116 protein-coding genes, 1 tRNA gene, 1 pseudogene and 1 riboswitch (1 of these 119 only partly in view) are annotated in these 110,250 nt (G+C 67.8%); of the genes and pseudogenes, 42 read left to right on the top strand and 76 right to left on the bottom strand.

Features of this window, described 5'->3' with window-relative positions; genetic code table 11:
- Positions 1-1,117, top strand: the 3' portion of a protein-coding gene (gene hemW, locus TSH20_RS12000) for a radical SAM family heme chaperone HemW (protein ID WP_109074939.1). 53 nt of this gene lie to the left of the window's left edge; 1,117 of the gene's 1,170 nt are visible here — the last part of the coding sequence; its start codon lies off the left edge, out of view; its stop codon occupies positions 1,115-1,117.
- A gap of 33 nt (positions 1,118-1,150) precedes the next feature.
- Complete coding sequence (locus TSH20_RS11995) at positions 1,151-1,645, top strand: dihydrofolate reductase (protein ID WP_109074938.1); 495 nt, start codon at positions 1,151-1,153, stop codon at positions 1,643-1,645.
- 26 nt (positions 1,646-1,671) lie between these two features.
- Here TSH20_RS11995 and TSH20_RS11990 read toward each other — a convergent pair whose 3' ends face one another.
- From TSH20_RS11990 to TSH20_RS11960, 7 genes are all read right to left on the bottom strand, one after another.
- The gene (locus TSH20_RS11990) at positions 1,672-2,583 is read right to left on the bottom strand and encodes a ParB/RepB/Spo0J family partition protein (RefSeq protein ID WP_109074937.1); all 912 of its coding nucleotides are present in this window, start codon (positions 2,581-2,583) and stop codon (positions 1,672-1,674) included.
- A complete protein-coding gene (locus tag TSH20_RS11985; protein WP_109074936.1) occupies positions 2,580-3,377 on the bottom strand; it encodes an AAA family ATPase in 798 nt (265 codons plus the stop codon). The genes TSH20_RS11990 and TSH20_RS11985 overlap by 4 nt, the downstream gene beginning before the upstream one ends.
- A 62-nt stretch (positions 3,378-3,439) precedes the next feature.
- On the bottom strand, positions 3,440-4,054 hold the full coding sequence (gene rsmG, locus TSH20_RS11980) for a 16S rRNA (guanine(527)-N(7))-methyltransferase RsmG (RefSeq protein ID WP_109074935.1): 615 nt from the start codon (positions 4,052-4,054) through the stop codon (positions 3,440-3,442).
- Entirely contained in the window at positions 4,051-5,931 is a 1,881-nt protein-coding gene (gene mnmG, locus TSH20_RS11975) for a tRNA uridine-5-carboxymethylaminomethyl(34) synthesis enzyme MnmG (RefSeq protein WP_199231963.1), read from the bottom strand. The genes rsmG and mnmG overlap by 4 nt, the downstream gene beginning before the upstream one ends.
- A 105-nt stretch (positions 5,932-6,036) precedes the next feature.
- A complete protein-coding gene (mnmE, locus tag TSH20_RS11970) occupies positions 6,037-7,365 on the bottom strand; it encodes a tRNA uridine-5-carboxymethylaminomethyl(34) synthesis GTPase MnmE (RefSeq protein ID WP_109074933.1) in 1,329 nt (442 codons plus the stop codon).
- Between the two features lie 9 nt (positions 7,366-7,374).
- Complete coding sequence (locus TSH20_RS11965) at positions 7,375-7,749, bottom strand: (2Fe-2S) ferredoxin domain-containing protein (RefSeq protein ID WP_247871313.1); 375 nt, start codon at positions 7,747-7,749, stop codon at positions 7,375-7,377.
- Positions 7,746-7,997, bottom strand: coding sequence for a DUF6489 family protein (locus tag TSH20_RS11960; protein ID WP_063635627.1), 252 nt, complete (start codon positions 7,995-7,997; stop codon positions 7,746-7,748). The genes TSH20_RS11965 and TSH20_RS11960 overlap by 4 nt, the downstream gene beginning before the upstream one ends.
- A gap of 182 nt (positions 7,998-8,179) precedes the next feature.
- Between TSH20_RS11960 and TSH20_RS11955 the strand changes: the two genes are divergently transcribed.
- Genes TSH20_RS11955 through TSH20_RS11945 form a run of 3 tightly spaced genes read left to right on the top strand, consistent with a single transcriptional unit; the run spans position 8,180 to position 11,761 of the window.
- Complete coding sequence (locus TSH20_RS11955; protein WP_109074932.1) at positions 8,180-10,231, top strand: thioredoxin domain-containing protein; 2,052 nt, start codon at positions 8,180-8,182, stop codon at positions 10,229-10,231.
- 17 nt (positions 10,232-10,248) lie between these two features.
- Positions 10,249-10,746, top strand: a complete 498-nt coding sequence (locus TSH20_RS11950) for a methylated-DNA--[protein]-cysteine S-methyltransferase (RefSeq protein ID WP_109074931.1) — start codon at positions 10,249-10,251, stop codon at positions 10,744-10,746.
- Between the two features lie 40 nt (positions 10,747-10,786).
- Positions 10,787-11,761 (top strand): quinone oxidoreductase, encoded by a 975-nt coding sequence (locus tag TSH20_RS11945; RefSeq protein WP_109074930.1) that lies wholly within the window; start codon positions 10,787-10,789, stop codon positions 11,759-11,761.
- Positions 11,762-11,904: 143 nt separating this feature from the next.
- Here the strand turns inward: TSH20_RS11945 and dnaQ are convergent, their stop codons facing one another.
- Genes dnaQ through TSH20_RS11915 form a run of 5 tightly spaced genes read right to left on the bottom strand, consistent with a single transcriptional unit; the run spans position 11,905 to position 15,555 of the window.
- Positions 11,905-12,588, bottom strand: coding sequence for a DNA polymerase III subunit epsilon (gene dnaQ, locus TSH20_RS11935; protein ID WP_109074929.1), 684 nt, complete (start codon positions 12,586-12,588; stop codon positions 11,905-11,907).
- Positions 12,581-13,240, bottom strand: a complete 660-nt coding sequence (gene coaE / locus TSH20_RS11930) for a dephospho-CoA kinase (RefSeq protein ID WP_109074928.1) — start codon at positions 13,238-13,240, stop codon at positions 12,581-12,583. Before coaE ends, dnaQ begins: the two co-directional genes overlap by 8 nt.
- 10 nt (positions 13,241-13,250) lie before the next feature.
- Entirely contained in the window at positions 13,251-14,117 is an 867-nt protein-coding gene (locus TSH20_RS11925) for a shikimate dehydrogenase (RefSeq protein ID WP_109074927.1), read from the bottom strand.
- A complete protein-coding gene (locus TSH20_RS11920; RefSeq protein ID WP_109074926.1) occupies positions 14,114-14,719 on the bottom strand; it encodes a Maf family protein in 606 nt (201 codons plus the stop codon). Before TSH20_RS11920 ends, TSH20_RS11925 begins: the two co-directional genes overlap by 4 nt.
- Entirely contained in the window at positions 14,716-15,555 is an 840-nt protein-coding gene (locus TSH20_RS11915) for a pyruvate, water dikinase regulatory protein (RefSeq protein ID WP_085086922.1), read from the bottom strand. The genes TSH20_RS11920 and TSH20_RS11915 overlap by 4 nt, the downstream gene beginning before the upstream one ends.
- Before the next feature lie 525 nt (positions 15,556-16,080).
- Between TSH20_RS11915 and hemE the strand changes: the two genes are divergently transcribed.
- From hemE to rho, 4 genes are all read left to right on the top strand, one after another.
- Positions 16,081-17,106: a uroporphyrinogen decarboxylase gene (gene hemE / locus TSH20_RS11910; protein ID WP_109075007.1), complete on the top strand. Its 1,026-nt coding sequence runs from the start codon at positions 16,081-16,083 to the stop codon at positions 17,104-17,106.
- Positions 17,107-17,196: 90 nt separating this feature from the next.
- Positions 17,197-18,315 carry a ferrochelatase gene (gene hemH, locus TSH20_RS11905; protein WP_109074925.1) on the top strand — a complete coding sequence of 373 codons (1,119 nt, stop codon included), beginning with the start codon at positions 17,197-17,199 and terminating at the stop codon, positions 18,313-18,315.
- Positions 18,316-18,342: 27 nt separating this feature from the next.
- Entirely contained in the window at positions 18,343-18,771 is a 429-nt protein-coding gene (gene hemJ, locus TSH20_RS11900) for a protoporphyrinogen oxidase HemJ (protein WP_109074924.1), read from the top strand.
- Between the two features lie 379 nt (positions 18,772-19,150).
- A complete protein-coding gene (gene rho / locus TSH20_RS11895) occupies positions 19,151-20,407 on the top strand; it encodes a transcription termination factor Rho (protein ID WP_085086916.1) in 1,257 nt (418 codons plus the stop codon).
- A gap of 239 nt (positions 20,408-20,646) precedes the next feature.
- On the opposite strand, the gene secB is transcribed toward rho, so the two are convergent.
- Together secB and TSH20_RS11885 are read right to left on the bottom strand one after the other, a co-directional pair.
- Positions 20,647-21,135: a protein-export chaperone SecB gene (gene secB / locus TSH20_RS11890; RefSeq protein WP_109074923.1), complete on the bottom strand. Its 489-nt coding sequence runs from the start codon at positions 21,133-21,135 to the stop codon at positions 20,647-20,649.
- A gap of 184 nt (positions 21,136-21,319) precedes the next feature.
- The gene (locus tag TSH20_RS11885; RefSeq protein WP_109074922.1) at positions 21,320-21,958 is read right to left on the bottom strand and encodes an FxsA family protein; all 639 of its coding nucleotides are present in this window, start codon (positions 21,956-21,958) and stop codon (positions 21,320-21,322) included.
- Positions 21,959-22,167: 209 nt separating this feature from the next.
- Between TSH20_RS11885 and TSH20_RS11880 the strand changes: the two genes are divergently transcribed.
- Both TSH20_RS11880 and TSH20_RS11875 read left to right on the top strand, forming a co-directional pair.
- Positions 22,168-22,863 (top strand): Tim44/TimA family putative adaptor protein, encoded by a 696-nt coding sequence (locus TSH20_RS11880; RefSeq protein WP_109075006.1) that lies wholly within the window; start codon positions 22,168-22,170, stop codon positions 22,861-22,863.
- Between the two features lie 16 nt (positions 22,864-22,879).
- Complete coding sequence (locus tag TSH20_RS11875; protein ID WP_109074921.1) at positions 22,880-24,094, top strand: murein transglycosylase A; 1,215 nt, start codon at positions 22,880-22,882, stop codon at positions 24,092-24,094.
- 64 nt (positions 24,095-24,158) lie between these two features.
- Here TSH20_RS11875 and hslU read toward each other — a convergent pair whose 3' ends face one another.
- The 3 genes from hslU to TSH20_RS11860 form a co-directional block, all read right to left on the bottom strand.
- Positions 24,159-25,502, bottom strand: a complete 1,344-nt coding sequence (hslU, locus tag TSH20_RS11870; RefSeq protein WP_109074920.1) for an ATP-dependent protease ATPase subunit HslU — start codon at positions 25,500-25,502, stop codon at positions 24,159-24,161.
- 5 nt (positions 25,503-25,507) lie between these two features.
- Positions 25,508-26,071, bottom strand: a complete 564-nt coding sequence (gene hslV / locus TSH20_RS11865; RefSeq protein WP_085090547.1) for an ATP-dependent protease subunit HslV — start codon at positions 26,069-26,071, stop codon at positions 25,508-25,510.
- Positions 26,072-26,174: 103 nt separating this feature from the next.
- Positions 26,175-27,614, bottom strand: coding sequence for a serine protease (locus TSH20_RS11860; RefSeq protein ID WP_247871312.1), 1,440 nt, complete (start codon positions 27,612-27,614; stop codon positions 26,175-26,177).
- 210 nt (positions 27,615-27,824) lie between these two features.
- Here TSH20_RS11860 and hisB point away from each other — a divergent pair, with 210 nt between their 5' ends.
- Genes hisB through TSH20_RS11825 form a run of 7 tightly spaced genes read left to right on the top strand, consistent with a single transcriptional unit; the run spans position 27,825 to position 32,068 of the window.
- Positions 27,825-28,448 (top strand): imidazoleglycerol-phosphate dehydratase HisB, encoded by a 624-nt coding sequence (hisB, locus tag TSH20_RS11855; protein WP_109075005.1) that lies wholly within the window; start codon positions 27,825-27,827, stop codon positions 28,446-28,448.
- A gap of 54 nt (positions 28,449-28,502) precedes the next feature.
- Positions 28,503-29,147 carry an imidazole glycerol phosphate synthase subunit HisH gene (gene hisH, locus TSH20_RS11850; RefSeq protein WP_109074918.1) on the top strand — a complete coding sequence of 215 codons (645 nt, stop codon included), beginning with the start codon at positions 28,503-28,505 and terminating at the stop codon, positions 29,145-29,147.
- A 4-nt stretch (positions 29,148-29,151) separates the two neighbouring features.
- Positions 29,152-29,694, top strand: a complete 543-nt coding sequence (locus TSH20_RS11845) for a GNAT family N-acetyltransferase (RefSeq protein ID WP_109074917.1) — start codon at positions 29,152-29,154, stop codon at positions 29,692-29,694.
- Between the two features lie 41 nt (positions 29,695-29,735).
- Positions 29,736-30,482, top strand: coding sequence for a 1-(5-phosphoribosyl)-5-[(5-phosphoribosylamino)methylideneamino]imidazole-4-carboxamide isomerase (hisA, locus tag TSH20_RS11840; protein ID WP_109074916.1), 747 nt, complete (start codon positions 29,736-29,738; stop codon positions 30,480-30,482).
- Positions 30,482-31,282 carry an imidazole glycerol phosphate synthase subunit HisF gene (gene hisF, locus TSH20_RS11835; RefSeq protein WP_109074915.1) on the top strand — a complete coding sequence of 267 codons (801 nt, stop codon included), beginning with the start codon at positions 30,482-30,484 and terminating at the stop codon, positions 31,280-31,282. Before hisA ends, hisF begins: the two co-directional genes overlap by 1 nt.
- Positions 31,283-31,304: 22 nt before the next feature.
- Complete coding sequence (locus tag TSH20_RS11830; protein ID WP_109075004.1) at positions 31,305-31,658, top strand: phosphoribosyl-ATP diphosphatase; 354 nt, start codon at positions 31,305-31,307, stop codon at positions 31,656-31,658.
- 41 nt (positions 31,659-31,699) lie between these two features.
- The gene (locus tag TSH20_RS11825; protein ID WP_109074914.1) at positions 31,700-32,068 is read left to right on the top strand and encodes a histidine triad nucleotide-binding protein; all 369 of its coding nucleotides are present in this window, start codon (positions 31,700-31,702) and stop codon (positions 32,066-32,068) included.
- A 226-nt stretch (positions 32,069-32,294) separates the two neighbouring features.
- Here the strand turns inward: TSH20_RS11825 and TSH20_RS11820 are convergent, their stop codons facing one another.
- The 12 genes from TSH20_RS11820 to TSH20_RS11765 all read right to left on the bottom strand — a co-directional run bounded on the left by TSH20_RS11820 (position 32,295) and on the right by TSH20_RS11765 (position 41,309).
- Positions 32,295-32,693, bottom strand: a complete 399-nt coding sequence (locus tag TSH20_RS11820) for a helix-turn-helix transcriptional regulator (RefSeq protein WP_109074913.1) — start codon at positions 32,691-32,693, stop codon at positions 32,295-32,297.
- Positions 32,694-32,717: 24 nt separating this feature from the next.
- Positions 32,718-33,293, bottom strand: coding sequence for a Smr/MutS family protein (locus TSH20_RS11815; RefSeq protein WP_109074912.1), 576 nt, complete (start codon positions 33,291-33,293; stop codon positions 32,718-32,720).
- Positions 33,294-33,427: 134 nt separating this feature from the next.
- Positions 33,428-34,837, bottom strand: a complete 1,410-nt coding sequence (ccmI, locus tag TSH20_RS11810) for a c-type cytochrome biogenesis protein CcmI (protein ID WP_109074911.1) — start codon at positions 34,835-34,837, stop codon at positions 33,428-33,430.
- Positions 34,837-35,319 carry a cytochrome c-type biogenesis protein gene (locus tag TSH20_RS11805; protein WP_109074910.1) on the bottom strand — a complete coding sequence of 161 codons (483 nt, stop codon included), beginning with the start codon at positions 35,317-35,319 and terminating at the stop codon, positions 34,837-34,839. Before TSH20_RS11805 ends, ccmI begins: the two co-directional genes overlap by 1 nt.
- Positions 35,319-35,873, bottom strand: coding sequence for a DsbE family thiol:disulfide interchange protein (locus tag TSH20_RS11800; RefSeq protein WP_109074909.1), 555 nt, complete (start codon positions 35,871-35,873; stop codon positions 35,319-35,321). Before TSH20_RS11800 ends, TSH20_RS11805 begins: the two co-directional genes overlap by 1 nt.
- Before the next feature lie 13 nt (positions 35,874-35,886).
- Positions 35,887-37,881, bottom strand: a complete 1,995-nt coding sequence (locus tag TSH20_RS11795) for a heme lyase CcmF/NrfE family subunit (protein WP_109074908.1) — start codon at positions 37,879-37,881, stop codon at positions 35,887-35,889.
- A gap of 7 nt (positions 37,882-37,888) precedes the next feature.
- Positions 37,889-38,353, bottom strand: a complete 465-nt coding sequence (ccmE, locus tag TSH20_RS11790; protein ID WP_109074907.1) for a cytochrome c maturation protein CcmE — start codon at positions 38,351-38,353, stop codon at positions 37,889-37,891.
- Positions 38,350-38,598, bottom strand: coding sequence for a heme exporter protein CcmD (ccmD, locus tag TSH20_RS11785; RefSeq protein WP_247870510.1), 249 nt, complete (start codon positions 38,596-38,598; stop codon positions 38,350-38,352). Before ccmD ends, ccmE begins: the two co-directional genes overlap by 4 nt.
- A gap of 2 nt (positions 38,599-38,600) precedes the next feature.
- Complete coding sequence (locus TSH20_RS11780) at positions 38,601-39,347, bottom strand: heme ABC transporter permease (protein WP_109074906.1); 747 nt, start codon at positions 39,345-39,347, stop codon at positions 38,601-38,603.
- A 202-nt stretch (positions 39,348-39,549) separates the two neighbouring features.
- A complete protein-coding gene (locus tag TSH20_RS11775) occupies positions 39,550-40,038 on the bottom strand; it encodes an EVE domain-containing protein (RefSeq protein ID WP_109074905.1) in 489 nt (162 codons plus the stop codon).
- Entirely contained in the window at positions 40,035-40,481 is a 447-nt protein-coding gene (locus tag TSH20_RS11770; protein ID WP_109074904.1) for a VOC family protein, read from the bottom strand. The genes TSH20_RS11775 and TSH20_RS11770 overlap by 4 nt, the downstream gene beginning before the upstream one ends.
- 141 nt (positions 40,482-40,622) lie before the next feature.
- Positions 40,623-41,309: a YafY family protein gene (locus tag TSH20_RS11765; RefSeq protein ID WP_109074903.1), complete on the bottom strand. Its 687-nt coding sequence runs from the start codon at positions 41,307-41,309 to the stop codon at positions 40,623-40,625.
- 123 nt (positions 41,310-41,432) lie between these two features.
- Between TSH20_RS11765 and TSH20_RS11760 the strand changes: the two genes are divergently transcribed.
- Entirely contained in the window at positions 41,433-41,783 is a 351-nt protein-coding gene (locus TSH20_RS11760; RefSeq protein ID WP_109074902.1) for a hypothetical protein, read from the top strand.
- 10 nt (positions 41,784-41,793) lie between these two features.
- Positions 41,794-42,330: a PIN domain-containing protein gene (locus tag TSH20_RS11755; RefSeq protein ID WP_109074901.1), complete on the top strand. Its 537-nt coding sequence runs from the start codon at positions 41,794-41,796 to the stop codon at positions 42,328-42,330.
- Between the two features lie 69 nt (positions 42,331-42,399).
- Here the strand turns inward: TSH20_RS11755 and pnp are convergent, their stop codons facing one another.
- From pnp to TSH20_RS11670, 17 genes and pseudogenes are all read right to left on the bottom strand, one after another.
- Positions 42,400-44,511, bottom strand: coding sequence for a polyribonucleotide nucleotidyltransferase (gene pnp / locus TSH20_RS11750; protein WP_109074900.1), 2,112 nt, complete (start codon positions 44,509-44,511; stop codon positions 42,400-42,402).
- 350 nt (positions 44,512-44,861) lie between these two features.
- Complete coding sequence (gene rpsO, locus TSH20_RS11745) at positions 44,862-45,131, bottom strand: 30S ribosomal protein S15 (RefSeq protein ID WP_063635662.1); 270 nt, start codon at positions 45,129-45,131, stop codon at positions 44,862-44,864.
- 14 nt (positions 45,132-45,145) lie between these two features.
- The gene (gene truB / locus TSH20_RS11740) at positions 45,146-46,087 is read right to left on the bottom strand and encodes a tRNA pseudouridine(55) synthase TruB (protein ID WP_109074899.1); all 942 of its coding nucleotides are present in this window, start codon (positions 46,085-46,087) and stop codon (positions 45,146-45,148) included.
- 133 nt (positions 46,088-46,220) lie between these two features.
- Positions 46,221-46,700, bottom strand: a pseudogene (gene rbfA / locus TSH20_RS11735) (30S ribosome-binding factor RbfA); the annotation flags it as partial.
- A 238-nt stretch (positions 46,701-46,938) separates the two neighbouring features.
- The gene (gene infB, locus TSH20_RS11730) at positions 46,939-49,794 is read right to left on the bottom strand and encodes a translation initiation factor IF-2 (RefSeq protein WP_109074897.1); all 2,856 of its coding nucleotides are present in this window, start codon (positions 49,792-49,794) and stop codon (positions 46,939-46,941) included.
- 21 nt (positions 49,795-49,815) lie between these two features.
- Complete coding sequence (locus TSH20_RS11725) at positions 49,816-50,616, bottom strand: RNA-binding protein (protein WP_109074896.1); 801 nt, start codon at positions 50,614-50,616, stop codon at positions 49,816-49,818.
- Positions 50,617-50,690: 74 nt separating this feature from the next.
- Positions 50,691-52,250, bottom strand: coding sequence for a transcription termination factor NusA (nusA, locus tag TSH20_RS11720; RefSeq protein WP_109074895.1), 1,560 nt, complete (start codon positions 52,248-52,250; stop codon positions 50,691-50,693).
- A 125-nt stretch (positions 52,251-52,375) separates the two neighbouring features.
- Positions 52,376-52,876: a ribosome maturation factor RimP gene (rimP, locus tag TSH20_RS11715; protein ID WP_085090529.1), complete on the bottom strand. Its 501-nt coding sequence runs from the start codon at positions 52,874-52,876 to the stop codon at positions 52,376-52,378.
- 263 nt (positions 52,877-53,139) lie between these two features.
- Positions 53,140-53,862: a tRNA (guanine(46)-N(7))-methyltransferase TrmB gene (locus TSH20_RS11710; protein WP_109074894.1), complete on the bottom strand. Its 723-nt coding sequence runs from the start codon at positions 53,860-53,862 to the stop codon at positions 53,140-53,142.
- A 110-nt stretch (positions 53,863-53,972) separates the two neighbouring features.
- The gene (metK, locus tag TSH20_RS11705; protein ID WP_109074893.1) at positions 53,973-55,142 is read right to left on the bottom strand and encodes a methionine adenosyltransferase; all 1,170 of its coding nucleotides are present in this window, start codon (positions 55,140-55,142) and stop codon (positions 53,973-53,975) included.
- A gap of 251 nt (positions 55,143-55,393) precedes the next feature.
- Positions 55,394-55,888: a helix-turn-helix transcriptional regulator gene (locus TSH20_RS11700; RefSeq protein ID WP_109074892.1), complete on the bottom strand. Its 495-nt coding sequence runs from the start codon at positions 55,886-55,888 to the stop codon at positions 55,394-55,396.
- Between the two features lie 130 nt (positions 55,889-56,018).
- The gene (gene lnt / locus TSH20_RS11695; protein WP_109075002.1) at positions 56,019-57,632 is read right to left on the bottom strand and encodes an apolipoprotein N-acyltransferase; all 1,614 of its coding nucleotides are present in this window, start codon (positions 57,630-57,632) and stop codon (positions 56,019-56,021) included.
- 134 nt (positions 57,633-57,766) lie between these two features.
- Positions 57,767-58,723, bottom strand: a complete 957-nt coding sequence (locus TSH20_RS11690) for a hemolysin family protein (protein ID WP_109074891.1) — start codon at positions 58,721-58,723, stop codon at positions 57,767-57,769.
- A complete protein-coding gene (ybeY, locus tag TSH20_RS11685) occupies positions 58,720-59,226 on the bottom strand; it encodes an rRNA maturation RNase YbeY (RefSeq protein ID WP_109074890.1) in 507 nt (168 codons plus the stop codon). The genes TSH20_RS11690 and ybeY overlap by 4 nt, the downstream gene beginning before the upstream one ends.
- A complete protein-coding gene (locus TSH20_RS11680) occupies positions 59,223-60,317 on the bottom strand; it encodes a PhoH family protein (protein WP_109074889.1) in 1,095 nt (364 codons plus the stop codon). The genes ybeY and TSH20_RS11680 overlap by 4 nt, the downstream gene beginning before the upstream one ends.
- Positions 60,314-61,708: a tRNA (N6-isopentenyl adenosine(37)-C2)-methylthiotransferase MiaB gene (miaB, locus tag TSH20_RS11675; protein ID WP_109074888.1), complete on the bottom strand. Its 1,395-nt coding sequence runs from the start codon at positions 61,706-61,708 to the stop codon at positions 60,314-60,316. Before miaB ends, TSH20_RS11680 begins: the two co-directional genes overlap by 4 nt.
- A gap of 192 nt (positions 61,709-61,900) precedes the next feature.
- Positions 61,901-62,614, bottom strand: a complete 714-nt coding sequence (locus TSH20_RS11670; RefSeq protein ID WP_109074887.1) for an N-acetyltransferase — start codon at positions 62,612-62,614, stop codon at positions 61,901-61,903.
- Between the two features lie 459 nt (positions 62,615-63,073).
- Between TSH20_RS11670 and apaG the strand changes: the two genes are divergently transcribed.
- From apaG to ybaK, 3 genes are all read left to right on the top strand, one after another.
- The gene (gene apaG, locus TSH20_RS11665; protein ID WP_109074886.1) at positions 63,074-63,466 is read left to right on the top strand and encodes a Co2+/Mg2+ efflux protein ApaG; all 393 of its coding nucleotides are present in this window, start codon (positions 63,074-63,076) and stop codon (positions 63,464-63,466) included.
- Positions 63,467-63,901: 435 nt separating this feature from the next.
- A complete protein-coding gene (gene folE / locus TSH20_RS11660; RefSeq protein WP_109075001.1) occupies positions 63,902-64,528 on the top strand; it encodes a GTP cyclohydrolase I FolE in 627 nt (208 codons plus the stop codon).
- Between the two features lie 88 nt (positions 64,529-64,616).
- Positions 64,617-65,099 (top strand): Cys-tRNA(Pro) deacylase, encoded by a 483-nt coding sequence (gene ybaK / locus TSH20_RS11655; RefSeq protein ID WP_199230777.1) that lies wholly within the window; start codon positions 64,617-64,619, stop codon positions 65,097-65,099.
- Positions 65,100-65,113: 14 nt separating this feature from the next.
- Here ybaK and TSH20_RS11650 read toward each other — a convergent pair.
- Positions 65,114-65,190: transfer RNA gene (locus TSH20_RS11650), tRNA-Arg, on the bottom strand.
- A gap of 72 nt (positions 65,191-65,262) precedes the next feature.
- Positions 65,263-65,976 (bottom strand): sulfite oxidase-like oxidoreductase, encoded by a 714-nt coding sequence (locus tag TSH20_RS11645; protein WP_247871311.1) that lies wholly within the window; start codon positions 65,974-65,976, stop codon positions 65,263-65,265.
- A gap of 247 nt (positions 65,977-66,223) precedes the next feature.
- Here TSH20_RS11645 and TSH20_RS11640 point away from each other — a divergent pair, with 247 nt between their 5' ends.
- Positions 66,224-68,557 carry a mechanosensitive ion channel domain-containing protein gene (locus TSH20_RS11640; RefSeq protein WP_247871310.1) on the top strand — a complete coding sequence of 778 codons (2,334 nt, stop codon included), beginning with the start codon at positions 66,224-66,226 and terminating at the stop codon, positions 68,555-68,557.
- Between the two features lie 110 nt (positions 68,558-68,667).
- Entirely contained in the window at positions 68,668-69,132 is a 465-nt protein-coding gene (locus TSH20_RS11635; RefSeq protein ID WP_109074884.1) for a low affinity iron permease family protein, read from the top strand.
- A 32-nt stretch (positions 69,133-69,164) separates the two neighbouring features.
- On the opposite strand, the gene TSH20_RS11630 is transcribed toward TSH20_RS11635, so the two are convergent.
- The gene (locus tag TSH20_RS11630; RefSeq protein WP_109074883.1) at positions 69,165-69,752 is read right to left on the bottom strand and encodes a DUF2244 domain-containing protein; all 588 of its coding nucleotides are present in this window, start codon (positions 69,750-69,752) and stop codon (positions 69,165-69,167) included.
- Between the two features lie 53 nt (positions 69,753-69,805).
- Positions 69,806-70,282, bottom strand: coding sequence for a hypothetical protein (locus TSH20_RS11625; protein WP_109074882.1), 477 nt, complete (start codon positions 70,280-70,282; stop codon positions 69,806-69,808).
- A gap of 307 nt (positions 70,283-70,589) precedes the next feature.
- On the opposite strand from TSH20_RS11625, the gene nth reads away from it, so the two are divergent.
- Entirely contained in the window at positions 70,590-71,225 is a 636-nt protein-coding gene (nth, locus tag TSH20_RS11620) for an endonuclease III (RefSeq protein ID WP_109074998.1), read from the top strand.
- Between the two features lie 99 nt (positions 71,226-71,324).
- Here nth and TSH20_RS11615 read toward each other — a convergent pair whose 3' ends face one another.
- The 4 genes from TSH20_RS11615 to TSH20_RS11600 all read right to left on the bottom strand — a co-directional run bounded on the left by TSH20_RS11615 (position 71,325) and on the right by TSH20_RS11600 (position 74,884).
- Complete coding sequence (locus tag TSH20_RS11615) at positions 71,325-72,218, bottom strand: polymer-forming cytoskeletal protein (protein WP_109074881.1); 894 nt, start codon at positions 72,216-72,218, stop codon at positions 71,325-71,327.
- 136 nt (positions 72,219-72,354) lie between these two features.
- A complete protein-coding gene (locus TSH20_RS11610; protein WP_109074880.1) occupies positions 72,355-73,050 on the bottom strand; it encodes an EI24 domain-containing protein in 696 nt (231 codons plus the stop codon).
- Positions 73,051-73,172: 122 nt separating this feature from the next.
- Complete coding sequence (fabF, locus tag TSH20_RS11605; protein WP_109074879.1) at positions 73,173-74,429, bottom strand: beta-ketoacyl-ACP synthase II; 1,257 nt, start codon at positions 74,427-74,429, stop codon at positions 73,173-73,175.
- Positions 74,426-74,884, bottom strand: a complete 459-nt coding sequence (locus TSH20_RS11600; RefSeq protein ID WP_109074997.1) for a helix-turn-helix domain-containing protein — start codon at positions 74,882-74,884, stop codon at positions 74,426-74,428. The genes fabF and TSH20_RS11600 overlap by 4 nt, the downstream gene beginning before the upstream one ends.
- 166 nt (positions 74,885-75,050) lie before the next feature.
- On the opposite strand from TSH20_RS11600, the gene TSH20_RS11595 reads away from it, so the two are divergent.
- Positions 75,051-76,049 carry an adenosine kinase gene (locus tag TSH20_RS11595; protein WP_109074878.1) on the top strand — a complete coding sequence of 333 codons (999 nt, stop codon included), beginning with the start codon at positions 75,051-75,053 and terminating at the stop codon, positions 76,047-76,049.
- Between the two features lie 90 nt (positions 76,050-76,139).
- On the opposite strand, the gene TSH20_RS11590 is transcribed toward TSH20_RS11595, so the two are convergent.
- On the bottom strand, positions 76,140-76,619 hold the full coding sequence (locus TSH20_RS11590; protein ID WP_109074877.1) for a hypothetical protein: 480 nt from the start codon (positions 76,617-76,619) through the stop codon (positions 76,140-76,142).
- Between the two features lie 139 nt (positions 76,620-76,758).
- Between TSH20_RS11590 and TSH20_RS11585 the strand changes: the two genes are divergently transcribed.
- From TSH20_RS11585 to TSH20_RS11560, 6 genes are all read left to right on the top strand, one after another.
- Entirely contained in the window at positions 76,759-77,289 is a 531-nt protein-coding gene (locus tag TSH20_RS11585; protein ID WP_109074876.1) for a hypothetical protein, read from the top strand.
- Positions 77,290-77,414: 125 nt separating this feature from the next.
- Positions 77,415-78,332 (top strand): sulfite exporter TauE/SafE family protein, encoded by a 918-nt coding sequence (locus TSH20_RS11580; RefSeq protein WP_109074875.1) that lies wholly within the window; start codon positions 77,415-77,417, stop codon positions 78,330-78,332.
- Positions 78,329-79,099 carry a TIGR02186 family protein gene (locus TSH20_RS11575; RefSeq protein WP_109074874.1) on the top strand — a complete coding sequence of 257 codons (771 nt, stop codon included), beginning with the start codon at positions 78,329-78,331 and terminating at the stop codon, positions 79,097-79,099. The genes TSH20_RS11580 and TSH20_RS11575 overlap by 4 nt, the downstream gene beginning before the upstream one ends.
- 18 nt (positions 79,100-79,117) lie before the next feature.
- A complete protein-coding gene (locus TSH20_RS11570) occupies positions 79,118-79,639 on the top strand; it encodes a universal stress protein (protein ID WP_109074873.1) in 522 nt (173 codons plus the stop codon).
- 195 nt (positions 79,640-79,834) lie between these two features.
- Positions 79,835-80,392 carry a NifU family protein gene (locus TSH20_RS11565; protein ID WP_109074872.1) on the top strand — a complete coding sequence of 186 codons (558 nt, stop codon included), beginning with the start codon at positions 79,835-79,837 and terminating at the stop codon, positions 80,390-80,392.
- 63 nt (positions 80,393-80,455) lie between these two features.
- The gene (locus TSH20_RS11560) at positions 80,456-81,340 is read left to right on the top strand and encodes a DUF1848 domain-containing protein (RefSeq protein ID WP_109074871.1); all 885 of its coding nucleotides are present in this window, start codon (positions 80,456-80,458) and stop codon (positions 81,338-81,340) included.
- 38 nt (positions 81,341-81,378) lie between these two features.
- Here the strand turns inward: TSH20_RS11560 and ribB are convergent, their stop codons facing one another.
- From ribB to TSH20_RS11535, 5 genes are all read right to left on the bottom strand, one after another.
- On the bottom strand, positions 81,379-82,041 hold the full coding sequence (gene ribB, locus TSH20_RS11555) for a 3,4-dihydroxy-2-butanone-4-phosphate synthase (RefSeq protein ID WP_109074870.1): 663 nt from the start codon (positions 82,039-82,041) through the stop codon (positions 81,379-81,381).
- Between the two features lie 149 nt (positions 82,042-82,190).
- A riboswitch (FMN riboswitch) is annotated at positions 82,191-82,341 on the bottom strand.
- A 90-nt stretch (positions 82,342-82,431) separates the two neighbouring features.
- Positions 82,432-82,797: a response regulator gene (locus tag TSH20_RS11550; RefSeq protein ID WP_109074869.1), complete on the bottom strand. Its 366-nt coding sequence runs from the start codon at positions 82,795-82,797 to the stop codon at positions 82,432-82,434.
- A gap of 157 nt (positions 82,798-82,954) precedes the next feature.
- The gene (gene grpE, locus TSH20_RS11545; RefSeq protein ID WP_109074868.1) at positions 82,955-83,557 is read right to left on the bottom strand and encodes a nucleotide exchange factor GrpE; all 603 of its coding nucleotides are present in this window, start codon (positions 83,555-83,557) and stop codon (positions 82,955-82,957) included.
- 54 nt (positions 83,558-83,611) lie between these two features.
- Positions 83,612-84,652 carry a heat-inducible transcriptional repressor HrcA gene (gene hrcA, locus TSH20_RS11540; RefSeq protein WP_085090505.1) on the bottom strand — a complete coding sequence of 347 codons (1,041 nt, stop codon included), beginning with the start codon at positions 84,650-84,652 and terminating at the stop codon, positions 83,612-83,614.
- Positions 84,653-84,795: 143 nt separating this feature from the next.
- The gene (locus tag TSH20_RS11535; RefSeq protein ID WP_109074867.1) at positions 84,796-85,542 is read right to left on the bottom strand and encodes a creatininase family protein; all 747 of its coding nucleotides are present in this window, start codon (positions 85,540-85,542) and stop codon (positions 84,796-84,798) included.
- A gap of 221 nt (positions 85,543-85,763) precedes the next feature.
- On the opposite strand from TSH20_RS11535, the gene TSH20_RS11530 reads away from it, so the two are divergent.
- Positions 85,764-87,296 carry a YifB family Mg chelatase-like AAA ATPase gene (locus tag TSH20_RS11530; protein ID WP_109074866.1) on the top strand — a complete coding sequence of 511 codons (1,533 nt, stop codon included), beginning with the start codon at positions 85,764-85,766 and terminating at the stop codon, positions 87,294-87,296.
- On the opposite strand, the gene TSH20_RS11525 is transcribed toward TSH20_RS11530, so the two are convergent.
- Both TSH20_RS11525 and TSH20_RS11520 read right to left on the bottom strand, forming a co-directional pair.
- Positions 87,238-87,981 (bottom strand): FkbM family methyltransferase, encoded by a 744-nt coding sequence (locus TSH20_RS11525; RefSeq protein WP_109074865.1) that lies wholly within the window; start codon positions 87,979-87,981, stop codon positions 87,238-87,240. The genes TSH20_RS11530 and TSH20_RS11525 overlap by 59 nt on opposite strands.
- Before the next feature lie 94 nt (positions 87,982-88,075).
- A complete protein-coding gene (locus TSH20_RS11520; protein ID WP_247871309.1) occupies positions 88,076-89,611 on the bottom strand; it encodes an alpha/beta fold hydrolase in 1,536 nt (511 codons plus the stop codon).
- Positions 89,612-90,540: 929 nt separating this feature from the next.
- On the opposite strand from TSH20_RS11520, the gene TSH20_RS11515 reads away from it, so the two are divergent.
- Positions 90,541-90,915 carry a MarR family transcriptional regulator gene (locus TSH20_RS11515; protein ID WP_109074864.1) on the top strand — a complete coding sequence of 125 codons (375 nt, stop codon included), beginning with the start codon at positions 90,541-90,543 and terminating at the stop codon, positions 90,913-90,915.
- Positions 90,916-90,939: 24 nt separating this feature from the next.
- On the opposite strand, the gene TSH20_RS11510 is transcribed toward TSH20_RS11515, so the two are convergent.
- The 6 genes from TSH20_RS11510 to rsmI all read right to left on the bottom strand — a co-directional run bounded on the left by TSH20_RS11510 (position 90,940) and on the right by rsmI (position 96,170).
- Positions 90,940-91,596, bottom strand: a complete 657-nt coding sequence (locus TSH20_RS11510) for a pyrrolidone-carboxylate peptidase (protein WP_109074863.1) — start codon at positions 91,594-91,596, stop codon at positions 90,940-90,942.
- Between the two features lie 27 nt (positions 91,597-91,623).
- Positions 91,624-92,622: a tryptophan--tRNA ligase gene (gene trpS / locus TSH20_RS11505; protein WP_109074862.1), complete on the bottom strand. Its 999-nt coding sequence runs from the start codon at positions 92,620-92,622 to the stop codon at positions 91,624-91,626.
- Positions 92,623-93,048: 426 nt separating this feature from the next.
- Positions 93,049-94,002 carry a glutathione synthase gene (gene gshB / locus TSH20_RS11500; RefSeq protein ID WP_109074861.1) on the bottom strand — a complete coding sequence of 318 codons (954 nt, stop codon included), beginning with the start codon at positions 94,000-94,002 and terminating at the stop codon, positions 93,049-93,051.
- A 29-nt stretch (positions 94,003-94,031) separates the two neighbouring features.
- Positions 94,032-94,874 carry a transglutaminase-like domain-containing protein gene (locus tag TSH20_RS11495; protein ID WP_109074860.1) on the bottom strand — a complete coding sequence of 281 codons (843 nt, stop codon included), beginning with the start codon at positions 94,872-94,874 and terminating at the stop codon, positions 94,032-94,034.
- A gap of 25 nt (positions 94,875-94,899) precedes the next feature.
- Positions 94,900-95,268, bottom strand: a complete 369-nt coding sequence (locus TSH20_RS11490; RefSeq protein ID WP_109074859.1) for a YraN family protein — start codon at positions 95,266-95,268, stop codon at positions 94,900-94,902.
- Positions 95,265-96,170 (bottom strand): 16S rRNA (cytidine(1402)-2'-O)-methyltransferase, encoded by a 906-nt coding sequence (rsmI, locus tag TSH20_RS11485; RefSeq protein WP_247871308.1) that lies wholly within the window; start codon positions 96,168-96,170, stop codon positions 95,265-95,267. The genes TSH20_RS11490 and rsmI overlap by 4 nt, the downstream gene beginning before the upstream one ends.
- Before the next feature lie 104 nt (positions 96,171-96,274).
- On the opposite strand from rsmI, the gene TSH20_RS11480 reads away from it, so the two are divergent.
- Positions 96,275-97,432: a penicillin-binding protein activator gene (locus TSH20_RS11480; protein ID WP_109074858.1), complete on the top strand. Its 1,158-nt coding sequence runs from the start codon at positions 96,275-96,277 to the stop codon at positions 97,430-97,432.
- A 58-nt stretch (positions 97,433-97,490) separates the two neighbouring features.
- Here TSH20_RS11480 and TSH20_RS11475 read toward each other — a convergent pair whose 3' ends face one another.
- The 5 genes from TSH20_RS11475 to TSH20_RS11455 all read right to left on the bottom strand — a co-directional run bounded on the left by TSH20_RS11475 (position 97,491) and on the right by TSH20_RS11455 (position 102,657).
- Positions 97,491-98,180, bottom strand: coding sequence for an ABC transporter permease (locus tag TSH20_RS11475; protein ID WP_109074857.1), 690 nt, complete (start codon positions 98,178-98,180; stop codon positions 97,491-97,493).
- A gap of 4 nt (positions 98,181-98,184) precedes the next feature.
- Positions 98,185-98,889 (bottom strand): ABC transporter permease, encoded by a 705-nt coding sequence (locus TSH20_RS11470; RefSeq protein ID WP_109074856.1) that lies wholly within the window; start codon positions 98,887-98,889, stop codon positions 98,185-98,187.
- Between the two features lie 161 nt (positions 98,890-99,050).
- A complete protein-coding gene (locus TSH20_RS11465) occupies positions 99,051-99,905 on the bottom strand; it encodes a lysine/arginine/ornithine ABC transporter substrate-binding protein (RefSeq protein WP_247871307.1) in 855 nt (284 codons plus the stop codon).
- A gap of 85 nt (positions 99,906-99,990) precedes the next feature.
- Positions 99,991-100,797 carry an ATP-binding cassette domain-containing protein gene (locus TSH20_RS11460; protein ID WP_109074854.1) on the bottom strand — a complete coding sequence of 269 codons (807 nt, stop codon included), beginning with the start codon at positions 100,795-100,797 and terminating at the stop codon, positions 99,991-99,993.
- A gap of 180 nt (positions 100,798-100,977) precedes the next feature.
- Positions 100,978-102,657, bottom strand: coding sequence for a putative transporter (locus tag TSH20_RS11455; RefSeq protein ID WP_247871306.1), 1,680 nt, complete (start codon positions 102,655-102,657; stop codon positions 100,978-100,980).
- Between the two features lie 564 nt (positions 102,658-103,221).
- Here TSH20_RS11455 and ccmA point away from each other — a divergent pair.
- Complete coding sequence (gene ccmA / locus TSH20_RS11450; protein WP_109074853.1) at positions 103,222-103,905, top strand: heme ABC exporter ATP-binding protein CcmA; 684 nt, start codon at positions 103,222-103,224, stop codon at positions 103,903-103,905.
- The gene (gene ccmB / locus TSH20_RS11445; RefSeq protein ID WP_098740972.1) at positions 103,902-104,567 is read left to right on the top strand and encodes a heme exporter protein CcmB; all 666 of its coding nucleotides are present in this window, start codon (positions 103,902-103,904) and stop codon (positions 104,565-104,567) included. Before ccmA ends, ccmB begins: the two co-directional genes overlap by 4 nt.
- Before the next feature lie 15 nt (positions 104,568-104,582).
- Here the strand turns inward: ccmB and TSH20_RS11440 are convergent, their stop codons facing one another.
- Entirely contained in the window at positions 104,583-105,188 is a 606-nt protein-coding gene (locus tag TSH20_RS11440) for a glutathione peroxidase (RefSeq protein ID WP_109074852.1), read from the bottom strand.
- Between the two features lie 360 nt (positions 105,189-105,548).
- Between TSH20_RS11440 and TSH20_RS11435 the strand changes: the two genes are divergently transcribed.
- From TSH20_RS11435 to TSH20_RS34935, 4 genes are all read left to right on the top strand, one after another.
- Positions 105,549-105,926, top strand: coding sequence for a hypothetical protein (locus TSH20_RS11435; protein ID WP_199231962.1), 378 nt, complete (start codon positions 105,549-105,551; stop codon positions 105,924-105,926).
- Between the two features lie 355 nt (positions 105,927-106,281).
- Positions 106,282-107,142, top strand: coding sequence for a flagellar motor stator protein MotA (motA, locus tag TSH20_RS11430; RefSeq protein ID WP_109074851.1), 861 nt, complete (start codon positions 106,282-106,284; stop codon positions 107,140-107,142).
- 29 nt (positions 107,143-107,171) lie between these two features.
- Positions 107,172-108,131 (top strand): GNAT family N-acetyltransferase, encoded by a 960-nt coding sequence (locus TSH20_RS11425; protein WP_109074850.1) that lies wholly within the window; start codon positions 107,172-107,174, stop codon positions 108,129-108,131.
- Between the two features lie 89 nt (positions 108,132-108,220).
- Complete coding sequence (locus TSH20_RS34935; RefSeq protein WP_158281987.1) at positions 108,221-108,394, top strand: hypothetical protein; 174 nt, start codon at positions 108,221-108,223, stop codon at positions 108,392-108,394.
- Between the two features lie 41 nt (positions 108,395-108,435).
- On the opposite strand, the gene TSH20_RS11420 is transcribed toward TSH20_RS34935, so the two are convergent.
- The gene (locus TSH20_RS11420; RefSeq protein ID WP_247871305.1) at positions 108,436-109,668 is read right to left on the bottom strand and encodes a peptidoglycan DD-metalloendopeptidase family protein; all 1,233 of its coding nucleotides are present in this window, start codon (positions 109,666-109,668) and stop codon (positions 108,436-108,438) included.
- A gap of 369 nt (positions 109,669-110,037) precedes the next feature.
- A partial coding sequence (locus tag TSH20_RS35450) for a hypothetical protein (RefSeq protein ID WP_211100357.1) occupies positions 110,038-110,250 on the bottom strand: 213 nt, incomplete at its 5' end.

The following is a 110,250-nucleotide window of genomic DNA, read 5'->3' as shown; positions in this document are numbered from 1 at the left end:
CTTCTGCAAATCGAAGTGCCCCTATTGCGATTTCAACAGCCATGTCCGCGAGCGGGTCGACCATGACCGCTGGCGGGCAGGGCTGCTGCGCGAGCTGGACCATTACGCCGACCTGACCGCCGGCCGCACGGTCACCTCGATCTTCTTCGGCGGCGGCACCCCGTCGCTGATGGAACCCTCGACTGTCGGTGCCGTCATCGACCGTGTCGCCCAACGCTGGCCGGTGGCCGACGGGCTCGAGGTTACGCTGGAGGCCAACCCGACCTCCGTCGAAGCCGACAAGTTCCGCGCCTTCCGCACAGCCGGGATCAACCGCGTTTCGCTGGGCATCCAGGCGCTGGACGACGCCAGCCTGAAGTTCCTCGGCCGCCAACACAATGCGGCGGAGGCGACCGGCGCCATCGAGCTGGCGGCGCGGACCTTCGACCGCTTTTCCTTCGACCTGATCTATGCCCGTCCCGGCCAGACGGTGGCGGCCTGGCAGGCGGAGCTGGCGCGGGCGCTGGATTACGCGGTCGGCCATCTGTCGGTCTATCAGCTGACGATCGAGGAGGGCACCGCCTTCTATCCGCTGCATGCCCGCGGCGATCTGGTGCTGCCTGACGAGGATGTGGCCGGCGATCTCTACGAGGCGACGCAGAGCCAGCTGACGGCGGCCGGGCTGCCGGCCTACGAGATTTCCAACCATGCCCGCCCCGGCGAGGAAAGCCGCCACAACCTGACCTATTGGCGCTATGGCGATTATGTCGGCATCGGTCCCGGCGCCCATGGCCGGCTGACGCTGGATGGCGGGAAGTCCGCCACCCGCGCCCACCGCGCCCCGGAGATCTGGCTGGAACGGGTGGAGCGCGACGGGCATGGTGCCGCCCCCCCCGATCCCATCGACCGTGATGCCCGCGGCACCGAACTGCTGATGATGGGGCTGCGCCTGAGCGAGGGGGTGCGGCTTGCCCGTCTGGTGGAGGAAACCGGCCGGACTCTCGACGATTTCGTCGATCCGTCGGCACTGTCCCGCCTGATCGACGGCGGTTTCCTGACGCGCGATGCCGACCGTCTGGTTGCGACATCGGAGGGGCTACAGCGTCTGAACGCGGTGCTCAGCGCAATTCTGGCGTAAGATCCCGTGTCTTCAATCGGGAAAGGGCAGGGGATGCTCATCAGCCTGATCGTCGCTGCCGCAACGAACGATGTGATCGGCCGGGACGGCCGGCTTCCCTGGCATCTTCCCAGCGACCTGCGCCGGTTCAGGGAATTGACGATGGGAAAACCGATCCTGATGGGTCGGAAAACCTGGGAGTCGCTGCCGCGCCGCCCGCTGCCCGGCCGCGACAATCTGGTGGTGAGCCATCGGGGCCTCGTCGGCGAGCATGACGGCGCCCGCTGGTTCACCGGTCTCGGGGCGGCGGTGTCGTGGGCACAAGGCTCCGGTGCGGCCGAACTGTGCGTCATCGGCGGTGCCGCCCTGTTCCGCGAGACGCTGCCGATCGCCGATCGCCTGCACCTGACCCGCATCGAAAGCACCGTGGACGGCGACACGGTGATGCCGCCCATCGGGGCGGAATGGGCAGAGGTGTGGTCGAGCGCGCCCATGGAAGAGAATGGGCTGTTCTATCGCTACATCGATCTCGAAAAGGTGCGCGGGTAGGGGGCAAGCGCCCCCCTTTAAGCCCCTTACTCTTCGCCACCCAGCCGGTGCAGAACGTCGTCCAGCTGGTCGAGCGTCTGGTAATGGATGGTGATCGTCCCGCGTTGGCCCTGCGGATTGATCGCGACCTTCAGACCGATGCGGGCGGAGATCTCCTCCTCGAGATTGATCAGGTCGACGTCCTTCATCGCCGGAGCGTTGCCGGATCCGCCGTTCGCGGCCTTGCCTTTCTTCGCCTTCGGCTGATCGCCGCGCATCAGGTCTTCGGTCTGGCGGACGTTCAGGCCGCGCGTCACCACCTCGCGGGCTACGGCGGCCGGATCCGGGGCGGTCAGCAGGGCGCGGGCATGGCCGGCGGTCAGCGCGCCGTCCTGAACCATCGACTTGACGGGATCGGGCAGGGCCAGCAGGCGCATCATGTTGGCGACATGGCTGCGGCTCTTGCCGACGGCGCGGGCCAGATCCTCCTGCGTGTGCTCGAACTCCTCCATCAGGCGGCGATAGCCCTCCGCCTCTTCCAGAGGAGTCAGATCCTGGCGCTGGATGTTCTCGATCAGCGCGATTTCCAGCGCCTCGCGGTCGCTGAGATCGCGGATGACGACCGGAACCTCATGCAGGCCGGCGATCTGCGCGGCGCGCCAGCGGCGTTCGCCGGCGATCAGCTCGTAGGAATTGGCATCCTCGCCATCGCGGCGGACGAGAAGGGGCTGCAGGATGCCCTTGTCGCGGATGGAGTCGACGAGGCCCTGGATGGCCTCCTCGTCGAACTTTCGCCGTGGCTGGTACTTGCCGGGGTGCACGAACTCGATCGGCACCTGCTTGGACTGCCGCACCTTGTCGAGTGCCGAGTAATCCTCGGTCGCCTCGCCGAACAGGGCGGAAAGGCCGCGGCCCAGGCTGGCACGGCGGGCGCCCCCTTGCTTGGTGTCGTCGATCATGCGGTCAGTCTCTTCTCACGGCGCAGCACCTCGCCCGCCAGATGGATGTAGGCCTGGGATCCGGGGCAGCGCATGTCGTAGATCAGCACCGGCTTACCGTGCGACGGCGCCTCCGACACCTTGACATTGCGCGGGATGACGGTGTCGTACACCTTCTCCCCGAAGAAGCCGCGGACGTCCGCCGCCACCATGTCCGACAGGTTGTTGCGCTTGTCGAACATGGTCAGCACGACGCCGTGGATGTCCAGGTTCGGGTTGAAGGCGCGCTTCACGCGTTCGATGGTGCGGACCAGATGGCTGAGACCCTCCAGCGCGTAGAACTCGCACTGCAGGGGGACCATCACCGCATGGGACGCGACCAGAGCGTTCAGCGTCAGAAGACCCAGCGCCGGCGGGCAGTCGATCAGGACATAGTCGTATTCGAGCGCGCTGTTGGCGACCGCCTCGCGCAGTCGAAACTCGCGGCGCTCGGCACCGACCAGCTCGATCTCGGCACCCGACAGATCGACCGAGGAGGTGATGATCGACAGGTTCGGCACCGAGGAGGGGGTCGCGGCCTGCTCCAGCGAGACGTCGTCGAACAGCACGTCATAGATGCCGACGCGGCGGTCCGAGCGGGGGATGCCGAGACCGGTGGACGCATTGCCCTGCGGGTCGAGGTCGATCACCAGCACCCGCTTGCCAATGACGGCGAGCGCGGTGGCGAGGTTGATCGTCGTCGTGGTCTTGCCCACGCCGCCCTTCTGGTTGGCAATCGCAACCACGCGGGCAAGGGGACGGGTGACGGCAGACATGGCAGCCTCTCGGGAGTCCGGTTGGCGGGAAGAAGGCGGAGGGAGAGTGTCAGGCACGGTTTTCACGCACGCTCAAGGTCACTCACACGCAGGATGGTTCCGCTCGGATCGGTGCGGCTGTCAAATCGCTCCGTCCGCAGTCTCCAATATCGCGTGGCAGCGGTCAATTCGTCGTCCAGCGCAGCACCCTTCAGGAACAGGCACTTGCCGCGCGATCCGATGAAGGGGTGGGCCCAGCCAAACAGGTCGGTCAGCGGCGCCAAAGCGCGGGCGGTGACGACATCGGCTTCGATGCCGGTGACGGTTTCGATCCGCTTGGTGTGGACGGTGACCGGCGCTTCGCAGACCCGCGCGACCTCGCGCAGGAAGGCGCATTTGCGCACGTCGCTCTCGATCAGATGCACCTGCGGCACACCGAGGACGGCGAGCACCAGACCGGGGAAGCCGGCCCCGCTGCCGAGATCGACCAGCACCCGCGTGCCGTCCGGCAGCAGCGGGTAGAGCTGGGCGGAGTCGAGGAAGTGGCGCTTCCAGGCGTCGGGCAGGGTGGAGGGTCCGACCAGATTGATCTTCGGCTGCCACTTGCGCAGCAGACCTTCATAGGCGATCAGGCGGTCGAGCGTTTCACGTGAAACACCGGTGGCCTCCTGAAATGCAATCGCATCGAACCCGCTCATTCGGCGGCCACCCCGGACGAGACCACGTCGCGGCGCTTCACATGGCGGAGCAGGGCAACCAGCGCGGCCGGGGTCATGCCGGGAATGCGGGCCGCCGCACCCAGCGTCGCCGGACGCGACTGACGCAGCTTCTGCCGTATTTCGGCGGACAGGCTGCCGATGCCATCGACATCCAGATCGTCGGGCAGAGCAAGGGACTCGTCCTTGCGGAAGGCACGGATGTCGGCCTCCTGCCGGCCGAGATAGCCGGCATATTTGCCGTCGATCTCCAACTGCTCGGCAATCTCCGGCGCGATCTCGCCAAGCTCCGGCCATAGGCGGGCGAGGGCGGCGAGGTCGATGTCGGGATAGCGCAGCAGGTCGGCGGCACTGCGGCGCACGCCGTCCTGGTTCACCGCGACACCCTGGCGGGAGAGTTCGGCCGGCGTCGCCTGCAGCGAGGCGACAAGCGCACGACCGGCCGACAGTGCAGCGCTCTTGGCGGCGAAGACATCGCGACGCTCGGAGCCGACGCAGCCTATGGCGATACCCTTGTCGGTCAGCCGCTGGTCGGCGTTGTCGGCGCGCAGCAGCAACCGGTATTCGGCGCGCGAGGTGAACATGCGGTAGGGCTCGTTGGTGCCCCGGCCGATCAGGTCGTCGATCAGCACGCCGATGTAAGCGTCGGCGCGATCGAGGACGAAGCCCTCGCGGTTGCCGCTTGCCGCCAACGCGGCGTTGATGCCGGCCATCAGACCCTGGGCCGCCGCCTCTTCATAGCCGGTGGTGCCGTTGATCTGACCGGCCAGGAACAGGCGCGGCGCCCGGCGGGTCTCCAGCGTCGGCTTCAGTTCACGCGGATCGACATAATCATATTCGATGGCGTAGCCGGGGCGGATCATCACGACCTTCTCCAGCCCCGGCATGCTGGCAAGGATACCGAGCTGCACGTCGCGGGGCAGGGAGGTGGAGATGCCGTTCGGGTAGACGGTGGGATCGTCCAGACCTTCCGGTTCGAGGAAGATCTGGTGCTTCTCCTTCTCGGCGAAGCGGACGACCTTGTCCTCGATGGAGGGACAATAGCGCGGACCGGTGCCGGTGATCTGGCCGGAATACATCGGCGCGCGATGCAGGTTGGCGCGGATCAGGGCATGAGCTTCCGGCGTCGTCCAGGTGATCGCGCAGTCGATCTGCGGCGTGTCGATCCGCTCCGTCATATAAGAGAAGGGCGGGGGCGGCATATCCCCTGGCTGCTTCTCCAGCGCGTCCCAATCGATGGTGCGGCCGTCGAGGCGCGGCGGCGTGCCGGTCTTCAGACGGCCGAGCGGGAAGCCGAGATGAGCCAGCGTGTCGGACAGGCCGATGGATGGCGCCTCGCCAACGCGGCCGGCGGGGGTGCGCTCCTCGCCGATGTGGATCAGGCCGCGCAGGAAGGTGCCGGTGGTCAGCACCACCGCGCCGGCGCGGATGGACTCGCCGGCCCCGGTAACGACACCGGTGATGCGGTGGTCCGCGTCGACGATCAGATCCTCGGCGCCACCGGCTTCGATGAACAGGTTTTCCTGTTCGGCCAGCAGCGACTGCATCGCCTGGCGATAGAGCTTGCGATCGGCCTGAGCGCGCGGACCACGGACGGCGGGACCCTTGCTACGGTTCAGGATGCGGAATTGGATGCCGCCGCGGTCGATGGCCTTCGCCATCACGCCGTCCAGCGCATCGATCTCCCGCACCAGATGGCCCTTGGCCAAACCGCCAATGGCGGGGTTGCAGGACATCTCGCCGATGGTTTCGACCTTGTGGGTCAGCAGGAGCGTACGCGCACCCATGCGCGCTGCCGCCGCAGCCGCCTCACAGCCGGCGTGACCGCCGCCGACAACGATGACATCAAAGTTCCGCATGCGCGGGACCATAACCGAACGACGCCGGGGATCCAAGAGGCGGGGCAGGGACAAGTGGGACACATCAGCGTTGTTTCACGTGAAACATGCCGTCACTTGCCGCTGTCACTTGCCGATGCAGAAGTCGCGGAAGATCACGTCCAGCAGATCCTCCACATCCACCCGCCCGGTGATGCGTCCCAGCGCCCGGCTGGCGAGACGCACATCCTCCGCCGCCAGCTCCGGCAGCGGCGCGTCGAGCGCGCGCAGCAGTGACTCCCGGCATTCCATCAACGCGGCACGATGGCGGGCGCGGGTCAGAGACGGGGCGCTGCCGATGGCGAGCCGATCGGCGCTGAATGCCGTCAGCGTTTCCTCCAACGTCTTCAGACCGGTGCCGGTGTGGGCAGAGACCAGGATCGGGGCCAGATCCGGTCGCAGGTCGGTGGCCGTCGCGAGGTCAGTCTTGTTGAACACCACCACGGTGTCGCGGTCGATCAGGTCCAGCGTCGCCGGGTCGAGATCGGGCAGGGTGGTGGCATCGAACACCGCCACCTTCACATCGGCACGCGCCGCCCGGTCGCGGGCGCGGCGGATGCCTTCCTCTTCGACTTCATCGGCAGCAGCTTCGCGCAAGCCTGCGGTGTCGGCCAGCACGACCGGATAGCCGCCGAGGTCGAGATGCACCTCGATGATGTCGCGGGTGGTGCCGGCGCGGGCGGAGACGATAGCAGCGTCACGTCGGGCGATCGCATTCAGCAGGCTCGACTTGCCGGCGTTCGGCGCGCCGACGATGGCGATGTGCAGCCCTTCGCGCAGACGCTCGCCCCGGCCGCCGTCATCGAGATGCGCTGCGATCTCATCGGCCAGCCCGGCGATCACCGGACGCACGGCATCGGCGACACCGCCGGGCAGATCGTCTTCGGCGAAGTCTATGTCGGCTTCAATATGGGCAAGAGCGCGGGTCAGCCGCTCCCGCCAGCCGTCATAAAGTTTGCCGAGCGCACCCTCCATCTGCCGCAAGGCCTGTCGGCGCTGGGCGGTGGTCTCGGCATCGATCAGGTCGGCGACCGCCTCCGCCTCCGTCAGGTCGAGCTTGCCGTTCTCGAAAGCGCGGCGGGTGAACTCGCCCGGTTCGGCCAGTCGCAGGCCGGGCAGGGTGGCGAGCGCCTCGATCACGCCAGTGACGACGGCGCGTCCGCCATGCAGATGCAACTCCACCACATCCTCGCCGGTGAAGCTGGCGGGGGCGGTGAAGCGCAGGACCAGCGCGTCGTCCAGCGCATCGCCGGTGCGCGGATCGCGCAGCTTGGTCAGCACGGCGCAGCGGGGAGCTGGCAGGGGGCGGCCGGTCAGCGCCGCGAGGGCGGATCCGGCCTCGGGCCCCGAAATGCGAACCACCGCCACACCGGAGCGGCCGGGGGCGGTGGCGAGAGCGTAGATGGTGGTGAACATCGGATAGGATCAGCCGCGCTGCTCGGGCCGCAGCTCCCGCTGCTCCGGCGTCAGCATCAGGCGCTCGACGCGGCGGCCCTCGACCAGGTGGGTCTGCAGGATTTCATCGACATCGCCGGTGCTGTGATAGCTGTACCAGACGCCTTCCGGATAGATCACCATCGTCGGACCGAGTTCACAGCGGTCGAGGCAGCCGGCGGAGTTGATCCGCACCTTGCCGTCGAAGCCGAGTTCACGGGCGCGGGCCTTCATATAGTCGCGCAGCTTCTCCGACCCGTGGGCGGCGCAGGATCCGCGGCGATGCCCATCGGGGCGACGGTTGGTGCAGCAGAAGACATGGGCTTCGAAATAGGGCTTTTGCGATTCAATAGGATGGTCGGTCACTTTCTTCCTTCCTGGCCCAGGGCAGACGCCATCTGGGACCAAAACATCTTCTGCATCTGCTCCATACCCTGGATGCCGGCAGGGAGCCAGGTCTTCAGCATGGTCTCCGGGTCCATGGCCTGGAGGTTCGCACGCATGCGTTCCTGGATCTCCTGCATCATGGCATCCTGCATCGGCTTCACGTCGGGCAGGCCCAGGAAGTGCCGGGCCTCGTCCGGGGTGCAGTCGATGTCGACGGTGATTTTCATGGGAACCCCTCCAGACCCGGATCGGGTGCCGGATCCGGCACCATTGCAGGCATTGGCCGTGTTGATTTTGGGGTTGAGCGCCGCGGCGGCTCATGCCCCACTATACAGATAGGATGCACTGGCGCAACGCCACCCCGGCGCCACCTATTGATTCACGACACACCAACAGATCGGACACCGCCATGCCCGCCACTCCGTTGGGCGCGAACCTGCTAGGCCGGGAGACGAGCCCCTATCTGCTGCAGCACAAGGACAACCCGGTGCACTGGATGCCCTGGGGGCCGGAGGCCTTCGCCCGTGCCAAGGCGGAGAACAAGCCGGTGCTGCTGTCGGTCGGCTATGCCGCCTGCCACTGGTGCCACGTGATGGCGCATGAGAGCTTCGAAAATCCCGAGATCGCCGGGCTGATGAACGAGCTGTTCATCAACATCAAGGTCGACCGGGAGGAACGGCCGGATCTCGACACCATCTACCAGTCGGCACTGGCCCTGCTGGGACAGCAGGGCGGTTGGCCGCTGACCATGTTCCTGACACCGGATGCGGAGCCCTTCTGGGGCGGCACATACTTCCCGCCGGCGCCCCGTTATGGCCGGGCCGGCTTCCCCGACGTGCTGCGCGGCATCGCCGGCACCTATGCCAATGAGCAGGACAAGGTCGGCAAGAATGTCGACGCGCTGAAATCGGCACTCGCTGGGATGGGGGAGAACCGGTCGGCCGGCGCGGTCGATGCCGGGGTGCTGGATCAGGTGGCGCAACGGCTGCTGCGGGAGGTCGATCCGATCCATGGCGGCATCGGCAGCGCGCCGAAATTCCCGCAGGTGCCGCTGTTCGAACTGCTGTGGCGGGCATGGCAGCGCACCGGGCGCGAGCCGTTCCGCGAGGCGGTGACCCACACGCTGGCCAACATGGCGCAGGGCGGCATCTACGATCATCTCGGCGGCGGCTTCGCCCGCTATTCGGTCGATGAACGCTGGCTGGTGCCGCATTTCGAGAAGATGCTCTACGACAATGCGGAGCTGCTCGACCTGATGACGCTGGTCTGGCAGGAGACGCGCGACCCGCTGCTGGAAACCCGCATCCGCGAGACGGTCGGCTGGCTGCTGCGCGAGATGATCGCCGACGGCGGCGGATTCGCCGCGACGCTGGACGCCGACAGCGAGGGCGAGGAGGGACTCTTCTATATATGGCAGGAGCATGAGGTCGACCGGTTGCTCGGTCCCGCCCTCGGCGACAACGGTCTGGCGACGTTTAAGCGCGTTTACGAAGTGCTGCCCCAGGGCAATTGGGAGGGCGTCACCATCCTGAACCGGCTGGGCGGTCTGGCACTGGCCGACGACGCCACCGAGGCGACGCTCGCCAAGGGCCGGGAGATCCTGTTGCGGGCGCGGGCCAAGCGGGTGAGGCCGGGCTGGGACAACAAGGTGCTGGCCGACTGGAACGGCCTGATGATCGCGGCGCTGACCCATGCCGCCCTGGCGCTGGACGAGCCGGAATGGCTGGACGCCGCCGGCCGCTCCTTCACCTTCGTCCGCGACCGGATGGATAGCGCCGGGCGGCTTTGCCACAGCTGGCGGCACGGACAGGGCAAGCATGCGGGGATGCTCGACGATTACGCCCAGATGGCGCGCGCGGCCCTGGCGTTGCACGAGGCGACCGGGGATCCGGCGGCGCTCGATCAGGCGAAGACCTGGGTGGCGACGCTCGACGCCCATTTCTGGGACGGCGCCAACGGCGGCTATTTCTTCACCGCCGACGATGCGGAAGGGCTGATCGTCCGCACCAAGAGCGTCTACGACAACGCCACGCCCAGCGGCAACGGCACCATGCTGGCGGTGCTGACCACGCTGTTCCAGCGCACCGGCGAGGATGCCTATCGCGAGCGGGCAGAGGCGCTCGCCGCCGCCTTCTCGGGGGAGTTGACGCGCAACTTCTTCCCGCTGCCGACCTTCCTGAACGCGGTGGAACTGATGACGGCACCGCTGCAGATCGTCATCGTCGGCCCGCCCAAAGCGGCGGAGACCGAGGCGCTGCGCCGCACCGTGCTGGACCGCTCGCTGCCCAACCGCATCCTGACCGTGCTCCCTCCGAAGGCGGATCTGCCCGCCACTCATCCGGCACAGGGGAAGGGGATGCGCGACGGGACGGCCACCGCCTATGTCTGCCGCGGCATGACCTGCTCGGCACCGGTGACGGCGCCGGCGGATCTGGCTGCCCTTCTGGCAACGAAAAGCTGACTTTCGGGGAGGAAACCATGGCGCGTCTTTCCATCGACAGCCCGCTGGGGCCCCTGATGCTGAGCGGGGACGGATCCGCCCTCACCTCGGTCGGCTGGGGCCGCTTCGACCATGACGAACCCGATGCGGTGCTGGCCGAGACGGCACGCCAGCTGGAGGCCTATTTCGCCGGACGGCTCCAGCGTTTCAACCTGCCACTGAAGCCGGCGGGCACCGCGTTCCGGCGGAGCGTCTGGGACGCGATGCTGGCGATCCCCTATGGCGGCACCGCGACCTATGGCGGGATGGCAAAGATGCTGGGCAGCGCGCCGCGCGCGGTCGGCGGAGCCTGCGGCGCCAACCCGATCCCGATCATCATTCCCTGTCATCGGGTGCTGGCCAGCGGCGGAGCGCCCGGCGGCTATTCCGGCCATGGCGGGCTGGACACCAAGGCGTGGTTGCTGGCGCTGGAACGCCGGCATGCCGGCGTGGGGCAGGGCAACGGTGCGGCGGCGGAGCAGTTCGCGTTGCTTTGAGACGTCTGAGAACTCCAAAAAGAAGGGAAACCAAACCACCATGGTTCATGCAATCCGCATCCACGAGCACGGCGGGCCGGAGGTTTTGCGCTGGGACGAAATCGAGGTGGGAGAGCCCGGTCCCGGTCAGGTGCGCATCCGCCAGACCGCCGTCGGACTGAACTACATCGACACCTATCACCGCTCCGGCGCCTACAAGCTGCCGGATCTGCCGGCGGTGATCGGCATGGCGGGCACCGGCGTGGTTGAAGCGCTGGGGCCGGACGTCACCACGCTGAAGATCGGCGACCGCGTCGGTTACGCCATGTCGATCGGCGCCTATGCCGAGAGCCGCCTGATCGCCGCCGACCGGCTGGTGCCGCTGCCGAGCTGGCTCGACGAACAAGCCACGGCTGCCACCCTGCTGCAGGGATTGACCGCGCAGTATCTGCTGCGCAGCACCTATGTGGTCCAGCCCGGCGATACCATCCTGGTGCAGGCCGCCGCCGGCGGGGTGGGGCTGCTGCTGTGCTCCTGGGCGCGCCATCTCGGCGTCACGGTGATCGGAACCGTCGGGTCGGAGGAGAAGGCAGAACTGGCGAAGGCCCATGGCTGTCACCACACCATCGACTACACCCGCGAGGATTTCGTCCAGCGGGTGAAGGATCTGACGGACGGGCAGGGCGTGCCGGTGGTCTATGACGGCGTCGGCAAGACGACCTTCCTGAAGGGGCTGGACTGCCTGCGGCCGCGCGGGCTGATGGTGCTGTTCGGCGCCGCGTCTGGCGCGCCGGCGCCGCTGGATCTGGGCCTGCTGGCGACGAAGGGGTCGCTCTATGTGACGCGGCCGACGCTGGCGACCTACACCGCCAAGCGGGAGGATTTGATGGCGTCCGCCGCGGATCTGTTCGACGCGGTGAAGAACGGCGGGGTGACCTTCACAGTCAACCAGCGCTTTGCGCTGAAGGACACGGCGGAGGCCCATCGGGCGCTTGAGGCCCGGGCGACGACGGGGTCGACGGTGCTGGTGCCGTAAGGGGGTTAAATAGGTGCGAGGTTAAACCCCCACCTATCCTCCCCAGCTGGGCGGGGGAGGGACTGCCGCCACTCTACCGAACAAGCACTTACTCCCTCTCCCGCCCAGCGGGGGAGGGTCGGGGTGGGGGCAATCGACGCGGACTACTCCACCGCCCAAAGCGGGTTCTTGATCTTCTTCAGCATCTCCGCATGCGCCGCGGCCTCATCGTCGCTGACGGCGAAGGCGCGGGCTTCGCGGAAGGGGCGGTCGATGCGGACCGGGCCGGTGGGACCACTCTTCGATGCGGGACCGCCGGCGAAGGACAGGCCGGTCTGCCGGCCGCCCAGCAGTTCCAGATAAACCTCGGCCAGCAGCTGGGCGTCGAGCAGCGCGCCGTGCAGGGTGCGGTTGGAGTTGTCGACGCCGAAGCGCTTGCACAGCGCGTCCAGGGTGGCGGGCGAGCCGGGGAACTTCTGTCGGGCCATCAGCAGCGTGTCGATGGCGCGGTCCTTCGGCATCACCGGATGGCCGGCGATCTTCAGCTCCCAATTCAGGAAGTGCATATCGAAGGCGGCGTTGTGGATCACCAGCGGGGCGTCGCCGATGAAGGCAACGAAGTCGGCGGCCACATCGTTGAACAGCGGCTTGTCGGCCAGGAACTCAGCGCTCAGCCCGTGAACGGCGAAGGCCTCCGGCGGCATGTCGCGTTCGGGGTTGAGGTAGACGTGAAAGCGTTCGCCGGTGGCGAGATGGTTGACCAGCTCGATGCAGCCGATCTCGACCAGCCGGTGACCCTCCTCCGGCTTGAAGCCCGTGGTTTCGGTGTCGAGAACGATTTCACGCATGATGGATCTGCCCTGGTTGATAGCCGCGCGGCGGCCAGTGCCTGCCCGGCCGCCGTGCCATCCGATGTTGTCTGACTTGCCGCACAATGCCCTGAAGCGCCCGCCGCGTCACCAGCCGACCGGCACCCGTCGGCACGACATAGTCCGCACGCCGCCGTTTCTCCGCATCCGGCATCTGGCGGGCGAGGATACCGGCGAACTTCTCCGCCGTCATGCCCGGCCGGGCCAGCACGCGGGCGCGCTGGACGGCGAAGGGGGCGGAGACGACGATGGTGGCGTCGACCCGCCGCTCGCCATGGGTTTCGAACAGCAAGGGAATATCCAGCACGGCGATCTTCGCGCCACGCCGCGCGGCACGGGCGAGGAAGTGGCGCTGCGCCGCCTGGACCATCGGGTGCAGGATCGCCTCCAGCCTCTTCAGCGCGTCCGGGTCGCGGAACACCGCCGCCCCCAGCGCTGGCCGGCTGACTGCACCGTCGATCACGACGCCGGGGAAGGCGGCGTCGATGGCCGGCACCGCCCGCCCGCCGCGGCCGAGCAGCCCGTGCACCACCGCATCGGAATCGCAGACCGGGGCGCCCATCGCCTGCAGCATCCGCGCGGCGGTGCTCTTGCCCATGCCGATGGAGCCGGTCAGGCCCAGCACGATCATGACCCGATCCTCAGCCTTCCAGGACGTAACGGGTCAGTTCCGGCGTCACCTGCGGCTCGACGCCGAACCAGGCCTTGAACCCGGGACGGGCCTGATGCAGCAGCATGCCGATGCCGCCGGCCACCGGGTTGCCGCGCGCCCTGGCCTCGGCCAGCAGCGGGGTTTCCAGCGGCACATAGACGATGTCGTTGACGACGGCCGAGACGGGCAGGGCGCGCAAAGGCAGGTCAAGCGCCGGCTGCCCCGCCATGCCCTGGGTGGTGGTGTTGACCAGCAGAGCGGCGCCGTCGAGCGCGGTTTCACGTGAAACCCAATCGACCACCGTCACTCCGCCGTTGAGGCCGACCGCGGCCAGATCCGCCGCCAGTTCCTCGGCGCGGGCGCGGGTGCGGTTGACCAGACGGACCTCCGGCGCACCGGCATCGAGCAGGGCGACCACCACGGCGCGGGCGGCGCCGCCGGCACCGATCACCACCGCCGGACCACGCTCCGCCGTCCAGCCCGGCTGTTCGGCGCGCAGGTTCTCGATGAAGCCGAAACCGTCGGTGTTGCCGCCTTCCAGCGCGCCATCCTCCGCCACCACGATGGTGTTGACGGCTCCCATGCGCCGAGCGGTTTCGTCCAGCCGGTCGACGGTGCGGAAGGCGATCTCCTTCAACGGGACGGTGACGTTGCAGCCGCGAAAGCCAAGCGCGGGCAGGGCGCGGATCGCCTGTTCAGCCCGCTCCGGCGCCACCGCCAGCGGCACATAGGCGCCGTCGATCCCATACTGGCGCAGCCAGAACCCATGCAACCGGGGCGACCGCGAATGGCTGATCGGCCAACCCATCACACCGGCGATTTTCGCCTTGCCGCTGATAGCGTGAACCGCCGTCATTCCCTGCCCACTCCATGCACGCGCAGAAAACCGAGCAGCGGCAGAAGCGGCAGCCCGAGGATGGTGAAGAAGTCGCCCTCGACCCGATGGAACAGCTGCGCCCCCAGCCCTTCCAGCTGGTAGGCGCCGACCGAGTGCAGCACGTCGTCGCCGACACGGTCGAGATAGTCGTCGAGAAAGGCTTCGGAGAAATTGCGCATGGTCAACCGGGCACTGTCGATCTGGTGCCACATCCGTTCGCCGTTGCGCACCACCACGGCACAGCTGACCAGCCGGTGGGTCTTGCCGCGCAGGTCGAGAAGCTGGGCGCGGGCCGCGGCGCGATCGGCCGGCTTGTCGAACCAGCGCCCCTCGCATTCCAGCATCTGGTCGGCACCGACCACCAGCGCACCGGGGTGGCGGCGGGTGATGCGCTGGGCCTTCAACTCGGCCAGGGCTTCGGCGACGATGTCGGCGGAGACGCCCTCCGCCCGGCCGGCGGCCTTCACCTCGTCCTCATCGACCAGCGGCTTGTCGAGGATCGCGGTCACGCCGGCCTGCTCCAGCATCGCCGCGCGCGTGCGCGAGCCCGACGCCAGGACGAGCTTGGGAGCCGTGCTCACGTCTTCTTTCCTTCCGGGCTGAAGTTGGCGCTCTGGCGGCGGGCGAGCAGCATCATGATCTCGGCCGCGGTCTCTTCGATGGAGCGGCGGGATACGTCGATCACCGGCCAGCCGCGCCGGCTGAACAGGCGGCGCGCCTCCTGGACCTCGGCGCGGACCAGCTCGGGGTCGGCGTAGCTGGAGCCCTCGCCCTGGTTCAGCAGCTTCAGACGGTTACGGCGAATCTGCACCAGCCGGTCGGGGTCCTTGGTCAGCCCGACGATCAGCGGCCGGGTCAGCAGGTCCAGTTCCGCCGGCAGCGGGCTGCCCGGCACCAGGGGGATGTTGGCCGCCTTGATGCCGCGGTTGGCCAGATAGATGCAGGTCGGCGTCTTGGAACTGCGCGACACGCCGATCAGCACCACGTCGGCCTCGTGCAGGTCCCAGTTCGACTGGCCGTCGTCGTGGGACAGGGCGAAGTCGACGGCGTCGATCCGGCTGAAATACTCGGCGTCCAGCACATGCTGGCGGCCGGGCTGGCGCTGCGATTCCACGCCCAGGAAGGCGGCGAGCGCGTTGATCAGCGGATCGAGCACGGGGATGCAGGGCACCTGCATCTCGCGGCAGAAATCCTGCAGGCGGCGGCGCAGTGTCTCGTCGACCAGCGTGAACATCACCAGCCCGTGATTGTCCCGAATCCCCTCCAGCACGAGGTCGAGCTGGCGGTCGGTCCGCACCAGATTCCAGAAATGCTCGATCGGCCGAACGTCGTCGAACTGGATGACGCAGGCGCGCGCCACGCTGTTGATGGTCTCGCCCGTCGCATCGGACACGAGATGTAGGTGGAACTCTTTCATCCGTCCCCAACATTCTGTGGAGAACCCGGCCCAGATCTGTGGACAACCGGATCCGCCTTCGTTTCGTCCCGACCGGGGGACTTCTCCTCCCCGATACGGCCAAGTGCGGAACAACTCCGCCGACCGCTTCGGAAGCTGGGAAGATCCGGCCCCATCCGCCCTGTTATCCACGGGACTCCCGTTCGTCCAGCTATAGCATTTCCGCCGTTTCCGACGGTAGTGCTCCGAATCGTCCACAGATCCGCACACATGGACGCACAAGCCCCCGGATCTGTGGATAGATTCGCTTGAGTCGGGGATCACCGTTATCCACAGGCATCCACCTCATCCTCTTCCTTTCTCCCTTTAAAAAATATAGTGAAGAAGAGGGGATAAACCCGTCCCGGAATCCGGCGCGGAATCGGCGCTGGAATCGCAGGGGTTCAGATTCGCAAGTCCCAGATTCGCAAAGCCAAGGAACGCACCGTCTTGTCCGCCACCAGCTCCGACGTCCAGAATCAGGCTTCCCAGCCTGCCCTGAAGCCGATGCTCGCCGCCCTGGCGGGAGAGGTGCGGACGCGTCCGCCCTTCTGGCTGATGCGTCAGGCCGGACGCTATCTGCCGGAATATCGCGAGCTGCGGGCGAAGGCCGGCAGCTTTCTCGATCTCTGCTACAACCCCGACTTCGCGGTCGAGGTGACCTTGCAGCCGCTGCACCGTTACGGCATGGACGCGGCGATTCTGTTCTCCGACATCCTGGTGGTGCCGCATGCCCTGGGGCAGCCGCTGGCCTATCTGGAGGGGGAGGGGCCGAAGCTGGATCCGGTCCGCAACGTCGAGGACCTGAAGCGCCTGTCACGCGACCGCTTCCACGAGACGCTGGCGCCGGTCTACGAGACGGTGCGCCGGCTCTCCACCGCGATTCCGGAGGGCACGACGCTGATCGGCTTTGCAGGGGCTCCCTGGACCATCGCCTGCTACATGGTCGAAGGGGCGGGCTCCAAGGAGTATGCGCACGTCAAGCGCTGGGCCTATGGCGACCCGGCGGGATTCGGCCAGCTAATCGACCTGATCGTCGAGGTGACCGCCGACTATCTCTGCCGCCAGATCGAGGCGGGGGCCGAGGTGGTGCAGCTGTTCGACAGCTGGGCCGGCGTGCTGCCGGTGGCGGAGTTCCGCCGCTGGGTGATCGAGCCGACGCGGCGGATCGTCGCACTGGTGAAGGCGAAGCACCCGAACACGCCGGTCATCGGCTTCCCGCGCGGCGCCGGCCATGCCTATGAGGAGTATGTCGCCGGGTCCGGCGTCGATGCTGTGGGGCTCGACACCACCGTCCCGCCGGTGTGGGCGGCGCAGACTCTCCAGACGCGGCTGCCGGTGCAGGGAAACCTCGACCCGATCATGCTGGCGGCGGGCGGCAAGGCGCTGGAGACCGCGACGCGCGACATCCTGGAGGCGTTGGCCGGCGGCCCCTTCGTCTTCAACCTGGGCCATGGCGTCATCCAGTCGACCCCGCCGCAGCATGTCGCCGATCTGACCCGCATCCTGCGGGAATGGCCGGGGCGCGGCTGAGGCTTTCCGGCGGACCGGCGCTAAGGGGCTGAAAAAGCGACGGAGGGGGTCTGGACAGAGCGACGGCGACGCTCCAGTTTAGCGGGCACCATGAGCCAGCAATTCTCCCAGACCTCCGCCTCGACCACTGCAACGCCCGGCGGCCGGCCGCGGCGTGTCGCCGTCGTGCTGTTCAACCTCGGCGGTCCGGACGCGCCGGAGGCGGTGCGGCCCTTCCTGTTCAACCTGTTCGCCGATCCGGCCATCATCCGGCTGCCGAACCCGTTCCGCTTCCTGATCGCCAGCCTGATCAGCGGACGGCGGGCCAAGCCGGCCACCGCGATCTATGCCCAGCTCGGCGGCAAGTCGCCGCTGCTGGAGAACACGGAAGCCCAGACGGCGGCGCTGGAAGCAATGCTGGCGGCAGATCCGGCAGCAGATCCGGCCGGGGAGGGGGCGGAGACCAAGGTCTTCATCGCCATGCGCTACTGGCACCCGATGAGCGCCGAGACGGCCGCCCGGGTGAAGGCGTACGACCCGGATCTGGTCGTGCTGCTGCCGCTCTACCCGCAATTCTCCACCACCACCACGGCGTCGAGCGCCAAGGCGTGGCATGAGGCGGCGAACACCGTCGGACTGACGGCGCCGACGAAGCTGCTGTGCTGCTATCCGACCCAGCCCGGCTTCATCGACGGCACGGCGGATCTGATCCGTCCGCTGTACGAGGCGGCCAAGGCCCATGGCAAGCCGCGCGTCCTGTTCTCCGCCCACGGGCTGCCGAAGAAGGTGGTGGCCTCCGGCGACCCCTATCAGTGGCAGTGCGAGCGGACGGCAGAGTCCATCGCCGCGGCGCTGGGCATCGACGATCTCGACTGGATCAACTGCTACCAGAGCCGCGTCGGCCCGATGGAGTGGATCGGCCCCAGCACCGACGCCGAGATCCGCCGCGCCGGCCAGGACGGCGTGCCGATCCTGGTGGTGCCGATGGCCTTCGTGTCGGAGCATTCCGAGACGCTGGTGGAGATCGAGGTCGAATACCGCCATCTCGCCAAGGAGGCAGGGGTGCCGCACTTCACCCGCGTGCCGACCGTCGGGGTGCATCCCGGCTTCATCGACGGGCTGGCGGCGCTGGTGCGGCAGACGGTCGCGGGCAAGGCGGCGATCTGCTCCCAGAAGGGCGACCGGATCTGCCCGTCCAACTTCTCCGGCTGCCCGCAGGCGCGGCCCTGAACCGCAAAGAAAGAAGGGACACGCCCGGTGCTGTACGATTGGATCAAGGCGCTGCACGTCATCAGCATCATCGCCTGGATGGCGGGGTTGCTCTACCTGCCGCGGCTGTTCGTCTACCACTGCCAAGTGTCGGCCGGATCCGAGGCGTCGGAAACCTTCAAGGTGATGGAGCGCCGCCTGCTGCGCGTCATCATGAACCCGGCGATGATCGCCTCCTACGTGTTCGGCATCACCATGATCGTGCTGACGCCGGAATGGATGAAGCAGGGCTGGCTGCACGCCAAGATCCTGTTCGTGCTGCTGCTGACCGTCAGCCACATGATGATGGCCCGCTGGCGCCGGGACTTCGCCGAGGATCGCAACACCCGGCCGCAGCGCTTCTTCCGCATCGCCAACGAGGTGCCGACGCTGCTGATGATCGGCATCGTCATCTTCGTCATCGTGAAGCCCTTCTGACCGCCGGCAGGTGAACGCGCCGTCTTCCACCTCCCGGAAAAAGCGGAATCCGCGACCTGTGCGGGTTTCGCTTTCGTTTGACTTGCGCCCGCCGATCCGATAACCATGTCAGGACCACGGGGTTTTCGCCCCGCGGCCTCCCACGCCCACATCTGCCGATCCGACGCTCTGACTTTGAGCCGGGCCTGGTGGCTGGCGATCCGCTCCCGTGCGACCATTATCCGGACGCCCTGGCGCGCACCCGCCTATGCGCCACCCGCTGCCCACCCGACGCGACCGCGTTGCAGCGTCCCCCGCTGCCAACCGCCGTCGGCCGGACCTTCTGGCACCTCCCATCCCCAAGGCCACTCCCCCGCATGACGATTTCACAGGCAATCCGATGCATCTCCAAGAGCTGAAGTGCAAAAGCCCCGCTGAACTGCTGGCGTTCGCGGAGGAGCTTCAGATCGAGAACGCGAGCACGCTGCGCAAGCAGGACATGATGTTCGCGATCCTGAAGCAACTGGCCGAAAACGACATTCCGATCTTCGGCGACGGCGTGTTGGAGGTGCTGCAGGACGGGTTCGGCTTCCTGCGCTCGCCGGAAGCCAATTATCTGCCGGGTCCCGACGACATCTATGTCAGTCCCAGCCAGGTGCGCCGCTTCGGCCTGCGCACCGGCGACACGGTGGAAGGGCAGATCCGCTCGCCCAAGGACGGTGAGCGCTATTTCGCCCTGCTGAAGGTCAACACCATCAACTTCGATACGCCGGACAAGGTCCGTCACCGTATCAACTTCGACAACCTGACGCCGCTCTATCCGGAAGAACGCATCCGGATGGAGGTCGAGGACCCGACCAAGAAGAACCTCACCGGCCGCATCGTCGACCTGGTGGCGCCGCTGGGCAAGGGACAGCGCGGGCTGATCGTGGCGCCGCCGCGCACCGGCAAGACGGTGATGCTGCAGAACATCGCCCACTCGGTCGCCACCAACCACCCCGAAGCCTATCTGATCGTCCTCTTGATCGACGAGCGTCCGGAAGAAGTGACGGACATGGCCCGCTCGGTCCGCGGCGAGGTCATCAGCTCCACCTTCGACGAGCCGGCGACCCGCCACGTCCAGGTCGCGGAAATGGTGATCGAGAAGGCCAAGCGGCTGGTCGAGCACAAGCGCGACGTGGTCATCCTGCTGGACTCGATCACCCGTCTGGCCCGCGCCTACAACACCGTCGTGCCGTCGTCGGGCAAGGTGCTGACCGGCGGTGTCGACGCCAACGCCCTGCAGCGTCCCAAGCGCTTCTTCGGTGCCGCCCGCAACGTGGAAGAGGGTGGATCGCTGACCATCATCGCCACCGCGCTGATCGACACCGGCAGCCGCATGGACGAGGTGATCTTCGAAGAGTTCAAGGGCACCGGCAACTCGGAAATCGTGCTGGACCGCAAGCTCTCCGACAAGCGCACCTTCCCGGCCATCGACATCTCCAAGTCGGGCACCCGCAAGGAGGAACTGCTGGTCGACAAGGGCACCATGTCGAAGATGTGGATCCTGCGCCGCATCCTGATGCCGATGGGCGTGACCGACGCGGTCGACTTCCTGGTCGACAAGCTGAAGCACACCAAGTCGAACAACGAGTTCTTCGAGAGCATGAACCAGTAGGGGCCGGAACCGGGCCGGATCTGCCGGCCCCTCGCCTGGACCTTCAGGGAGCGTCATTCCCGCGAAGGCGGGGAACCATGCTTCCCCTGACGGTCGCTTCCAAAGGTTCTGGATTCCCGCATTCGCGGGAATCACGGCCGGATGGGGCGGCAGACGGTTCGGATAGGACAAGAAAAAGGGCGGGGGCCTTTCGGCCACCCGCCCTTTTTCTTTCCGGATCCGCCCGATCCCGCTTGGGATCAGAAGGGCGGCTGCTGCGGCTGTTCGGCCTGCTGGCCCGACTGGCGGTGGTACAGCTCGGCGAAGTCGATCGGGTTGATCATCAGCGGCGGGAAGCCGCCTTCGCGGGTCGCGCTGGAGACGATGGCGCGGGCGAACGGGAAGATCATCCGGGCGCCTTCGATCATCAGGACCGGGCGGTGATGCTCTTCCGGCAGGCCGGGGAACTGGAACAGCGCGCCATAGGCCAGTTCGACCAGGAAGGCCACGGACTCGCCCTGGCGGGCCTCGCAACGCAGGTTCAGCGTCAGCTCATAGATGTCGTCGCCGACCTTCTGGCCCTGTACGTCGACACCGATGTTCACCTGCGGCTGCGGCTGGTTCGGCAGCAGGCTTTGCGGGGCGTTGGGGTTCTCGAACGAGAAGTCCTTCACATACTGCGCGAGGACATGCATCGGCAGCGAAGAGGTCTGCTGCTGCTCGGCGCCGTTGCTCATCTGATCGGACATAACGGACTCCTAATCGCCGGCTGTCGTCCCGGCCATCCTCCCGCATCGGGAAAGGGCGGGGACGGTGGGCCGGCCCGGATGTGAGGTGACAGGGGTTGGTTCGCGACGGTTGTGCCTTCGCCCAAGGGGCTGGCTATCACGGATCGGTCGTCCTGCCAACGGAAACCGCCGGCCCGCCGGCCGGTCAGCGCCGCTCATCCGGGCGGTGCTTCCCCCATTGGGAATCGGTCAGCCGCGGCGCATCGCGGTCGTCAGGTTCCTCGCCCATTTTGCCCTCGCCCATCTTGCGCTCGTTGGGCGTGACGTCGCGGTAGTCGCCGTCGATCACGCCGGGCACGCCGGGGGTGGGGCGGAAAGGATCATCGGTCTGGCGGGGGCCGTCCGCCCCGAAACCGGGGCCGCCAAAACCCCCGGCTCCGAAATTGCCGGCGCCGAAGCCGGGACGGCCGGCGGTGGTGGTGAAGACCGGCATCCCGGCCCCCATGCGGCCGAGCAGCCAACGGCCGATGCCGCGGCGCAGCGGCCCGATCAGCAGGACGATGCCGAGAATGTCGGTCAGGAAGCCGGGGATGATCAGCAGGATGCCGGCCAGCACGGCGCAGAAACCGTCCAGAACGGTGCCGATCGGCGCCTCGCCGCGGGCGGCTGCGGCCTGGGCGCGGGTCAGCGAGGCCAGACCCTGGTGGCGGACCAGCAGCACACCCACCACCGCCGACAGGGCCAGCAGCCCGATGGTCGGCCCGGCGCCGATCCAATCGCCGACCTGGATGAATCCGACGATCTCCAGGATCGGCAGAAGAAGGATCAACAACAGGGGATTCATGGTGTCCTTGCTCTTCGGGCTCGCTGCCCCTATCTAGGTTTGGATAGGTCGTCCGGTCGAAACACCGTCGGCCTCATCCAATTGGCCGTTGCTGGCGGGCAAGCAACACGTAATGCCGACCGGCCGCAAGGTCCAGAGGCGGGCCGGATCCGCCGGCGATTTCGCCGCGGCACAAAGCTCACGACAAGTCGTTTTGGAAGGAACAGATGATGGGAGACGGGTTCGTGTTCATCGAGATCGTGATCTTCGCGATGATCGCGGCCTTCCTCGTTTATCGGCTGCGCAGTGTCCTCGGCCGCCGGACGGGGGAGGAGCGTCAGCGCTCCAACCCCTTCACCGCCGCTCCGAACCCGGCGAAGCCCGACAATGTCGTGCCCCTGCCGGAGCGCAACCGGCCGCGGCCTGATGTCGCACCCGGCGCGGACGTGACCGCCTCGGACGAGCCGTTGTCGCTGGCCGCTTCCATCGACCAGATCCGGGCCGCCGATCCGAATTTCGACGAGAAGCATTTCCTGGAAGGCGCCAAGGCTGCCTTCGCCATGATCGTCGACGCCTTCGCCCGCGGCGACACCGCAACGCTGCGTCCACTGCTGGCGGACGACGTCTATGACAGCTTCGCCCGTGTCATCCGCGACCGTCAGGCCGCCGGCGAGCAGCACGAGGCCCGCATCGAACTGGTGCGCGAGGCCGAGGTGGTGGAAGCGAAGCTGGATGCCGGCCGCACCGCCCGCGTCACCGTGCGTCTGGTCTCCGATCAGGTGAATGTGGTGCGTGACCGCGAGGGCGCCGTGATCGACGGCGATCCCAAGGCGCTGGTGGAGAACACCGACGTCTGGACCTTCGCCCGCAACCTCCGCTCCCGCGACCCCAACTGGGCGCTGGTCGAGGTGCGTCCGGTTCAGTAACGAACGACCAGTGGTAATGACGTTCCACCACCGTCCCGGTTTCAGCGCCATCGCCCTCTTCGGGGCGGTGGCGTTGCTGTTTTCCGCCTGCGCTCCCAAGGAGGAGGCGAAGCCGCCGCCCGATGCCCTGACCCTGGCGCCGCTGTCCTTCGCCGACTTGCCCGGCTGGCGCACTGACCCGGTGGCCCAGGCGGTTCCGGCGCTCGCCCGCTCCTGTGCGCGGTTCAAGACCCTGCCGGCGGACCGGCCGGTCGGGCCAAGCGGTGTGGCGGGGACCATCGGCGACTGGCAGGTCCCTTGCGCGCAACTGGCGGATCTGCCGCCCGGCGACGATGCCGCCGCCCGCGCCTTCTTCGAGGCGAACTTCACCCCCTATGCCGCCGGCAACAACGGCACGCGCGAGGGGCTGTTCACCGGCTATTACGAGGCCGAGCTGGAGGGCAGCCGTCGGCCGGATCCGGCCTATCCGGTGCCGCTCTATCGCCGGCCGGCCGATCTGGTGATGGTCGATCTCGGCGACTTCTCCGACCGCTGGAAGGGGGAGCGCACCGCCGGCCGGGTGGTCGATGGCAAGTTGAAGCCCTACGAGAATCGCGCCGCCATCGTCGCGGGGGCACTCAAGGGCAAGGGTCTGGAACTGGTCTGGGTAAAGGACCCGATCGGCGCCTTCTTCCTGCAAATTCAGGGATCGGGGCGGATCCGGCTCGCCAATGAAGGCAATGGCGGCGGCGAGTTGCGCGTCGGTTACGCCGGCCAGAACGGCCACAAATACGTGGCCATCGGCAAGGAACTGATCGAGCGCGGCGCGCTGAAGCGGGAGGAGGTCTCGCTGCAGACCATCCGCGCTTGGCTGCTCGCCCATCCCGATCAGGCACCGGCGGTGATGAACGTCAACCCGTCCTACGTCTTCTTCCAGCCGCTGTCCGGCGACGGTCCTAACGGTGCCCAGGGCGTGGCGCTGACCCCCGGCCGCAGTCTGGCGGTGGATTCCAAATTCATGCCCTATGGCGTGCCGGTGTGGCTGGATGCGGAGGACCCGCTGGATGCCGGGCAGCGGCTGCAGCGGCTGCTGGTCGCCCAAGACACGGGCGGAGCGATCCGGGGGCCGGTGCGTGGCGACGTCTTCTGGGGCCATGGCCCGGAGGCGGAGCAGCGGGCGGGAGTGATGAAAAGCCGTGGGAGCTATACGCTGCTGCTGCCCAAGAGCGTGAAGGTGGCGGCAGGCGGGTAGGGGCCCGGCAGAGGAATGTTTCACGTGAAGCAGGGGGCACCCGATGCGAGTGCCCCCTGCCTTCTCACAGAATGAACTTCGACAGATCGGCGTTCTTCGCCAGACCACCGACCCGCTCGCGAACCAGGGCGGCGTCGATGGTGATCGTCTCGCCGGCGCGGTCGCTGGCGGCGAAGCTGATCTCCTCCAGCAGCCGCTCCAGCACTGTGTGCAGGCGGCGGGCGCCGATGTTCTCGACCGAGCTGTTGATCTCCGCCGCCAGACGGGCCAGCTCGTCGATGCTGTCGTCGGTGAAGACCAGATCGACCTCCTCCGTCTTCATCAGCGCCTTGTACTGACGGATCAGGCTGGCTTCCGGTTCGGTGAGGATGCGCTTGAAGTCGTCCTGGCTCAGCGCCTTCAACTCGACCCGGATCGGCAGGCGGCCCTGAAGTTCGGGCAGCAGGTCGGACGGCTTGGCGATGTGGAAAGCGCCCGACGCGATGAACAGGATGTGGTCGGTCTTCACCGGGCCGTGCTTGGTCGACACCGTCGTGCCTTCGATCAGCGGCAGCAGGTCGCGCTGAACGCCCTCGCGGCTGACATCGGCGCCGCGGGCGTCGGAGCGGGCGGAGATCTTGTCGATCTCGTCCAGGAAGACGATGCCGTTCTGCTCGACCGCGCGGATCGCCTCCGCCACCACCTTTTCCTGGTCCAGCAGCTTGTCGGACTCCTCGGCCATCAGCACGCCGTGGCTTTCGGCCACCGACATGCGGCGGGTCTTGGTGCGGCCGCCCATCATCTTGCCGAACATGTCGTTCAGGTTCAGCATCCCCATCTGGGCGCCCGGCATGCCGGGGATGTCGAAGGTCGGCATGTTGCCGGCCCCGGTGTCAGCGACCTGGACCTCGATCTCCTTGTCGTTCAGCGTGCCTTCGCGCAGCATCTTGCGGAACTTGGCACGCGTCTCCGCACTGGCGCTGTCGCCGCACAGCGCGTCGAGCACGCGCTCCTCGGCGCGCAGTTCGGCCTTGGCGGCAACCTCCTTGCGCAGGCGCTCGCGGGTCAGGCCGATGGCGGCCTCCACCAGATCGCGGACGATCTGCTCGACGTCGCGGCCGACATAGCCGACCTCGGTGAACTTGGTGGCCTCCACCTTCAGGAAGGGGGCCTGGGCCAGCCGGGCAAGGCGGCGGGCGATCTCGGTCTTGCCGACACCGGTCGGGCCGATCATCAGGATGTTCTTCGGCAACACCTCTTCCCGCAAGCCCTCGGGCAGCTGCTGCCGGCGCCAGCGGTTGCGCAGCGCGATGGCGACCGCGCGCTTGGCGTCGTTCTGGCCGACGATATAGCGGTCGAGTTCGGAGACGATCTCGCGCGGGCTGAAGGCGGCGCTGTCGGCGGACACGGAAGCGGTCTGAATCGTCATGGCGCTCACAGCTTTTCCAGGGTGACGTTTTCGTTGGTGTAGACGCAGATGCCGGCGGCGATCCTCATCGCCTTGCGCGCCACGGCTTCCGCATCCATCCCGTCGATGTCGATCAGCGCACGCGCCGCCGACAGGGCGTAGGACCCGCCGGAGCCGATGCCGATCAGCCCGTCCTCCGGCTCCAGGACGTCGCCGTTGCCGGTCAGCACCAAGCTGACGGACTTGTCGGCGACGGCCATCATCGCTTCCAGCCGGCGCAGGTAGCGGTCGGTGCGCCAATCCTTGGCCATTTCGACGCAGGCGCGGGTCAGCTGTCCGGGATACTGCTCCAGCTTGCCCTCCAGCCGCTCGAACAGGGTCAGCGCGTCGGCGGTGGCGCCGGCGAAGCCCGCCATCACCGTGCCGCCGGCCAGCCAGCGGACCTTGCGCGCGTTGGCCTTCATCACCGTCTGGCCGACCGAGACCTGCCCATCGCCGGCGATCACCACCTGACCGTTCTTGCGCACCGACAGGATGGTGGTGCCGTGCCATTGGATGGGATCATGTGGATTGGACGCTGGATAGGTCATGCGGAAACCACGCTGGAAAATGGGGAACGGCCTGCCACCCCCGGGAGTGCTGCGCCGATGCGGCGCGCGGACCCCTTTGAATCGTGGAGGCAGGACATCCGGTCTATGTGGGAGGGGCGATGTCGCCGTCAAGCAGTTCGCCGTCTGGCGCCTCATCCTCCCACAGCGGATCGGGCGGGCTGTTGCGGCGTGGTTTGCCCGGCTTGGATGGAGCCGGAGGCTGAACGGCGGCGACCGCATCCACCCCCAGCCGGTCGAGCAGCGGGCCGAGCGCCAGGAACTCCACAAGCCCCGCCGGCGTGACGGAGGAGCGGCCGGCGGCCGGTGCCACGCCGGCCAGTGCGCCGCTTCCGTCGAGCAGCGGGTCGCCGGCTTCCGTCACCGCGGTGAACAGGTCGGCCGAGCCCACATCCGCCTGGATCAGTGTGCCGCCACGAGCCTCGTCGGCCGGCAGGCCCCCGACGATCCCGGCTATTTCCTTGCTGCGTCCGCCGATGACCGCCCGCACCGGGTCGCTGACGCGCAGGGCCGCGGTACGTAGGGACAGGGCGGGCAGCCGCGCCGGCACCCGGACCAGGGCAAAGCCGCTGGCCGCGTCGCGCCCGATCACCCAGCCGGTCAGCTCCACGCCACGGGCCGGCCGCACCGTGACGGTGAGGTCGGTTCCGGGGAGGGGAGCCAGCAGCACAGCCTGCACCTCGTCGGCGACATCGGTTTCTCCGATCACCAGCCCGTGCGACCGGCCGACTGGTATCCTCGCCGACGCGATCCGGCCGGATCCGGCCCCGCCGCGCAGAAGCAGGCGGCTGGGGGCAGCCTGTGCAGGGGTTGCGACCGGAGCGGAGGGTGCCGCGGCTGGCGAGGCATTTGGTGTCAGCGGAATGGGGCCGGATCCGGGCGGTGCCGCCACGGGAAACGCCGTCGACGGCCGTCCGGCCGGGGAGGGCAGGGCGCCGCCGGACAGCAGGGCGCGGAAACCGGCGTCGGCGGCGAGCGCCTCCACTGCCGCGGCGAAGGCCTCCTCGACCAGCAGGGTCTCGCCCTGGGGCACCCCGCGTTCCTGTGCCGTGGCTCCGGTGGTGACGAGGCGATGGACCAGCCCGTCGCCGCGCGCGTCGTAGACCGTCCATTCCACCTTGACGCTGCCGGTGCCGGAACTGCCCTTGCTGCTGCCGGTCAGCCAGTTGGTGCGGTGGCACAGCTCCAGCTGCACGTCGCGCAGGTCGCCCTGCACGGTGAAGCGGGCGCGGCTGCGGTTGCCGTCGGGGTTGTCGGGACCGCCGGGCCGGCCGACCACGTCGAAGCCGGCGGCGGTCATCACCTCGGCAAACCGCTCGTCGAAGGTGGAGCCGCGCCGCATGTTGACGCCGCTGGTCCAATAGACGTCGTCATAGGGCGGGGCGCAGTCGATGCCCCAGACATAGCGGCCGATCTGCATCCCGCGCCGCATCGAGCCGATGGTCAGCTCGCCGAAGCGGAAGGGCGCGGTGGTGCCGGCAGCGACCGGCGCCGCCGCCTTTCCGACCGGCGGAGGCGGGGACATGCCGCCGCAGCCGGCCGGCAAAAGGCCGAGAAGGAGAATCAAAACTGCGGCGAATGGGCGCGGGTGGGTCGTCATAAGCGGATATGCACGCATGAGGTGTGAAAGACTGTACCCCGCACACCCATGTAGGACAATCGTCGGAATGGACAGAGCGCGCATCATTCGTGCCGGATGCTGGCGCGTGCGGATGCTTCCTGCTACAAAACCGCCATGGACCAGACCCCCACGAATGGCGGCCGCCGCGCCTCGATCGAGCGGAACACCACGGAGACCCGGATCCGGGTCGCGCTGAACCTTGACGGCACCGGCGTCTACGACGTCAAGACGGGGGTCGGCTTCCTCGACCATATGCTGGAGCAGCTGTCGCGCCACAGCCTGATGGACCTGACGGTCCTGGCCGACGGCGACCTGCACATCGACTATCACCACACCACCGAGGACACCGGCATCGCCATCGGCATGGCGGTGGCGAAGGCGCTGGGCGACCGCAAGGGCATCCAGCGCTACGGCCATTCCTATGTCCCGATGGACGAGACGCTGACGCGGGTGGCGCTGGACTTCTCCAACCGGCCCTACCTGATCTGGAAGGTGAACTTCACCCGCGACAAGATCGGCGATTTCGACACCGAGCTGTTCCGTGAATGGTTCCAGGCCTTCGCCATGGCCGCCGGCGTGACGCTGCACGTCGAGAACCTGTATGGCGAGAACAACCACCACATCGTGGAAAGCTGCTACAAGGCGCTTGCCCGCGCGCTGCGCGCCGGGGTGGAGATCGACCCGCGCAAGCGCGATGCGGTGCCCTCCACCAAGGGCACGCTCGGCGGATCGCTCTGACGGCGGGGACCTGAAGTCTCCCTCCGCCGTCCTATCGGAAGGTTTGTCACGTCCATGGAAACGGTCGCGCTGATCGATTACGGCTCCGGCAACCTGCGCTCCGCCGCCAAGGCGATCGAGCGCGCGGCCGGCGAAGCCGAATCCTCCTACAATGTCCTCGTCACCTCCGATGCCGATGCGGTCCGCCATGCCGACCGCGTGGTGCTGCCCGGCGTCGGTGCCTTCGCCGACTGCAAGCGCGGCCTGTCGGAGGTCCCCGGCATGCTCGACGCGCTGGAGGAGGTGGTGCACCGCCGCGGCCGGCCCTTCCTGGGCATCTGCGTCGGCATGCAGCTGATGGCCGAACGCGGCCGCGAATATGGCGTGACCGAGGGGCTGGGCTGGATCCGTGGCGAGGTGGTGAAGCTGGAACCGGCCGATCCCACCTTGAAAATCCCGCATATGGGCTGGAACGAGCTGAACATCCGCCGCCCGCACCCGGTTCTGGCCGGGCTGCCGGAGGGCGCGCATGCCTATTTCGTCCATTCCTACCAGTTCAAGCCGGCCGACCCTGACACGCTGATCGCGTCCGCCGATTACGGCGGACCCTTCGCCGCGGTGGTCGGGCGCGACAATCTGGTCGGCACCCAGTTCCACCCGGAAAAGAGCCAGGCCACCGGTCTGGCGCTGATCGCCAATTTCCTGCGCTGGAAGGTCTGAGGCGATGGCAGAGATCGCCATCGACAAGGTCGATGCGCTGAAGACCGCCGACCTGCATGACCTGTGCGACGCGGCCGACGATGCCATCCGCGCCGGCGGCGGTTTCGGCTGGGTCGAGCCGCCGCCGCGCGACGTGATGGAGCGCTTCTGGAAAGGCGTGCTGGTGGTGCCGGAACGGGTGCTGTTCGTCGCCCGCCTCGACGGGGTGGTGGCCGGATCCGCCCAGCTGGTCAAGCCGCCGCGCAACAACGAGGCGCAGGCCCACGCCGCCCAGCTGACCACCAGCTTTGTCGCCCCCTGGGCGCGCGGCCACGGCCTTGCCCGCCGCCTGACGCTGGCGGTGGTGGAGGAGGCGCGCGCCGTTGGCTTCCAGGTGCTGAACCTGGACGTCCGGGTGACGCAGGAGGCGGCCATCGCGCTCTACGAATCGCTCGGCTTCAAGCGCTGGGGCACCCATCCCTTCTATGCGCTGGTGCAGGGCAAGCCGCTTGCCGGACATTTCTACTGCAAAGACCTTCAGCCCGATTCCCAGCCGCCCGCCGAATAACGCCCGACAACCGCCAGCCACGCCATAGGAAGACGCCCGCGATGATCATCTATCCCGCCATCGACCTCAAGGACGGTGCCTGCGTCCGCCTGCTGCGCGGCGAGATGAGCCAGGCCACGGTCTTCAACACCGATCCCGGCGAACAGGCCCGCCTGTTCCAGAGCCAGGGCTTCGAATGGCTGCATCTGGTCGACCTCAACGGCGCCTTCGAAGGCAAGCCGGTGAACGGCGCCGCGGTGGAAAGCATCCTGAAGTCGGTGACCATCCCGGTCCAGCTCGGCGGCGGCATCCGCGATCTGAACACCATCGGCATGTGGCTGGAGAAGGGGATCAGCCGCGTCATCCTGGGCACGGTGGCGCTGCGCGATCCGGAGCTGGTCAAGGCCGCCTGCCGCGAGTTCCCCGGCAAGGTCGCCGTCGGCATCGACGCGCGCGAAGGCTATGTCGCCGTGGCCGGCTGGGCCGAGACCTCCGACATCAAGGCGCTCGATCTGGCGCTGAAGTTCGAGGATTGCGGCGTCGCCGCCATCATCTACACCGACATCAACCGCGACGGCGCCATGGGTGGCGTCAATGTCGAGTCCACCTCCGACCTCGCCTTCCACCTGACCACCCCGGTGATCGCGTCGGGCGGCGTCTCCTCCATCGAGGACCTGAAGGCGCTGAAGTTGGAGGAGGATACCGGGATCGAGGGCGTGATCTGCGGCCGTGCGCTGTATGACGGCCGGATCGACCCGAAAGAGGCGCTGGCCCTGCTCTCCGCTCCCGCCGTCGAGGACGCCGACTGATGCTGAAGATGCGCGTCATCCCCTGCCTGGACGTCAAGGACGGCCGGGTGGTCAAGGGGGTCAACTTCGTCGATCTGGTCGATGCCGGCGATCCGGTGGAACAGGCCCGCGTCTATGATCGCGAGGGGGCCGACGAGCTGACCTTCCTCGACATCACCGCCAGCCACGAGAACCGCGACACCATCTTCGACGTGGTGCGGCGGACGGCGGAACAGGTCTTCATGCCGCTGACCGTCGGCGGCGGCGTGCGCACGGTGGACGACATCCGCAAGCTGCTGCTGGCCGGCGCCGACAAGGTGTCGATCAACACGGCGGCGATCCATCGTCCGGAGTTCGTGCGCGAGGGGGCCGAGAAGTTCGGCGCCCAGTGCATCGTCGTCGCCATCGACGCCAAGAAGGTCGCTCCCGGCAAGTGGGAGGTTTTCACCCATGGCGGGCGCAACGCCACCGGCATCGACGCGGTGGAATGGGCCAAGCGGATGGAATCGCTGGGGGCAGGGGAAATCCTGCTGACCTCGATGGACCGCGACGGCACCAAGAGCGGTTTCGACCTGGAGCTGACGCGCACGGTGGCGGACTCGATCCGCATTCCGGTGATCGCGTCGGGCGGCGTCGGTACGCTCGACCATCTGGTGGAGGGCATCCGCGAGGGCCACGCCACCGCCGTGCTCGCCGCCTCGATCTTCCATTTCGGCACCTACACCATCGGTCAGGCCAAGGCGGCGCTGAGTGCCGCCGGCATCCCGGTGCGCCCGGCCAAGGCGGTGGAGACGGCCGCCGCGGAGAGAGCCAATGGGTGAGAAGAAGGCCATCGAGAAAGCCATGGAGAAGGCTGCCGAAAAGGCGCCGGCCCTGCCGTCGGCCGAGGTGCTCGACCGGCTGTTCACCACCGTACTGGCCCGCAAGGGGGCTGATCCGGAGACCTCCTACACCGCGAAGCTCTACAGCCGCGGCACGGCCAAGATCGCCCAGAAGGTGGGCGAGGAGGCGGTGGAGGCGATCCTTGAGGCCGTGCGCGGCGACAAGGCGGCGCTGGCCGCGGAATCCGCCGACCTGCTCTATCACCTGCTGGTGCTGTGGGCCGACCTCGGACTGGATCCGGCGGAGGTCTGGAGCAAGCTCGCCCAGCGCGAGGGCACCAGCGGCATCGACGAGAAGAAGTCCCGTAAAGCTTGAATGGGGCTTGGGCGGGACTCCCCAACAAGAGGACGCATGCGATGGCCAAGAGCTATGACGCCAACAACGTGTTCGCCCGCATCTTGCGCGGCGAAATCCCGTGCAAGAAGGTGCATGAGACCGAACACGCGCTCGCCTTCCACGACATCGACCCGCAGGCGCCGACCCATGTGCTGGTGATCCCGAAAGGCGCCTATGTCGACATGGACGACTTCACCGCCAAGGCGTCCGACGCCGAGATTGCCGGCCTGTTCCGCGCGGTGGGCGAGGTCGCCCGCATGGTCGGCGCCGACGGCCCCGGCTACCGCATCCTGTCCAATTGCGGCGAGGCCGCGCATCAGGAAGTGCCCCACCTGCACATCCACCTGTTCGCCGGCCGCGACCTGGGACGGATGATCGGGAAGGCTTGAGGGGCAGATAGGGTTCGCGATTGCGGAGTTAGACCCCCACCCTGACCCTCCCCCGCTCTCAGCGGACCTTCGGTCCGCCTGCCGCGTCAGCACAAAGCGGAGCTTTGTGCGAGAGCTTCGCAGGGGAGGGGATAAGTGCTTGTTCGGGAGAGTGGCGGCAGTCCCTCCCCCGCCCAGCGGGGGAGGTTAGGTGGGGGCATTCGAAGTCGACGCCCCCGCAACTCCATCACCTCCGCCGCACCCCCACCCGACGCCGCGTCCCCTTCTTCGGCGGGACCGCATCCAAAATCGCCAGGATCGCCTCGATCCGCTCCTCGTCCAGATCGCCGATGCGTTCCGACAGCCGGTTGGCAAGCTCGGTCGCTCTCGCGCTCAGCCCCGCGGTGTCGACGGTCACGCGGGGATGCGACAGATCCGCCAGCCGTTCCAGCTCCTCCGCCTCGTCCCAGATGATGCCGAAATAGGCGCAGATCTGCCGGACCAGCTGCGGCGATGGCTGGCCGCGCTTGCCATGTTCCAGGGCCGACAGATAGGCGGACGAGATGGACAGGTCGGTCGCCATCTGCTTCAGCGTCACGCCTTTGGCGTCGCGCAGCGACCGGACCCGTTCGCCGAACGGGGTCATGTGGAGTCCCTGACTGTGTGGGACTCAGTCCTTACGGTCGCGCCGCCGTTTGATCAAGACATACAGCGCGCCGTCGCCGCCATCCTTCGGCCGGGCCGGCTGGATCGCCAGCACCATCGGGCGCAGGGCCGGATCCGCCAGCCAGCGGGGGGTCGCCTGACGCAGCACGCCCAGACCGCCGAAACTGCCCTTGCCGGTGATGACCAGAACACAGCGCCGCCCCTCGTTCCAGGCGCGGTGGACGAAGGCGGCAAGCGCATTGTGCGCCTGGGCCTGGGTCATGCCGTGCAGGTCGATGCGGCCATCGATCTCCAGTTCGCCGCGGCGGAAGCGGTCGCCGGTGCGGCGGTCGATGTTGGCGGTCGAACCCGGCGTCAGCGGCGGATGGCCGGGCCGGGCCGGGCCGGGCGGGGAAGGGTGGCGGCGTGCGGTCGGCGGCGGGGCGAGGCTGGTCGCCACCGGCTCCTCCACCAGTTCCGCCATGGTCGCCACTGGTTCCGGATCAGCCTCGACCATGCGGCCGGGCATCGGTTCGGCGTCGCGCATGGCGAGCCGCCACAGGCGCCGCTCGTCGGGCGTGGGCAGTCGTCTGCGGGTCATCGGCGCGGAACCTTCTGCGGAAACGAAAAGGGCGGTGCCGACGGATAAAGCCCGTCGGCCCGCCCCTGTCAATGTGTGTTGCCGCAACGCGAAAGAAAAGACGTCCCAAGAAAGGATGGTGGCGGCGGCGACGGTCAGCCGCCGGCCTTCAACGCGTCCAAACGCCCCTTCAACAGGGTGTATTCGGGGTCGCTCGGCTTGAACTGGGTGATCAGCTTGCTCCAATGGGCCTCAGCCTCGTCCTTGCGGCCCGACATCATGGCGTCGAGGCCGAGCAGCCACAGCGCGTCCTTGTTGTCCGGCTCCGCCTTCAGCGCCAGACGCAGGGCGGAGGTCGCCTCTTCCGGCAGCGGCTTCGGCGTCTCGTTGCGCGGCTGGGTCTGCAGCACGGCGTTGGCGTAGGCGACCTGCACGTCGGCCCGCTCCGGCGCCCGCTCGCGCGCCTTGCGGGCGGCGTCCAGCGCCTTGGCAGGCTCGCCCAGCACGCCATAGGAGCGGGCGAGCTTCAGCCAGCCATCGACGTCGGACGGATCGGCGTCCAGCCGGGCGGCGAGGTTGGCGACCATGCCGCGGATCATCTCGTCCTGGCCGGCCATGTTGGGCGGAGCGTTGGGAGCGGCCTGCGGGCCACCCGGCTGACCTTGCGCCGCCTGCTCTTTCTGCTCCGGCGGAAGCGGCTGCGGCGTCACCTTGGCGGGGTCGAGGTTCAGCGCCACCGCGGCCTCGCGGATCTGGTCGCGGACCACCGGCACCCACGGCGCGTCGGCGGGAGATTCCGCCATCAGCGCGCTCCAGCGGTCCAGCGCCCCTTGCTGGTCGCCGGCCTGGAAGCGGGCAAGGGCGGCGAAGAAGCGGGCGCGCGGGTCCTTCGGCTCCTTGGCCAGCACGGCGTCGAAGGCGGCCACCGCCTCTTCCGGGACCATGCCGTCGTTGGCGGAGACCAGCGTCTCGCCGAACAGGCCCTGGATCTCGACATCGTCCTTGTTAAGGGCGACGGCGTGGCGCAGCGCGTCGGCCGCGTCGGCATTGCGGCCCATCTTGGCATAGGCCTGGCCCAGGATCAGCCAGCCCTGCAGATCATTGGGGTTCTCGGCCAACTGGGCCTTCAGCTTGTCCATCGCGGCAAGCACGCTCTTGGGCGGACCGCCGCGCTCCTGCTCCAGATTGCGCGAGGCCAGCGGCTGGGCCGGCAGGTCGGGGCGGCCGACCGAGCCGTAGACCGCAAGCGCGCCGACCGGCAGCACCAGCGCCAGCAGCACCGCCAGCAGGCGACCGCTGCGCGCCGTCTTCGGCGCACCGGCATTGCCGCCCTTCTCGGCGGTCGCCAGCATGCGCCGGGCGATCTCCGCCTTGGCCGCTTCGGCCTGGGCGTCGTTGATCAGGCCGCGCGCCCGGTCGCGTTCCAGCTCGTCCAGCTGGTCGCGATAGACCTCGCGGTCGAACTCCTCGCGGTCGGGGCCGGATCCGGCAGACCGCAGCAGCGGCGGCACCAGCAGCAGCAGAACGGCCGCAGTCAGGACGGCGGCGAAAATCCAGAACAGCATCAGTCGTCTTTCCGCAGCAGGGCGTCCAGCCGCCGCCGCTCATCCGCGCTCAGGGGAGCGGTATCGGCGCCGGCGGCGACACCGCGCCGCCCGCGCAGGAACAGGAAGGTGCCGGCCGCACCCAGCAGCAGCACGGCGAAGGGGCCGATCCACAGCACCAGCGTGGTCGCCTTGAAGGGCGGACGCAGCAGCACATAGTCGCCATAGCGGTCGGTGACGAACTCCATCACCTTGTCGTCGCTGTCGCCGGCCTTCAGCCGGTCGCGCACCAGGACGCGCAGGTCGCGGGCCAGCGGCGCGTTGCTGTCGTCGATTGACTGGTTCTGGCAGACGAGGCAGCGCAGCTCCTGGCTGATGGCGCGGGCGCGAGATTCCAGCGCCGGGTCCTGCAGCACCTCGTCCGGCTGGACGGCCAGGGCGGGCGTGATGGCGGGGGACAAGGCCGACAGCGCCAGCAGGGCGGCGAGAAGGATGCGCTTCATCAGCCCTGCCTCAGATGCTTGACCATGGGGAGGATCTGCTCCTCCACCACCTGCGGGGTCAGCGGGCCGACATGCTTGTAGCGGATGCGGCCCTTGCGGTCGATCAGGTAGCTTTCCGGCACGCCGTAGACGCCCCAGTCGATCGACACCCGGCCGTCCTGGTCGGCGCCGATGGCGGCATAGGGGTTGCCGTTGCGCGACAGCCAGGTCAGCGCGTCCTCCGGCTTGTCCTTGTAGTTGATGCCGTAGACCGTCACCCCCTGCTCCCGCGACAGGCGGGTGATGACGGGATGCTCCGCCTTGCAGGGGATGCACCAGGAGGCGAAGACGTTCACCAGCGTCACGTCGCCGCTCAGCTTGGCCGAGGACAGGCCGGCGGTGGCGGGCTGACCTTGGACCATGTGGCCCGGGATCGCCGGCAGGTCGAAGGTCGGGGCCGGCTTGTCGATCAGGGCCGACGGGATGTCGCGCGGGTCACGCTCGAACCCCAGGTAGAAGGCCACGCCCACCCCGATGAACAGCAGGAAGGGCAGCAGGTACAGAAGGCGGCGCATCGTGTCTTGGTCCTCATTCGGCCGGAAGCGGGGCCGATTTTCCGGCCACCCGGCGGCGTTCGGGCGCGCCGATGCGGAAGCGACGGTCGGTCAGGCTCACCAGCCCGCCCAGCATCATCCCGACGCCGCCGATCCAGATCCACGGCACCAGCGGGTGGTGATAGATGCGGACGATCCAGGCGGTGCCGTTCTGCGTCGGGTCGCCCAGCGCCACATACAGGTCGGAGAAGACCGTGGTGTGGATGGCCGATTCCGTGGTGGTCATGCGGGTGGTGCTGTAGCTGCGGCGCTCCGGCTCCAGCGTGGCGATGGGCCGGCCGTCCTTCGTCACCGTGAAGATGCCGCGCTCCGCCTTGAAGTTCGGGCCGTTCACCAGCCCGACGCTGTCGAAGTGGAACTCGTAGCCGGCGACGTTGGTCTGGTCGCCCGGCTTCATCGACGTAATGGATTCCGTCTGCCAGGCGGAGGTGCCGGTCATGCCCAGGATCGACAGGCCGATGCTGGCATGGGCGATGGTCATGCCCCAGGCGCTGCGCGGCAGATGCACCGCACGGTTCCAGCTGTTGCGGAACGAGGTGCGGAACAGGGCGATGCGGTCGGCGAACTCGACCAGCGAACCGACGAAGGCCCAGGCGGCGAGCGCGATGCCGACCAGCGCCATCAGCGGTCCGCCGCCCGCCTTGACATAGGCGGTGATGGCGACGGCGATCACCACGGCGACGCCACCCACCCACAGCCGGGTCAGCGCCGCCCCCAGATCCGCCCGCTTCCACGACAGGTAGGGACCGACCACCATGGCGATCACCACCGGAATGGCGACCGGAACGAAGGTGGCGTTGAAGAAGGGGGCGCCGACCGACACCTTGCCCAGCTTCATGATGTCGAGGAACAGCGGATAGAGCGTGCCGATGAACACCGTCGCCGTCGCGGTGGACAGCAGCAGGTTGTTCAGCACCAGCGCGCCTTCGCGGCTGATCGGTGCGAACAGCCCGCCCGCCTTCAGCGACGGCGCCCGCAGGCTGTAGAGCAGAAGCGAGCCGCCGGTGGCGACCGCCAGCAGCACCAGGATGAAGATGCCGCGCTTGGGATCGACGGCGAAGGCATGGACCGAGGTCAGGATGCCGGAGCGCACCAGGAAGGTGCCCATCAGCGACAGCGAGAAGGTGACGATGGACAGCAGGATGGTCCAGCTCTTGAGCGCGTCACGCTTCTCCACCACGATGGCGGAGTGCAAGAGCGCGGTGCCGGCCAGCCAGGGCATGAAGGAGGCGTTCTCCACCGGGTCCCAATACCACCAGCCGCCCCAGCCCAGCTCGTAATAGGCCCACCAGGAGCCCATGGCGATGCCCATGGTCAGGGTCGACCATGCCGCCAGCGTCCAGGGCCGCACCCAGCGCGCCCAGGCGGGATCGACCCGCCCCTCGATCAACGCGGCGACCGCGAACGAGAAGGCCATGGAGAATCCGACATAGCCGGCATAGAGGAAGGGCGGGTGGAAGGCGAGGCCGGGGTCCTGCAGCAGCGGGTTCAGGTCGTTGCCGTCCAGCGGCGCCGGGACCACGCGGATGAAGGGGTTGGAAGTGATCAGGATGAACAGCAGGAAACCGACCCCGATCAGACCCTGGACCGCCAGAACCCGCGCCTTCAGCGTCGGCGGCAGGTTGCGCCCGAACACGGCCACGGCGGCGCCGAAGATCGTCAGCATGACGATCCACAGCATCATCGAGCCCTCGTGGTTGCCCCAGACGCCCGACACCTTGTAGAGCATCGGCTTGGCCGAGTGGCTGTTCTGCACCACGTTCAGCACGCTGAAATCGGACACCACATGCGCCCAGGTCAGGGCGCCGTAGGCGATCAGCACCAGCATCATCTGGGCGATCGCCGCGGGCACCGCGACGTTCATCCAGGCGGTGTTGCGGGTGGCGGCGCCGACCAGCGGCGGGACCGACTGCACCAGCGCGACGAACAGCGCCAGCACCAGCGCGTAATGGCCGAGTTCGGGGATCACGGGCCCGCTACTCCTTCTTCGCGGTCTTGGTCTCGGACTCCGCCGGCTTCTTGTAGACGCCGGCCTGCTTCAATGCCTCCGACACCTCCGGCGGCATGTAGTTCTCGTCATGCTTGGCCAGCACCTCACGCGCGACGAAGACGCCGCCGGTCATCTTGCCCTCCGCCACCACGCCCTGGCCCTCGCGGAACAGGTCGGGCAACTGGCCGCGATAGCGGACGTCCACCGTGTTGGCGGTGTCGGTGACGCGGAAGGAGGTGGTGACGCCGTCCGGCAGCTTCTGCACGCTGCCTTCCTCGACCAGCCCGCCCAGGCGGAAATTGCGGTCGCCCACATGCTGGGCCTGCAGCTGGCTAGGGCTGTAGAAGAAGACGATGTTGTCCTGGAAGGCGGTCAGCGCCAGGGCGGTCGCCGTGCCCAGCCCGAGAAGGGCGAGGCCCAGCATGTAGAGGCGGCGTTTCTTGCGGGTCATCCTTCGCTCGCTTCCGCCGGCGTTCCGGCGTTCTGATCGGCCGCTTTGCGGCCAGCATTATTGGGGCCATTGCGGGTGCGGCGGCGGGCCGGGCGGGCGCTTTCCAGCGCCTTCAGCGTCGCCTCGGCGTTGCGCAGCCCCTTCCAGGTGGCGGCCAGCAGGCCCAGCAGGACCAGGGTGGCGATGCCGTAGGCCGGCCAGACGTAGGCGGCGTATCCGCCCATGTGGAAGAATTCGCTCATCATCCTTACCCCCGCATCCCGTCCGCCACGGCGCCGTCACCGGCGACCGAAAGCCGCAGCGTCTGGATTTTGCGCTGGGCGATCTCGGTGCGCACGCGCAGCATGACGACCGACAGGAAATAGGCGGTGAAGGCGCCGGCCATCACCAGAAGCGGCGTCAGCATGCTGGGGTCGATGCTGGGACCGCCCATGCGCACGACGCTGGCGGGCTGGTGAAGCGTGTTCCACCAGTCGACCGAGAATTTGATGATCGGCACGTTGACGATTCCGACCAGCAGCAGGACGTTGCCGGCCTTCATGCCGCGTTGCGGATCGTCGAAGGCGTTCACCAGGGCCATGTAGCCGAGATAGAGGAAGAACAGGATCAGCACGCTGGTCAGCCGCGCGTCCCACACCCACCAGGTGCCCCACATCGGCGCGCCCCACAGCGACCCGGTCACCAGGCAGACGAAGGTGAAGCCGGCGCCGATGGGGGCGGCGGCCTTGGCGAACAGGTCGGCCAGCGGGTGCTTCCACACCAGACCCACCCCGGCGGCGATGGCCATGTTGGTGTAGATGAACATGCTCATCCAGGCGGCGGGCACATGGATGTACATGATCCGCACCGTCTCGCCCTGCTGATAGTCGGGCGGCGAGCTGAACAGGCTGAGCCACAGCCCGAGGATCGTCAGGATCACGGTCGCCCCGGCGCACCATGGCAGCAGCACGGCCGAAAGGCGCAGGAAGCGGGCGGGATTGGCGAAACGATGCATAGAACGATGGCCCCGGTACAGGTGACCTTGGTCAGGCTTGCCGACGATATAAGCGCATGTATGGCGGACTGCGAGGGGTTTCGCCTTGATCTCGGTCAGGAAGATTCGCCATTCATTCGTACTCTTACACCAAGGTATCAGGCGCCTCAGGCCATTGCAGGCGCCTGTTTCACTCCCAGTCAGACGTCGGCGGCAGGGATTTTCATCCCTGTCGGCCGGTGATTTTTATGCGATCAGGCCGCCTGTCCTCCCGCACCGCCGCCCGCATCGCCTCGGCGATCCGGTCGAAATCGCCGAGGCTGACCGGCAGCAGGCCAAAGCGGAAGGGATAGCCCCAGTTCCGCACCCCGGCGGTTAGCTCAAGCTGGCCCAGCAGCGGCAGGATCGGCGCCTCCTCGGCCGGCCACCAGGACACGTCGCGCCGGAAGGGGACGAAGCCGCCGCCCATGTCGAACTGGTAGGGCTCGCCCGGCAGGACGGTGCCGATCGCGGTGAAGGATTTCAGCCCGTCCGCTGCACCGAATTTGTCGGTGGGGGAGTAGTAGACCACCCGGTCGCCCGGCCGGATCCGCCGCAGCGGGGCCGCCTTGCCGTGGCAGACCTGTATGAAGCCGCCGGCGCGGCCGCGCCGCACATGCTCGGCGCTGGCGACTGCGATCCAGGCACCGGTCCGCGTGCTGCCGCTGCTCACGACCGCACCTGTTCGGCCTTGGCTTCGTGCTGGTTGGCTTCCTCACCCTGGTTGGGGGCGAACACGCGCAGGCGATGGCCGTCGGGGTCCTGTGCAACGAAGGTATGACCGAAATCCATCGCCGTCGGCGGCTGCAGGATGGTCAGGCCGCGGGCGCTCCAGTCGGCGTGGAGGTCGCGCACCGCGGCCTCGCCGGCGACGGTGAAGGCGATCTCGCCACCGCCGGGCATGGTCGCAGCCGGCTCCACCGTGTGGCGCGACCACAGGCCCAGCATCAGCCCATCACCCGCCTTGAACATGGCGAAGGTGGGGGAGGCTTCCACCGGCGGGCGGCCCAGCAGGTCGGCATAGAAGGCGGCGCTGGCGGCCGGGCTGTCGACATAGAGCAGGACGAAATCGAGGGCGAGGGCGGCGGTGTTGGTGGCGGTCTGGGTCGCGGTCATGGTCGGCTCCGGTCTTGAAGGATTGGGGTGGGGCGGTCGGTTCGGTTCGTTCCGTTCCGTTCGTCGCCCTCACCGGCAAAGCCAAGACTAAGCCGACATGCTGACAGTTTCCGTCAGCATCCCGTCAGCCCCATCCACCCATCATTGCGGGATGCCCTCCGCTGCGCGCCACTCCTTCAGCATCGCCTGTCGGCGGCGGGGATAGCGGGTCTCGCTGGTGGTCAGCGCCAGGATGCGGTCGGTGCGGAAATGGCGGAAGGACTGGCGCAGCTCGCACCATGCCACCATTACCCGCACCCGGTCGAAGAAGCCCAACGCGAACGGCCAGACGATGCGCCGGCTTTCCGACCCGTCGCGGTCGCGATAGGCGATCTCCAGCTTGCGCTCGGTCCGGATGGCGCTGCGGATGGTCGCCAATTCGGTATCCCCTGCGGCGATCGGTTCACCCGGGCCGACCAGCAGGGTGGAGCCGTCCAGCCCCTCCCGTTTGTCGGGCGGCAGCACCGCGGCGATCTTGGCGAGCGCATTGCGCGCCGCTCCACCCAGCCGGCTGTCGCCGCGGTCCACCACCCAGCGGGAGCCCAGCACCAGCGCCTCCAGCTCCTCCTCGGTGAACATCAGCGGCGGCAGCAGGAAGCCGGCGCGCAGGAGATAGCCGACCCCCGGTTCCCCCTCGATCATCGCGCCCTGCGCCTGCAGCGTGGCGATGTCGCGATAGAGCGTCCGCAGGCTGACCCCCAGCTCGTCGGCAAGCGACTTGCCGCTGACCGGCTGGCGATGCCGCCGCAGTACCTGCATCAGATCGAGGAGACGTTCGGCGCGCGACATGGGCAGGGCAGGGTGGGGATGGAAGGTTCCTGCATAGCATGGTGCCCGGACGGGAAGAATGCCGCTTGTCGCATCATCCCAGTGGCGTCATATCTGGAGAAACCGGAGTTTCTGGAGAAAGCTATGCCTGCCCGCACCATTTCGGCCTATGCGGACGAAGAAACCGCGCGGGTCGTGGAACAGATCGCCGAGTTGGAGGATCGGTCGCCGGCTCAGATCGCCGCTGCGGCGCTCCGTTTCTATGCCCGGCTGCCGTCCGAAGCCCGGGCGGCCTTCCGCCGGATAGAAAAGCTTGGGACGGAGGCGGATCTCGACACCCTGACCCGTGCCATCACGCGGAAGACTCTGGACGCGGAATGGGAAGTGGCGCATCGCCGCTTTATCGGTGGGATGATCAATGTACCGGTTTCGGCCACGGACGAACCCGTGAACGAGGATGATCTGCTGGCGGAAGCCGTGCGTCTGACGCAGTGATCGCACCCCAATGGCGCAGTCCGTCCTGAATCTCTGCCTGGATTTGAACATCTGGTGCGCCGCGTTCCTGGCCGATCGGAAAGGCGCCAGAAATACGGCCTCGCAAACTCTGGTCGACATGGTCCGGTCAGGTCAGGCTGCCGATCTTCCGCTGCAGTTGATCGTGTCGTGGGGGATGCTGACCCGGTTGCGCAAGGTCTTTGAAGTGGACTGGGGCGTTCCGCGTCCGACGGTTGACCTGCTGGTCGAAACGATCGCCGGTTATGCCCGGCTTGGTCCGGCCGGAACGGCGCCGCACCTGACGCTCGGCGGTACTGGTCTGATGCCAATGCGTGACGAGGAGGATGCTCATGTCGTGGACACCGCCATCGCGGGTGGCGCGCATCTGTTGGTCACCGCCAACTTCGACGATTTTCTGGGGCTGAAGGGTCGGGTTTTGGAAGAGGGTCGGGTGGCGTTGGTGAATACCGCGAAGGCTCGTCTGATTGTCGCTCATCCGTTCCGAGCCGTCGAGTGGCTGCGTTCCGGCCAGCTTCCCGTCCCATAGAGTTCGACCACCCGGCAAGAAAAAAGGCGCTCTCCCGCGGGAGAGCGCCTTTTTCTTAAACCCGACGGATCACTCCGCCTTCTTGGTCAGGTCCTCGCCGGTGGTCTGGTCGACCTGCTTCATCGACAGCTTGACCTTGCCGCGGTCGTCGAAGCCGATGACCTTGACCTTCACCGAGTCACCCTGCGACACGACGTCCGACACCTTGCCGACGCGCTGCTGCGCCAGTTCGGAGATGTGGACGAGGCCGTCGCGCGAGCCCAGGAAGTTCACGAAGGCGCCGAAATCGACGACCTTCACAACCTTGCCGGTGTAGACGACGTTCATCTCCGGCTCGGCGACGATGCCCTTGATCCACTCGATGGCGGCGTCCGACTTCTTCTGGTCGACGGCCGAAACCTTGACGGTGCCGTCGTCGTCGATGTCGATCTTGGCGCCGGTCTGCTCCACGATCTCGCGGATCACCTTGCCGCCGGAGCCGATCACGTCGCGGATCTTCTCCTTCGGGATGTTGATGACGGTGATGCGCGGGGCGTTCTCGTTGACGCCTTCGCGGGCGCCGGTCAGCGCCTTGGCCATCTCGCCCAGGATGTGCAGGCGGCCGTCCTTGGCTTGGCCCAGCGCGATCTTCATGATCTCCTCGGTGATCGAGGTGATCTTGATGTCCATCTGCAGCGCGGTGACGCCGACCTCGGTGCCGGCGACCTTGAAGTCCATGTCGCCCAGGTGATCTTCGTCACCCAGGATGTCCGACAGGACGGCGAAGCCGCTGTCTTCCTTGATCAGGCCCATGGCGATGCCGGCGACCGGACGGGCCAGCGGCGCGCCGGCGTCCATCAGCGACAGCGAGGTGCCGCAGACGGTGGCCATCGAGGAGGAGCCGTTGGACTCCGTGACTTCCGACACGACGCGCAGCGTGTAGGGGAAATCTTCCTTCTTCGGCAGCAGCGGGTGGATCGCGCGCCAAGCCAGCTTGCCGTGGCCGATCTCGCGGCGGCCCGGGCTGCCCATGCGGCCGGCTTCACCCACCGAGTACGGGGGGAAGTTGTAGTGCAGCATGAAGTGCTCGCGGTACTCGCCCTCGAGCGCGTCGATGATCTGCTCGTCCTGGCTGGTGCCCAGCGTGGTGACGACCAGCGCCTGGGTTTCGCCGCGGGTGAACAGGGCCGAACCGTGGGCGCGCGGCAGGATGCCGACTTCCGACACGATCGGGCGCACGGTCTTGGTGTCGCGGCCGTCGATGCGGCGGCCGGTCTTCAGGACGGCGCCGCGCAGGATGTCGGCCTCAAGCTCCTTGAACTCGAAACCGATCGACTGGGCGTCGAATTCCTCGGCCAGCGTCTCGAGGGCCTTCGCCTTGGCGGCGCCGACCTTCTCATAGCGGCTCTGCTTCACCGTCTCGGTGTAGGCGGCCTCGACGTCCGACCCGACAGTCTCGCGCAGGCGGGCCTTCAGGGCCTTGCGGTCATAGGCCGGCTCCGGCAGGTCCCACGGGTCCTTGGCGGCTTCCTCGGCCAGGTCGATGATCATGTTGATCACCGGCTGGAAGTTGGTGTGGCCGAACATGACGGCGCCCAGCATGACCTCTTCGGTCAGCTCCTTGGCTTCCGATTCGACCATCAGCACGCCTTCGACGGTGCCGGCGACGACCAGATCCAGGTCGCTGTCCTCGACCTCGTCCATGGTCGGGTTCAGGATGTACTGGCCGTTCTTGTAGCCGACGCGGGCGGCGCCGATCGGACCCAGGAACGGGATGCCGGAGATCGTCAGGGCGGCCGAGGCGCCGACCATCGCCACGATGTCCGGATCGTTCTCCAGATCATGGCTCAGCACGGTGCAGACGACCTGCGTCTCGTTGCGGAAGCCATCGGCGAACAGCGGACGGATCGGACGGTCGATCAGGCGGCTGACCAGCGTTTCCTTCTCGGTCGGACGGCCTTCGCGCTTGAAGAAGCCGCCGGGAATCTTGCCGGCCGCGAACGCCTTTTCCTGGTAATTGACGGTCAGCGGGAAGAAATCGACGCCCGGCTTCGGCGCCTTGGCGGCGACTGCGGTGCACAGGACGGTGGTGTCACCATAGGTGACCAGAACCGCGCCGTTGGCCTGACGGGCGATCTTGCCCGTTTCCAGGACCAGCTTGCGCCCGCCCCATTCGATTTCTTTGCGATGAACAGTGAACATGGATTCTTTCCTTCCATCCGACACCCTGCAACGGCCGGATTGCCGCCCAAGGCCGGGGCCATCGGTCGTAGGACCCCGCGAGAAAACTGGAGATGTGGTGTTCGACAACAGGACTAAACGAATCAAGATAGAAGTGTCGTGGATGCAAAAAAGGCCGGTCCCCGAATAATCGGGCCGGCCTGTCCGTCACGAAACGCTCAAGATCGAGTTTCTATTGCCAATAACCAATGAGGTGTTCCGGAACGATACAGGGAAAAGGCAGCTTCGATGGTCTGCTGGACTGGGCGGGAAACCCCCGGCCGGTGGCCGGCCAGGGGAACCCGAACCCGTCAGCGGGACAGCGCGCCTGATTAGCGGCGCAGGCCCAGACGCTCGATCAGAGCGGCGTAGCGCGACTGATCCTTCTTCTTCAGGTAGTCGAGCAGACGGCGGCGCTGACCGACCATCACCAGCAGACCACGGCGGGAGTGGAAGTCCTTCTTGTGGCCCTTCAGGTGATCCGTCAGGTTGCTGATGCGCTCCGTCAGGATCGACACCTGGACCTCGGGCGAACCGGTGTCGTTGGTGCCGCGGGAAAATTCCTTGATCAGCTCTTGCTTGCGCTCGGGCGTAATCGACATCGGGGTCTCCTAAATCACGTGAGGTTGAGTACGCGCACCGGACGGACCTCCGCCCCCTCGACACGGGCCAACGCAACCGGCGTTCCGCCGAAAAGGGCAATGACGGTGCCATCCCCACCGTCAGCACCCTGAACCGCCATCAGGCGTTCACGATCCTGCCGGGTGAGGAGAGCGACCGTCTGGCCGTGCCTCAGTCGGTGCGCTTCCGCTTCCGTCAGGGCCAGCGCCGGGATGTCGTCCAGCGCGGTCTCGATCGGCAACAGAAGTCGTTCGACGGCCGCACCTTGCTCCATGGCGGCCAGTTCGTCCAGGGAAATCGCGCGGTCCAGCGTGAAGGAGCCGACGCGCAAACGGCGCAGAAGCCCGACATGGCCGACCGTGCCAAGCGCTTCCGACAGGTCGCGGGCGAGCGAGCGGACATAGGTGCCCTTGCCGCAATCGACCTCGAACACCGCATGGTCGGCGTCCGGTTCCTCGACCAGCTCGAAGCGGTCGATGCGCACGGTGCGGGCGGCCAGATCGACCGCGTCGCCTTCGCGCGCGATGTCATAGGCACGCTCGCCGTCAATCTTGATGGCGCAGAACTGCGGCGGCACCTGCTGGATCTCGCCCAGAAAGGCGGGCAGGGCGGCGCGGATCTGCTCGGTCGTCGGCCGGTGGTCGGAGCGGTCGATCACCGCGCCTTCGCGGTCGTCGGTGGTGGTGCGCTCGCCCCAGCGGATGGAGAAGCGGTAGGTCTTGGCGCCGTCCATGGCATAGGAGACGGTCTTGGTCGCCTCGCCCAGCGCGATCGGCAGGATACCGGTCGCCAGCGGGTCCAGCGTGCCGCCATGCCCGGCCTTCTCGGCGTTCAGCAGGCGGCGCACCTTCGAAAGCGCCTGGGTGGAGGTCATGCCTTCCGGCTTGTCCAGCACGATCCAGCCATGGATCGGCGTACCCTTGCGCTTACGAGCCACGACGGCCGCCCCGGCTCTCGTCCCCGCCTTCGCCCTCGCCCTTATCCTCGCCCTTGTCCTCATCGTCGAGCATGGCGTGGTCGTCTTCGTCGAGGTCGTCGTCCTCGTCCGTCTCGTCCGGGCCGAGATCGTCGCCGTCCTCATCCCAGGAGTCGTCCTCGTCCTCATCCTCGTCATGGTCGTCGTCGCCGTTGACGCGGCCCAGCGGATGGCCGCTCAGGTCGCGGGCGACTTCCGGGCTGTGCAGGATGCTGTCGATGCGGTGGGCATAGTCGAAGGAGGTGTCGGCCTCGAAGCTCAGCGTCGGTGCATGGCGCAGGTTGACCATGCGCGCGACCTGCCCGCGCAGGAAGGCGGCCGCCCGCTTCAGGGCGACCTGGGCCTCCTCCATCCGCTCGCCGCCCAGCGTCGAATAGAAGACAGTGGCGTTCGACAGGTCGGGGCTGATCCGCACCTCGGTGACCGTGACGTTCAGCGAGGCCAGCTCCGGATCGTGGAAGTCCCCGCGGCGGAACAGGTCGGCGAGGGCGTGGCGCACCTCCTCGCCGACGCGCAGTTGCCGTTGGGACGGGGGCTTGCCGGCGATGAACGCGCCGCGCTTCTTGCTGGCCATGGTACGTGTCTTTCGTCGATGTCTCTTGCCGGGCTGCTTCAGCTCACCGGCCGATCACACACATATTGGCGTCGTCAGTTTCCCACCCCAGCCATCTCCGCCGGGCGGAAGCAGGGCGTTGGCGATCACCCCAATATAGGAACAGGGCGCAGGACTGATCCCGCGCCCTTCAAAGCGAAGAAGGTCGCCCGGCCCGCTCCGGTGAAAACACCGGAAGGGGCCGGGCGGGCCGTCGGTCTTACAGCTCGCGGGCGATTTCCTCGATCTCGAAGGCTTCGATCTGATCGCCGGCCTGGATGTTGTCGTAGTTCTCGAAGGCCATGCCGCACTCGTAACCCTCGCGCACTTCCTTGACTTCGTCCTTGAAGCGCTTGAGCGTCTTGAGCGTGCCTTCGTGAATGACGACGTTGTCGCGCAGCAGGCGGACGCCGGCGCCGCGCTTGACGGTGCCCTGCGTGACCATACAACCGGCGACCTTGCCGACCTTCGTGATGTTGAACACCTCGCGGATGGTCGCGTAGCCGATGAAGCGTTCCCGCAGCGTCGGAGACAAGAGACCGGTCAGCGCCGCCTTCACGTCGTCGATCACGTTGTAGATGATCGAGTAGTAGCGGATTTCGACGCCGTCGCGCTTGGCGAGGTCGCGGGCCTGCGGGTTGGCGCGGACGTTGAAGCCGATGATCATCGCGTTGGACGCATTCGCCAGCGTGATGTCGGACTCGTTGATCGCACCGACCGAGTTGTGCAGAACGCGGACCTTGACCTCGGTGTTCTCGGCCGTGAGCTTCTCCAGCGAGCTGGCGATGGCTTCGATCGAGCCCTGCACGTCGCCCTTGATGACGACCGGCAGTTCCTTGGCCTCGCCGGCCTGGATGCGGCTGAACATGTCCTGCAGCGAACCGCGGGCGGAGGCCGCAACCACCGCTTCGCGCTTCTTGCGCTGGCGGAACTCGGCGATCTCGCGGGCACGGGCTTCGGACTCGACGACGGTGAAGTCGTCGCCGGCCATCGGCGTGCCGTTCAGGCCCAGGACCTCGACCGGGACGGCCGGGGCCGCCTCGTTGACGTTCTGGCCGCGGTCGTTGATGAGGGCGCGGACGCGGCCCCATTCGGCGCCGGTCACGAACACGTCGCCGACCTTCAGCGTACCGCGCTGGACCAGCACGGTGGCGACCGAACCACGGCCACGCTCCAGCTTCGCCTCGATGACGACGCCCTCGGCGGCGCGCTCGGGGTTGGCCCGCAGTTCCAGGATTTCGGCCTGGAGAAGGATGGCCTCTTCCAGCTTGTGCAGGTTCAGCTTCGCCTTGGCCGACACCTCGACGTCGAGCACGTCGCCGCCCATCTCCTCGACCACCAGCTCGTGCTGGAGCAGTTCCTGGCGGACACGCTCCGGACGGGCGTCCGGCAGGTCGCACTTGTTGATGGCGACGATGATCGGAACCTTGGCCGCCTTGGCGTGGCGGATGGCCTCGATCGTCTGCGGCATGACGCCGTCGTTCGCGGCGACCACCAGCACGACCACGTCGGTGACGTTGGCGCCGCGGGCACGCATCTCGGTGAAGGCGGCGTGACCCGGCGTGTCGATGAAGGTGATGCGCGAACCCGACTCCAGCTGCACCTGATAGGCGCCGATGTGCTGGGTGATGCCGCCGGCCTCGCCCGACACCACGTCGGTCTGGCGCAGCGCGTCGAGCAGCGACGTCTTGCCGTGGTCGACGTGGCCCATGATGGTGACGACCGGCGGACGCGGCACCAGGATGGCGCCCTCTTCCTCGGTGGCACGCAGGCCGATTTCGACGTCGGACTCCGACACGCGGCGGACGCGGTGGCCGAACTCGGTGATGACCAGCTCGGCGGTGTCGGCGTCGATGGTCTGGTTGATGGTCGCCATCACGCCCATGCGCATCAGCGCCTTGATGACGTCGGCGCCACGCTCGGCCATGCGGTTGGCCAGCTCCTGGACGGTGATGACCTCCGGCAGGACGACGTCGCGGGTGACCTTCGCGGTCTCCTGACGGCTCATCTGCCGCAGGCGCTCACGTTCGCGGGCACGGCGGACGGCGGCCAGAGACCGGGTGCGGTCGCCACCGTCGTCGCTGAGCGCCTGCGAGACGGTCAGCTTGGTGCCCTTGCGGCGGTCGGCGCCGGCGGGAGCCTTGGCGGCGGGACGGGCGGGAGCGGCCTTGGCCGGAGCGCCGCCACGACCGCCCTTGCGGCGGTTGTCGTCCTCTTCCTCGACAGCGCGGGGGGCCGGAGCACCGGCACCGGGCAGCGTGCGGCCGGGAGCGGCATCGGCGGCGGGACGGCCGGCGGCACCACCGGGGCGCTGGTCGCCGGCCGGACGGGCACCGGCCGGACGCGCGCCGTCACGGCCCGCACCGTCGCGGGCGCCATCGCGGCGGGGCGCCGGTTCGGCGTCGCGACGCTTGGCGTCCTCGGCTTCCTTGCGCTTGGCCTCTTCCTCCTTGCGGCGGCGTTCGGCCTCTTCGGCGACCTTGCGGTCCGCTTCCTGGATGGCGCGCATCTCGTCCAGCTCGCGCTGGCGCAAGGTCTCGGCATCCAGAATGATCGGCGGCATTTCCGGCGCAGCCTGGGCCGGGGCTTCCGCGGCGGCCGGAGCGGCGGCTTCGGAGGGGGCGGCCGGAGCGGCTTCAGGCTCTTCGGCGGCGCGGGCGGCGGCCTCGGCGGCGCGCGCTTCGGCGCGAACCGCTTCTTCCTCGGCCTCGATCCGGCGCTGCTCTTCGAACGCAGCGGCGCCACGAAGCGCACGCAAGCGCGATTCCAGCTCCTCGCGGGTCAGCTGGCGCCCGGCAGGGGCACCGCCGCCGCGGGGCCGTTGGCCCTGCGCACCGCGCATGGGCAGGCCCTGGGCAGCTTGACGCGCGGCGGCGCCGCCGTCGGCGACGCCGGGCACGGCGCCCTTTTCAACATGACGCTTGCGCTTGACCTCTACGGTCACCGCTTTTGACCGGCCATGGGAGAAGCTCTGCCGGACCTGGGTCTCGACCGGCTTCTTCGACTCCAGCTTTCCTTTGCTGGCGCCGGTTAGGTGCAAGACTTTCTTCTGGTCCTGGTCGTTGCTGTCGGTCATCGGTTCCCGAATGGTCAGACGTTACATCGCAGGCCGGCCGGCCGTATCGCCGACTCCCAAGCCCTTATCAGAATCCTGGTGCGCATCCCGGTCCCCTTGGGGACCTTTCAGGTCCAGGTGCCCCCGGGGACCTTTCAGCCCCCTCAGGCGTGCCGCTTCGCGGACCAGCCCAGCGGCCAGCCTGCCTCGCGCCACCACGGCATGCACCGCATGATCGCGTCCCAGCGCCGCGGCCAAGGCCGAGGACTCGAACAGATCGATCACCGGCAGCGACGGCGCGAGCGCCGTCACCTTGCCGCGTTGGTCGAGCGAGCCGTCCGCGGCTTCGACCAGCAGGGCCGGCGGGGGACCCGCACGGCCGACCTGGTTGGCCCTCAACGCCTCGCGCACCTTCTCGTATCCCGCCAGGACGTGGCCGGCACGGCGGGCAAGGCCCAACGCGTGCAGACAACGCCGTTCCAGCAGCCGTTCCAGCCTTTCGGCCAGATCGGGCGGTACTTTCACCGCCCGGCGGGCCGCCTTGGCAAAAACGGATTTCCCCATGGCTTTCGCCAGGGCATCCCTGTCGGCCGTGACCCAAAGGCCGCGGCCGGGCAGATTTTCCTCCAGGTCCGGCACCACCTCGCCGTCGGGGCCGATCACGAAGCGGATCATGCCCTCTTTCGGCCCGACCGTACCCGACGCGATGCAGCGGCGCAGAGGCCCCTTCTCGTCGTCGGCCGGCAGGCGGTCCGTCCCGGCACCGTCATCCGGTGCCAATTCCTGATCCGGCACCGCATCCGCGGCGGCGGTCGGTGTCCGTTCGTCGTTCCGTTCGGTCATCCGATCGTCATCCGCTCGCGCGGTCCCGAATAATCGTTCCTGTCGGGCGCAGTTCCAACCGGCATTGCTGCCGGTCAGGCCTGCGCGCCCTGACCACCGGCGCTGCCATCTGCCGCAGGGGCCGTGGCGGCGCCGTCCTGTTCCTCACCCTCGAACCAGTGGGCGCGCGCGGCCATGATGATCGCGTTCGCTTCCTCTTCGGTGGGAGCGTCCTTGGCGCCGTCCTTGCTCAGGATCTCGACCAGCTCGTCGCCGGCCAGATCGGCCAGGTCGTCCAGCGTCTTCACGCCGTTCTCGCCCAGCTTCACCAGCTGCGTGGCGGTGAAGCCGGTCAGCTCGGCGACGATGTCCTCGACGCCCAGTTCCAGGCGACGCTCGTTGGCCTGCTCGTCCTGCACTTCCAGGAAGGCGAGGGCGCGCTGCTTCAGCTCGTCGGCGACCGACTCGTCGAAGCCTTCGATCTCGGCCAGTTCCTCGGTCTCGACGAAGGCGATCTCCTCGACGGAGGTGAAGCCTTCGGCGACCAGAAGGTGGGCAATCACGTCGTCGACATCCAGGGCCTGCATGAACAGGGCGGAGCGGTTGTGGATTTCCTCCGACCGGCGCTCCGACTCTTCCTGTTCGGTCAGGATGTCGATGTCCCAGCCGGTCAGCATCGAGGCGAGGCGCACATTCTGGCCGCGGCGGCCGATGGCCAGCGACAGCTGGTCGTCGGGCACCACCACCTCGATGCGGCGGTTGTCGTCGTCGAGCACGACCTTGGCGACCTCGGCCGGGGCGAGCGCGTTGACGACGAAGGTCGCCGCCTCGCCCGACCACGGGATGATATCGATCTTCTCGCCCTGCAACTCGCCGACGACCGCCTGGACGCGGCTGCCGCGCATGCCGACGCAGGCGCCGACCGGGTCGATGGAGCTGTCGTTGCTGTGCACGGCGATCTTGGCGCGCGACCCCGGATCACGGGCGACCGCCCGGATCTCGATGATGCCGTCGTAGATCTCCGGCACTTCCTGGGCGAACAGCTTCGCCATGAACATGGGATGCGTGCGCGACAGGAAGATCTGCGGCCCGCGCGGTTCCTCGCGGACGTCGAAGATATAGGCGCGGACGCGGTCGCCGTTCTTGAAATGCTCGCGCGGCAGCAGTTCGTCGCGGCGCAGGATCGCTTCGGCGCGGCCCAGGTCGACGGTGACGTTGCCGTATTCGACGCGCTTGACCAGACCGTTGACGATCTCGCCGTTGCGGTCCTTGTACTCGTTGAACTGGCGCTTGCGCTCGGCGTCGCGCACCTTCTGCACGATCACCTGCTTGGCGGTCTGGGCGGCGATGCGGCCGAAATCGATCGGCGGCAGCGGGTCGACCAGGAAGTCGCCGATCTTGGCGCCGGGCTTGCGGCGCTGGGCGTAGGGCAGGGTGACCTGCGTCGCCTCGTTCTCCACCGCCTCGACCACCTCCAGGTGACGGGTCAGATGGATGTCGCCGGTCTTGCGATCGATGCGGGCGCGGATGTCGTGCTCGTGGCCGTACTTGGAGCGGCCGGCCTTCTGAATCGCCTGCTCCATCGCCTCCAGGACTTCGTCCCGGTCGATGTTCTTTTCGCGGGCGACCGCGTCAGCGACTTGCAGCAGTTCCATCCGTTACACTTCCTGAGTCGGTCTTGTGTGATGCCGGTCTTGCGTGATGTCCGGTCGGGTCGGCGGGGTGGGGGCAGGCAATCCAGGCCAGGCAGTCCGATGGCGCGTCCTGATGGACGGGTCCGTCAGTTCTGCAGGCCCTCCTGCTGCTCCTGGCTGGCGCGGATCAGCTCGTCCGTCAGCACCAGCTTGGCGCGCAGGATATTGTCGAACTCCAGCCGGGCGGCTCCCTGTTCGGTGTCGATGCACACGAGGCCGTCCTCGACGCCCTTCAGCATGCCTTTGAAGCGCTTGCGGCCGTCGATGGCCATGCGGCTTTCCAGCCGGGCTTCGAAGCCGGCGAAGCGCTCGAAATCCTTGAGCCGGGTCAGCGGCCGGTCGATGCCGGGCGAGCTGACTTCCAGCGTGTAAGCCTCGCGGATCGGGTCTTCCACGTCCAGCAGGGCCGAAACGGAACGGCTGATGTCGGCACAATCCTCGACGGTCATGGGCGCGCCGTCGGCGCGCTCCGCCATGATCTGGAGGATCGCCCGCTGGCCGCCGGAGATCTGTACGCGCACGACCTCATAGCCCATGGCTTCGACCGACGGCGTGATGATCTGTTCGATGCGACCTGTAGCGTCCATTCCACCTAACCCAAAGCCTGCGGCCGGGATCGAACCGGACGAGGTTTCCACAACAGAAGGTTCAACAAGCGCGTGCTTCCACACGCTCATAAAAAAATAAGTGGGCAAAAGCCCACCCGCAAAGCGTCTCGCCGGCCCGGTTGCCCGGGCCGCCGATCCGTATGGGTTCTCAGCGGTGAATATAGTCATTCCGTCCGATGCCGCAAGCCTTTTCCGGTCCGATCGCCGTGCTCGGCCGGAATCTCAAGCGGAACGGGTATGCGTCAGCCCCGCGGGCGGCGGACGAACCGCATGAAGACCGGCTTGCGGCCGGCGGCGATGGCCTTTTCCTCATAGCGGGTGGCGGGCCAGTCGTCGGGGCGGATGCGCCAGTCCGACGGGCGGCGCGCCGTCCACTCGAAATCGGGATGATTGACCGTGTGTTCAAGCATCCAGCGCACCAGACCCATGTCGTCGCTGGCCAGACGCAGCTCCGCGCCGTCCTTCAGCACGCGGGCGAGCCGCGGCAGGTTCTCCGGCCCGATGAAGCGGCGGTCGGCGTGGCGCTTCTTCGGCCAGGGGTCGGCGAACAGCACGAAGGCGCGGCCGATGGAGGCGTCGGGCAGGGCGTCCAGCAGCGGCCGGGCGTCGTCGGGCTGGATGCGCACATTCCGCAGATCGTCGTCATCGACCATGCCCAGCAGGCCGGCGATGCCGTTGAGGAAGGGTTCCGCGCCGATGAAGCCGACATCCGGATGGTGCCCGGCCTGCCAGGCGAGGTGATGGCCCATGCCGAACCCGACCTCCAGCCAGACCTCCCGTTTCGGGCTGTCGAACAGGCCGGCGGGGTTCAGCCTGTCGCCGGGCTGCGGCAGCGTGATCTGGAGCTGCGGCAGCAGAACGTCGATCAGTTCCGTCCGGCGCTTGCGCAACGGCCGGCCCTTGCGGCGCCCGAACAGGCGGTTGGAGCTTTCGGCGAGGGGGCCGGAGTTGCTGTCGTCGGTCATGTCGGAACGCTGTATCGGGAAAAGGGATGGGCCTCAAAAGAAAGCAGGGGCCGTTGCCAGCCCCTGCCGTCCATCCGCCTTGCGGCGGGTCCTATGGTGCGAACGCGCTTTTACAGGAAGGCGCTGCGCAGGTCGCCGACCAGATCGGTCTTCTCCCACGAGAAGCCGCCGTCCACCTCCGGCTCGCGGCCGAAATGGCCATAGGCGGCGGTGCGGGCGTAGATCGGCTTGTTCAGTCCCAGATGCGTGCGGATGCCGCGCGGGGACAGGTCCACCAGCTGCTGCAGCACATCGGACAGGCGATCCTCGTCGACAGTGCCGGTGCCGTGGGTGTCGACATAGACCGACAGCGGCTTCGACACGCCGATGGCGTAGGAGACCTGGATCGTGCACTTCTCCGCCAGTTCCGCCGCGACGACGTTCTTGGCGAGGTAGCGGGCGGCGTAGGCGGCCGAGCGGTCGACCTTCGTCGGATCCTTGCCGGAGAAGGCGCCGCCGCCGTGCGGGGCCGCACCGCCGTAGGTGTCGACGATGATCTTGCGGCCGGTCAGGCCGGCGTCACCGTCCGGGCCGCCGATGACGAAGCGGCCGGTCGGATTGACGTACAGGTGCTTCGGGTCGCACATCCAGCCTTCCGGCAGGCAGTTGACGATGTGCGGCAGGACGATCTCGCGCACGGCGTCCTGGTCCAGCCCCTCGGCATGCTGGGTCGACAGCACGATGGCGGTGGCGCGGGTCGGGCGGCCGTCGACGTACTGCAGGGTGACCTGGCTCTTGGCGTCCGGGCCCAGCTGGGGGGCGGCGCCGGAATGGCGCGCCTCGGCCAGCGACTTCAGGATGGCATGGCTGTAGTAGATCGGGGCCGGCATCAGCGCCGGGGTCTCCCGGCAGGCATAGCCGAACATGATGCCCTGGTCGCCGGCACCCTCGTCCTTGTTGCCCGCGGCGTCGACGCCCACGGCGATGTCGGCGGACTGGGAGTGGACGAAGCACTTGACGTCCATCTTCTCCCAATGGAAGCCGTCCTGCTCGTAACCGATGTCCTTCACCGCGGCGCGGGCGACTTCGACCAGCTGGTCGGCCTTGATGCTGTCGGGGCCGCGAACTTCGCCGGCCAGAACAACCTGATTGGTGGTCGCGAGCGTCTCGACGGCCACGCGTGCCTGCGGGTCGTGCGAAAGATAAAGATCGACGATGGCGTCGGAAATGCGGTCGCAGACCTTGTCGGGATGACCTTCCGACACGGACTCGCTGGTGAAGACGTAGTTCAGCTTTGCCACGGGAAACCTCGGCATTCGGCGGCACGCTATTTCATGAGCCGAAACGGCAGACCGGTACAGCGGCCGCAGACACCGATCCAAAACGGGTTGTGACAAGGAATTCAGCCGGGGTCAAGAAATCTACCGGCGGTAGGGCCCCGGACCGATTACCGCAGGCGCCGCACGAAGGGGGAGCACGGTCGAGCCCGTGCCATCCCCGTTCGGTGGGTATCACATGCCGTGTGGCAACCGGCAGGAGGTACTTGACGACGTTACTCGGCGGCTTCCGCAACGGCGGCGCTGGCCACGGCCTTGGTCAGTTCGAACAGGCGCTTGCGCACCGACGGATCGCTGATCTTGTAGTAGGCGCGGACCAGTTCCAGCGTCTCGCGCTTGGCCATCGGATCGGGCTCGTAGGTGCTGGCGGAGCGCTCTTCGGTCGCACCGGACTCGTCCTCGTCGTCGACGCGGGCGGCAGCCGCTTCGGCCGGCATGTCGTCGAAGAAGAAGGAGACCGGCACATCCAGGACGCGGCTGAGATCGAACAGACGCGACGCGCCGATGCGGTTGGCGCCGCGCTCGTACTTCTGCACCTGCTGGAAGGTCAGGCCGATCGCCTCGCCGAGTTTCTCCTGACTCATGCCGAGAAGCGTGCGGCGAAGACGGACGCGGGATCCGACATGGACATCGATGGGATTCGGCTTTCCGGTCTTCGGACGGCCGGCACCCGCACGGCGCCCGCGCGGCGCCCCAGTTTCAGTCTGCATCTCGTTTATCCCTGTAACGGTTGTGCAACCTAGTTACGACATATCCACGTATGCAGTCAAGCCCGCTCCGGTCAAGCCGGTTACACGAAATTGTTCTGCCTGTGGCGGGCGTATTGCCCGTAATGCTGCGTCACCGGTGATATCGCGAGGCCAGGGCCGCCAGAAAACAGCCTAGAAGCACTATGCCGAAAATCCAGTCTCCCATACAGGCATAGGATGTGACGCCGTCAGGCGCTTCCGGCAACGTGGTATCGATGAAGCCCCGCTCACCCAGACCGAGCAATTGTTGCACACGACCGTAGGAGTCCACCACCCCGGATATTCCCGTATTCGCCACCCGCACGAGCGGCAGTCCTTCCTCCACGGCACGGACCTGATTGATCGCAAAATGCTGGTGCGGACCGGCGGTGCGGCCGTACCAGGCGTCGTTGGTCAAGTTGAGCAGCCAGTGCGGCCGGTCCGCGGTGTCGACCACGGCGCCGGGGAAGATGCTCTCATAGCAGATCAGCGGGCTGAAGGAGGGCAGGCCGGCCACACGACCTTCCAGGTCCAAGGTGCGCGGACCGGGGCCGGCCGAGAACTCCGCCCCGTTGCCGGCGATGGCACCGACGGGCAGCCATTGCCGCAGCGGCATGTACTCGCCGAAGGGCACGAGGTGGAACTTGTCGTAGTCGGCGACCGCCGCACCGCTGCCGTCCACCGCCACCATGCCGTTGAAATAACGACGCTCGCCGTCCGCACCGACCGTCGTGCGCGGCGCCCCGGTGATCAGCAGACCGCCCGGCGGGATGACGGAGGCCATCGCCTGGCGCACCCGCGCATCCTCCTCGACGAAGAAGGGGACGGCGGTTTCCGGCCAGATGATGACGTTGGGCGGCGGGGCCGACGGATCGGCCGGCGGGGCGGCGGACAGGGCGAGATGGTTCTGGAAATTCTGCACCCGCTCGGCCGGCGCCCATTTCAGCCGCTGGTCGATCGCCGCCTGGACCAGCCGGAGACGGACGCCCGGCACCGGCTCGTCCACCGCGCCGGCCAGCCTCCAGGCACCCCAGCCGCCCAGCACCGCCAGCAGCGCCAACCCGGCGGCGACGCCGGCCCAGGCGCGGCGTGGCGTGGTGTCGCGGTCGGGCAGAGCGGCGGGCAGAGAGGCGACCAGCACCGTCACCAGCGTCAGCCCATAGATGCCGACCAGCGAGACGGTCTGCAGCACCGGCAGCACCCCGACCCAGCCATAGCCGATCAGGTTCCAGGGAAAGCCGGTGAAGACGTGGCCGCGCAGCCATTCCCACAGGCACCAGCAGGCGGCGAACAGCAGTGGTCGGCCCAGCCCGATGCCGAAGCCGCGCCGGCGCAGCATGTGGAAGGTCAGGGTGGCGCCGCCGCTGAACATCGCCAGCAGGATCGGCAGACCGACGGCCGACAGCGGCAGGGCCCACCAGAAGCGCTCGATATCGGTGAACAGCGCGGCGCTGATCCAATAGAGTCCCAGCAGGTGATGGCCGAAGCCGAAGAACCAGCCGAGGGCGAAGGCGCCCTTCTTCGTCTCCACCCCGTCCAGCAGCCAGATCAGGCCGGGAAAGGCGACCAGCAGCACCGGTATCAGGTCGGCCGGCGGAACCGCCAGCGTGGCGAGCCCACCCAGCAAGGCCGCGGCAGCCAGCCGGCGCCAGCCGGTCAGCGCGGCCAGCCGCGCGGAAACACGGCCCAGCCGGGCGGGGACGGGCAGCGCATCGGTGACGGTCAAGACGGGAAACTCCGGCAGCGGCAAGGAATGGCGGGCGGCGCCATAGGTAATGCGGCCGGACAGGGGCGCCAAGGCTGTTGTGGGCGGAGCTGTGTTGTCGGGGTGGGGGAGGCGTCAGACCCCCACCCCAATCCTTACGCCGTCTCCGCCAGCTCCGAACTGTTGGCCGGGACGTTGTGGACGCGCAGGCGCTTCAGGCGGCGGGAGTCGGCGTCGACGATCTCGAACTCCAGGCCCGAGGGATGGATCAGCCGCTCACCCAGCCCCGGCACGCGGCCGGCGATGGAAACGACCAGACCGCCCAACGTGTCGATGTCCTCGCGCTCCTCCTCGGACAGGACCGGGCCGACGCGATGCTCGAAATCCTCGATGGGCAGGCGGGCGTCGGCGATCAGGCTGCCGTCGGGACGCTCGACCAGCCGCGGCGCCGCGGTCTCGTCATGCTCGTCCTCGATCTCGCCGACGATCTCCTCCACCAGATCCTCGATGGTGACGAGGCCGTCGATGCCGCCGAACTCGTCCACCACCAGGGCCATGTGCTGTCGGGTCTGGCGCATCTGCACCAGCAGGTCGAGCACATGCATGGAGGGGGCGACGATCTTCGCCTCGCGGATGATGCCGGTCAGGTCCGGCTTCTGGCGCAGGCCCTCGGGCGAGGCGGCCTGCTTCGCCAGCAGGGTCAGCACGTCCTTGATGTGGATGATGCCGACCACGTCGTCCAGCGTCTCGCGGAACACCGGCAGGCGGGAATGGCCCTCCTCGGCGACGCGCTGGACCAGGGCGGGGAAGGGGGTGTCGATGTCGACGGAGATGATGTCGGCCCGCGGCACCATGACGTCGGCGACGGTGCGGTCGCGCAGCTTCAGGATGTTGGTCAGCAGCGCCCGCTCGCCGGCGCCCAGCGAATCCTCGCCGTCCTCGCTCGCGGCATCGTCCAGGCCGGAGATCAGCTCTTCGATCGTGCCGCGCAGGGAATTGTCCTCGCGGCCGCCCCAGACGGTGCGGAGCCACCCCTTGAACAGGTGGCCCAGGGAATGGTCTTCGGCCCCGTGGTCATCACGGGGCGTGCGACTGTCGGATATCTCGCTCATCGGTCCGGCGGTTGGTGGTTGGCGGCGTAAGGATCGGCGATTCCGAGCGTGGCAAGCAGCCGGGTTTCCAGCGCCTCCATCTCCTCGGCCTCGTCGTCCGTCTCGTGATCATAACCCAGCAGATGCAGAACACCATGCATCACAAGGTGAGTCATGTGGTCTTTGAAGCTTTTCCCCTGTTCGGACGCCTCGCGGGCGACCGTTTCATAGGCGAGGATGACGTCGCCCAGCATCACCGGCACGCCGTCTTGCGCCTCCGGCTCCTCGGCCTCGGTCAGGGCGAAGGACAGGACGTTGGTGGGCTTGTCCTTGCCGCGATACTCGCGGTTCAGCCTGTGGACCAGCTCGTCGTCGGCCAGCACGACCGACAGCTCGGCCGGGCCTTCCTCGTCGTCATAGGCCGCACCCAGGGCGGCGAGCGCCGCGCGCTCCGCCAGCCACTCGGCATCCTCCGCCCAATCGCCGGCTTCACGTGAAACAGTGATGTCGACCGCGCTGGTCATTCCGGATCTCCGACGATCGCAGGGCCGTTGCCGGTCGTTTCGGGTACGGAACTGATGCGGCGGGCCTGTTTGCGTTCCGCCTCGCGGGCATCGGCCTGGTCATAGGCGCGGATGATGCGGGCGACCATCGGGTGGCGGACCACGTCGGCGTCGGTGAAGCGGACGAAGCGCACGCCTTCCACCCCGCGCAGGATGTCCAGTGCGTCGCGCAGGCCCGACCGGGTGCCCGACGGCAGGTCGATCTGCGAGATGTCGCCGGTGATGACCATCCGCCCGCCTTCGCCGAGACGGGTCAGGAACATCTTCATCTGCATCGGCGTGGTGTTCTGCGCTTCGTCCAGGATGACGAAGGCGTTGCCCAGCGTCCGACCGCGCATGAAGGCCAACGGCGCGATCTCGATCTCGCCGGACTCCAGCCGCTTCTTCACCTGTTCCGCCGGCAGCATGTCGTGCAGCGCGTCGTAGAGCGGACGCAGGTAAGGATCGACCTTTTCCTTCAGGTCGCCGGGCAGGAAGCCCAGCCGCTCCCCGGCCTCGACCGCCGGGCGCGACAGCACGATGCGGTCGACCTGACCGGTGGTCAGCAGGGCCACCGCCTGTGCCACCGCCAGATAGGTCTTGCCGGTGCCGGCCGGGCCGAGGCCGAAGACCAGTTCGCTCTCCGCCAGAGCCTGCAGATAGGCGGCCTGGGTGGGGGAACGCGGTGTGATCGGGCCGCGCCGGCGGGTGCGCAGGGCAATCTCGGCCCGGGTGATGGTCGCCTGCTGCCCCGGCGCACGAGGCTCTTCACCAGCCGACACGCCGGCGAAACCGGGATCGGCGGTCGCCATGCGGACGGCGCCGTCGACTTCGCCGCCGTCGATGGTCTGGCCGCGGGTCAGCCGCCCATACAGGCTGTTCAGCGCCGCCTGGGCCGTTTCGGCGGCATCGGACGGGCCGGAGATGGTCAGGGTGTTGCCGCGCGAGATCAGCGACACGCCGAGAAGGGATTCGATGCGGGCGAGGTGGCGGTCATGCTCCCCGTACAGCATCGGCAGAAGCCGGTTGTCATCGAATTGAACGTCGATACGCCGTTCGGGCAGACCGTTCAAGCGCTTGCCTCCAAGGTTACGGCAGGCTGGAAGGGAGAGGCGGTGGTGTGTTCACCGGTTACGACCGTGCCGGCGAGGCTGTTGGCCAGCGCGGCGTCGACCCGCACCTCGACGATGCGGCCGAGCAGCCGTTCGTTCGCCTCGGCATGGACCGACTGCATCCACGGGCTGCGGCCCAGCAGCTGGCCGTCGCGGCGCCCGACACGGTCGAACAGGACCGGCACGCTGCGGCCGATGAAGCTGTGGTTGAAGGCGACCTGCTGGGCGTTCAGCAGCTGGTGCAACGCCGCCAGACGGGATTCCTTCACCTCTTCCGGCACCTGGGATCCCTCGACCGAGGCCGGGGTGCCCGGACGCGGGCTGTATTTGAAGGAATAGGCCTGGGCATAGCCGATGTCGGTGACCAGCTTCAGCGTCGCGGCGAAATCGGCGTCGCTCTCGCCGGGGAAGCCGACGATGAAGTCGCCGGACATCGCCAGATCGGGCTTGGCCGTGCGCAGCCGGTCGACCAGCCGGCGATAGTCGTCGGCGGTGTGCTTGCGGTTCATCGCCGCCAGGATGCGGTCCGACCCCGCCTGCACCGGCAGATGCAGGTAAGGCATCAGCTGCGGCACCTCGGCGTGGGCGCGGATCAGGTCGTCGGCCATGTCGCGCGGGTGCGAGGTGGTGTAGCGGATGCGCTCCAGCCCGTCGATCTCCCCCAGCTGGCGGATCAGCCGGCCAAGGCCCCAGGTCGTGCCGTCCGGCCCGTCGCCATGCCAGGCGTTGACGTTCTGGCCCAGCAGGTTGACCTCACGCGTGCCGCCGGCGACCAGCCGCTTCGCTTCGGCCAGGATCTGGTCGGCGGGGCGGGAGAACTCGGCACCGCGGGTGTAGGGCACGACGCAGAAGGTGCAGAACTTGTCGCAGCCCTCCTGCACCGCCAGGAAGGCGGAGACGCCCTGGCTGCCGGCTTCCTCCGGCAGGAAATCGAACTTGGATTCGGCCGGGAAGTCGGTGTTCAGCACGCTGCCGGCGGCACGGCTGGCCTTCGCCACCATCTCCGGCAGGGTGTGATAGGTCTGCGGGCCGAAGACCATGTCGACGAAGGGGGCGCGGGCGACGATCTCCTCGCCCTCCGCCTGGGCGACGCAGCCGGCGACCGCCAGGATCATCCGGCCGTCCTCGGCCTCGGCCTTGCGGTCCTTCATCTGGCGCAGCCGGCCAAGCTCGGAAAAGACCTTCTCGGCGGCCTTTTCGCGGATGTGGCAGGTGTTCAGGATCACCATGTCGGCGCCGTCCGGCTCATCGACCGGTTGGTAGCCCAGCGGTGCCAGGACGTCCGCCATCCGGGCGGAGTCGTACACGTTCATCTGGCAGCCCCAGGTCTTGATGAACAGCTTCTTGGTCAACCCGCACCCTTCCGCTTGCAACAAAAACGAATAGCGCGCTCACGATGCTGCGTGGCGCGCGGCACGCCGCATGTCCGGCGTCGCTCCTGAAAAGATGGTATCGCGTGTGGGGCGAATCGAGTCAATCCCGCTTCGCCCCACCCATGTTTGCAACGACGTCGTTTCCGCAATGCGGACCGAGGGCCGGAATGGTCACGCCGCGCCGGCTTGCAGGCCGTCGCGCCAGAACCAGTCGGTCCGGCGCACGCGGTCAGTCCAAAGTCGCTCCGCCGCCGTCCGGCTGAACAGGGCGCTGAAAGGGACGGGGGTGTCTCCCGCCAGGACGGGCGCGTTCGCAGCCGGGGCGGCCAGCACCGAGCTCATCACCGGGGTGGCGCCGATGGCAACCTCCTGCGCATCCGCCTGTTCCGGCTTGCCGATCATGCCGGCGGCGCCGGCCAGCGAGCCTTCGACCAGCTCCAGGCCCAGCAGCCGGTTCATGTCGACCGGACCGGGCATCTGCATGCCCAGCGTCAGGGCGCGGGAGAAGCCGAACCGCTCGTAATACGGGGCGTCGCCGACCAGGATCACCGACTTGTGGCCCAGCGCCACCGCCTTGTTCAGGCTCATCCGGATCAGCTTGCTGCCCAGCCCGCTGCCCTGCAGATGGGCGGCGACCGCGATGGGGCCGAGCAGGATGGACTGGGTGGTGCCGCCGACCAGGATCGGCCAGTAGCGGATGGTGCCCACCACCACCTCGCGCCCATGCTCGTCATGTTCGATGGCGACGAGGTTCAGGGCGGGGATGGAGTCGACGCCGTCGCGCAGCCGGTAGGCGGTCTTGGAGAAGCGGTCGGGACCGAAGGAGGCGTCCAGCAGGGCTTCGATGGCGGCGGCGTGCTTCGGCTCTTCGACGGTGATGATCATGCGTTGGGCTCCCGGCGGGAAGAAAGTCTTCTCAGAAGGCTTTTGAAGGGCGGATCGCGCCGCCGCCGGAAGGCCGGGGGTGTCAGGTCCCCGTTGTGCCTTTGGCGTTCGCACGCGACCCAAGGACGGCCGCAACCGCGATGCGCGGTGCGAGGCTCCGTCGTCGGATGCGAAGGGCGTGCGAACGAGACATGGACAAGGCTCTTCGGCCGTTGCTGGGACTTGCGCATATATCATCGTCTCCCCCCTGTCGCAAGACCATGCAGACCCGGAGACTGCGCATGACTGTATCCATCCCAGTGCGGGCATGTCGCATCATTGTCCGGCCGCGTTCTGGACAGTGCGGAGAGGGGACTTTATCCTGCGCGGAACCGCCGCCCGGCCACCCGGACTCCCCAGCCGGAACCCCAAGCCGCCGGCCCGTTTTTACGGCCGGCGCCGTTCATCGGACCGCCCGCCATGTACACCGCCGTCACCCACGACATCCGCGTCACCGTCCAGCCCGTTTTCCTGGAAGACCAATCCGCCCCGGCCGAGGGGCGCTTCGTCTGGGCCTATCACGTCCGCATCGAGAACGAAGGCAGCGAGACGGTGCAGCTGCGCACCCGCCACTGGCGCATCACCGACGCCATGGGCCGCGTGCAGGAGGTGCGGGGGCCCGGCGTGGTCGGCGAGCAGCCGGTGCTGGAGCCGGGCGACCATTTCGAATACACCAGCGGCACCCCGCTCGGCACGCCGTCCGGCATCATGGCCGGCAGCTATGGCATGGAGGGGGAGGACGGGCGCGCCTTCGACGTGACGATCCCGGCCTTCTCGCTGGACAGTCCGCACCAGCCGATGCAGCTGAACTGATCGGACGGCCCGACTTCCCGGCAATTCCGGACGCAGACGAATAATACAATAGAATGTGTGTGGATATTGGAAGAAATTAACAGGCGGCTTTGACAATCCGCATGGCTGTCCGTACTTTGTCCATAGCTTGCAGGCCATGGGGCAGGACCTAAATTTAGGGACTTCCGAAAGGCGGCAAGCGGCGGAGACCGTGGCTGGCGCCGCCGCTCCGCATTTTGCGAATGGGTTCTTTCGTCTTGCCGCCCGTTCGGTTGATCCGCCGGGGCTTCGGCTCCGTACTGACGACGGAAGTGACGCCAGACACGATGGGCGTGTTGCGCGACGGCCGTCGGATTGCGGCCATCGGCTTCGCGCAGGGCGTTCCCAGTTATGGAAAGGATGTTTCCCGTGACGGCTACCAAGACCCCGCACGCCAAGCCCCCGGTCGCCGACAACGTGCTTCGCGGCCCCGGCCTTTCCCGGCCCGACCCCGTCGCCCGTCCGTCCCGCACCGAGGCGGAAGAGGCCGTGCGCACCCTGATCCGCTGGGCCGGCGACGACCCGGCGCGCGAAGGGCTGGTCGGCACGCCGGACCGGGTCGTCCGCTCCTATGAGGAATTCTTCGCCGGCTACGGCATCGACCCGGTCGAGATCCTGTCGCGCACCTTCGAGGAGACCGACGGCTACGACGAGATGGTCGTACTGCGCGACATCCGGGTGGAGTCCTATTGCGAGCACCACATGGTGCCGATCATTGGCAAGGCGCATGTCGCCTATCTGCCGCGCCGCCGCGTCGTCGGAATCTCCAAGCTGGCGCGCCTGGTCGAGGCTTACGGCAAGCGCCTGCAGATCCAGGAGAAGATGACGGCGCAGATCGCCAACACCATCGACGAGGTCCTGCAGCCCGAGGGCGTCGCCGTGGTGGTCGAGGCGCAGCACCAGTGCATGACCACCCGTGGCGTCCACAAGACCGGCGTGACCATGGTGACCAGCCGCATGCTGGGCGCCTTCCGCACCGACCCGTCGACCCGCCGCGAGTTCCTGACGATGATCGGCAACCCGTCCTCGCGCGGGATGGAGTGAGGTCCAGAGGGCTTTACACCCTCAATGCCGCCTGCCAAGCTCCCGCCGCACTTTGTCAGTGAGCGGTGTGGAATTCGGGGTGTGAGGTATGGCGGCGAAGGTGACACCGGCGGTCAATGCGGCGAAGGCGGCTGGCGTCGCCTTCCGGCTGATGGAATACGAATACGATCCGTCGGCCGACGCCATTGGGCTTCACGCGGCGGAATCGCTCGGGCTCGATCCCGCCATCGTCTACAAGACCCTGATCGTCCAGCTTGAACCCAAGGCGCTGGCCTGCGCCGTCATCCCGGTCGCGGCCAAGCTGGATTTGAAGGCCATCGCCGCGGCAGCGAAGGCGAAGAAGGCCGACCTTGCCGACCCGGCGCTGGCGGAAAAAACCACGGGATTCCTGGTCGGCGGCATCAGCCCGCTGGGCCAGAAGAAGGCGCTGCCGACCTTCATCGACGCGAGCGCCGAAGCGCTGCCGGAAATGGTGGTGAATGGCGGCCGGCGCGGCCTGCAGATCGTGCTGGCCCCGGCCGATCTGGCCAAGGCGACGAAGGCGACGGTCTGCGCCATCGTCGCGCACTGAAACCGGAACGGTGGTGGTGACCCCGGCAGGACTCGAACCTGCTGCCTCAAGTTTAGGAAACTCGCGCTCTATCCTGATGAGCTACGGGGCCACTTGCGCGGCACCTTAACGGTTTCGCCGGCAAGGTGAAAGTGGCTTTTGGGGGAAGCGCCTCCTCACGGCGTCAGTCGGAATAGCGTTCCTCCAGCCACGGGTCGGCGTGGTTGTTGTAGCCGCGGACTTCCCAATAGCCTTTGTGGTCGCTTGCCAGCAGCTCGATCCGCTTCACCCACTTGGCGCTCTTCCAGAAATACAGCTTGGGCAGCACGATCCGCACCGGCCCGCCATGGTCGCGGCTGATCGGCTGGCCTTCCCAGGTCGTGGCGAGCAGCACGCCCTCGTCGTCGAAGTCCGACAGCGCGACGTTGGTGGTGTAGCCGTCGAAGGAATGGAAGACGACGAAGCGTGCCTCCGGCTTCGGCCGGGCCAGTTCCAGCAGGCGGCGGGCGCTGACGCCCTCCCACCGGTTGTCGTAGCGCGACCAGGTGGTGACGCAGTGAATGTCGGAGACGAAGCTGTCCTGCGGCTGGGCCTGGAAATCCTCCCAGGTCCAGGACAGCCGGTTCTCCACCAGCCCGTCGACGGCGAGCGTCCAGTTGGCGGTCGTCACCTTCGGCGTGATGCCGAGGTCGAGCACCGGCCAGTCGGTCACCAGACGCTGGCCGGGCGGCAGCCGGTCGCGCGCCGGGTCGGCGGCTTGTCCGGTCAGCGCGCGGCCGTCGCGTGCCCATTGCTCCTTGGTGGCGACCAGCTTGTCGCGGATGGCGCCGTCCTGCCCGATCCGTTGATCCGGTTCCAATCCGCTGCTTCCGTCCGATCCGGCGGGTGTGTCGTTCATGGCTCGTCCTTTTCTCCGATTCCGGCTTTTCCGGCAGGGGTCCCGCTTAAAAAAGGAACAGACAGTCGGGTTGGCAAGCGGAAGCGGGAGAACTAACTTCCCGAAGCCCGGCATATTGGAGCCACAGTTCCGCGCCAGGGTTCCGCTTTGCCGCTGTTTGCCACCGCTTTCCGAAGACCAGCCGAGTGATTTGCCGATGATCCGGTCCGCAACGCCTGCCGCACCCGCCCTTGCACGGGGCTGGCGTTTGTTTTTGTCCGGCGGCTTCGCCGTCCTGCTGCTCGCGGCTCTGCTCGCCGGAGCGGGGTTGGCGGGATCCGCCGCGCTGGCCGCGTCGCCGGCACCGGCCGCCGCCGCTCCGGCCGCTGCCCCGGCGGCCGGTGCCGCCGCCCCAGCCTCCACCGCCCCGGTGGTGGTCGACGAGGGGACCGTGCAGCAGCTGGAGGCGCTGGTCGGCACGCTGGAGAACCAGGATGCGCGCACACAGCTGGTCAGCCAGCTGCGCAACCTGATCGCCGCCCAGCGCGGCCTCGCCCAGGCCAAGGAAGCCGAGGGCGAGTCGGCGCTGCCGCAGACCCTCGGCGCCCGCGCGCTCTCCTTCCTGGCGGCGCGGATGGACGTGGTCAGCCGCCAGCTGGTGCAGGTCGCCAACGTCTTCTCCGACCTGCCGGGGGCACTGTCCTGGGTCCAGCGGCAGGCGCAGGACGACACCGCCCGCGACCGCTGGGTCCAGATCGGCATCCAGCTGGCGATGATCCTCGGCATCGGCGCGGTGGCGGCCCGCGGAATCGCCTGGCTGCTCAGCCGGCCGCGACGGGCGATGGCGGCCCGCCATGTCGGCTCCGCCCTGCTGCGCATTCCGATGCTGCTGGGCCGCGCCGTACTGGAGCTGGCGCCGATCCTGGGCTTCATCGTCGTCGCCTATACGATCCTGTCAGTGACCGAACCGGCGCCGCGCGTGCGGCTGGTGGCGCTGGCGGTGGTGAACGCCACCGTCATCACCCAGGCGATTCTGATCCTGGTGCGCATGCTGTTCGCGCCGGACGCGCCGAACCTGCGGCTGGTCCACACCAGCGAGGCCGGGGCGCGGCGTTGCTACATCTGGTCGCGCCGGCTGATCGCGGTCGCGGTCTACGGCTATTTCCTGGCGGAGGGCGCCTATGTGCTGGGCCTGCCGCTGGGCGCCTACGGCGCGCTGCTGAAGCTGCTGGGCGTGGTGATCGCCGGCATGCTGATCGCGCTGATCCTGCAGAACCGCGTCGGCGTCGCCGAGTGGATGCGCGGCAACCCGCTGTCGGGCGACGGCGACCCGCTGGCGACCGCCCGGCGCGAGGCGGAAGGGCAGGGGGCGGTCCTGCGCACCGCCCGCCGCCGCTTCGCCGAGATCTGGCACGTGCTGGCCATCCTCTATGTCGTGGTGACGCTGGGCGTGTGGGTGCTGAACGTCTATGGCGGCTTCGAGTATCTGGCCCGCGGCACCGCCGTGACCGTGCTGTCGGTGGTGGTGGCGCGGCTGCTGGTGACCGGGCTGAACCGGACGCTGCGTCGCGGCCTGACCATGAACCGCGAGCTGGCCGGCAACCTGCCACAGCTCCACACCCGCGCCTTCCACTATCTTCCCATCGTCCAGCGCATCGGCAAGGTCATCATCTGGCTGGTGGCGCTGGGGGCCGCGCTGAACGGCTGGGGCGTCGACACGCTGGGACTGGTCGAGTCGGCCGCCGGCCGCCGCATCGTCGGCAGCGCCATCTCCATCGGCCTGCTGCTGGCTGGCGCCATCATCGCCTGGGAGGTGGTGAGCGCGCTGATCGAGCATCTGCTGCGCGCCACCGACAAGAACGGCGCCCGCATCGAGCGCAGCGCCCGCATGCGCACGCTGCTGCCGCTTCTGCGCAACGCCTTCCTGATCCTGCTGGTGACGATGGTGTCGCTGATCACCCTGTCGGAACTGGGCGTCAACATCGCGCCGCTGCTGGCCGGTGCCGGTGTCGTCGGTCTGGCCATCGGTTTCGGCTCGCAGACACTGGTCAAGGACATCATCACCGGCTTGTTCATCCTGTTCGAGGACACGGTGTCGGTCGGTGACGTGGTGGATGTCGGCGGCGGCCATTCCGGTACGGTGGAGGCGATCTCCATCCGCTCCATCCGCCTGCGCGACGGGGCCGGCGCCGTCCATTCCGTGCCTTTCAGTGCCGTCACCACCGTGAAGAACATGAGCAAGGACTTCTCGGTCACCCTGTTCACCGTCACGGTGTCCAACCGCGAGGATCCCGACCGCATCATCGCCGTGCTGAAGGAGACCGGTGCCGAGGTGCAGGCGCAGCCGCAGTTCGCCGCCGACATCTTGAACCCGTTGGAGGTGCTGGGCGTCGACAAGCTGTCCGACACCGGCATCAACATCCTGGCCCAGTTCAAGACCCGCCCGACCCGTCAGTGGGGCGTCACCCGCGAGTTCAACCGCCTGCTGAAGAAGAAGTTCGACGAGCTGGACATCGCCATGCCGACCCAGTCGATGCAGCTGGTCGTCGGCCAGAACCCGCACGACCGTGCGCTGGCGGAGGCGCTCAGCCAGGGGTCCTGACCGCCAGGGCCCCAACCAAGGGCCAAGCTCCGACTGTACCGGAAAGGGAACCGCCCGGCATTGCCGGGCGTTCTCCTTTGTCCGTCCGATGAATCGGAGCGTGCTGCAAAATGCTCAGCGATGCCTTTTCCCGTTTCGCCCGCTGGATGGAGCGTCAGTCCGGTCGGCCGGGTGCGTTCGTCACCGCCTTCGCGGTCGTGCTGCTCTGGGGCCTGACCGGGCCGCTGTTCCACTTCTCCGACACATGGCAGCTGGTGATCAACACCGGCACCACCATCGTCACCTTCCTGATGGTGTTCATCATCCAGAACGCCCAGAACCGCGACACCCAGGCCATCCATCTGAAGCTGGACGAGCTGATCCGCGCCACCCACTCCGCCCGCAACGGCATGATCGACCTGGAGGAGATGCCTGAAACCGAGTTGGCCAAGGTGAAGCGCAGCTTCGAACACCTCGCCAAGACGGCCGAGTGCCTGGACCATCGCATCGACGAGAAGGTGGAACGCGCCGTCGAACGCGAGGTGGACGAGGAACTCGACGAACGCGGGGTGCCCGATCCATCGGATCGGCGATAAAAGGCATTCCGTCGGATCGGCGGTAGGAGGCTTTATCCGGCGGGCGCCGGCGGGCAGGGCGGACGGCGCCAAGCGCGCAGTGCATCGTCCAGCGCGCGGGCGAAGCTGGAGCGTTCGGCCGGCGACAGGAAGGACCCGACCCCCACCGACTGGCCATGCGAACTCAGCGTGACCTGCCCGGCCGGACCACGACGGTCGTGGTCGGCATGCTCGTCATGGGTGATCCGCAGCCAGTAGGGATGGAAGGACCAGCGGCGTTCCGGCGCCTTCCAGTGGACGCGCTGCACCGTCAGCGCGCTCTCCGTCAGCTGCACCCGCTCATACTGGCGGGCGGAGCGGTAGCTGACGCGGAAGGCCAGCCAAAGCGCCAGCACGTCCAGCCCGCAGAAGGGCACCACCGGCCAGGCGCCATGGGAGACGAAGATGCCGGCCACGATCAGGTTCATCATCACCACCACGCCCATCAGGACCCGGAAGCCGTTGCGGCCCAGGCTGCGGTGCGGATGGAGGATGGCGTCGAAGAACACGCGCACGGCACCGCTTCCGCCGCCGCTCTCCGCAGGGGCGGGGCCGTCGCCGGGCTGGCCATCAGGCTGGGGGCCGCTGATGTCGATGGGCATGGCCGCCATCCTAACCCAGCGGAGGCCGGCAAAAAACCGTGACGAAGACGGGGTTATGCCGCCTTCGACACCATCGGCACCGCGCCGCCGTTCAGCACCCAGGCCATGGCGCTGTCCATACCGATGAAATCGGCCGCCGGTCCGCCGTCAAACTCTCCGGCAAGGTCGCCGTCGGCCGGCGTCACCTTGGCCTGGACGAAAATCCGCGCCTGATCGTCGGTGCCCGCCGCGATCATCGCATCGGCCATCACCGAGGCCCAGTCCCAGTCGGTCATCACCACCGCGCAGCGCAGTTGGCCGCAGCGTCGCGCCAGCTTCATCAGGGCGACGACGATCTCCGGCCGGAACCCATCGGCCTCGAAGCGGTCGAATTCGACGAGGCTGCTCCATGGCGTGCCCCGGGCGCCCAGGTTGGCGCAGTGCACCTCCACCTGCCGGGCGACGGCGTCGCGCTGCTCCATCGACAGGGTGCCCTGCAACCGGACATGCAGGCCCCAGTCCTTTATTTCCACAAGATAAGACGCGCTCATTTCGAAATACCCTTATCCGATCCGAACGCCACAACCCGGAAGATCCGTGGTTCGATTGACGGCGTTCAAACGGTGCCTTGGCAGTTAGCAAATCATACGCCACCGCCGAAGGAGCCGGAAAGCGGGATTCCTGCGACCAAATCTGTTCGATTGACGTCAATTACTCCAATTTTTGTCGCAAATTGCGACGCAACGCTGCAGTTTGAACACCAACTCAAGACTGGGGCTCAAGACTGGCCGCCATCCGATCGTGACGGCACGCCCCGCCTCTGGCGCAAGCCCGGCCGTTGCGGCTATGGTGGCGGCCATGAAGCCCGCCGCCATCCAGGAATTCTTCCGCCGCCTGTCCGCCGCCAACCCGGAACCCCGGAGCGAGCTGGAATACGTCAATCCTTACACGCTGCTGGTCGCCGTGGTGCTGTCCGCCCAGGCCACCGACGTCGGCGTGAACAGGGCGACCGGTCCGCTGTTCAAGGTCGTCACCACGCCCCAGCAGATGGTGGCGCTTGGTGAGGAAGGGCTGCGCCAGTACATCAAGACCATCGGCCTGTTCAACACCAAGGCCAAGAACGTCATCCGCCTGTCGGAACTGCTGATCGAGCGCCATGGCGGCGAGGTGCCGCGCGACCGCGAGGCGCTGGAACAGCTTCCCGGCGTGGGCCGCAAGACGGCGAACGTCGTCCTGAACGTCGCCTTCGGGGAGGAGACCATCGCGGTCGACACCCACATCTTCCGCGTCGGCAACCGCACAGGGCTGGCTCCCGGCAAGACGCCGGACGCGGTGGAGGCGAAGCTGGTGAAGGCGGTGCCGAAGCTCTACCGCCGCCATGCCCACCATTGGCTGATTCTGCACGGCCGCTATGTCTGCAAGGCGCGCAAGCCCGACTGCCCGATCTGCCCGGTCGCCGACCTCTGCGGCTTCAAGGACAAGATCATCGCCTGATCCGCAACCCGGAAGGCGAACTGTCCGAAACGCAAAACGCCCGGCATGGCGGGAGCCAGCCGGGCGTTGCTTTGCGTACCTCGCGCTTCGGAAAGCGGTTCAGACGGCCTCGGCCGCCGGAACCTGCCCGACGGGAGCCTGGGCCGGCGCCTGAACGGCGGCCGGCGCCGGAGCGGCGGCGGGCTTGGCGCTGTACAGCTGGATGTCGCCGATCAGCTGGCCGCCGGCATCGACCGCCAGCTCGCCGAAGCGGATCGAGCCGGTGATCCTGCCGGTGGAGCGGACGGTCAGACGGCCGCGGACGGAGATGTCACCCTCGAAGCGGCCGGCGATGTCGGCCTCCTCGATCTCGACGGAGCCCTTGAACAGGCCGCTCTCGGCGATCTCGACCGAACGGCCTTCGCGCAGCTTGGCCTCGACCGTACCCTCGACCACCAGCACGTCGCAGGAGCCGATCTCGCCGGTCAGGGAGATGTCGCGGCCGACGGTCAGGCGGCGCTGCTCCGGCATGGCGGGAGCCATCGGGGCCTGGGCGGCCGGAGCCTGGACGGGCGCCTGGGCTGCGTGAGCCGCCGCCGGGGTGGCGACGGGGATCGACGGCTGGCGCGGGGCGGAGCCCGGCATGTCGACGACCCGGCGCGGCACGTCGGGCTTGAAGCCGGCACCTGGCATGGACGGCGCGGAGGGGGGCTTGGGGATGCTGTTCATGTCGGGTCCCTTCGAGGCGGAAGGCATGTCGGGATAGGCCGGAGAGGCGCTCTGCGGATCGGTCAGGGCATGGGCCATGCTGGGTGCGGCGTCTCCGGCCGCCACGGCGGATACCGGGGCGGATGCCGGATGGTGTCCTGGAGCCTGTGCCGGATTGTTGAGGGAGGCGAGCGGCGACGAGACGGCGCCGGGCTCGCCCGGGGTGTACGGACGGACACCCGGCTGCGGCGGGACGGGACTGTCGGCCTTGGGAGCGGCGGGCGGTGTCTTTCGTCCGAACAGCATGAGCGGTTCCCCCAATCTGGACATGCGGGTGGCGGGATGGCCTGGAAGTCGAAAGGCCCGGTGCCGGAAGCGTGCCGCCGGGAAGGCGGGCGCCACAGTCGGTGTCCGGGCAGGCGACGGCGTGCGGCCGTGCCGCCTAGCGGCGTATCACGGTCGTCCGGCCCGCCGCAAGGGGAGCCGACATGGACTGTAGGACATGAACCATGAAGGCGCTGGCGACGACCGGGACCAGCAAATTGACGAAGGGGATTGTCGAAAGGAAGGCAATGACGGTCCCGGCCAAAAAAGGTTTCAGCGGCCGTGCCCGCCGCATCGCCCGCGCCGTGGCACGGTCCATCCGGCGGTGCGCCACCATCTCGAAATATTCCTGCCCCAGCAGATAGCCGTTGACGGTGTAGAAGACGATCAGGTTCAGGCCGGGCGCGAAGATGTAGACCGGCAGCGCCAGCAGGTTGATCGCCAGCACCAGCAGCAGGAACCGCAACGCCGTTGCCAGTTCCTCCAGCCAGCCGGCATGGCGGGGGGCAGGCAGGGCGGGGTAATGCCGCGCCTCCACCCGCTCCACCACCTCGTCCAGGAAGAAGCTCGACACCGTGCCGACGGTGGCCGGGAACAGCAGCCACGCCAGCACAAGCACCCCCAGCCCGCCCAGCACGTCGATGGTGGCATCGACCCAGCCATAGCCGGTCAGCGGCGTCACCGACAGCGCCCACCATGCGCCGCCGGCCAGCAGGGCATAGGCGATCACCGAAACGAGCACCCCGGTCCACACCACCCGGCGCACGCGCGGGTCGGACAGCTGGGCGAAGGCAAGCACGAGGGCGCGGATCATCGGCGGTCCGTAAGGCGGTGGGGCTTAACGGCGGTGCGGGGCGGCAGTGCATGGCTGCTGCTGCCGCCCGCATATCTACGGTGGCCGGCTGTCGGGTTCCAGTCCCCCGTGTCGCTCTCCCGTTACGGTGCGGGGCCGAACACCAGTGCGGCGTTGGTTCCGCCGAAGCCGAAGCTGTTCGACAGGACATGGCGGATGCGCCGTTCCTTCGGCCGTAGCGGCACGAGGTCCAGGTCGCAGCCCTCCGACGGCGCTTCCAGGTTCAGGGTGGGTGGGGCCACCTGATCGCGCAGGGCCAGAATGGCGAAGATCGCCTCCACGGCGCCCGCCGCTCCCAGCAGATGGCCGGTCGCCGATTTGGTCGAGGACATGGAAAGGCTTGTCGCCGCCGGGCCGAACAGGCGCTTGACCGCCGCGATCTCCACCGGGTCGCCGGCCGGGGTGGAGGTGGCATGGGCGTTGACATAGTCGACGGCGTCGGGCGCCAGCCCCGCCCGCTTCAGCGCGGCGCGCATGGCGCGGAAGGCGCCGTTGCCGTCCTCCGCCGGGGAGGTGATGTGGTAGGCATCACCCGACAGACCATAGCCGGTGACCTCGGCATAAATCGTGGCCCCGCGCCGCTTCGCATGCTCCAGCTCTTCCAGCACCAGCACGCCGGCCCCCTCACCCATGACGAAGCCGTCGCGCTCGCGGTCCCAGGGGCGGGACGCGCGGGCCGGGTCGTCGTTGAAGCCGGTCGACATCGCGCGGGCGGCGCAGAAGCCCGCAATCCCGAGGCGGCAGATCGCCGCCTCGCTGCCGCCGGCCAGCATGACGTCGGCATCGTCCAACGCGATCAGCCGGGCCGCGTCGCCGATTGCGTGCGCCCCCGTAGCACAGGCGGTCACGGCGGCATGATTCGGTCCGCGGAAGCCGTAGCGGATCGACACGTGGCCCGATGCAAGGTTGATGAGGGTCGACGGCACGAAAAAAGGTGAGATGCGGCGGGGCCCCTTCCCGTGCAGGGTCAGCGCCGCCTCCGCCAAGCCCGGCAGACCGCCGATGCCGGAGCCGATCATCACGCCGGTGCGCTCCTGCGCCTCCGCGTCCGCCGGGCGCCAGCCGGCGTCGGCCACCGCCTCGTCCGCGGCGGCGAGCGCCAGCAGGATGAAGCGGTCCATCTTGCGCTGGTCCTTGGGCGGTACCACCGCATCCGCGTCAAAGGCGGCGTCGCCGCTGTCCGGCACCTGGCCGGCGATGCGGCAGGGCAGGTCGGCGGCATCGACCCCGCTCACCGCCCGGATGCCGCTTCGGCCGTCCAGCACGGCGCGCCAGCTCGGCGCCACGCCGGCCCCGAGCGGAGTGACGGCGCCAAGGCCGGTGACCACGACTCGTCTCATTCGGTTTCGTCCTTTTCAGGGATCGTCAATTCCGGACGCAGCCGGTCCGGCCGGATCGGTTCGCCGCTGTTGCGGTCGACCAGCACCGGTTCGACCGAAAGGCCGGTCTCGCGGTCGACCAGCCGGAACGCTCCGTCCGGCAGCAGCCAGCGTCCGCCCCAGTCGGCCATGGCGATCAGCACCGGCAGGAAATCCCGTCCCTTGTCGGTCAGGTGATAGCCGTGGCGCAGCGGGCGTTCCTGATAAGGTCGCTTTTCCAGCAGCCCGGCCTCCACCAGTGCCTGCAGGCGGCGGGTCAGCATGTTGGTGGCGAGCCCGATGCTGCGCTGGAACTCGTCGAAGCGGGTCAGGCCGAGCATCGCGTCGCGCAGGATCAGCAGGGACCACCATTCCCCGACCTCATCGAGGCCGCGGGCGATGGGGCAGGGGAAGTCGGTCAGCCGGGTGCGTCGCATGGCGGCGACTGTCGCATGGTAACTTTCATCATGCAAGTAACCGATATCGGCGGCCCGGCCGGGGAACATCGGACGTGCTTCCAGGGGCCGCACTTGTGATGCGGGTGGCGGCGGCTATACTCGCGCCGCAATTTCGCCCTTACCGCAAGATCCCTCAGGAGAACCCATGGCCACGTCTGCCTACGACGTCACCGGCATCGGCAACGCCATTGTGGACGTGATCGCCCACGCCGACGACGCCTTCCTCGCCGCCAACACCATCGAGAAGGGGGCGATGACGCTGATCGACGCCGCCCGGGCGGAGGAGCTGTACGGCAGGATGGGACCTGGCGTCGAAGTCTCCGGCGGCTCGGCCGGCAACACCATGGCGGGCATCGCCATGCTCGGCGGGCGCGGCGCCTATATCGGCAAGGTCGCCAAGGACCAGCTGGGCGACGTGTTCCGCCACGACATCCGCGCCGCCGGCGTCTCCTTCGACAGCGCGCCGCTGTTGGGCGGAGCGCCGACCGCGCGCTGCCTGATCCTGGTCACGCCGGACGCCCAGCGCTCCATGAACACCTATCTCGGCGCCTGCGTCGAACTGGGGCCGGAGGACATCGACGAGGCGCTGATCGCCGGGTCGCAGGTGACCTACCTGGAAGGCTATCTGTGGGATCCGCCCCGCGCCAAGGAGGCCTTCCGCAAGGCGGCGGAGATCGCGCACGCCGCCGGCCGCAAGGTGTCGCTGTCGCTGTCCGACAGCTTCTGCGTCCATCGCCACCATGCCGAGTTCGTCGATCTGGTGGAGCGCCACGTCGACATCCTGTTCGCCAACGAGCACGAGATCGGCGCCCTCTACGGCACCGACAGGTTCGAGGACTCGCTGGCGGCGGTGAAGCGTCTGGGCAAGACCGCGGCGCTGACCCGCAGCGAGAAGGGCGCCGTCATCGTCTCCGGCGGCGAAGTGGTCGAGGTGGCGGCCGAGCCGGTGGAGCGGGTGGTCGACACCACCGGCGCCGGCGACCTCTATGCCGCCGGTTTCCTGTTCGGCCATACCCGCGGCCTGTCCCCGGCGGTCTGCGGCCGTCTGGGCGCCGTCGCCGCGGCGGAGATCATCAGCCATGTCGGCGCCCGGCCGGAAGTGAACCTGCGCGAGCTGGTCGCCGCCAAGGGCCTGCTGGCGTAAGCCGTCCCTGGAGCGCGATTTGCGCGTCAAATCGCGAAGACGTTGCCGGCCGCGTTGCATTCTGCAACTGCGGCCGGTTCCGTTTGGGGGTCAATTCAACTGGTCATCGATCACGGGACGTTCCGGCACCGTGGTCCTGGCGCACAGCAGCGCCATCGCCGTCCCGCTGTCGGGGGCGGCCACCGCCCAGCGCTCCGGCCGGTCCGGTCGCGGGACGGTCAGCAGCCACAGCCGGTCCTTCTCTCCGAAGCGTCCGTTGAAAAGCGTGTATTCGCGCGGCCCCTGCCGGCGCAGGTCGTTCAGCCGGGTCTGCAGTTCCACCGCTTGGCCGTTGCGTACGGCGATGGCCTCTTCAGCCTGCCGCAGTTCCGTCTCCTGGTGGCGCATGTCGCGGCGCAGCGACTCGGTGGTTTGGGTCAGCTCCGTCCGTCCCTGATGCAGCTGCGAGCGGCGGCGCTGGACGGCGGCGATCCGGTTGCCGATCCGCAGAATGGATACGGTGATCCAGCTGAGGCAGGCCATCAGGATCACCATTTCCAGCACGAGCAGCAGCGGCGTCTGCGCGCTCATTGTCCCTCCGCTCCTTCGGCACGCTCCTTGCGTGCTTGCGCCGGCGCTGCAGCAACGGGCGTGCCAAGGGCGGATGCCCGGGCATCGGGACGATGGGCCAAGCGATGGGCCCAGGAATGGGCCAGGCGATGGGGTGGTGATGGAGGCGGTGCGGACGATCCTCGACTCGGCGGTTCCGCTGGTGGCGGCTCTGGCGGTGCTGTGCCACCTGTGCTGGGTCGGCATCCGGCGCAGCTGGGACCGGGTTGCCGGGCTGGACCGACTGCGCCAGTCGGTGGTGCCCCTGAAGGAACGCCAGCGCGCGGAGACCGAGGCGCTGGCCGACCTGACCTGCCGGCTGGAGGAGGCCAAGGGCCGGCTGTCGGCCGCCGAACAGCGGGTCGCCCATCTTCAGCGCCAGATCGATGCGGTGGACAAGGAACCGCCGGTCTTCCTGCACATCCTCGGCCTGCCTGCAGGCAATCGCCGCGCCTTCCGGGCGGAGGTGCAGTACGACACCGCCGTCGCCACCGCCGCCCGCGCCGCAGGAAAGCCGGTGAACCCGGTCTGGCGTTACGACAACCGGGTGCTGGTCCATGCGCTGGACCTGCAGTCCGCCCGGCGCGAGGCGGAGCACGTCTTTCCGCACAAGGCCGGCTTCAAGGTCTTCTTCCACGCGCCGGTGCCCTGATACCTCCCTCTTGCGCCGGGATTCCAGCCCCAAAGGCCGGCTCTGCGGTCTTCCGCCACAGCGTCGGCTCGGGTAAGCTGCCGGTCCCGCCGCCCATCCTGAACATCCCGACAGATTGCCGATTCATGCAAGTCTACCTGCCGATTGCCGAGATGTCGGTCAACGCGCTGCTGGTGCTCGGCATGGGCTGGCTCGTGGGGTTCCTGTCGGGGATGTTCGGCGTCGGCGGCGGCTTCCTGATGACGCCGCTGCTGATCTTCATCGGCGTTCCCCCCGCCATCGCCGTCGGCACCCAGGCCAACCAGCTGGTCGCCGCCAGCGTGTCGGGCGTGCTGGCCCATTGGCGGCGCGGCAACGTCGACGTCAAGCTGGGGGTGGTGATGCTGGCCGGCGGCGTGGTCGGCACCGCGGTTGGGGTGTGGATCTTCGGCATCCTTCAGCGGCTGGGCCAGATCGACATCGCCATCACCCTGTCCTACGTCTTCTTCCTGGGCACCATCGGCGGGATGATGCTGGTGGAGAGCAGCCGCGCCATCCTGCGCCGCCGCGCGCCGACGGCGAAACGCGGCAAGCTGCACCGCCACATCTGGCTGCACGGCCTGCCCTTCAAGATGCGGTTCCAGCGGTCGAAGCTGTACATCTCGGCCCTGCTGCCGGCGGGGATCGGGGCGGTCGGCGGCATGCTGGTGGCGATCATGGGGATCGGCGGCGGCTTCCTGCTGGTGCCGGCGATGATCTATCTGCTGAACATGCCGGCCGGGCTGGTCGCCGGGACCTCGCTGTTCCAGATCATCTTCACCACCGCGGCGGCGACCCTGCTGCAGGCCGCCACCAACCAGACGGTGGACGCCATGCTGGCGCTACTGCTGCTGATCGGCGGCGTGATCGGCGCCCAGTTCGGAACGAAGGCGGGCAGCCGCCTGCGCGGCGAAACCGCCCGGCTGGCGCTGGCGACCATCGTTGTCGCGGTGGCGCTGAAGCTGGCCTGGGATCTGTTCTCCCGCCCCGACGATTTGTTCACCCTGACCACGGGGTTGAGATGATGGCGGGGCGGACGAAACGCAGGCTGATCCAGGCCGCCGCGGCGCTGGCCGGTCTTCTGCTGGGCGGCACGGTCGCGGCGACGGTGTGGGCGCAGCAGCTGGTCGCCGACCTGTCCAGCCACCTGATCGCCATCACCACCGGCTTCACCGGCACGGAGGTCGTGCTGTTCGGCACCACCGACGGGGCGGGTGACGTCGCCATCGTCGTCACCGGTCCGCGCGGCCCCGCCACCGTCCGCCGCAAGCAGCGGGTGGCCGGCATGTGGATGAACACCGACAGCGTGCGCTTCGAGCAGGTGCCGAGCTTCTACACGGTGGCGGTCAGCCGCCCGCTCGACCAGCTGGTCGGTCGCCCGGTTCTGGAGCGCCAACAGCTGGGATTGCCGCAGCTGCAATTGCCGGCCGACGCCAGCCTGCCGCCGGAAGAGCTTGCCGCCTACCGCAGCGCGCTGATCCGCAACAAGCAGCGCCAGGGGCTCTACGCCATTTCCATGGGGCAGGTCGCCTTTTTGGGCGAACGGCTGTTCCGCACCAACATCTATTTTCCAGCCAACGTCCCGACCGGGCTGTACAATGTCGAAGCCTTGCTGATTCGCGACGGCGACGTGGTCAGTGCCCAGACCACGCCGCTGGTGGTGTCCAAGATCGGGTTCAGCGCCGAAGTGTCGGACTTCGCCCGCAACCGCCCGGTCATCTACGGGGTGGCCGCCGTCATCGGCGCCATCGCGGCCGGCTGGGCGGCCGGCGCCGCATTCCGCCGGATCTAAGCCGAGAGGGTGATCGAGATGAGCGACGCGACCCAGTCCACGACGCCGGAAACGCCCGCCCAGCCACCGGCTCCCAAGCCGGTGCGCATCTTCCTTGTGGTGGTCGACGACAGCCCGGAGCTGAAGGTGGCGCTCCGCTATGCCTGCCTGCGCGCCCGCAAGTCGGGCGGCAAGGTGGCGCTGCTGACCGTCCTGGAAAAAGGCGAGATGCAGCACTGGCTGGCGGTGGAGAACCTGATCCGCGAGGAGCAGCGCGCCGAGGCGGAGCAGATGCTCCAGAAGCTGGCGCGCGAGGTCAACCAGCTGACCGGCACCCTGCCGGCGCTCTATGTCCGCGAAGGCAACCGCACCGAGGAGGTGCTGGCCCTGATCGGGGAGGAGCCGAGCATTTCCATCCTGGTGCTGGCCGCCGGCACCGATCCCGAAGGCCCCGGTCCGCTGATCTCCTACTACACCGGGCGCGGGCTGGGGCGGCTGCGCATCCCGCTGACCATCGTGCCCGGCGGGCTCAGCAACGAGGCGCTGGACGCGATCACGTAAGTGGGGGCACGTAAGTGGGGGCACGTAAGTAAGGATAGGGGCCACGGTCAGAGCGCGCATGCCGGATGCCGAATACCCACACAACCGGGGTCCTTGATCCGCCCGGCGTTTCGGCCCAAATTTCCCCCAATCGTTCCGCGTCCCGATCCCGGGCGCGCCGGCGGTTCCATTCCGCCGCCGATGGAGGACCAGACCATGTTCATTCAGACCGAGCAGACGCCCAACCCGGCGACTCTCAAGTTCCTGCCGGGGCGTGACGTGCTCGGACGCGGCACCGCCGACTTCACCAGCCGCGAGGACGCCGTCCGTTCGCCGCTCGCCCAGCGCCTGTTCGAGATCGACGGCGTCGTCGGCGTCTTCCTGGGCGCCGACTTCATCACCATCACCAAGACCGACGCGCGCGACTGGTTCCTGCTGAAGCCGTCGATCCTCGGCGTCATCATGGAGCATTTCACCGCCGACCGCCCGGTCCTGCTGGAAGACGGCGGCGACGGCCATGCCGCGGCGGCCAACGCTGACGACGAGGAGATCGTCGAGCAGATCAAGGAGCTGCTGGACACCCGCGTCCGCCCGTCGGTCGCCCAGGACGGCGGCGACATCACCTTCCAGGGTTTCGAGCGCGGCGTCGTCTATCTGGCGATGAAGGGAGCCTGCTCCGGCTGCCCCAGCTCGACCGCCACGCTGAAGCACGGCATCGAGAACATGCTGCGCCACTACATCCCCGAAGTGGTCGAAGTGCGCGCGGTCCAGTAATCCGCTCTCCGGTTATGCCGGTCCGCCCTTGATGCGGCGGGCCGGCATTCCCATGCTGGCACCATGATCATCTCCGCCAGCTACAAGACCGACATTCCCGCCTTCTACGGGCGCTGGTTCCTGAACCGCCTGGACGCCGGTTATTGCCGGATGGTCAATCCCTATGGCGGCCAGACCTACCGCATCGACCTGACCCGGCCCGCGGTCGACGGCTTCATCTTCTGGACCAAGAATCTCGGACCCTTCCTCGGCGCGCTCGACAGCGTGGCGGAGCGGGGCTTTCCCTTCATCGTGCAGTACAGCATCACCGGCCTGCCCACCGCGCTGGAACGCTCGGTCCCCGATTGGGAGACGGCGGTCGGCCATATGACGCGGGTGCGCGAGCGCTGGGGACCGCGGGCTGCGATCTGGCGCTACGATCCCATCGCGCTGACCGAGGCCACGCCGCCGGACTGGCACCGCGAGACCTTCGCCCGGATCTCGCGTGCGCTGCGCGGGGTGACCGACGAGGTGGTGGTGTCCTTCCTCCAGCCCTACCGCAAGACCGCCCGCAATCTCGCCGCCGCCGGCATCGGCTGGCGTGATCCGGAAGCGGAGGAGAAACGTGCGCTGCTGGCGGACTTGGCCGGCATCGCGGCGGGGGAGGGGATGGCGCTGACGCTCTGCACCCAGCCGGAACTGGTCGGTACGCCCGGCACGGCGGCCGCCCGCTGCGTCGATGCGCTGCGGCTGTCGGACGTCGCGGGAAATGCGGTGGCGGCAAGGGAAAAGGGAAACCGGCCCGGCTGCCTGTGCGCGGAGAGCCGCGACATCGGCGACTACGACAGCTGTCCGCACGGATGCGTCTACTGTTATGCGGTTGCCGACCGCGGGACGGCGCAGCGGCGGTTCGCTACGCATGACCCGGAGGGGGAGTTTCTGGTGGCGCGGCGGTCGGCCACCGCCTGAGAGTGACGGCCCCGCCCGTTCAGGCGGGGCCGCTTCCCTCACGCTACTGAACGCAGGAGATGGTCGCCGGCCAGATCGGCGATGCTGACGATGGGCAGATCGTGCTCCACGGCGAAGGCAACCAGCTCCGGCAGGCGGGCCATTGTGCCGTCGGGGTTCATCACCTCGCACAGGACACCGGCGGGCTTGCGGCCGGCCCGGAACATCAGGTCGATGGTGGCCTCGGTATGGCCGCGGCGGGCGGCGAGGCCGCCGGGATTGGCGCGGATCGGGAAGACATGGCCCGGCCGCGCCAGGTCCTCCGGCCGGCAATCTTCAGCTATGGCCGTTCGGATGGTGGTGACGCGGTCGGCGGCCGACACCCCGGTGGTGACGCCGGTTCGGGCCTCGATCGACACCGTGAAGGCAGTGCCGAAGCGAGCGCTGTTGGCCGACACCATCGGCGGAAGATCGAGCCTTTCCAGTCGTTCTTCCGGCAGGATCAGGCAGACGATTCCGCTGCAGGTCCGGATCAGGAAGGCCATCTGGTCGATGGTGATGGCATCGGCCGGGTAGATGATGTCGCCTTCGTTCTCGCGGTCGTCATCGTCGACGACGATGACTCCGCCGCCCTTGCGGATGCGCTCGACTGCGAGGGCGATCCGCTCTTCCGGCGTACCGAAACGGGAAAGAAGGCCATCATGGGTCTGGGGCTGATTCATGGTTCTCACTCCAAAGATTGGGCGAGCCTGAATCAGGGCGCAAAAGAGATCCTCCGGCATCGGGAAGCAATGCATCCACGGTGTCGGCGCAAGCCATCGCCGGCACCCCGGCCCAGGCTTTACGCCCGGCATGGGTGGCTGCGTAGCCAGCTCATTCTCTTCCATCCGGACTGTAACCGTCGGCCCCGGCCTTGCACCGGGTCTGCTGTCCCCGTGGCGGGTGCCACGGGCGCTCGCGGGCTCCCCTTCAATTGAAGGGATACCGCCGGTCGGGAGTTTCACCCTGCCCTGAGAACAAGCATATGTCGCCGCCCGTTTGCGGACGGCGGCCTCAGCTTCGTGGGCGGAGTGGTGTCTGTCAAGGGTGCGGGTGACGGGTGCGCACAGGCTTTACGGACAAACCTTCCGCACCGTCTCAACCAGCTTTTCCGGGTTGAACGGCTTCACCAGCCAGCCGGTGGCGCCGGCTTCGCGGCCGGCGGACTTCTTGGCGGGGTCGGCTTCGGTGGTCAGCAGCAGGACCGGGGTGGCACGGTTGAGGGCCGAGGCGCGGATGGCGCGGGTCAGCGCCAGCCCGTCCAGGCCCGGCATGTTCAGGTCGGTGATGATGCAGTCGAACTTGCGCTGGTTGACGAGCGCGAGGCCGGCATTGCCGTCCGACGCCTCCGCCACCTCATAGCCGGCGCCTTTCAGCGTGAAACCGACCATGTCGCGGATGGTCTTGGAATCGTCGACGGTCAGAACGCTTTTGGGCATGAACGCGGCTCCGCTTATACGGCCGAAAGAATTAAGGGGAAAGCCCTAGGCAATTTCCCGTCCACCGTCAACCGCTGGCATCCCCTATCCCGGCAACAAAAAGCCCCCGGCCCGGCGGCTGAACCGCTGAACCGGAGGCTTTGCCGAGGCTATATTGTTACGCCTTCGTATCGACGTGCTGGCCGCCGGCGTCACCGCCCTTGGCGACGCCGACCATCGCTTCGCGCAGCAGGCGGCCGTGGATGGTGTAGCCGGGCTGAAGGACCTGGACGACGGTGCCGGCGGCCTTGCCGGTGTTCTCGATCTCGAACATCACCTGATGGAAGTTCGGGTCGAACGGCTCGCCGGCCGGGTCCAGCTTCTTGATGCCGGCGCGGTCGAAGGCGGCGAACAGCTGGCGTTCGGTCGCCTCGACGCCGACGGCGAGGCCCTTCAGCATCTCGTCCTGCTCGCGGCCCTCGGCCGGGACGGCGTCCAGCGCGCGGCGCAGGTTGTCAGCGACCGACACCAGTTCCTTGGCGAAGCTGGACACGGCGAACTTGCTGGCGTCCTCGCGGTCGCGCTGGGCACGGCGGCGGGTGTTCTCCGTCTCCGCCATGGCGCGCAGAAGCTGGTCCTTCAGGCTGGCGACCTCGGCTTCCAGCTTGGCGACGCGGTCCTCGGGCGAGCCGGTTTCCGCAGCGTTGGCGGCGGCGGTCTCGGCGGTGGCCTCGGTCGGCTCCACCGTGGCGTCGGAGGGCTTGTTCTGCTCTTCGCTCATGGTTTTCTCAATTCTTGCTTCGTCAAAAGGCGGAGTGAGTGAGGGAGGCGGCGCTCAGCCAATCAGCCGGCTGACCACCTTGGCGGTGTAATCCACCAGCGGAATGATGCGGGCGTAATTGATGCGGGTCGGGCCGATGACGCCGATGGCGCCGATCACCTGTTCCCGGCTGTTCTGGAAGGGGGAGATGATCATCGAACAGCCGGAATGGCTGAACAGCACATTCTCCGCGCCGATGAAGATCTGCACGCCGTCGCCGCGCCCGGTGGCGTCCAGCATGCGCAGCATCGTCTCCTTGGTCTCCAGCGCCTCGAACAGGCCGCGCACCCGCTCCAGGTCGGAGAGCGCGGTGACGTCCTCCAGCAGGCGGGACTGGCCGCGGACGATCAGCTGGCCGGCGTTCGACCCGCCGCTGCCGGCCCAGGTGGCCAGACCGGCGGCGACCACCTTGCGCGACAGCTCGTCCAGCTGGGTCTTCTGCTGCTCGATCTCCTGCAGGACCTCCTGCCGCGCCTCGTCCAGCGTGCGGCCGGCGAGCTTGGCGCTGAGGAAGTTCGACACCGTCTGCAGGGTGGAGGTCGGCACCCCCATCGGCACCTCGATCACCCGGTTCTCGACCAGACCGTCCTCGTTCACCAGGACGACCAGGGCGCGGCCGGGGCCGAGCGACACGAACTCGATATGCTTCAGCGGCCGGTCGGTCTTCGGCGCCACCACCAGCCCGGCGCAGTGCGACAGGCCGGACAGCATGGTCGACGCCTCGCCCAGCACGTCGGCGAAGGCACGGCCGGAGGCGGAGCATTTCGCTTCGATCGAGGCGCGCTCGTCCTCGGTCAGCGACCCGATCTCCAGCAGGCCGTCGACGAACATGCGCAGGCCGGCGTCGGTCGGGATGCGGCCGGCCGAAGTGTGCGGGGCGTAGAGCAGCCCCTGCTCCTCCAGGTCGGCCATCACGTTGCGGATGGTCGCGGGCGACAAGGCCATGCCAAGCCGCCTGGAGATCGTGCGCGAGCCGACCGGTTCGCCGGACGCGACATAGGCGTCGACGATCAGCCGGAAAATCTCGCGCGATCGCTGGTTCAGCTCGTTGATCATGGGCTAGGGCGGTCGGGCTCTGTTCGGGCTGGTCGGCTACGGAACGGGAGTTCCGTCAACCGGTCCGAATTTAGGCAGGTCCGACCGCCGAATCAACGTGCGGGGCGAAGAAGCCCCGCCACCATGCGACCGCGTGACGCCCCTTACTGCTCCGCCAGGAAGCTGCGGTACTGCGTGGCGATGGCGGCGACCGCCGCCTCGTACAGCTGCCGGCCATGCTCCGGACGGGCGAGACCGGGGGCGGAGCCGATGCGGCCGTCGGGATAGCGGCGGCGGAAGTCGCGGGCGTCGTGGAAGCCGCCGGCCGGCGCCTGTTCCGGCTCCAGCGCCGCGGTCTTGATCGAGTCGGGATAGGCGTACTGGGTCAGCGACACCTCGCTGGGGGTGGCGTGCGAGCCCTCCTTGCCCTGGTACAGCTCACGCGACAGGCGGGCGACCTCGCCATTCTCCCACCAGCTCACCAGGGCGCAACGCAGGTCCGGCGCGTCGCGGCCGCGCAGCGCCCGGTTCTCCGCATGGATCTCGTAGAAGGCGGCGCGAACGGTGGCGATGTTGCCGCCATGGCCGTTGACGAAGAAGAAGCGCTCGAACCCGTGTTCGGCCAGCGAGCCGACATAGTCGCGCAGCAGGGCGATCAGCGTCGACGGCTTCAGCGTCATCGAGCCGGGGAATTCCATATGGTGCACGGCCATGCCGACCGGGATGGTCGGGCCGACCAGCGCACCGGTGGCGTCGCCGACGCCCTTGGCGATGACCTCGGCACAGATGGCGTCGGTGCCAACCAGCCCGTTCGGCCCATGCTGCTCGGTCGAGCCGATCGGCATGATGATGCCCTTGGAGGTCTTGAGGTAGGTTTCGACCTCGGCCCAGGTGCTCAGGTGAAGCTGCACGGTGGCGGATCCTTTTCGACGATGCGTGCCGGGAATGCGGCCGGGAATGCGTTGGCCCTCATGTTAGGCGGCCAAACGGCCGCGACAACCGCTCCCTGCGCCGGGCGGGCATGACGGGGCCGTGACGATGACCGCTCTCATCCCGCGCTGGCGCATTGCTCCGGCGATGACTACAATCGCGTGCAATTTGCCCGCTCGGGCGTCTGTTTCGGGGTGCGGTTGTGGTTGCGCGCGTCAACACGGTGGCGTTCCAGGGCATCGAGGTGCTGGGGATCGACGTCCAGGTCCAGATGTCCGGCGGAATCGTCGCCTTCACCGTCGTCGGCCTGCCCGACAAGGCGGTGGGCGAAAGCCGGGAGCGGGTGCGTGCCGCGCTGCATGCGCTGGGGCTGGCGCTTCCGGCCAAGCGCATCACCGTCAACCTTGCCCCCGCCGACGTGCTGAAGGAGGGCAGCCATTTCGACCTGCCGATCGCGCTCGGCCTGCTGACGGTGATGGGGGTTCTGCCGGATGCGGAGATCGCCCGCTATGTGGCGCTGGGCGAACTGGCGCTGGACGGCGCGCTGACCCCGGTGGCCGGCGTGCTGCCCGCCGCCATCGACGCGTTGGCCAACGACCGCGGCCTGATCTGCCCGGCGGTCTGCGGCGGCGAGGCGGCCTGGGCCGGTCCCGATCTGGACGTGCTGGCGCCGGCCAACCTGCTGGCCCTCATCAACCATTTCAAGGGCACCCAGGTGCTGACCCCGCCCAAGCCGCGGCTGCAGGAACAGGACGCGCCGCCGCCCGACCTGCGCGACGTGAAGGGCAACGAGACCGCCAAGCGCGCGCTGGAGGTTGCCGCCGCCGGATCGCACAACCTGCTGATGATCGGGCCGCCCGGTTCCGGCAAGTCGATGCTCGCCGCCCGCCTGCCCGGCCTGCTGCCGCCGCTCGACCCGGCGGAGGCGCTGGAGGTGTCGATGATTCACAGCGTCGGCGGGCTGCTGGAGGGCGGGCGTCTGCTGCGCCAGCGCCCCTACCGCGCGCCGCACCAGTCCGCCAGCCTGCCGGCGCTGGTCGGCGGCGGCACGCGGGCCAAGCCGGGGGAAATCTCCCTGGCGCACCAGGGCGTTCTCTTCCTCGACGAACTGCCGGAGTTTCCCCGCGCCCTGCTGGAGGCGTTGCGCCAGCCGCTGGAGACCGGCAAGGCGGTGGTCAGCCGTGCCAACCATCATGTAACCTATCCGGCGCGCGTGCAACTGGTGGCGGCGATGAACCCCTGCCGCTGCGGCCATCTCGACGATGCCTCGCTCGCCTGCGCGCGGGCGCCGAAATGTGCAGCAGATTATCAATCTAAAATTAGTGGGCCGCTGTTCGACCGTATCGACTTGCACATCGACGTGCCGGCGGTCAGCCCGGCCGACCTCAGCCTGCCGCCGCCGGCGGAGGGCAGCGCCGACATCGCCGCCCGCGTCGCCGTCGCCCGCGCCATCCAGGCGGAACGCTATGGCGGCTTCGGTCCTTACCCGGCCGGCCGGGCTGTGCGGACGAATGCCGAGGCCGATGGCGAACTTCTGGAGAAGGTGGCCTCCCCCGACGCCCCCGGCCGCGCCCTGCTGACCGAGGCGGCGGAGCGGCTGAAGCTGTCGGCCCGCGGCTACCACCGCGTGATGCGGGTGGGGCGGACCTTGGCCGATCTGGACGGGGTCGAGGGGGTCAAGCGTCGCCACATCGCCGAGGCGCTGAGCTACCGGCGGATCGCGCCGGGGCGGTAGCGGTCCGGCCGATCATCTGCCGCAACCGCCGTTCGAGCCCGCGGCCATATTTCACCACGGTGCCGGCCCACAGCCGGTTCTGCCAGTTCACCGCGGCCCGGCGATTGACGAAGAGGACGTCGGTGTTGTCCAGGGAGAATGGCAACATATGGAATCCCAGGGACCGCATCCGCTGTTTCACCGCCTCCACCGCCGGTCGCATTTCGGGATAGAAGAAGTCGTGGAATTCGACGGTGATCTGGTCGATGTCCGAAAATTCCTCATCCGCAGCGGCCGCGAACATGTCCAATTCGGCACCCTCGATGTCGACCTTCAACAAGGCGATGCGGCCGATGCCGCAGCGGCGCCGGAACTCCGCCAGGGTCATGGCTTCGGCCCGGATGGTCCGAATCGCCTGTTCTGCCGGAGAACGGTTGAAGCCGCTCGCACAGCGGTCCGGATAGACATGGATGTCCAGGCTGCCCGATGCGCCGGAAATCGCAACCTGCTGAAGCGTCAGCCTGGGATGTCGGGCGATCTGTTCGGCACATTCGGGAACAGGCTCGGCTGAAAAGACCTTGCAGCCATACCGCTCGATGACGGCGTGCGCGAATTTTCCCTCGTTGCAGCCGAAATCGACCACAACAGAGTTTTCATTGATCAAAGAAAAGAATGTGTGTTCGCAAATGCGGTCTAACTTGATCATTTTTTATTTTCCCATTTCCCCACCCATTAATTGCAAATTTTTATTTTCTTAGTGTTATGCTTCTTGATCTTTATCTATCTGCTCTTCCCTGAACTTACGGCCCCTCGAACACCGGCGGCTTGCTCGCCCCCGGACAGACGGTCGCCGGCACCGACTCCTGCTCCACGAAGGTCACGGCGGCGGCCATGGCGCAGTCTTCGCTGGATGTTACGATGTGGCTGGCGGCGCGGAAGACCAGATGGCGGCTCTTCGGCAGGGTGGCGGCGGCACGGTCGCCCCAGTCCGGCGGGGTGACGGGGTCGTAGGCTCCGGACAGCAGCAGGACCGGCACCGGGCTGGCGACCGGCAGGCGCTCGGCCGGTTCCTGATGGCCGGCGGGCCAGAGACGGCAGACGCGCCGGCCCGGATCGTCGGCGGCGACAAGCCCATAGGGGGCATAGCGGCGGGCGTTGTCGGCGCGCTTCTGCGGATCGGCGGTGTTGACCGACTCACGGCATTCGACGGAAAAGGCCAGCCCGTCGGCGACCTCCGGATCGCCCAGCCAGTTGGTCGGCGCCCATTCGGCAAGGGTGGCGTATTGGCCGCGGATGGCGCGGTCGAGCATGATCGGCAATGCCGGCACCGCTTCGCTGATCGCCATCGCCTCCAGCCCGGCGGCGATGATCGCTCCGCCGGTCAGCCGCAGGGCACGGCGCGTCTCATGATCGCCGACGACGATGTCGACGGGATTGCGGTCCAGCCGTTCGACCAGGGAGAGGAAGCGCTTCTCCAGGTCGGGAAAGGCGGAGCGGCAGGTCCGGTTGGCGGCGCAGTCGTCGAACAGCCGGCGGTAGGCACGCTGGGCCAGCCCGGCCGTCTCCTCCTGCGCGTTGACGTCGGGCGGGTAGATGCTGTCGAACACGGCGGTGCGGACGCGGCCGCCCTGCCGCCGCAGGATCTCCAGCCCGACGCGCGTGCCGTAGGACACCGCGAACAGGTTCACGCGCTGGGCGCCCAGCGCCGTCGCAATGTCCAGCGCATCCTCCGCCGCGACGGGGGTGGAAAACTGCGTGGTATCCAGCCCGGCCGCCTCCAGCCGCGCGATGCAGGCGCTGATTGCGGAGCGTTCCGCCGCCGACCGCTGCTCGCGCGTCTGCGGCCGGCTGCCGCGGGCGTCGACGGCGTCCAGCTCCGGGCAATCGGTGTCCGGCTCCGCCCGGCCGACGCCGCGCGGGTCGAACAGGATCAGGTTGCGGGTGCGGCGGAAGGGCGCCGACAGCTCCCACCACACCTCCATCCGCTCTTCCGTCGCCTCGCCGGTGCCGAAGGGGGAGGCGCCGGGACCACCCTCCAGAAACAGGACGGGGTCCGGGTCGGGCTGGCGCGCGGTGCTGAGCAGCACGGCGACCGGCAGGCGCAGGCTGCGGCTGTTGGCGCGGTCGCGGCGTTCCGGCACCGCCACCGTCCCGCACAGCGCCGCTTCTCCGTCGGGAACGGTGAACCAGCAGGGGCCAGGGGTGAAGCGGGTCTCCGCCACCGCGGGCATGGCCAACAGCGCACCCATCACCACGGCAACCGCCGCGAGCGCAGCCCGCAGCTTGCGGGCGGAGCGCACCGCTATCGGCCATGCGGGAGAGGAGAGGATGGACACGGACGGACGACCTGGACCTGATGGATGGAGTACCGCAGACGGTTTTGGGCGGCGGCTTTGTGTTTGACCGAGCGACCTTCGCTTGTCCAGAGGCGCCCGGCGCCATCCCGACCGATAGCCGAACGGCGGCAAAACGGCCGATAGGTGATGCTGATCTGCAACAGCCGTGCGGCAAAGATCACGCCATTGACGGACGGACAGGTTGACGGAACACATCCGCACACGGAATTATTTCGCCACCAGAGGCCCGACGGACGGAGCCTCTCTTTCTCAGGAGCAGATCATGCCGACCTTGTGGACGGCGATGCAGAGCCGCTGGCTCGATTCCGGGGCATCCTCCGGACCGGGCCGATTGTGCGACCACCTGCGGCGCGACATCGGACTGGCGGACGGGGAGGCGACGGATGGAGAAGAGCCTCCGCTCGGCCGCCCTCTTCCGCCTTTTCACATCCGCGATCGGAACCTATCGGACGCGCGGACATTTTTGACCTTGCAACCGTATCGCTGAGCAGCGATACCGGATCCGCCGGCCTCTCACGCCGGCATCACTCAACCCCTGGAGAGTATCGATGAAAGCCATCGTAACCACCGCCTGGACTCGCCGATCGGGCGATCCGGCCATCACCGCCGCCAAGTGGGCCGCCCATATGGCCGCCAACCATGCCCAGCCGGCCCGCCTTCTTCCCGCACCCTTCGAACGTGAATTCCGGATATCGAGAGGATCCCATGTGTGTCTTTCTGGGTTTTTGCGGTCACCGTCTCTTCGTTGAACACGCCCGCTGGGCATCGCCGGCCGGGTCCTTCGACCTGCGGCGTGAGAACGGGGAAGTCATCCTATGGCTTGGACGCCTGAACATCATCTACACACCGGCCCGTTGGGGACCACCCTCCCGCGCTGCATAGCGCGCGGCGCCGCGGAGACCTGCTGAATGCCGGCCCGCGTTCGTCATGACGAGGTCCTTACCGTCGTCCAGGTGCTTGAGGCGTTCCGCAAGCTCGACCCCGATCTGCCCATCCAGTATGCGCTGAGTTTCATGACCATCGCGCAGAGCGAAGGCATCTCCATCGGCGAACTGGCGGAACGCCTGGGCATCGCCCAATCCTCCGCGTCGCGCAACGTTGCGGCGCTCAGCCGCTGGCACAGCTTCGGCAAGGCCGGCCTCGATCTGGTGCAGGCGCAGGAAGACCCGCGCGAACGTCGCCGCAAGATCGTCACCCTGACCGACAAGGGCCGTGAGTTCCTGGACGCGCTGCGCGCCATCGTGAACCCGCCCGAGCAGCGCCGCGCCGCCAAGACAGCCTGATTTTCGCAGCCCTGATTTTTGTAGCTAAGCGATCCCGTTCAGCGCCGTGCGCAGCATTCCCACCAGTGTGCGCACCGCCAACTCCTGCCGCTCCAGTGCCAGACCGCCGAACCGCCGTAATTCCTTGGCCCGTTCGGGCAGCGGCGGCATGTGGAAGAAGCCGTAGGGGATATCCAGGTCGGCGCTCTCGATGATGTGGCGCGCCCGGTAGAACAGATGGTTGCCGAGGAAGCCGCCGGAGAAGTCGCCGAAGGTCACCGGCAGCCCGGCCATCGACATTTCCCGCATCACCCGCGGCACCGGCAGGGTGCTGCCATAGGCGGTCGGCCCGTCGGGGACGATGTCGGCGTGTTCCCGCACTGTGCCGGCGGCATCGGGCAGCGGGCTTTCGTCGCGGTTCCAGGCCAGACGTTCCAGCCGGATGTAATCGCTCGACTCGAGGCAGGCGAAGCCGAGCGCCGCCAGCGGCTGGTGTTCCGCCAGCAGCTCGGCGAAGGCGTCGCCGCAGACGTCATAGAGACGGGGCAGGGTGGCGGTGACGACCCCCGGCTCCCCCGCCAGCCGGTCCATCAGCAGAGCGGTCGGATCGGCCGCCCAGGAATGGTCTGAATCAGGGGCCGGCTCGCCGTCCGGGAGGGTCCCGAACGGCGCGAAGCCGGTGAGCAGGATGGGAGCCGTCACGGGCAAGGCATCCTTACAGTCACATCCTTACGGCCGCAGCAGGCCGATGATGTCCTTCACGTCGTTCAGGTTCTTCTCCGCGATGGCGGAGGCGCGCTCGCCGCCCTTCTTCAGCAGCCGGTCGATCTCCGCCTTGTCGGCCAGCAGCTCCTTCATGCGGGTGGTGATCGGCGCCAGCTTGTCCACCGACAAATCGACCAGCGACTTCTTGAAGTCGGAGAACTGGGCACCGGCGAACTGCGCCAGCACCTGCTCGCGCGACTGGCTGGCCAGCGCGCCATAGATGGTGACGAGGTTGTCGGCCTCGGGGCGGGCTTCCAGCTCGGTCACCGTCTCCGGCAGGGGTTCCGGGTCGGTCTTGGCCTTGCGGATCTTCTGCGCGATGGTGTCGGCATCGTCGGTCATGTTGATGCGCGAATATTCGGACTCGTCCGACTTCGACATCTTCTTCTTGCCGTCGCGCAGGCTCATCACCCGCGTCGCCTCGCCCAGGATCTGCGGCTCGGGCAGCGGGAAGAATTCGGTCTCATAGCGGCGGTTGAAGGCGCCGGCAATGTCGCGCGCCAGTTCCAGATGCTGCTTCTGGTCCTCGCCCACCGGCACATGGGTGGCCTTGTAGAGCAGGATGTCGGCGGCCATCAGGGTGGGGTAGGCGTACAGGCCGAGGTTGGCCATGTCCTTCTGCTTGCCGGCCTTTTCCTTGAACTGGGTCATGCGGTTCAGCCAGCCCAGCGGCGTGTGGCAGGACAGGATCCAGCCCAGCTCGGCATGGCCCGACACGACCGACTGGTTGAACAGGATGTTCTTGTCCGGGTCGATGCCGGCGGCGATGTAGGCCGCGGCGACCTCGCGGATGTTGTTGCGCAGAACTTCCGGGTCCTGGTCGATGGTCAGCGCGTGCAGGTCGACGACGCAGAAGATGCACTCGTAGCTGTTCTGCAGATCCACCCAGTTGCGCAGCGCCCCCAGATAGTTGCCGAGGTGAAGCTGCCGGGTCGGCTGCATGCCGGAGAAAATGCGGTTCACGGGTGGTCTCGCTCGAAAACTCTGGGAGGCGGCAGTTATCGCCCCCCGAAGTCCGCCGGTCAAGGCACGGCGCGCTCATGACGGCTGTCCGCGCGGATCGTCGCGGGTGAGTTGTCCTGGCTGTATTGAATGCGCTTGTATGCTACCGCCGCGTTCGTGTGGTTGGGAGGGGGCGGACCCGCCGCCCCCGCCACACAAGAAGGTGATGAAGGATGAAAGAGATCCTTACCCTTCTGGTCCTTGTTCTGGAGATCATCAAGCGTCTGCTTGACCTCTACCAGGGCTAAGGCTGGACCAGGGAGCGGCGGGGTAGCAGCCCGTCGCTCCCACGGTTCAAGATAAGTCCGGAGCCGATTGCCCGCAAGGGTATGCGGGCTTCAGCTTCCCGAAAAAATTGCACAAGCCCTCGTCGCGTTCCCGCGGGCCTTATCCTCCCCTCCCCGCGCGCCGGCGCTCGATGGCGTCCCACAGCAGGGCTTCGATCTGCACGCCGTCCAGGCGGTTGATCTCCTGGATGCCGGTGGGGGAGGTGACGTTGATTTCGGTCATGTAGTCGCCGATCACGTCGATGCCGACGAAGACCAGACCCTTCTCGCGCAGGACCGGGCCGATGGCGGCGCACATCTCGCGCTCGCGCGCCGTCAGTTCGGTCTTTTGGGCGCTGCCGCCGGCATGGAAGTTGGCGCGGGCCTCGCCCTCCAGCGGCATGCGGCTGACCGCACCCACCGGCTCGCCGTCGACCAGGATGATGCGCTTGTCGCCCTGGCGGATTTCCGGAAGGTACTTCTGCACGATGACCGGCTCGCGGTAGAGCTGGGTGAACAGCTCCAGCAGCGAACCCAGGTTCTCGTCGTCGGGCTTCAGGTGGAAGACGCCGGCGCCGCCGTTGCCGAACAGCGGCTTGACGATGATGTCCTTATGCTCCGCCCGGAAGTCGAGGATGGCCTGCTTGTCGCTGGTGATCAGCGTCGGCGGCATCAGGTCGGGAAACTTGGTGATGAACAGCTTTTCGGGCGCATTGCGCACCTCGGCCGGATCGTTGACCACCAGAACCTTGGGCTGCACATGCTCCAGCAGATGGGTGGAGGTGATGTAGGCCATGTCGAAGGGCGGGTCCTGCCGCAGCAGGATGACGTCCATCGTCGACAGATCGGTCATCACCGGCTCGCCCAGCGTATAATGGGCGCCGCGCTGGCGCACCACCGTCATCTCGCGCACGCGGGCGGTCAGGCGGTTGCCGGTCAGGATCAGGTCGCGCGGATGGTAGTGGTACAGGCGATGGCCGCGCTTCTGCGCCTCCAGCGCCATCATGAAGCTGGAATCGGTGTCGATGTTGATCGACTCGATAGGGTCCATCTGGAAGGCGACGGCGAGGCTCATGACGGGTCTCCGGACCTCTGCAACGGGGGTCAGTTCAGGCGGTTCTTCAACTGCTGGATCAACGAGGCGGTCTGGTGGCGGTGATGGTCGTCGCCGGTCAGCGCCATGAAGGTCTCCAGCGCGGTGATGGCGTCCTTCAGGTTGCCGGCATGGGCCTCCAGAAGGCCGGTCTCGCGCCACAGCGACGGCTCGTGCGGGGCGAACAGGCGCATCGCCTCCAGCACCTCCAGTGCCTTCGGCACCTCGTGCGCCGACAGGTGGCGCAGCTTGATGTTGTTCTGCAGCCGCAGAAGCACGTCGCGGTTCGACACCGGCTGGTAATGGCCGGGCTCCAGCTCGGCGGCGCTGCCGGCGGTGGCCTTCAGCAGGTCGCGCAGGTCGACGACGCTGCGGGTCTGCCCCTCGTTGAAGGGGTCAAGAATAGCGCGGGCGCCGTCCTTCTCGATGCGGACCAGGAAATGGCCGGGGAAGTTCAGCCCGACCATCGGCCAGCCCTGCGACCGCGCCGCATGCATATAGAGGATGCCGAGCGCCACCGGCAGGCCGCGCCGGCGGTCGATCACCCGCAGCAGGTTGGCGTTCTGCAGGTCGTCGTAGGTGTCGTGGTCGCCGGAATAGCCGTGGCGCCCGCCGATCACCGCATGCAGGTGCGCGATGCGCGTCTCCAGCCTGTCGTCGGCCGGATCCTGCGCCGCGACACGGGCGGCCAGATCCTCGACGATGGCGCGGATATGGGCGCGGTAGGGGGCGAGGTCGGCGTTCGGCAGTTCAAGCGCGCCCAGCGCCAGGGCGGCTTCGGCCAGATCGATCTCGTCGTCCGGCTGGTCGCCGATGCGGCGCAGGATTTCGCGGGCTTCCGCGCGGTTGCTCAAGACTGTCGCCCTCTCATGTCGCCCCTCACAGTCTCCAGGCATCGACCAGATGACGGGGCCAGGCCCAAGGGGTAACCAGCATCACGTCGAAGCGCAAGACATAGCCGGCATAGCGCGGGTTGGCGCCCAGGAAGGCATGGGCGGCGCGGGCCAGCCGGCCGCGCTGGCGGGCGTTCAGCGCTTCGTTGGCGGTATCCCAGTCGCCACGCGCCTTCACTTCGACGATGGCGATGGTTTGGCCGCGCTTGGCGACGATGTCGATCTCGCCCATCGGCGTGCGCAGGCGGCTGGCCAGGATGCGGTAGCCGCGCAGCCGCAGCGACAGGCGGCACAGCGCCTCCGCCCGGCGGCCCAGGCTTTCGGCCCGCAGGCGCCGCGCATCCAGGTCGGTCATTTCGTCTTCTCCTCCCGCTGCAGCTCCAGCGCGCGGGCATAGACGGTGCGCTTGTGCTGGCCGGTGCGGGCGGCGACGTCGGCGGCGGCGTCGCGCACCGACAGGTGGGTCAGCGCCTCGCGCAGCAGGGCGTCGACGTCGGCTTCGCCGGGCGTCGCCTCCTCTCCCGGCGGGCCGATGACCAGCACGACCTCGCCGCGCGGCGGGCCGGCCTCGGCATAATGGGCGGCGAGGTCCGGCAAGGTGCCGCGCCGCACCTCCTCGTACAGCTTGGTCAGCTCGCGGGCGACGGCGGCCTCGCGCGGGCCCAGGATGTCGGCGAGGTCGGCCAGCGACTCCGGCAGGCGCTGCGGCGATTCGAAGAAGACCAGCGTGGCGGGCACGCCCTTCAACTCGCCTGCGGTGGCGCGCCGCGCGCTGCTCTTGTTCGGCAGGAAACCGGCGAACAGGAAACGGTCGGTCGGCAGGCCGGACAGCACCAGCGCCACCAGCGGGGCCGAGGCGCCGGGCAGGGTGGTCACCGCCACCCCCTCCGCCACGCACTCCCGCACCAGCTTGTAGCCGGGGTCGGAGACCAGCGGCGTGCCGGCGTCGGTGACCAGCGCAATGGCCTCGCCCTTTTTCATGCGTTCGATCAGGACCGGACGCATCTTTGCGGCGTTGTGTTCGTGGTAGGAGACGAAGGGGGTGTGGATGCCGTGGATGCCCATCAGCTTGGCGGTGACGCGCGTGTCCTCGCAGGCGATGGCGTCGGCCCGCTTCAGCGTGTCGAGCGCGCGCAGCGTGATGTCCGCGGCGTTTCCGATGGGGGTAGCGACGACATGGAGTCCGCCCGCGAGTTTACTTGGCGCGGCGAGGGGGCTACCTTGAGCGCCACTTTCGGCCGGCTCGTTGGGGGGCATGCCTTGGGCCTCGCCTTCGGTATCGGCGGCCGTTTCAGCAGATGTGGAGATGATTGGTGGCACGCTTGGCAACAGCTTTCTCACAGGGTCTGAAACGTCACGGCGTGGCAGCCTTGCTGGTCGCCGGCCTGTTGTCGGCCTGTTCGACTGTAAGCGCGCCGCCGCGGGTGGCACAAGCGCCGCAACCGGTTCCGGCCCCGGAGGCTCCCCTGCCGGAGACGCAAGGCCCGGTCAAGGTCGCGGTCCTGGTGCCGCTCAGCGGGCAGAGCGCCGCCATCGGTCAGTCCATGCTGGATGCCGCCCAGATGGCGCTGTTCGACATGGCCGGCGACCGGCTGCAGCTGTTGCCGCGCGACACCAAGGGCACGCCGAACGGCGCCGCCGACGCGGCACGCCAGGCGCTGGCCGAGGGCGCCCGCCTGATCATCGGTCCGCTGTTCGCCGCCGACGTCGCCGCGGTGCGGCCGATTGCGCAGAATGCCGGCGTCGACGTGCTGGCCTTCACCAACGACGCCACCCAGGCCGGCAACGGCACCTATGTGATGGGCTTCGTCCCGGCCGATCAGGTCAGCCGCGTCGCCGGCTATGCCCGCTCGCGCGGGGCGACGCGCTTCACCGTGCTGGCGCCGCGCTCGCCCTACGGCGACGCGGTGGTCAACGCCATGCAGGCCATCGCGCCGCGGCTCGGCGCCATGACCACGCAGGTGGAGCGCTATGACCCGGCGGTCACCGACCTGTCGGTCCCGGCCAAGCAGGTCGCGCAGGAGACCCCGCAGCCGCAGGCGGTGATGCTGGCCGAAGGCGGACAGCGCGCCCAGGGCATCGCCCAGGCGCTGGCCGCCAACGGCGTGCAGCCGCAGCAGGTCAAGCTGCTGGGCACCGGGCTGTGGGACGACAGTTCGCAGGGGGCGCTGGGGCAGGAGCCGGCGCTGGTCGGCGCGCTCTACGCCGCCCCGGCACCGCAGACCCGCGCCCGCTTCGAGTCGCAGTTCGAGCAGGTCTATGGCCGCAAGCCGCCGCGCATCGCCACGCTGGCCTATGACGCGACCTCGATCGCCGCGGTGCTGACCCGCACCGGCGGCCCAGTTCCCTTCGACCGCATAGCGATGACCAACCCCAACGGCTTCGAGGGTCTGGACGGCCTGTTCCGCCTGCGCGCCGACGGCATGGTCGAACGCGGGCTGGCGGTGATGGAGATCACCCCGACCGGTGCCCGCGTCGTCGATCCGGCACCGCCCAGCTTCGAGATGCTGGGGCAGTGACGGATATGAAAAGGCCCTCTCCCAAGCCGGGAGAGGGCCTTTTCACTGCTATCCTTACTTACGCCCGCGCCCGCAGATAAGGGGTCAGGCGCCATTCGGCGAACTTGATCAGGCGGGTGGCGACGAAATTCAGCACCAGATAGATCGCTCCGGCGACGATGAACAGCTCGAAGACCGCGAAGGTCTGGGCGATCATGCGGCGGGCGATGCCGGTGACCTCCATCAGCGTGATGGTGCTGGCGAGCGAGGTCGCCTTGACCATCAGGATCACTTCGTTGCCATAGGCCGGCAGCATCTGGCGGATCGCCACCGGCAGCACGATGCGGCGGAAGGCCAGCGCCCGCGACATGCCGCAGGCGCGCGCCGCCTCGACCTGTCCCTGCGGCACCGACAGGATGGCGCCACGCAGCACCTCGCTGGTGTAGGCGCCGGTGTTCAGCGTCAGCGCCAGGATGGCGCACCAGTAGGGCTCGCGCAGGAAGGGCCACAGGAAGCTGTCGCGGATGAACTCGAACTGGCCCAGCCCGTAATAGACCAGGAAGATCTGCACCAGCAGCGGCGTGCCGCGGAAGACGAAGACATAGGCCGCAGCCAGCTTTTCCACCACGCGGTTGCCAGACAGCCGCAGAAGCGCGACGGCGAAGGCGACCAGCGCCCCCAGCGCCAGCGAACCCAGGATCAGCTGCAGCGTCAGCGACAGGCCGCCGAGCATGCGGGGCAGGCTGTCCCACATCAGTTGCCAGTTCATGGCCTCAGGCCCTCCGGACGCCGCGATTGGCGGAGATTTCGGCGCGGTTGAACAGCGCCGTCGAAATGGTGGTCAGCAGCAGATAGAGCACGGCGGCGGTGCTGTAGAACAGGAAGGGCTGGCGCGTGGCGCCCGCCGCCAGATGGGTGATGCGCATCAGCTCGGCCAAGGCCGTCACCGACACCAGCGCCGTGTCCTTCAGCGTCAGCTGCCAGACATTGCCAAGGCCGGGCAGGGCGAAGCGCAGGGTCTGCGGCACCAGCACCCGGCGCAGGATCAGCCAGCGGCTCATCCCGCAGGCGCGCGCCGCCTCGATCTGACCGAAGGGAACCGACTGCACCGCGCCGCGGATCACCTCGGTCGAATAGGCACCGGAGATCAGCCCGACCGCCAGCACGCCGATGGTGAAGGCGTTCAGGTCGACCCGGCCGTCATAGCCGAAGGCGGCGGCAATGGAGGTCGCGACCCCGCTGCCGCCGAAGAACAGCAGATAGATCACCAGCAGTTCGGGGATGCCGCGGACGATGGTGGTGTAGAAGTCGGCCAGGACGTTCAGCGCCAGGGAGTGGCTGAGCTTGGCCGAGGCGCCGAGCGATCCGACGACGATGCCGAAGGCGAAGGCCGACACGGCGACCGCGACGGTCATCGCGGTGCCCATCAGAAGCTGTCCGCCCCAGCCGTTGGGACCGAAGGAAAGGAGTTCCAGCATTGGCACGCCCGGTAAGGCCCGCCGGGCGCGGCGCGGACGGCCGGCCGTACGGGGTTCAGCGAACGGAGATCACGGAACGACTGGCGCCCGGTTGCCGTGAAGGCCGCCGGGCGCCGTTCCGATCAGACAGGAGAGCCGAAGGCCCGCCTTATTTGGTCCCCTTATTTGGTGGGGGAGATGTCGTAGCCGAAATGCTGGGTGCTCAGCTTCTTGACGGTGCCGTCCTTCAGCGCCTCGGCGATCGCCTTGTCGAACATCGCCTTCAGGTCGGCGGTGTCCTTGCGCAGGCCGACGCCCATGCCCTCGCCGATCACGCCGCCGATGAAGTTCGGGCCGACGATGATCATCTTGTCCGGCGTGGCCTTCACCACCGCCTCGACCACCGAACGGTCGCCCAGCATGGCGTCGACGCGGCCGGAGCTGAGATCGATGCCGGCATTGTCGATCTTGTCGTAGGTGCGCATGGTCACCTTCGGCAGATGCTTGTCCATGAAGTCGGCCTGGATGGTCGACACCTGGACGCCGACGGACTTGCCCTTCAGGGCATCGGCCAGCTTCTCCAGCACCGGCTTGGCCTTGCCCTGGTCGTTCAGGTCGACGCGGTCGGCGCCGAGCGCCAGCGACTTGGCCAGCGGCGAGTTGGCCATCACGGCGAACACCGACGGCTCGGTGCCGTAGGGAACCGAGAAGTCGATGACCTTCTTGCGCTCGTCGGTGATGGTCATCGCCGACATGATGGCGTCATACTTGCCCTGCTGCAGGGCCGGGATGATGCCGTCCCAATCCTGGGCGACGAACTCGCAGGTGACCTTCATGCGCTTGCACAGGTCGTTGCCGAGATCGACCTCGAAGCCGGTCAGCTTCCCCGAGGTGTCGGTGGCGTTCCACGGAGGATAGGCGCCCTCGCTGGCGATGCGGACCGTCTTCCATTCCTTGGCGTTGGCGGCGCCTGCCGCGGCCACAGCCATCATGGCGCCGAGCGCCAGGGCCGAAACGATCTTCTTCAACGAACACACTCCTCTGTTCGGTTCGCCCGTTCTCTCGCCCCTGCCGGGGCCGGGCTGTTTCTGACGGTCCGGTCCTGCCCTCTGCCTCGTCCCCTCACGCCGCGCCGGACAGATGGCGCGAGAGGAACTGCCGCACCCGGTCCGAGTCGGGGTCGGTCAGCACCTTGTCGGGTGACCCCTCCTCCTCGATCCGCCCCTGGTGCAGGAAAACCACCTTGGACGCCACTTCGCGGGCGAAGCCCATCTCGTGCGTCACCAGGATCATCGTGTTGCCTTCATCCGCCAGTTGGCGGATGACGCGCAGAACCTCGCCGACCAACTCGGGATCGAGCGCCGAGGTCGGCTCGTCGAACAGCATGACCTTGGGCTGCATGGCGAGCGCGCGGGCGATGGCGGCGCGCTGCTGCTGGCCGCCCGACAGCTGGACCGGATAGGCGTCGGCCTTCGCCAGGATGCCGACCTTGTCCAGCAGCATGCGGGCGCGGTCGATGGCCTCCGCCTTCGGCACGCCCAGCACATGCACCGGCGCCTCGATCACGTTCTGCAGGATGGTCATGTGGGTCCAGAGGTTGAAGCTCTGGAACACCATGCCGAGGCTGGTGCGGATGCGCTCCACCTGACGGGTGTCGGCGGGGACGCTGGCGCCGCCGCGCGTCTTCTTCAGCGCGATGGCCTCGCCGCCGATGACGACCCGCCCGTCGTCCGGGATCTCCAGCATGTTGATGCAGCGCAGCAACGTGCTCTTGCCCGAGCCCGACGAGCCGATCAGCGTGATGACGTCGCCCTCGCGGGCGGTCAGCGAGACGCCCTTCAGCACCTCCAGCTCGCCGAACCGCTTGTGCAGATCCTCCACGACGACGGCGGCGGGAGCGGACTCGCTGACTGGCGGGTGACGGTGCATGCGCGAAAAACCGGCTGGTTCGGGTGGCGAGGGACAGCTGCGCCGACGCGGCGGGCCGAGGCGGCCGGCCAAGGCATCGGTATGACCATTGCGGCACAGGCTAGACCGGGGCATGCACGTTTCGCAACGCAGATTTCACATCAAATGCACGTTAAGCCGCTTGTGTCCGGAAACAGTGCGTTACCACAACAAAAGTACCAGAATCTGCGGCCCCAGGATACGCAGGCACATCGCCAGCGGATAGACGGTGGCGTAGGCCAGTGCCGGAGCCTCCGACGCGACCAGCGCGTTGGCGTAGGCCAACCCCGGCGGGTTGGTCTGCGACCCGGCCAGCACGCCGCAGATGGTCAGGAAATTCAGCTTCATCAGCCCGCGCGCGACCAGCCCGGTCAGCAGCAGCGGCACCAGCGTCACCAGCACGCCCCACATCATCCAGGGCCAGCCGGCGCCGCTCGCCAGCGTGGCGACGAAGCGGTCGCCCGACGCGATGCCCAGCACGGCCAGGAACAGGATGATGCCGATCTCGCGCAGCGCCAGGTTGGCGGCCGGCGGCATGAACCACACCAGCGGCCCGACATGGCCGACGCGGCCCAGGATCAGCGCGACGATCAGCGGCCCGCCGGCAAGACCGAGGCGCAGCGGCGCCGGCATGCCCGGCAGGAAGATCGGGATGGCGCCCAGCGCCGCGCCCAGCGCGATGCCCAGGAACATCGGGATCATCTCCACCTGCTGCAGCTTGCGGGCGGAGTTGCCGAAGACCCGGCCGACGGCGGCGAGGCTGTCCGGCCGGCCGATCACCGTCAGGATGTCGCCGAACTGCAGCTTCAGCGCCGGGGTCGGCACCAGCTCCACGCCCGACCGGTTGACGCGGCTGACCACCACGTCATGGGCGTCCTGGAGGTTCAGGGCAGCGATCGACTTGCCCAGCACCGCGTTGTTGGTGACGACGATGCGCTCCCATTTCAGGTCGGTGCCCTTGGTGGTCAGCGGCCGGTCGAACTCCTGCCCCAGCAGGGTCCGCACCTGCTCCAGCTTCGGCCGCGGCCCGACCACATGCAGCACGTCGCCCAGCTTCAGGCAGGTGTTGTTGTGGGGGACGCAAAGCGTGCCGTCGCGCAACAGGCGGGAGGCGACCACCCCATGGTCGCACAGCGCGTCGACGGACCCGAGCGGCCGGCCCTCAAGCTCCGGGTTGCGTACGGTCAGATCCATGGTCTCCAGCGTCGACACCTCGGCACGGCGACACTCCTCGAAGCGGGCGGCCTCGGCCTCGGGGTCGATGCGGAACAGGATGCGGACGGCGGCCATCGCCAGCAGGTTGCCGGCGATGCCGAAGGGGTAGGTGACGGCGAAGGCAAGGCCGGGCAGGGCCATCACCGCCGCATCGGCCCCGACCTCCGTCAGCACCTGCTGGGTGGCGGCCAGCGCCGGGGCGTTGGTCACCGCGCCGGAAAACACGCCGAGCGAGGAGCCCAGCGACAGCGCACCCGACGACACCAGCGCCGCGGTCAGCAGGATGCTGGACCCCACCATCAGCAGGGCCAGCCCGTTCAGCGCCAGCCCGCTGCGGCGGAGCGCGGCGAAGAAGCCGGGGCCGACCTGGATGCCGATGGTGTAGACGAACAGGATCAGGCCGAAATCGCGGATGAAGTCCATCATCTCCGGGTTGAAGGCGATGCCCGCCTGCTTGGCGATATGGCCGCCGGCGATGCCGGAGAACAGAACGCCGCCGATGCCGAGCCCGACCCCGCGGATCTTGATATGGCCGAGCGCCACGCCCGCCGCCGACACGAGACCGAGCATGAGCACCACCCGCGCGATCGGCGGCATGGCCTGGAGAATGTCTGCGAAAGCCGACATGGAGCAACTCGCTTCCTGAACACATTTGGGCAAACCGCCGCCGCGTTCGGTGGGATCCCCGATGACTGCGGCACTTCCCCTTCGATTGGGGACGACGGCGCGACGATGCGGCAGGACTGCGGGCAAAGCGTTGATTCAGAACAAGTGCACGGCCTTTAGCCGTGACAATCCCGGCATCCGGCGCTGCGGCGAACGCATGGAAGTGCAGCGCTGCGAGCCATGCGGCCCGTCATCGGGCGGCGTCCGATTCCTCGAACTCCATCCAAATTTTGCCATTTTCTTCCCCTAGACCTTATCTCAAGCAACCGGCCCCGCAGGTCGCGCAGCGGCGTCCCCCTAGCGCCACCGCAGCGACGAATGGAAGCCGTTCCACAAGGTATCGACCGGCCGGACCCGGCCGGACGCAAGGCCATCGCGAGAACCCCCTCGCGGTGGCCTTTTCTTTTGGGCGGGTTGTTTCGGGCGAGGTGGCGGCGGGAGGGTGCGACAGCATTCTTGCTCAGGCTTTCCCGTTCCCTTGTGCTATAGCAGCGCCTCCCTCAACCGGAAGCGCGACCCGTTCCCATGCCCGTCTTTGCCGGATCAGAGCTGACCTGCCTGCGTGGCGACCGTCTGGTCTTCACCGGGCTGGAGTTCCGCATCGCCCCCGGCGGTGCGCTGGTGCTGCTCGGTCCCAACGGCAGCGGCAAGTCCAGCCTGCTGCGGGTGATGGCCGGGCTGCTGAAGCCGCTGCGCGGGACGTTGGACTGGGACGGGGTGCCGGTTTCCGAGGATCCCGACGGCCACCGGTCGCGGGTGCAGTATGTCGGCCATCTCGACGCGGTGAAGCCGGTGCTGACCGCGGCGGAGAATCTCGCCTTCTGGGCGGCGCTGGCCGGTGCCGCCGACCCGGCCGCCAACGCGCGGGCCGCGCTCGACCGGCTGGGAGTGCCGCACATCGCCGGGGTGCCGGGCCGCTATCTGTCGGCCGGTCAGAAGCGCCGGCTGAACCTCGCCCGGCTGCTGGCGGCACCGGCGACGCTGTGGCTGCTGGACGAGCCGACCGTGGCGCTCGACCGCGCCGCCATCGCCCTGTTCGAGGGGCTGATCGCCGAACACCGCGCCCAGGGCGGCATGGTCGTGCTGTCCACCCACACCGACATCGCCACCCCCGGCGGCGAGGAGCTGCATCTGGACGAGTTCGCCCCCTACGCCGACGATGAAGAGGCCGGCGACGAAGACCATGAGGAAGAGGGGGCCGCGCCATGAGCCGTTTTCTGCGCCTTGTTGCGCGCGACCTGCGGCTGGCCCTGCGCCAGGGGTCCGACGCCACCATCGCCGTCATGTTCTTCGTGCTGTGCGTGGTGCTGTTCCCCTTCGGGGTCGGGCCGGAGCCGAACATCCTCGCCCGCATCGCCGCCGGCGTGATCTGGGTGGCGGCGCTGCTCGCCTCGCTGCTGTCGCTGGAGCGGCTGTTCCAAACCGATTACGAGGACGGGTCGCTGGAGCTGCTCTCGCTCTCTCCTCTGCCTCTGGAGGCCGCGGTGCTGGCGAAGACGCTGGCCCATTGGCTGGTCACCGGCGTGCCGCTGATCGTCGCCGCACCGCTGCTGGCCGTTCTGCTGAACATGGATGCGCAAGGGTTCGGCGTTCTGGTGCTGACGCTGACCCTGGGCACGCCGATCCTCAGCCTGATCGGCGCCATCGGGGCGGCGCTGACGCTGGGAGCGCGGCGCGGCGGCGTGCTGCTGTCGCTGCTGATCCTGCCGCTCTACATTCCCGTGCTGATCTTCGGCGCCGGCGCCATCGACGCTGCCATCAACGGGCTGACCCCGCGCCCGCACCTGCTGCTTCTCGCCGGCATCCTCGCCGCCGCCCTGCCGCTCGCCCCTTGGGCCGGGGCCGCGGCCCTACGGCAGGCAGTGGAGTAGGGGGCAACCGCGCCCTTACGACTTCGTCGCCTTTTCCGGCAGCAGCTTCTCGATCGCCTCGCGCACCTTGTCCGACTCGGGGTCTGTCATGGTGGAGAACCAGGACACCAGCTTGCCGTCCGGCCCGATCAGATATTTGTGGAAGTTCCAGCGCGGCTTGGCGAGGAAGCCCAGTTCGTCGGCCGCCCAGCGGTAGAAGGGATGGGCGCTGTCGCCCGACACCACCGTCTTGTCGGTCAGCGGGAAGTCGATGCGGTAGTTGACCTCGCAGAAATCCTTGATCTGGGTGGCGTTCCCCGGCTCCTGGCCGCCGAAATCGTCGGACGGTACGCCGATCACCACCAGCCCGCGGTCACGGTATTGTTGCCACAGCGCCTCCAGCCCCTTGTATTGCGGGGTGAATCCGCATTGCGAGGCGGTGTTGACCACCAGGACCGCCTTGCCCTTGAACTGCGACAGCGGCAGCGGCTTGCCGTCGATGCCCTGGAAGGTGAAGTCGTAGGCGTTGCTTGTGGCGGCGTTGCTTGTGGCGGTGCTGCTCGCGGCCATGGTGCTGGCGGCTCCCATCACGGAAAAGACCGCCGCCATGGCGACGGTGCGAAGTCGGGTTCGGACGGTCATCGGTAGGGCTCGGCGGTTGGAGGGCTTTGCATCCTTACGTCTACGATGCCCGATACGAGGTCCGGCGCCTATCGGATCATGATGGGACAGGCCGGTCGCCGGTCGCATCGGGCCTACCCCTTTCGGACGGGTAGCCACGGCGCCCGTGAATCGACAGTTGATAGGTAAGGATGCACGGCGATTGATCGTCGCCATCCTTGCAACCGTCCTTGTCCACCGATCAGCGCCCGAAAAATGTCCCACCCGGTTGAGCCTCAGCCTGAGCATAAAAATCTATCCCATCGAAATGGGTATGCGGACGCCAGCCCGGCTGCCGCCGCTCCCGTCGCCGATGCAAGCCCATTTCAGGAGAACAGGCCGATGAACGCCGGAGCCGTCATGCAGGACACCCAGTCGCCCCGGACGGCCGTGCGCCGGGTGGCCCGTGCCGCTGCCAAAGCCGTGGTGGCTGTCACGGCGGTGCTGGCTTTCGGCGCCGCCTTGTCGACGCCGTCGCTCGCCGACCCAGGCGAGCATGGCCGCGGCCACGCCTGGGGCCACCACAAGAAGAAGCACCATCACGACGACGGCCCGGTCGTCATCTATGGCGCGCCGCCGCCGGTGGTCGTGGTTCCGGCCCCGCCGCCCCCGCCGCGCGTCGTCTATGCGCCTTCCTACGCGCCGCCGCCGGCGGTCATCTATGCCCCGCCGCCCCCTCAACCGGGCGTCAGCGTCCAGATGAACATTCCGCTCCGTTAACGATCCAAGTTTTCCAAGCGCTCCGGCTGTCGGTCTTACCCGGCGGCCGGAGCATTTTGCGTTTCGGCACCGCTGTCACGGGCTGTGACCATCCTGTGCCCTTGTCGCGCGTCCCGCCCCGTGTCAAGGCCTGCTCCCTGCAGGCCCTTTGCCCGCCGTCCGCATCGCATCCGTTGAAAAGCCTGGATCGTCAGTCCTTTCGTGACAGGACCCGCCTGCACCGGTAGGATCGCGCGGCCTGTCGCGAAGGCGGTAGGCCGTTCGGGTGATTCACGGAAACTCAACCGATGTCCGGCCATCTGTCGGCTGGGAGCATCTTGCGGCCCGTGGTCGGTATCGGGGAGGGAAAGACCGAATGTTCGTGATGATCGGCTTCGGCATCGTGATCTTCAGCGTGTTCGGTGGCTACATCCTCGGCGGTGGCCACATGGGCGTGCTGTGGATGCCGTTCGAGTTCATGATCATCCTGGGCTCCGGCGCCGGTGCCTTTTTCATCGCAAATCCAAAATCTGTGGTGACCCACACCGGCAAGGAGCTGGGTCACCTGTTCAAAGGACCAAAATACAAGAAAGAGGACTTCCTGGAGGTCCTCACCATGATGTATCAGGTCTTCAAGATCGCGAAAACCAAGGGCCTGCTGGCGCTCGAACAGCATATCGAGAAACCGGAAGACTCACCGCTCTTCCAGCAATTCCCAAAATTCTATGGCGACCATCATGCCATCGCCTTCCTCTGTACCTATCTCCGTCTGATGTCGCTTGGTGCGGACAATCCGCACGAGCTGGTCGACCTGATGGACGAGGACATCGAGACGATGCACCACGAACACCAGCGCATCGCCGACGCCATCCAGGCGGTGGCCGACGCGGTGCCGGCGCTGGGCATCGTGGCGGCGGTGCTGGGCGTGATTCACACCATGGGCTCGATCACCGAGCCGCCGGAAGTGCTGGGCAAGCTGATCGGCGGCGCGCTCGTCGGCACCTTCACCGGCATTCTGGTCGCCTACGGCTTCCTCGCCCCCATCGCCAGCGGCCTGAAGAACATCTATCACGCGGAAGGCAAATATTATCAGGCGATGAAGACCGGACTGATCGCCCATCTCTCCGGCTACGCGCCCGCCATTTCGGTGGAATACGCCCGCAACGTGCTGGAACCGGAATACCGTCCGACCTTCGCCCAGGTGGAAGAGGCGACCTCCGCCCTGCCGCCGGCCTAATCCGTTGTCCTGATCGACGGAGGGGCCCGATGCCGGACATCGACATCGCCTGGAACGAGGGAACGGTCGGCGAGTGGGACGCCCTGTTCGCCCGCGTTCCGCGCTCCACCCTGCTGCAGAGCTTCGCCTATGGCCGCGCCATGGGCCGCACCTATGGCCATGTCCCGCGCCTTGGCGTGATCCGCCGCGACGGCGAGCCGATCGGCCTCGTCCAGACGCTGGACCGCCGCATGCTGAAGGTCTTCCACGACCGCCAATGCTACCGCGGCCCGCTTTGGCTCGACGGCACGATCCCCGATGCCGCCACGCTGGAAGCGGTGTTCCGCCTGCTGCGCCGCGCCTGTCCGCGGTCGCCGCTCAGCCGCGCCAGCCTGTTGCCGGAACTTCCCGCCGGGCCGGAGACGGAGGCGCTGCTCGCCCGCTGCGGCTTCCGCAAGATCGGACCGGGCTACCAGACGGTCTGGTTCGACCTGACCCGCAACGAGGAGGCGATGCGCGCCGGCTTCGCCCGCGACTGGCGGCAGCGCTTGCGCGGGGCGGAGAAGGCCGGCCTCGTCCTCGACACCGATTGGAAGGCCGACAATCTGCCCTGGCTGATGAAGCAGGAGCACGACCAGGCGCTGGAGAAGGGCTTTCGTGCCATGACCGGGCCGCTGGCCGTCCGCCTGCGCAACGCCATGGTCAAGGGCGGTGGCCGCAATGACGGTGTGGTGATGGTGACGGCGCTCGACGGCCGCGCCCCGGTCGCTTGCGGCCTGTTCTTCCGCCATGGTGTCTGCGCCACCAGTCAGATCAGTTGGGCCAACGAGTCGGGCCGCAAGAGCGGCGCCATGCGGCTGGTGCTGTGGAAGGCCATGCAGGAGCTGAAGCAGCATGGCGTCCGCGCGCTCGATCTCGGCGGCATCAATCCCGACACAGCCCCCGGCGTCACCGAGTTCAAGCTCGGCACCGGCGGGGAGGCGGTGGAGACGGTCGGCCAATACCGCTGATGCGCTTTGCCTGATGATGGCCGGGACGGTTCCGGCTATCCTTACCTGCGTGCCGACTAGACACGCCCTTACCGCACGGGATGTCCGCCATGTCAGACCTCGAACCCCTGAAGCCCGGCGAAGCCGATGTCGCCATCGAACGCGCCATGCAGCAGCGGCCGAAGGCGATGATCATCCGCGACAAGCTGCAGAAGATGCTGGAGGACGAGAACACCGCCCGCCAGTTCGTCGGCGCCATCCGCAACATGATGAACAAGGAATAGGGACACCGGCGGCCTCCGCCGCCGGATTGCTTACCAGCCGGTCAGCAGCTGTTCGCCTTGTTGCAGCCCTTTTCCTCCACCGACGCCGGTGACGGAGTGCGCGCCAGCTGCAGGCCGCTGCGGCTGTCATCGAACATCTTCTCGATCGACCGCCGGGCCTGCTGGAAGGCCTGAAGCTCCCGCCCCTCCAGCTTCTCGCCGGTCGGCAGGTCGACGGAGCGCGGGTTCACCTGATGGCCCGTCTTCAACACCTCGTAATGCAGGTGCGGCCCGGTCGACCGTCCGGTGGTGCCGACATAGCCGATGATATCGCCCTGATCGACCCGCCCGCCGCGGCGGATCGACTTGGCGAAGCGGCTCATATGGGCATAGGCGGTGGAGATCTCGGTGTTGTGGCGGATGCGGACATAGTTGCCGTAGGAGCTGCTGCGTTCCGCGATCTCGATGGTGCCGCGGCCGGCCGCATAGATCGGCGTCCCGGTCGGCGCGGCGAAGTCCACGCCCTTGTGCATCTTGCTGAAGCCCAGGATCGGATGGTGGCGCATGCCGAAGCCGGAGGTGATGCGGGCGCCGTCGATGGGCGTGCGCAGCAGGGCGCGGCGGATGCTTTCGCCGTCGCCATTGTAATAGTCGATCCGCCCGTCGCGGGTCTTGAAGCGGTAGATCGGCATGGCGTCGCCGCTCAGCGTCAGCGAGGCATACAGCAGCTCGCCTTCGCCGGCCTCCTTGCCCTCCGTCGTGACCAGCTTCTCATACAGAATCTCGAAACGGTCGCCCGGCTGCAGGTCGCGCTGGAAATCGACGTCGTAGGAGAAGTTCTGGATGAACGCCATCATGACCGAGATCGGCACCCCGGCCTGGGCCCCCGCCTCGAACAGGCTGGAGCGGATGACGCCCTGGGCCGCCACCGGCTTGCGCGTGACCGGTTTCTCGATCTGGCTGGAGGTGAAGCCGGCATCGCCCTTGCGCGCGATCGACACCGACCGCAGCGGATCCGGCGCGAATTCGAACCCGACGAACTTGCGGGCACCGCCGCGACGCGGTTCGAACAGGACCGTCACATGCTGGCCGACCTGGAGACGACGTGGGTTATAGACCTCGCGCAATGCGGCCACCGCATCGTGGGCATCGTTGGCCGGCACATTGGCGGTGGACAGCAGATCCATCAGCGTATCGCCGCGGCCGATGGACAGGGTGTGGCGGTCGACCGGTCCGATGGCGCGTTCACTGTCCCCGGCATCGTCCTTGGCCTCGGAGTTGCTCTCCGCGCCCATGTTTGGCTTCACCGCCGGCTTGAAAGCATGGGGAACCCGGCCATTCGGCGCATCCGCGTTGCGCGCGACAACAGTCGCAGGCGTCAACGCACCGGCCGAGATGATGGCAAGCAAGGCGAGCGTGGGAAGGCGGGAGAGCCTCGAACGCACCGTCGTCCTCCTCCTGTAACCCCAGGGCCGCCCAGCGGGCTGTCGGCGATGGCCGTCACCAAAGGTGTTAAGCCTATAGATCGGACGATGCTGGACCGGTCCGACCCTGTCAACCGACACAAGACCGCAGGGGTGAACTCTGGGTGAACCCTATGGGAACACTATGGATTGGCGCGCTCGGACGGTCGCCGGCCACGCCGCGGTTGGTGGGTCGTTCCCTTACACTGAATCCGGTGCAGGCTCCGGTGAAAAACGAACCGTCAGGAATTTTTCATCGAAGCGCAAAAAAGCGCTTGCGTGGTTTGGGTGAGGGCGCCTATAACCCGCTCCACCGACGGCGGGGAGCTGATTGAGGCGCGGCGCTGGCGGCAGAAACGGATAAAGAAAACAGCAACTTAGCTGTTTAATCTTCCGGCTTCGACCGAAATTCTC

Source organism: Azospirillum sp. TSH20, from assembly GCF_003115935.1.
Lineage (GTDB): Bacteria > Pseudomonadota > Alphaproteobacteria > Azospirillales > Azospirillaceae > Azospirillum.
The sequence above is the reverse complement of the archived record's forward strand: the minus strand, read 5'-3'. Positions and strand labels throughout refer to the sequence as shown.

What these genes read in the sequence shown, in the direction of transcription:
- TSH20_RS11995 (WP_109074938.1), top strand. Translation starts at nt 1,151, where the DNA reads ATGCTCATCAGCCTGATCGTCGCTGCCGCAACGAACGATGTGATCGGC.
- TSH20_RS11990 (WP_109074937.1), bottom strand. Translation starts at nt 2,583, where the DNA reads ATGATCGACGACACCAAGCAAGGGGGCGCCCGCCGTGCCAGCCTGGGC.
- TSH20_RS11985 (WP_109074936.1), bottom strand. Translation starts at nt 3,377, where the DNA reads ATGTCTGCCGTCACCCGTCCCCTTGCCCGCGTGGTTGCGATTGCCAAC.
- rsmG (WP_109074935.1), bottom strand. Translation starts at nt 4,054, where the DNA reads ATGAGCGGGTTCGATGCGATTGCATTTCAGGAGGCCACCGGTGTTTCA.
- mnmG (WP_199231963.1), bottom strand. Translation starts at nt 5,931, where the DNA reads ATGCGGAACTTTGATGTCATCGTTGTCGGCGGCGGTCACGCCGGCTGT.
- mnmE (WP_109074933.1), bottom strand. Translation starts at nt 7,365, where the DNA reads ATGTTCACCACCATCTACGCTCTCGCCACCGCCCCCGGCCGCTCCGGT.
- TSH20_RS11960 (WP_063635627.1), bottom strand. Translation starts at nt 7,997, where the DNA reads ATGAAAATCACCGTCGACATCGACTGCACCCCGGACGAGGCCCGGCAC.
- TSH20_RS11955 (WP_109074932.1), top strand. Translation starts at nt 8,180, where the DNA reads ATGCCCGCCACTCCGTTGGGCGCGAACCTGCTAGGCCGGGAGACGAGC.
- TSH20_RS11950 (WP_109074931.1), top strand. Translation starts at nt 10,249, where the DNA reads ATGGCGCGTCTTTCCATCGACAGCCCGCTGGGGCCCCTGATGCTGAGC.
- TSH20_RS11945 (WP_109074930.1), top strand. Translation starts at nt 10,787, where the DNA reads ATGGTTCATGCAATCCGCATCCACGAGCACGGCGGGCCGGAGGTTTTG.
- dnaQ (WP_109074929.1), bottom strand. Translation starts at nt 12,588, where the DNA reads ATGCGTGAAATCGTTCTCGACACCGAAACCACGGGCTTCAAGCCGGAG.
- coaE (WP_109074928.1), bottom strand. Translation starts at nt 13,240, where the DNA reads ATGATCGTGCTGGGCCTGACCGGCTCCATCGGCATGGGCAAGAGCACC.
- TSH20_RS11925 (WP_109074927.1), bottom strand. Translation starts at nt 14,117, where the DNA reads ATGACGGCGGTTCACGCTATCAGCGGCAAGGCGAAAATCGCCGGTGTG.
- TSH20_RS11915 (WP_085086922.1), bottom strand. Translation starts at nt 15,555, where the DNA reads ATGAAAGAGTTCCACCTACATCTCGTGTCCGATGCGACGGGCGAGACC.
- hemE (WP_109075007.1), top strand. Translation starts at nt 16,081, where the DNA reads ATGCTCGCCGCCCTGGCGGGAGAGGTGCGGACGCGTCCGCCCTTCTGG.
- hemH (WP_109074925.1), top strand. Translation starts at nt 17,197, where the DNA reads ATGAGCCAGCAATTCTCCCAGACCTCCGCCTCGACCACTGCAACGCCC.
- rho (WP_085086916.1), top strand. Translation starts at nt 19,151, where the DNA reads ATGCATCTCCAAGAGCTGAAGTGCAAAAGCCCCGCTGAACTGCTGGCG.
- secB (WP_109074923.1), bottom strand. Translation starts at nt 21,135, where the DNA reads ATGTCCGATCAGATGAGCAACGGCGCCGAGCAGCAGCAGACCTCTTCG.
- TSH20_RS11885 (WP_109074922.1), bottom strand. Translation starts at nt 21,958, where the DNA reads ATGAATCCCCTGTTGTTGATCCTTCTTCTGCCGATCCTGGAGATCGTC.
- TSH20_RS11880 (WP_109075006.1), top strand. Translation starts at nt 22,168, where the DNA reads ATGGGAGACGGGTTCGTGTTCATCGAGATCGTGATCTTCGCGATGATC.
- TSH20_RS11875 (WP_109074921.1), top strand. Translation starts at nt 22,880, where the DNA reads ATGACGTTCCACCACCGTCCCGGTTTCAGCGCCATCGCCCTCTTCGGG.
- hslU (WP_109074920.1), bottom strand. Translation starts at nt 25,502, where the DNA reads ATGACGATTCAGACCGCTTCCGTGTCCGCCGACAGCGCCGCCTTCAGC.
- hslV (WP_085090547.1), bottom strand. Translation starts at nt 26,071, where the DNA reads ATGACCTATCCAGCGTCCAATCCACATGATCCCATCCAATGGCACGGC.
- TSH20_RS11860 (WP_247871312.1), bottom strand. Translation starts at nt 27,614, where the DNA reads ATGTCCCCGCCTCCGCCGGTCGGAAAGGCGGCGGCGCCGGTCGCTGCC.
- hisB (WP_109075005.1), top strand. Translation starts at nt 27,825, where the DNA reads ATGGACCAGACCCCCACGAATGGCGGCCGCCGCGCCTCGATCGAGCGG.
- hisH (WP_109074918.1), top strand. Translation starts at nt 28,503, where the DNA reads ATGGAAACGGTCGCGCTGATCGATTACGGCTCCGGCAACCTGCGCTCC.
- TSH20_RS11845 (WP_109074917.1), top strand. Translation starts at nt 29,152, where the DNA reads ATGGCAGAGATCGCCATCGACAAGGTCGATGCGCTGAAGACCGCCGAC.
- hisA (WP_109074916.1), top strand. Translation starts at nt 29,736, where the DNA reads ATGATCATCTATCCCGCCATCGACCTCAAGGACGGTGCCTGCGTCCGC.
- hisF (WP_109074915.1), top strand. Translation starts at nt 30,482, where the DNA reads ATGCTGAAGATGCGCGTCATCCCCTGCCTGGACGTCAAGGACGGCCGG.
- TSH20_RS11830 (WP_109075004.1), top strand. Translation starts at nt 31,305, where the DNA reads ATGGAGAAGGCTGCCGAAAAGGCGCCGGCCCTGCCGTCGGCCGAGGTG.
- TSH20_RS11825 (WP_109074914.1), top strand. Translation starts at nt 31,700, where the DNA reads ATGGCCAAGAGCTATGACGCCAACAACGTGTTCGCCCGCATCTTGCGC.
- TSH20_RS11820 (WP_109074913.1), bottom strand. Translation starts at nt 32,693, where the DNA reads ATGACCCCGTTCGGCGAACGGGTCCGGTCGCTGCGCGACGCCAAAGGC.
- TSH20_RS11815 (WP_109074912.1), bottom strand. Translation starts at nt 33,293, where the DNA reads ATGACCCGCAGACGACTGCCCACGCCCGACGAGCGGCGCCTGTGGCGG.
- ccmI (WP_109074911.1), bottom strand. Translation starts at nt 34,837, where the DNA reads ATGCTGTTCTGGATTTTCGCCGCCGTCCTGACTGCGGCCGTTCTGCTG.
- TSH20_RS11805 (WP_109074910.1), bottom strand. Translation starts at nt 35,319, where the DNA reads ATGAAGCGCATCCTTCTCGCCGCCCTGCTGGCGCTGTCGGCCTTGTCC.
- TSH20_RS11800 (WP_109074909.1), bottom strand. Translation starts at nt 35,873, where the DNA reads ATGCGCCGCCTTCTGTACCTGCTGCCCTTCCTGCTGTTCATCGGGGTG.
- ccmE (WP_109074907.1), bottom strand. Translation starts at nt 38,353, where the DNA reads ATGACCCGCAAGAAACGCCGCCTCTACATGCTGGGCCTCGCCCTTCTC.
- ccmD (WP_247870510.1), bottom strand. Translation starts at nt 38,598, where the DNA reads ATGATGAGCGAATTCTTCCACATGGGCGGATACGCCGCCTACGTCTGG.
- TSH20_RS11780 (WP_109074906.1), bottom strand. Translation starts at nt 39,347, where the DNA reads ATGCATCGTTTCGCCAATCCCGCCCGCTTCCTGCGCCTTTCGGCCGTG.
- TSH20_RS11770 (WP_109074904.1), bottom strand. Translation starts at nt 40,481, where the DNA reads ATGACCGCGACCCAGACCGCCACCAACACCGCCGCCCTCGCCCTCGAT.
- TSH20_RS11765 (WP_109074903.1), bottom strand. Translation starts at nt 41,309, where the DNA reads ATGTCGCGCGCCGAACGTCTCCTCGATCTGATGCAGGTACTGCGGCGG.
- TSH20_RS11760 (WP_109074902.1), top strand. Translation starts at nt 41,433, where the DNA reads ATGCCTGCCCGCACCATTTCGGCCTATGCGGACGAAGAAACCGCGCGG.
- TSH20_RS11755 (WP_109074901.1), top strand. Translation starts at nt 41,794, where the DNA reads ATGGCGCAGTCCGTCCTGAATCTCTGCCTGGATTTGAACATCTGGTGC.
- pnp (WP_109074900.1), bottom strand. Translation starts at nt 44,511, where the DNA reads ATGTTCACTGTTCATCGCAAAGAAATCGAATGGGGCGGGCGCAAGCTG.
- rpsO (WP_063635662.1), bottom strand. Translation starts at nt 45,131, where the DNA reads ATGTCGATTACGCCCGAGCGCAAGCAAGAGCTGATCAAGGAATTTTCC.
- infB (WP_109074897.1), bottom strand. Translation starts at nt 49,794, where the DNA reads ATGACCGACAGCAACGACCAGGACCAGAAGAAAGTCTTGCACCTAACC.
- TSH20_RS11725 (WP_109074896.1), bottom strand. Translation starts at nt 50,616, where the DNA reads ATGACCGAACGGAACGACGAACGGACACCGACCGCCGCCGCGGATGCG.
- nusA (WP_109074895.1), bottom strand. Translation starts at nt 52,250, where the DNA reads ATGGAACTGCTGCAAGTCGCTGACGCGGTCGCCCGCGAAAAGAACATC.
- rimP (WP_085090529.1), bottom strand. Translation starts at nt 52,876, where the DNA reads ATGGACGCTACAGGTCGCATCGAACAGATCATCACGCCGTCGGTCGAA.
- TSH20_RS11710 (WP_109074894.1), bottom strand. Translation starts at nt 53,862, where the DNA reads ATGACCGACGACAGCAACTCCGGCCCCCTCGCCGAAAGCTCCAACCGC.
- TSH20_RS11700 (WP_109074892.1), bottom strand. Translation starts at nt 55,888, where the DNA reads ATGCAGACTGAAACTGGGGCGCCGCGCGGGCGCCGTGCGGGTGCCGGC.
- TSH20_RS11690 (WP_109074891.1), bottom strand. Translation starts at nt 58,723, where the DNA reads ATGAGCGAGATATCCGACAGTCGCACGCCCCGTGATGACCACGGGGCC.
- ybeY (WP_109074890.1), bottom strand. Translation starts at nt 59,226, where the DNA reads ATGACCAGCGCGGTCGACATCACTGTTTCACGTGAAGCCGGCGATTGG.
- TSH20_RS11670 (WP_109074887.1), bottom strand. Translation starts at nt 62,614, where the DNA reads ATGATCATCACCGTCGAAGAGCCGAAGCACGCCGCCGCCATCGAAGCC.
- apaG (WP_109074886.1), top strand. Translation starts at nt 63,074, where the DNA reads ATGTACACCGCCGTCACCCACGACATCCGCGTCACCGTCCAGCCCGTT.
- ybaK (WP_199230777.1), top strand. Translation starts at nt 64,617, where the DNA reads ATGGCGGCGAAGGTGACACCGGCGGTCAATGCGGCGAAGGCGGCTGGC.
- TSH20_RS11645 (WP_247871311.1), bottom strand. Translation starts at nt 65,976, where the DNA reads ATGAACGACACACCCGCCGGATCGGACGGAAGCAGCGGATTGGAACCG.
- TSH20_RS11635 (WP_109074884.1), top strand. Translation starts at nt 68,668, where the DNA reads ATGCTCAGCGATGCCTTTTCCCGTTTCGCCCGCTGGATGGAGCGTCAG.
- TSH20_RS11630 (WP_109074883.1), bottom strand. Translation starts at nt 69,752, where the DNA reads ATGCCCATCGACATCAGCGGCCCCCAGCCTGATGGCCAGCCCGGCGAC.
- TSH20_RS11625 (WP_109074882.1), bottom strand. Translation starts at nt 70,282, where the DNA reads ATGAGCGCGTCTTATCTTGTGGAAATAAAGGACTGGGGCCTGCATGTC.
- nth (WP_109074998.1), top strand. Translation starts at nt 70,590, where the DNA reads ATGAAGCCCGCCGCCATCCAGGAATTCTTCCGCCGCCTGTCCGCCGCC.
- TSH20_RS11615 (WP_109074881.1), bottom strand. Translation starts at nt 72,218, where the DNA reads ATGCTGTTCGGACGAAAGACACCGCCCGCCGCTCCCAAGGCCGACAGT.
- TSH20_RS11610 (WP_109074880.1), bottom strand. Translation starts at nt 73,050, where the DNA reads ATGATCCGCGCCCTCGTGCTTGCCTTCGCCCAGCTGTCCGACCCGCGC.
- fabF (WP_109074879.1), bottom strand. Translation starts at nt 74,429, where the DNA reads ATGAGACGAGTCGTGGTCACCGGCCTTGGCGCCGTCACTCCGCTCGGG.
- TSH20_RS11600 (WP_109074997.1), bottom strand. Translation starts at nt 74,884, where the DNA reads ATGCGACGCACCCGGCTGACCGACTTCCCCTGCCCCATCGCCCGCGGC.
- TSH20_RS11595 (WP_109074878.1), top strand. Translation starts at nt 75,051, where the DNA reads ATGGCCACGTCTGCCTACGACGTCACCGGCATCGGCAACGCCATTGTG.
- TSH20_RS11590 (WP_109074877.1), bottom strand. Translation starts at nt 76,619, where the DNA reads ATGAGCGCGCAGACGCCGCTGCTGCTCGTGCTGGAAATGGTGATCCTG.
- TSH20_RS11585 (WP_109074876.1), top strand. Translation starts at nt 76,759, where the DNA reads ATGGAGGCGGTGCGGACGATCCTCGACTCGGCGGTTCCGCTGGTGGCG.
- TSH20_RS11580 (WP_109074875.1), top strand. Translation starts at nt 77,415, where the DNA reads ATGCAAGTCTACCTGCCGATTGCCGAGATGTCGGTCAACGCGCTGCTG.
- TSH20_RS11575 (WP_109074874.1), top strand. Translation starts at nt 78,329, where the DNA reads ATGATGGCGGGGCGGACGAAACGCAGGCTGATCCAGGCCGCCGCGGCG.
- TSH20_RS11570 (WP_109074873.1), top strand. Translation starts at nt 79,118, where the DNA reads ATGAGCGACGCGACCCAGTCCACGACGCCGGAAACGCCCGCCCAGCCA.
- TSH20_RS11565 (WP_109074872.1), top strand. Translation starts at nt 79,835, where the DNA reads ATGTTCATTCAGACCGAGCAGACGCCCAACCCGGCGACTCTCAAGTTC.
- TSH20_RS11560 (WP_109074871.1), top strand. Translation starts at nt 80,456, where the DNA reads ATGATCATCTCCGCCAGCTACAAGACCGACATTCCCGCCTTCTACGGG.
- ribB (WP_109074870.1), bottom strand. Translation starts at nt 82,041, where the DNA reads ATGAATCAGCCCCAGACCCATGATGGCCTTCTTTCCCGTTTCGGTACG.
- TSH20_RS11550 (WP_109074869.1), bottom strand. Translation starts at nt 82,797, where the DNA reads ATGCCCAAAAGCGTTCTGACCGTCGACGATTCCAAGACCATCCGCGAC.
- grpE (WP_109074868.1), bottom strand. Translation starts at nt 83,557, where the DNA reads ATGAGCGAAGAGCAGAACAAGCCCTCCGACGCCACGGTGGAGCCGACC.
- hrcA (WP_085090505.1), bottom strand. Translation starts at nt 84,652, where the DNA reads ATGATCAACGAGCTGAACCAGCGATCGCGCGAGATTTTCCGGCTGATC.
- TSH20_RS11525 (WP_109074865.1), bottom strand. Translation starts at nt 87,981, where the DNA reads ATGATCAAGTTAGACCGCATTTGCGAACACACATTCTTTTCTTTGATC.
- TSH20_RS11515 (WP_109074864.1), top strand. Translation starts at nt 90,541, where the DNA reads ATGCCGGCCCGCGTTCGTCATGACGAGGTCCTTACCGTCGTCCAGGTG.
- gshB (WP_109074861.1), bottom strand. Translation starts at nt 94,002, where the DNA reads ATGAGCCTCGCCGTCGCCTTCCAGATGGACCCTATCGAGTCGATCAAC.
- TSH20_RS11490 (WP_109074859.1), bottom strand. Translation starts at nt 95,268, where the DNA reads ATGACCGACCTGGATGCGCGGCGCCTGCGGGCCGAAAGCCTGGGCCGC.
- rsmI (WP_247871308.1), bottom strand. Translation starts at nt 96,170, where the DNA reads ATGCCCCCCAACGAGCCGGCCGAAAGTGGCGCTCAAGGTAGCCCCCTC.
- TSH20_RS11475 (WP_109074857.1), bottom strand. Translation starts at nt 98,180, where the DNA reads ATGAACTGGCAACTGATGTGGGACAGCCTGCCCCGCATGCTCGGCGGC.
- TSH20_RS11470 (WP_109074856.1), bottom strand. Translation starts at nt 98,889, where the DNA reads ATGCTGGAACTCCTTTCCTTCGGTCCCAACGGCTGGGGCGGACAGCTT.
- TSH20_RS11460 (WP_109074854.1), bottom strand. Translation starts at nt 100,797, where the DNA reads ATGCACCGTCACCCGCCAGTCAGCGAGTCCGCTCCCGCCGCCGTCGTC.
- TSH20_RS11455 (WP_247871306.1), bottom strand. Translation starts at nt 102,657, where the DNA reads ATGTCGGCTTTCGCAGACATTCTCCAGGCCATGCCGCCGATCGCGCGG.
- ccmA (WP_109074853.1), top strand. Translation starts at nt 103,222, where the DNA reads ATGCCCGTCTTTGCCGGATCAGAGCTGACCTGCCTGCGTGGCGACCGT.
- ccmB (WP_098740972.1), top strand. Translation starts at nt 103,902, where the DNA reads ATGAGCCGTTTTCTGCGCCTTGTTGCGCGCGACCTGCGGCTGGCCCTG.
- TSH20_RS11440 (WP_109074852.1), bottom strand. Translation starts at nt 105,188, where the DNA reads ATGACCGTCCGAACCCGACTTCGCACCGTCGCCATGGCGGCGGTCTTT.
- TSH20_RS11435 (WP_199231962.1), top strand. Translation starts at nt 105,549, where the DNA reads ATGAACGCCGGAGCCGTCATGCAGGACACCCAGTCGCCCCGGACGGCC.
- motA (WP_109074851.1), top strand. Translation starts at nt 106,282, where the DNA reads ATGTTCGTGATGATCGGCTTCGGCATCGTGATCTTCAGCGTGTTCGGT.
- TSH20_RS11425 (WP_109074850.1), top strand. Translation starts at nt 107,172, where the DNA reads ATGCCGGACATCGACATCGCCTGGAACGAGGGAACGGTCGGCGAGTGG.
- TSH20_RS34935 (WP_158281987.1), top strand. Translation starts at nt 108,221, where the DNA reads ATGTCAGACCTCGAACCCCTGAAGCCCGGCGAAGCCGATGTCGCCATC.
- TSH20_RS11420 (WP_247871305.1), bottom strand. Translation starts at nt 109,668, where the DNA reads ATGGGCGCGGAGAGCAACTCCGAGGCCAAGGACGATGCCGGGGACAGT.